This is a genomic window from Terriglobus roseus (assembly GCF_900105625.1).
Lineage (GTDB): Bacteria > Acidobacteriota > Terriglobia > Terriglobales > Acidobacteriaceae > Terriglobus > Terriglobus roseus_B.
On the sequence record NZ_FNSD01000001.1, the window covers coordinates 1035189 to 1150531 of the forward strand.

Here is a 115343-nt window from a genome sequence, read left to right on the forward strand (position 1 = left end):
CGGCTCTGCCTTTCTTTATGTCGGGAAAGAACTTCATCCCGGCCTCGGCTACGTCACCGGTTGGGGTCTGATCCTGGACTACGTCATCAACCCGCTCATCTGCACCATCTGGTGCAGCACTGCGGCCATGAATTTTCTGCCGCACATTCCGTACGTCGCGTGGGTTGTGGGATTCGTCGTCCTCTTCACCATGCTGAACTGCAACGGGATTGAAACCTCAGCGCGCATCAACGCCCTTGTCGCCGCATCCCTTGGGCTCATCATTGTCTGGATTCTGGCAGCAGCCATCCACTACATCGTGACCGTGTTGCATCCCGGAGCCGCCGGCTTCCTTGCCCCCTTTCAGGCAAACAGCCCTGGCGACCATGCGGCCATCATGCGCGGCACTGCAGCGGCCGTTCTCGCCTACATCGGCTTCGACGGCATTTCCACACTGGCCGACGAGGCGCACAATCCACACCGGGATATCTCGCGTGCGATCGTGATGACGTGCTTTGCCACCGGCATTCTCGGCGCCATCGAGGTCTACTTCGCAGAGGTAGCGTGGCCGCGCTCCACGCCGTTCCCTGAGATCAACACCGCCTACATCTTTGTTGCAGGACGTGTGGGCGGTCCCACCCTCTTCGCCGTCGCAAATTTTGCTCTCTTGATCGCCACGGTCGGCTCCGGCATGGCATCGCAACTCGGGGCTGCGCGCCTGCTCTACGCGATGGGCCGCGATGGCGCTCTACCGAGCCGCTTCTTCGGCGAAGTCGACACACGACACCACATTCCGCGCAACAACGTCATCCTGATTGGCCTGGTCTGCCTGGTCGGAGCACTCCTCTTCAGCTTCTCCCTGGGAGCCGACCTTCTCAACTTTGGCGCGTTGCTCGCCTTCATTGGAGTCAACCTGTCTTCTGCGGTGCGCGCCTGGAGGCAGACCTCTGGCAGCAGACTCAGCCGCCTTCTTCCGCTCGTTTCCTCCACTGCAGGCTTCCTCTCCTGCTGCTTCCTGTGGTGGAATCTGTCGCCGAAAGCCAAGGCCGCGGGCTGCGCGTGGACGGCGCTAGGGCTTGTTCTCTTTGCAGTGCGCCGTAATACGCGGCAAGCGAGCAGACCAAGTTAACTCGGGATGGGGCGCCTGCGATGGAGAGCAATAACTGCCTATAGGTGAAGCGGACTTGATAGCGGTAACTCTACAGCGCTGCGCGAGGGCTGAAAGGCAAAGGTCGCGCACCACACTTACCGAAGCGATGCGATGAATGGCCTGATCACCACGTTTTGCTTGCGATGACGGTAGGCGGGCCCGCTCGTCCTCCTACAGCCGTGGTTTGAATCACGACCTCGAAGTTCTCGCTGTTCGTGACCGTGCGCAGAGCAGACTCCAAGGACGAAGGGATGGTGACCACTTCGCCTGCGGCCTGCGTCCCCTGTGACGAGATACCGGCGATGACCATCGCGGGCTGTCCTGTCAGCGGACTCTTGTAGCGAGCTACGATACCGTAATCCTGCCCAATTCTTTGATGGGGAGTTGTAATGTCGACCGACCAAATGCGTGGCTTCACCTGGGCGTCGGGCTTGCTCTCGACGATGCTTCCAGTCCGGCCGTCGGCGCTCTCCTGAAAGACAAAAGGCAGGTCCTTGCTCAGCTGCAGCGTCCAGACATTGTCGAGCGCACCGATCAGTACGGCCGGACCGGTTCGAAGATCGGCAAAATTGACTTCGGGAGCGGGCGATATCAAGTATCGCTGTCCGCTCTTCTCAAGCTGGCCCGCAACGCGCGCTGCAATGTTCGTGTCTTCCAGGGAGAGATTCGGTGAAACCGAGACATCACTGGGGCGCTTCGCGCTAGACGCCCAGTCCGTGCCGATGACCGGCATCACGATGCGTACCTGCAAATTAGAACCGGCGAAGGATGTCCAGAAGCGAGCAATCGGTGTGGGGCGGAGCTTGGCGAAGAGCGGTAGATAACCGAGCAAAGCACCAATCAGCAGACCTGCCAAGACGCCTGCGGCCTGTCTCCACGGCGCAGCGGGCGGTGTCCGGTGCAAAGTGGCCGCTTGAAGCGGGTCCGCTCCTACCGATACCGCCGCCGGAGGCTTTTCCTGAACTTCCGGCGAAGAGGCCAACGGGACAGCGGCGGACGGCTCTGCTACGGCGGGTAAATCGGTGGAGCGGTGGAACTTCGGCAGATAGCTTCCGGGAGGCAGCTCGATACGAATGGCATCGTCGTGACCGTCCGCATAGTAATACTGCGCCAGTTTCTTGCGGAGTTCCGTCGCCGTCACACGCACGATCGGGTCTGCGTTTGTATCGTAGTCAGGCTTTCGGCCGAAGACTTCCACGCCGAGCGTTCGCTCCTTAGGCGGCTGTAACTCGGAGTGTGTCAGCGATTCATGGACGACGTAGTTCAGGAATGCCGGGAGGCGTTTGCTCATCCGGAAGAGCGGATGCGCAAGGAGCCTCTCTAACTCTCTATCAATCGTGCGGCGATCTTCTTCACTGATCTGCGCTGCTGGAATTGGCTGCTTCTGAACCATCAGGTATTAGTATCGCGCGTTTCCCGCCTGCATTCCGGGCGGAATTCTTCGATGGAGCGCCGTATGATACGTCCGCACAAGTAAATGATAATGAAAGACTTGTATCGCATGTTGCCGTTAGATCAGGGCTCGGACTGGTTTTCACGGATAGAGTGGGTTCGCGCCTGAAGCAGGTGCAGGAGAGCACGTGAACACGAAGACAGCGCCGGCCGAACATTCCCAGCCACAGGACAATGAATCCAGAAATACCACCATCGTGAGCCGTCGAGACGTCCTGCTTGGCATGGCAGCGCTTAGCGGCACGACACTTCTCGATGCGCCGATGATGCGCGCGATGTCTCTTGAAGCCGCTACGGTGACAGTCACGGTTGGCTCCGCAGCTGGCGCAACGATCCCCAGCGACTACACCGGCCTGAGTTATGAGACGTCTCAGTTAACTCATCCCGCGTTCTTTGCGAAAGAGGCGTTGGTGTTGGAGCGCTACTTCCGTTTGTTGGGCAAGGATGGCGTCCTTCGCATCGGCGGCAACATGAGCGAGTTCACGTTCTGGAACACGAAGTCGACCGGCGAGGGATCGCCCACGGATGTGGAGGGACCCGATCCCGGAAAGGGCTCGGACCGCACCTTCCAGATTCCGCCCGTGGCGATCGACCACCTGGCTGCTTTCCTGGAACGGACCGGCTGGAAGCTGATCTACGGCCTGAACCTCCGCGCGGGATCTGCAGAGATCGCGGCGGACGAGGCGGAGTATGTCTCCAGGAAGGTTGGCAGCAAACTGATCGCGCTGCAGTTCGGGAACGAGCCGGACCTTTTCAAGGAAGCCAGCGACGCGTCGAAGCACTGGACCTATAACGAGTTCATCGCGAAGTGGCAGACGTTCTACGACACCGTGCATTCACGCGTGCCGCATGTGCCCATCGCAGGCCCGGATACATCCTTCCAACCGGTCTGGATGAAGCGATTTGCGGAGGAAGAGAAGGGTAAATTCCAACTGCTGACCGGGCACTACTACGCCGGTGGACCGCCGACCGATCCGAAGATGACGACAGAGTTCCTTCTGGAGCCGAATACACGCCTGGTGGATCATGTTCTGCGTGCGATTGAGATTGCGAAAGCTAACGATGTTCCCTACCGCATGTCCGAAGGCAATACCTGCTACGGCGCGGGCAAAAAGGGCGTCAGCGATACCTTCGCGTCTGCGCTCTGGGTACTCGATTTCTGGCTGGCATTGGCGCAGCAGGGATCGGTGGGTGTCAACCTTCATGGCGGCGGCAATGGGTACTACACGCCCATTGCCGGATCGCCTCAGGCGGGCTTCGTCGCCCGGCCCATCTTCTACGGCATGATGCTGGCCGGACAGTTCGCCGGCGCGCAACTGCTTCCATGCACGTCGGAGAGCGGTGGCAAAAACGTGGTGGGTTACGCAGCGCGCAAGTCAAAGGAAGTGCTGGTGGCCGTCATCAACCGCGGCAGCATCGCTTCCACGGTTGAGATCACACCGCCCGTGGGAGCTGGGAAAGCTTCGGTATGGAGACTCGAGGCTCCGGCCGTCGACAGCACCAGCGGTGTCACGCTCGCGGGGGCATCTGTCGATGCCGATGGTAAATGGTCTCCGGCGAAGATCGAGACGCTCCGCATCTCCGCGGGCAAGGGATCCCTGGCGCTTCCGGCCTACAGTGCTGCGCTGGTTCGCTTCAGCATTTGAGACAACGGGACTCGATTGGCCGAAGCATGGTGAGATAGGAGACATATGAAGTCCGGTCTTCTCATGGCCGTCAGCGTCTGCCTGGCTTTGTCAGTCGGTGCGGCTGCCGCACAGCAACGAGGCGCCTCGGCTTTTCTTACGCGGCCCACCGACGACAACGCCCCGACCTTCAACGCGGTGCAGTGCGCGAATCATGCGGACTGCACCGCAGTTCTTCAGCGGGCGATTGACGATCTGCAGAGCGCACGGCATCAGGGGGTTCTGTGGATTCCCGAGGGCAGCTACCGTCTGAGCGGGACCGTCACGGTGTGGACCGGCATCCGGCTCATGGGCTTTGGACAACATAGACCCGTCTTCGAACTCGCCGACAATACATCAGGCTTTACTGGAGATAAGCCTCATCCGCTCTTTCACTTTGCGCACGAACGGCCCAAGCCAGGTCTGCCCGTGCAGGACGGTACCTCCGACACCTTCTACAGCGCCTTTGAGAATCTCGACATCACGGTCGGTAGCGGCAACCCGGCGGCATCGGGAATCCGCTTCCACGTGGCACAGCACGGCATTCTGGCACATCTGAGCATCACCTTGAAGTCCGGTCATTCGGCGCTGCAGGACGTGGGTAATGTTGCCTTTGACGTACACCTGAAGGGTGGCGATTTCGGCATCGATACCGGCAAGACAGCGCCAGGCTGGCCTTTCATGCTGATGGACTCCGAGATTGACGGCCAGCATGTTGCCGGCATCCGTACGCGCGAGGCCGGTATGACCCTGGAGCGAGTGACGATCGCGCAGACACCCGTCGCCATTGCCATCCCTGAGGGGCAGGTCGATCAACTCTTCCTCTCCAACAGCCTCTTTCGCAACATCTCGGATAGCGGCATACAGACCGGCAATGTGAAGAATGCCTGGTCGCAAATCTCCGCCCAGAATCTTGGCTGTGTAGGCGTCAAGCGTCTCTTCCCTGACCTGGGCGACGTCCCCGGCTATCGCCGCAGCGAGATGAAGTCCGGAACGTTTGTTGTGGACCGGCTGCGTCTCGGTGTCGCAGTCGGAGCGGACGGAGGAAACACCGGCGTGCATCTTGCAATCGCATCGCACATCGGCACCTTTGCGATGCTTGTGACAGACGTTGTTGGATTGCCAGCCGTAAACGATTGGGTAAGCGTGCGTGCGCTGGGTGCATCCGGTGATGGGCTGCATGACGATACCGAAGCGCTACAGACCGCCATTGACGGGCATCGCGTATTGTTTTTCCCCGCAGGCCGCTATCGGCTGACGGGCACCTTGCACCTGCGGTCCGACACGGTCCTGGTGGGGTCGCAGCCGTTCACCACGCAAATTGTTCTTGCGGACAACACCCCGGCTTTTTCGGGAACCGGTTCCATGATCCCAATGGTCGAAGCACCCCGTGGAGGCAGCAACGTCCTGAGCGGCATTGGCATCTCGGCGGGGGCATTCAACCCACGGGCGGCGGGTGTACTGTGGCAGGCCGGGCCGCGTTCGCTGCTGGAGGATGTCAAGTTCTTCGGCGGTCGGGGCACTCTGTCCGCTGACGGCAAGCCGCTACAGGTGTATCCGGCAACCGCAGGAGTCGATCCTTCCGATGTATCCAAGGGTTGGGGCACGCAGTTCCCAAGCCTGCTGGTGCGCGGTGGGGGCGGGGTCTTCCGTGGCATATGGAGCGCAAGCGGCTTCGCGAAGGCCGGTCTTACGATCGAGGACACGGCTGTTCCAGGCCGGATCTACGGCTTCTCCTGCGAACACCACATGCGCAACGAGGTGCAATTGCACAGCATTTCGGGCTGGCGTATTGAGGCACTGCAGACCGAGGAAGAGACGGAGCAGGGCCGTGACGCGATCTCGCTCGAGGCGCGTGACGCAAAGGATGTGATCTTTGCCAACCTGTTTCAGTACCGCGTTTCGCGAAGCGTGGGACCTGCGGACCACGCGACGGAGATCGGCCAGAACGCATCGTTGGAATTCGCCAATGTCCACGTCTTTGCGGGTGGCCGTTATGCCTTCGACAACAGCATGCTGGATCTACGCACAGGTGTTCGAACAAGGGTTCGGGACTTCGCCTCCATGGGAACGGTCACGCCCTTAGTGAAACCTGTTGCATTCAGCGCGTGGCGTGGAGCCAAGCTGCAGGTTCTGGCCTCGGGCTTTCAGGACGTTACAGGAGTGATTGCCGAAGCGGATGGTAACGTTCTCTTCACGGACGCGGTTGCTCACCGGTTGCTGCGTTGGGAACGCGCGACTCGTCTCGTGAAGGAACTGGATGTTCCGGCAGGCTTCCGCCCTGTAGTTGCGGTGTCGTCAGAGCGGGGCTTTGTGACCGTCCTGGGAGCGGATAATCGACTGCTGGAACTCGCCCCGGACGGCGCAGCGCGGGACGTTGCGACTGCCGCGATCCCCTCCGATGCTCGCCTCCGTCTGCCGGCCGGTGGCCATAGCAATCTTGCAGCAGTTGTCACCGTACAGAACGCCTCGCGGGGCTTCAACCTTGGAAGAGATGCTGGCTGGCTGCCATCGCCCAAGGACATGCGACCGTTGCTCTACGCCTCGCAGTTTGCAACGCTGTTGCCGGGGCAGACGCAGCTGCAGGCTCTGGAGGATGGCGCTCGCATCGTCCGGCTCTCCGCAGACGGTGCACACGTTCCCTTTGCCGAAATTGGCGGCACATCGCTCGCGGCAGGGGCGTTTGGCGAGAGTTACCTGGCTGGCGAGCAGTTGCTGGTCCTGGATCGTGAGGGGCGGCAAGTCGGCACTGTCGCAGTCCCGGAACGCCCAACGGCAGTCACTGCCGGGGGCGACGGAACGCTCTATGTAGGCGCCCGCTCAACCCTCTACTCTCTCCCGGTGGAAGCGCACTAGGAAGATGACTGGACCAGCGCGAAGGGCCCTTGCAGATGGTGCGGGCGGACGTATCATACGTCCCTTTCCCGACGTCCAGAAAATCCCCTAACGTACAGATTCGATGAGACGTAAGTGGGGCGGTTAATGCGGCTTCGTGTCTGTACCGTAAGGCACTAACCAACGGTCATTCCGTCTACGTAGATTTGCCCGCGTTGTTGGATCAGAAAGAAGCTGGCGGCGAACGAACGCCCAGCATGGAGAAGCTACAGAAGATGAAACACAACTTACGAGGCAAGTGGCAGAGCGCAGCACAGATTTCCGGTGATGGACGACGTGGACCGGGGTCACGAGCGGTTTGGTTGGCGGCGTCGTTGACCCTTGGCGCGGGGTTCATGGGCTCCACCATCTTCCCAAGAGCGATGTACGCGCAGAGTGCCAACGCTACCGTTCGCGGATCGGTTACAGATGCTGGCGGATCGCTGGTTCCAAACGCCACGGTCGCGCTGCGCAACCAGGAGACCCGCGTCCTGGTATTCCAGGGTAAGGCGCAGGAGAACGGGACCTTCGTCGTCCCGCAGGTCCCGGCCGGCAACTATTCGCTGACCGTCGAGGCCCCGGGCATGAAGACGTCCACGCTGAACGACATCGTCGCCAGCGTCTCGCAGGTCACCTCGCTGGAGGTGAAGCTTGAGGTTGGTTCGGCGAACGAGCAGGTGACCGTGACGGCCGCCACGGTGACGCAGGACCTAGACCGCGATACCTCGAATATCAGCACGCTGATCTCACCGGCTGAGGTGCAGAACCTTCCGCTGCAGTCCCGCGACGCCTACAACCTGCTGGCCATAGTGCCCGGCATCACGCACGGCGGCTCCGCGACCAACGTCAATCAGCAGCAGATCTCCATCAACGGCAGCCGCTCACTCAATACGGAACTGCTGCTGGACGGTGTCTCCCTGGTGGTCCCCTCCACCGGCTTCACCGCTGGCCTCCCCTCGCCCGATGGCATCACCGAGTTCCGCGTCCTGTCGCTGAACGCTCCAGCGGAGTTCGGCAGAACCTCAGGCGGTGTGATCACCGTCAGCACCAAATATGGCACGGACACCTTCCACGGCAACCTGTACACGCTGGCTCGCAACGAGATCCTGAATGCCAACAGCTACGCCAACGGACTCAAGAGTCCCGTCGTGGCGAAACAGCGCGATCGCTATTTCCAGTTTGGAGGCAGCATTGGTGGACCACTTTTTGTCCCGCGGCTGTACGGACGCAACCACCAGACGTTCTTCTTCGTGAACTACGATCGCACGCTGCAGTTGGTGCCGGACACACAGACACAGACAGTGCCGACGGCCGATTGGCGTGCCGGTAATTTCAGTTCGGCACTCACCACCATCGTGAATCCTGTAACGAGGACACCCTTCGTGGGCAACCGGCTGTCCTCGATCGACCCGGCTGCGGCGGCGATCATGGCGCGGCTGCCGTTGCCGAACACTACCGGCACTTTCGATGCGGTAAACAACCGTTATACGAGTAATTACGTGTACTCCACGACGCGCCGCTTGAACTCGCAGCGTGTGGTCGGACGTCTCGATCAGCAGATCCACACATCGGATCGCCTCTTCGCGTCGGTCTATCGATTCACGGGCAGCTCGCCACAGGTCGCCGACTATAACGATGCCCTGCTGAACACCACTTACGATTGCGCCTGCACCGAGGGATGGTCTGCATCGCTGGGCGAAACACACGTCTTCACGCCGACACTTGTGAGCGAATTGCACTTCGGGTTCTTCCGCTATGGATCGTTCCGCAATCCCACGGGAGACAATGCCAATGTCCCCAGCACCTTCAAGATTCCCAGCACGCCCATGGATCAACTTCCGTATCTGAATATCAGCGGTAACTCTGCCATCGGCGCGAACACGAACACGACGCAGTTCAACGTGACCAATACCTTCACGCCTTTTGGATCTATCACGAAGACCTGGGGCCCACACACGATCAAGGCCGGTTTCGCCTACCGTTGGAACCAGTTCAACTCCTTCAACCCTGCGTCGTATGTGAATGGATCCCTGAACTTCAACGGCGAGATCACCAGTCCCAACGCCACCACGGGCAACCCTGCGAATGCGTTGGCCGACTTCCTGCTGGGCCGAATCAAGACCGGGAATTATGAGATTCCTCAGCCCGCCACGGGTCGGCGGAATCACAACCTTGGATTGTTTGCACAGGATGACTTCCGAGTGAACTCCAAGTTGACTCTGAACCTGGGCGTTCGCTACGAGTATGAATCGCCACAGACCGTCAGCAACAACATCTACTCGCGTATTCAAGAATCGACGGGCACGCTGCTGGTCGCAGGCAAAAATGCATCGACCTCGCTGAACATCAATACGCCAAAGCTAAACTTTTCGCCGCGCCTGGGCTTCGCCTACAGCGCGAATCCTTCGACCGTAATTCGTGGGGGCTTTGGCACCTTCTATGGCCTCGTGCTGTCCAACCTCGGCGGTCAGATTGCCTATCCCGGTTACGACGTGACATCGAGTTACAACAACCTTGGCACGGCGGTGGCGCAGCCGTTCACGCTGTCGCAGGGCCTGCCCCTGAATGGGGTGCGCGACCTGAACAATCCAGGTGCGGTATTCAACGGCACTAGCGCTGCTAATCCGCTGACGATTAGCGGTGTCCAGTTCGGCGGCCTCTCTCCCATGTCGATGGTGCAGCAGTACAACCTGGGTGTGCAGCAGAAGCTCCCCTGGAACATGCTGGCGGAGATCAACTACGTGGGCAATCACGGTCTGCATCTACCGGTGAACGTACCTCAGAATCTGGTGCCGATCTCGCAGTGGGACTCCGTCGCGCTGGCAAACTCCACGCTGGCGCAGCAGAACGCCAAGCCCTTCCACAACATTGGATCGTTCACTTCGGTCTACAACGTTGGCAACGCTCGTTACAACGCGCTGCAGGCTTCGTTGCGAAGGCAGTTCAGCACCAGCCTTGCATTTATTGCAAATTACACGTGGTCCAAAAACCAGGATGATGACAGCAGTATCTTTGGCAATGGCGTGCCCACCAATGCTTCGGCCCACGCGCAATACTCGGGCGATAACAAGTTGCGGCGTGCAGACTATGCACTCAGTAGTTTCGACACACGCAATACGCTGAACGTTGCGCTGCAGTTCACGACGCATGGACCTGTATGGCTACGTGACTTTAAGATCGCTCCCATCTTCGTCATGCGGTCCGGCACGCCAGTCAACATCACGCAGAATAACCTGATACCAAACGTGACGGCGCAGCGCCCGAATGGCAGCAGCCAAAATCTGAAGATCAACAAATATCGCGACGGCAGTGTCATCCGTTACTTCCGCCCGATCACCGATGCCAACTTCCCGCTGACGCCGAGCGGTCCGCTCTTCGTCGGCACAGGGACGGCGCGTCGTGCAATTATCCCGGCAGCGCTGGGAACACTGGGCCGCAACAGCATCACAGGGCCGGGGGAAGTCAACCTGGACTTGTCCATCTCACGAACGCTGCCCATTTACAAAGAAGCGAAGTTCCAGATTCGCCTGGACGCCTTCAACGTACTGAACCACGTCAACCTGCAATTCCCGAATACTTCGCTGACCGCGACGGTATCCGGGACGACCCCTATTTTCAACTCATCCACCTTCGGCACGATTAGTTCCGCACAGCCGATGCGGGTGATGCAGTTGGTAGGCAGAATCACCTTCTAAGCAATCACTCGAGATCATCCTGTGGAACGCGGCGCTGCCTGTTAGCCGGCATGCGCCGTGTTCTGCAGGATGACCTCGAGAACATTCGTCCATCCCCGAACCACTGGAGACGTCGCGTCCGAAATGGACATTGCCCCGCAGGGTTAGCGACCCCGGTGAGGCGCCGCGTGACTTCGCGTCTGCTGTTTCTGCTCAATCGTGAAATGACGCGCCCGAGACGGGATTGCTCACTGCGTTACGAACGCGCTCTTGATGGGCGATAGGTCCATTCCGGCCGAATTGCCGTTGCGATGAGTGCCGCAACCAAGAAACCGCCGGTGGTTATAAACAGACCAAACGAAAGCCCATGCGTCTCTGCTAAACGACCGACAGTATAGGGCGCCGCCGCGCTGACGACGCGACCGAGGTTGTATGCAAAACCCATCGCGCGCCCTCGCAGGGCCGTTGGGAAGGCTTCACTGGCAATGACACTGAAGCCACTGAAATATCCGGACCCCCAGAAGCCTACCAAGGGCCCTAGAAACAGCAACATCGTTGGGGTCTTCGCAACGGCATACAGAGGCACGACCATCGCCGCAACCACCAGGAATGTGACGTAAACCCACTTCCGTCCGAAGCGGTCTGCGAGTGGACCAAAGCTGAGGTAGCCAAGAAAAGTCCCGACCTGCATCACGATCGTCCACGTGGAAGTATGGACAACGTCGAGGCCGTGTCCTCCTCTCGAGACTGGCGCAGCGAGGAATGACGGGGCCCACGAGAAGAGACCCCACCAGGCAAAAAGACTGGCTGCGTTCATGCTGGTGATCACCAGGGTACGCAGCGCAAGTTTGCCTCGAAACAAGGCGCTCACAGGCACATCCACGGCTGGTTTCCAGTGCTCAGGCTCCTTCACCTTGCGGCGGATCCAGACGGTGACGAGCGCCGGCAGCAAACCTACAAGGAAGACTGCGCGCCAGCCGAAGTGAGGCATGATGACAGCCACGACGGCGGCAGCCAGTGCGTAGCCGATCGCCCAAGCGCTTTGCACCAATGCAAGCGCCTTGGCGCGATGCTGCTCCGGCCAGGTCTCCGCGACCAGTGCCGCCCCCGCAGCCCACTCTCCGCCCATACCGATCCCGAGCAGCAGGCGGCAGGCCGCTAATTGCGGCACAGTGTGAACGAAGGCGCAGAGGCCCGTACACACCGTATAGATCAGGATGCTGAGCGAGAGGGCACGTGTGCGGCCGAGACGGTCCGCAACAAAACCAAACCCGATACCACCGGCCGCTGCAGCGATGAGCGTGAAGCTCATGATGAGACCCGCTGTTGAGGAGCTCATATGCAGATCTTTCTGCGCGGCCGGGATCACCATGGAATACAACATGACATCCATGCTGTCGAGCATCCAGCCGATGCCCGCAGCCAGCAGGGCGTTGCGCCTCTCCGGATGACGAGCCATTCTCCAGAAGGAAGTGCTTACCGTTGTCGCGTCCGTCATGCTGCTCCGTCTTCTAATGGTGCGTCGGTGATGGCTGCTGGGTCTGATTTGTGGGTGTTGCCGTAGTCAACGACTCGCCTGCAGTTCCGGTCGGGGCGGATGCTGGTGTGGCTGACCCTCCCGGAGGAACAGGCGCACTCGGAAGAGTACCAGCCGGCTTGCTGTCGGGCAGTACCGGGCGATCGCGGTTTACCTGCCACTGCACGCCGTCGAAGAACTCCTTCTGCGTCCGTTTGATCTTGAACTTCCCATCCGAAAGAAACTGCAGATGCGCGTGATCATAAGCCAGACCGGCGCCCGCGACCAGGTGCAGCCAAGGTCCACGTGCCGTTTCGTCCGGCGCTTCCGTATAACCATCGTCATACGTCACGTCGGGAAAGCGCGCGCTGAATGCAGAGGAGCGTGCTCCCGGCTGCTGGCCAACGACTGCCATATAGACCCGTACACCTTTGTAGATGGGCTGCTGGAACGCGCGTTGATCCCACTGCTGACCATAGCGGAAGTAACGTGCATTCATGCGCGAGTTCATATCGATCACGCCGGGAGCACGTCCCATGTTATCGACGATGTAATCCCGCAGAACGTAATTCACGGTCTTGCTCTGTGCATGTTCCGGATCATTAAAGTAATAAAGGCTGGTGAACCATCCGCGCGGTGCCCACCACGCACGGCCTAGCTCTGCCCCATTGCGAGAGATAACCCATGCGGAATACTCAGAGAATGGCTGTACCCATTCATGCGAGGGATACCCGTGGGGGTTCAGAAAGCCATCGGGCAACCACGCCTCCCACAACTGACGTCGCGTGCGAGACTCTGGATAAATCGGATCCTGATCCCACAAGCCCGTGATCATATCGGCAGTAAGCGATGCGTGGTAACCCGCATGCAGCATGTTGTCGGGCGTGATCTTCGCCAGATCCATGGCCAGTTCCGCGCCGTCAGGATTCGTCACCGGATGGATGACCACGTTCACCTTGTCCAGCGCTTTGCGCCTCGCCGGATCTAGCACAAGCTCTTCGGCGAGTTTCTGAATGTGACTGGTGCTGCTGACTTCATTCGCATGCTGACGGCCGGAGTAGACGATCGGCGCCTTCAGCGTTGTCTCCTTCGCAAGCGAACGGAGCGCAGAGGGGGTAGGCAGCATGATGTCCGCAGCCCAGATGTTGTTGCCAAGATAGCTGCGGCCCATCCAATACACATTGGCGCCGGGGAAGGTTGCGAGGCGCGCAAGCAGGTGTTGATTCTCTTCGAGGCCGATCGGCTGATCCCACTGGACATACGTTTTGTCCGCCTTCTGTTCCGCCGGCGTGAAGTCGGTAATCTGCGGGCGGGCGTGTAGCGGCGCGATCACAGCGACCTGTGCCGTGACCACTTCCGGGCGCACGTGCTCGGCAGGATGAAGCTCAAGGGGTAGCGCGAACTCGAAGTTCAGTTCTTTGATATGCGGATATGAGAGACGTGCGGTATACAAACCAGCTGCATGCATCTTCTGCAACCACGCCAGTTGGGCCTGCGCCTGTTCCGTACTCAGGACCGTATGCTCCAGCGAATCTTCGGTGACCTGGTTGCGCCACTCGTCGAATTTATCCTCGCGACTTGCCGCTTCCATGCCCCAGGTGAGTGAGTTCACCCCCTCAACGCCGCTTTGAACACTAGCAGCCAGCAGACGCGGATCTCCGGCGGCCAGCGGCGGCAGATCACGCTCCAGCACATTCTCCTTGCCGTCAGCGGTCCAGGCCAGTCTGACCTGCGGATGTGCGGCGTCCGTGCTGTAGAACTCCACACGAACATGCGGGTCTTTTCCTTCGTCCGAAAGATGCGCAACAGGCAGGATGCGGCCCATGTAGTCCATGATGCCGGTCGAGAAGGTGTTGCCGAAGATGTAGAAGGAGTTCTGTGTTGCAAACAGCAGGTCTTCCTGCAGGCCTTCCAGCGACGAGATTCGCTCCTGATCAAGACCGAGTGCGTAGTCCGGCTCACTCATGTGGAAGTCGACCTTAAGGGTGTCGAAGAGTGGCTGATCCTCGATCTTTGGTTTGCCGTTGCTCTGCTGCAACACGCTGTGGATGACGCGGGGCAGGGTGACGTCCTGGTAGTGATCCCAGAACATCTCAACGTCTGTGGGTACGCGTTCCGTGGCGAGTTGCTTGCCATCGTCCGTGCTGAGAGTGACCCATCCGGTTTCGATGCCGACCTTCTCGTAGTTATTGAACTCTGAGGAGTAGGGGCGCTGATGAATGTATGCGGTGAAGTCACGGGTCAGGAATTCTTTGCCGTCTTTATCGAAGACATGGACGCGGTATGTGGGGCCTTGATCGCTCGCCAGTTTGCTGAACGTCACGCTGGTAAGCGGTATCTTCAGGTCCCGCGCGAGTATCTCGTCGACCGGATATAACTCCTGGATCCAGCGCTCTTCCGTGCGCATGGTCGATTCTTTTTTCGGGTCGCGATAGGGCGCGAACTCGATCGTCATCTTTGCGACGTGCTTTCCAGCCAATGCGGGTTCGATCGAATCCACCAGCCAGCTATAGCCCTGCTTATAGGCAGAGAGAACCTCAACGCGCGCGTCCTTGACTCCGGCCGCGTGCAACGTCTCGCTCAACCGTGTTGCGAGAGCCCTACGTTGAGCCGGGCTTTCACTGACACCGGCCTGTACCAGAACAGATTGACCGGCGGGGACGCTGGCGGCAAGCTTCTGTGCCGTCTCCAGCATGCGTTTTCCTTCCCATACGAAGGACAGGTCTTCAGCTAACGTCGGACTCGCCTGCTGGAACGGCTTCACCTCGGACTGCAAATGCTGCGGCACCTCGCCCTCGCAGCACTTCACACCAGCATGCTTCGCCGCTGTGGCCACTTCGATCTTCGTTGTTCCCAAACGTTCAGCGAGCATCTTCTGAACGAAGTCATGCAGGCCGGGGTCGACTTCATCCACATCCACTTCGGCGCGGACAGTTGCCAGCCCTTTCGGATGATCTTTCGCGAGCTTCGCGCTCCATTGATCCAGGTGGTACAGCGCGGCCGCCGCCTGGCCGACGTCGGAACGCTGTCCAAAGAAATGCCGCAGATCATCGCGCACCTCCTCGACAGACGCGTAGCGCTTATCCGCCTCCCACACATACGGAAGATGTTCGGCAGCGTAAGTGAGCGCTGCGGTTGCGCCTGCAGCATCGCCCCGTACCAGTAAGGCGTCGGCCTTGTCTGCACCGTGCTCCACAACACGCAGTTCTCCTTCGCCGGCGCTCATCGGTGGTAATGCCTTACCAGCACCCGGCTGCATCTTGTCCAGGTCGGCGTTCGGCTTTGCCATCATGAGATCGCGGAGATGATCAGCGGCGGGGGAACCCTCTGCGATGACGGGCGTCCCCTGGATCTGCGATTGCGAAACACCCGATTCCGGCATGGCGAGCGGCAGCGTAATGCCCACTGTCTCAAGTCCGATGCGGGCTGCAAGATTCGCCATCGCGATGCCCTGCTCCCCTGCAGGAACATAGAGCTTTGCAGCGGTGCCGGATGGAACTGGCTTCTTTGCGCTGCCTGTGAGCAGACCTTTCACGGTATACAGTCGCGCCAGGTCAAGCGATCGTGAGTCACCGTTCCCTTCCGGCATCGCGGGCAGTGCGGCGGCTCGCTGAGCTGCAGAGCCATTCAACGACAGGCGAGACTCTCCCGTCAGTATCTGCACTTCGCGAACGGCGCCCAAGGATACTGGCGTTCCCTCTTCCGGCTTCAGCATGCCCGGCAGTGACGCGGCATCGACGGTGCCGTTCATGTGCAGAATGGCTCGCCGCACGCCGCCGTTGTTCGCGGTGAAGACCAGGGCTGTCAATTGCGCAGTCGCCTTGCTCTTTGCCTTTGTGAGTGCGGCATTGATGTTTTTCGCCGTGATGGAAATCTTCTCGCCCGGAATCGACCACAAAAACGGCGCGCGTTCCGCGTAGGCGTTGGCTGCATTCATCAGTCCAACAGGATCAGGTCCTATAACAGCGATGCCGCCGTCGATCGCGACGACTGCACCATCACCGAGCGCCAGAGTAGCGGACACGGCGCGAACGGCTGCTGCGGAGGCTGCAGGTACGGCCGCCTCACCCACCCAGATGCTGGGCGCATTCGTTGAACAACCTTTCACTGCCTGTGGACTTCCCTGCACCACGATCGGCAGCGAGAGTGCCGAGGTCTCGTAACCGATGCGTGCCGCGATGTTGGCTGCGGCTGTGTTCTCCGCTGCACTCGGCGTTGCGGGCACGACGACGTGGCCACACACGGCGTCGGCGATCTTGTCACCATTGGTGTCCTGCAGCAGCATTCCCAGTTGCCAGGGGTTCTCAAGGAAGCTTTCCTTCTCTAGGACCGTTTCGCTTGCAGGGGCCGCAGGAGCAACTGCAGCGGGAGGCTTCACTGGCTGCTGCGTCTTCTTCTGTGCTCGAGACGATGACGTGGAAGTGCCGGCGAGCAGCAGGGTGCATGCAAGAGAAATCGAAAGCGTCTTCATCGAGAGCTGTCCTCGTTGGAAGGTTTGATCTTGGGTACCGGTGGAAGAGGGGTGGCAGGGCCTACGGGTTGTGCTGGAACGTGACGCGCCGCACGCAGGTAGAGAACGGCGTACGTCCCAAGCCAATGCGAACCCAGGTAGCCTGCATCCGGCAGTCCCTTCATGCCCTGCGAGGCATTGATGGTGGCAAGCTGCCTTAAGACAGGAACCCGTGGGTCGTTCGCAGGTAGCGCATCTGCAATCTCGATCATTGCGTACGCGCGAGCGAAGGCAAGACCGATCAGATGAGACTTGCCCGCAAACTCCTCTTTGTCCGTGAGCTTTGATACATCGAAAGGCTTCGCCAGCGTCTGAAACTCTGCCGCGTCGAATGGCACAAGAAAATCAGCGAGCCACTGCGGATACTCCTCATGCGTCAGGACGCGGCTCATCAACTGGGCCTCTACCAGGCATGGCGACAGGAACTCGGTGCCGCCCGGCTCAAAGGCCGTCGGGCAATCGTGATCGGCAGCGAAGAGGCGCTTCGCATTCCGGTCGACGGACGTCTGCAGCTTGTCGTTCGGCACCGCGTGCAACGCATCCAGTACCAGCAGCATGGACATCGCGGTATTAGGATGAACGCCCGCACGAGATGCCACCGGCAGCGCGTCATAGTACGCGATGAGCTTGCCCGCGAAGAACTCCTGCAACGGCTGTAGATTCGTCGCAAGTTTTGCCGCCTCGGGGTCATTCCAGGTGCGCAGTTCCGCGTGCAACTTCAGCAACCATGCGTAGCCATAGGGCTTTTCGAACTGCTTCGCCTGCTTGAAGAACTGAAGCTCCCCGGCAATATTCTTTTCTCCCAGATGATCGACCAGCCTCTCCTGCATCAACCGCCGCAGTGGTAGATCCGGGTAGTCCTTCGAGAGCGCCACCATCATCCACGTGCTGTTTACCGCTGAGTGCCAGTCGTAACAGCCGAAGAAGGCATGCGTCTTGTCATATTCCGTTGCCAGCTCGGGCCGCTGGCTATAACTCCACAAATACTGCGAACCCTCGGGTGCGGGCTGGGGATGATCCAGGCACGCAAGCGGCCATGCGGAAAGTGCGGTCGCCTGCTCCAGCCCGAACACTGGCATAGTCACAGTGGGGAGCGTCTTGCTGTACTTCGCGAGTCTCTTCGCATCTGGCGTGCGGTGCTGTGCTTGTATCCATCGCGGGCCTGCACACAGCACCAGGGCTGCAGCAAGGAATATTCGGCGTGCTGTCATGTTTTTCCTACCCAGGCAGAGAGAGCCTTGTCCGCGCGGGACAAGGCTCTCGGGTTCGGCTTAGAAGATGAAGCGCGCCGCGAGCTCACCCTGTTGACGATTGTTCGAATCGGAGGCTCGCCCAAACTGAGCGGAAGTCACCGTTGTGGTGATACTGCTGCCCAGGTAGTTATTCGTGCCGAACAGGTTGAAGCCCTGCCCATACACTTCAAGGTTCATGCTTTCGTGCAGATGGAACGTCCGCAGCAACCGGAAGTCAAACGTCTTGTAGTTGCTGTTCTGCATGGTGGATGGGTCGATCGCAGCAAGTCCGCGCGTTGCGCGATAAGCGTTGATCGCACCGAAATCTACGTTGCGCGCCACCTGATTCCGCGTGGTTCCAGGAACGTATTGCGACACGGCATCCGCGTTGCTCAAACCGCTGTACGCGCTGAACGGCTGTGACGAACGCAACGTCAGGATGCCGCTTCCCACGAAGCCCCAGGGAAGTTGGACCGCACCGCTGGCAACCAGCGCATGACGGCGATCATTCGATCCCGGGCCCCAGTCCTGATTCAGGTTGAGCGGGTTTGTTACCGTCGCCTGCGGATTGTTGTCGCGGGTCGATTGCAGCGTGTAGGCGATCGTGTACATATAACGCTTCGCCAGGCGCTTATCCACACGCACAAACAATGCCTTGTACTTCGAGGCGGCGATGGGCGCTCGCAGATTGATGATGTTCCATCCCGCTACGGGCCGCGCCGTGCCTGTCGTTGGGAAGTTCAGATCAATGGTGCGGTAGTCATGCAGGCTGTAGCTGTAAAGGCCATCCACGTTGATGGAAAGGTTGTTGTTGATCTGTCGTGAGTAGCCCGCCGAGTACTGCTGTGCGTAAGGATTCTGGAAATTCGGCGCCATGAAGCTGACCGTCGGCTTGTTCGTGGTGCAGAACTGCGCCGCCGTTCGACCGCCGAAAGGGTCGGGGTAGTTCGGGTTGCTGATGGAGATGGAGCAGCTCAGGAGGTTCCGGGCTTCCGAGAAATTCTGCAACGTCTGAATGTTGTTGTAGTAGATTCCGTAGCCAGCACGGACCACGTCGCGGGACTTCCCTGTGATGTCCCACACAAAGCCGATGCGCGGAGCGAAGTTGTTGCTATCTCCGCGAGCTTTGTTGTTATTGATGAACGGGATTGCAGCCTGCGCAGCGGTGTAGTTCAGGTGCTCGTTGAATGATCCGAATTGACGCTCCCACCGAAGTCCCAGGTTGATCGTAAAGCGGCGGGAAAACTTCCACTCGTCCTCTGCGTATAAGCCGAGCGGCGTGGTTGGGATCTTGGTCGAAAGGAATGGGATGGTCTGCGTGTAAGACGTGGGGTTCCGCAGAGCCGCGATCGTCGCTGCATTTTTCGGATCGAAGGCCTGGTCCGTCGCGAAGGTCCACGTTCCGTTGTAGTTGCTCGCGGAACCATCCGTGAAGGGGATGTAACTGAGATCGAAGCCCGTCTTAAAGGTGTGTTGTCCACGAACATAGGACACGCTGTCCAGTAACTGGAAGCGACGTTCGACGCCTGTGTCTGCGTACCCGAATCCGTAGCTGAAGGTCGGGAAGACATACGAGGTCTGCAGACTGGTGAGCACCTGCTGCGAGTAGTTGCCAGGATCGGTGGGGATCGGCGCATTCGGCGGCCCGAGTTGGTACGAGGCATAGGCGTACTGGAAACGAAGATCATTCACCAGCCGCGGCGACAGGGTGTAGGTATGCCCCACCACGATGGACTGACGCGGAATCTGTCCGTTGTAGCAGTTGCGAACTGTTCGACCACCGCAACCCTGGTAGCTGAGCAAGTTCCACTCCTGCGCATAACGCACAAACATCGACTGACGATCGGTCAGGATGTGATCGACACGTCCCGTCAGCATCTGGTCGTGACTTGGCTTATCGAAGATGCCGTCATTCGCGGCATACAACGCAGAGCCAGTGGCGATGGTGTACGTCTCCCGCGTCTGTGTCCGTTCGAAAGCCGCGTAGAAGTGGGTACGGTCTTTCAGAATAGGCCCGCCAATGTCCGCACCAAATTGATTCCGATTGAAGTCGGGGTTGGTGGTCTGGTTGTACTTGGGCACATTGATGAACTTGTTGCGGAAGAGTTCGAAGCCTTCGCCATGAAAGCGGTTCGTTCCACTCTTTGTCGCAACCGAGATCAGGCCGCCCATCGACAAACCATACTCCGCCGGATACTGCGTGATATTCACCTTGAATTCCTGCACGCCGCCCTGCGGAAAGTTCTGACGAGGCTCGCCCATCTCCGCGAAGACATTCGAGACACCATCCACGACAAAGCCATTGGTGTAATAACCAGATCCGCCGCCAATCTGCACGTTGTTATAGAACGAGCGCGAACCATCCTGGCTGGTGCCTGGAACAAGCAGAGCAAGATTCAGATACTGACGGGTGTTGACCGGCAGCTTGTCGATCTCTTCCTGGGTGACAACGCCACCAACCGAATTGCTTTCCGTATTGATCTGCGGCGAATAACCGTCGACCTGCACCGTCTCCGAAGCGCTGCCCGCCACCAGCGTCACGTCCTGCGTGAGATGGCCATCGAGGTTGATGATCAGATTCGCGACGTTGGTCGACGTAAAACCCGGTGCAGAGACCTCGAGACGGTAGCGCCCTGGCTGTACCTGTTGGAAGCGGTAGTTACCCTCTCCAGAGCTGACCAGCTTGCTGCTGACACCCGTGTCGGTATTGACCAGCGTGATCGCTGCACTCGGAATATTTGCTCCGGAAGCATCGTGCACTGATCCGGTGATATCACCGAGCGTGCTTTGTGCAGACACAGTTGCAACGGCGGACAGCAGAAGAAGGGACGAGAAGACCTTCGAGCCAGAACATGGGCGCATAGCTTCCTCCGACGCAACCGCCGATCCTGCCGGTCGCGCCACGATTCACGTGTTTTTCACTGCGGGTTCTCTGCTTATATCTTTTGATTTATTTTCTGTCAACGCATTTGTTGCGCGGCCGCATGAGTAGACATATCCGTTGATTTAGGCTTCTTTTGCGGCCACAAGCGCTTTGCTGTTGACCGTGCCCCATCCCTGCACGCAGAATGTGCGAGATTGTATACAACTGCAAATCGGAGGAGGCCGCGTTGACTGAGGCTCTCAGAATCTACAGCCTGATGCGAAATGACATCATCAGTTGCGACCTGGTCCCCGGCGCTGCCGTGTCGGAGGCAGAACTATGCACGCGCTACAAGGTGAGCCGGACGCCGGTTCGCGAAGCCTGCCGGCGCCTTCAGGAAGAAGGCCTGCTGCAGATTGTTCCCTTCCGCGGTTATTTCATTTCCCCGCTCACCACGGAAGAATATCGAAGCCTCAACGAGATGCAGCTTGTACTGGATCCTGCCGCGGCCGCAATGGCTGCCGAGCGTGCATCCGACGAGCAAATCGCCAACATAGAACGATGGGCCAATTACATCTACTATGCCGGCGAGAAGAAGAGTTACGAGACCTTCCTGGAATGGAATCGCAACTTCCACATTGAGATCGCGCAGGCAAGCGGTAACGAGATCATGGTGGAGATGACCGTGAATCTGCAGACGCGGCTCATTCGCTACTTCTACCTGGTGATCTCCATGGCAAGTTACGGCAAGGAGCTGGTGGAAGAGCACCAGGCCATGATGCGGGCCATTCGTGCGCGCAAGCCGGCGGATGCAAGGGATCGCGCTACCGAACACGTCATTCGCACGATGGAGCGCACGTCCCTGATTCGAATTCCGCAGGGCGGCTTCCGGGGTGATCCTCGTCCCACGACGTCAATCCGCGTACGAGCAGAACGTCGTTCGATCGACTGAATGTATGGCATGGCCTATCTACGCTGATATTTTCGAAACGACAGGAGCAGCAAGCATTGCGAGTTGCAATTGATAGTGGTGGCACCTTCACCGACTGTGTCTATCTCTCGGCAGACGGCGAGGTTAAGGTTCTTAAGGTCTTTTCGACGCCCGCAGATCCCGGCAAGGCAGTACTGGACGCGGTGAAAGAGGTGGCCGTAAGTTCCATTAGCCCTGAGGTCCGGCACGGCACGACGGTGGGCACGAACGCCATCCTGGAACGGAAGGGTGCGAGAGTCGCGTTTGTCACAACGGCGGGCTTTGAAGACACCATCGCCATCGGACGTCAGGCTCGGACCAGCCTCTACGATTGGTTTCGCTCTCCGCTGCCACCTGTCGTTCCAAAGGGACTGCGCTTCGGAGTCGCGGAACGTGTCTCTGCAGAGGGAGAAATCCTTCGCTCGCCTTCCGCAGAGTCCCTTGCGAGCTTACGCGAGGCCATCGCAGATAGTGGTGCGGAATCCGTCGCGATCTCCCTGCTCTTCTCGTTTACCAATCCCCAAAACGAACAGGCCGTGGCAGAAGCTTTGAAGCCACTGGGTCTGCCGGTCTCCGTATCCCACCAGATCCTGCCGGAGTTTCGGGAGTTCGAGCGCGGCTCTACGGTGGTGACGAATGCTTACCTCGCACCGAAGGTGAGCACTTACCTTAATCGGCTCGAGACTGAGATTGGCAACGCGTTTCAGGCTGGGACGGTCGACGTGATGCAAAGCTCCGGCGGCATCATCGCCGCGTCCATCGCTGCCGAAGAGCCGGTGCGCACAGTTCTTTCGGGACCGGCAGGCGGCGTGATCGGCGCCTACCGGCTTGCACAGTTGGCGGGCTTCGCCAAGATCATCGCCTTCGATATGGGCGGCACATCCACGGATGTTTCTCTGATGGATGCCGCAGAAGGCGGTCCGCGGACCACAAGCGATTCGGTGGTCTCGGAAATGCCAATCAGCGTCCCGATGCTGGATATTCATACCGTCGGTGCTGGCGGCGGATCGATCGCGCGCTTCGACCAAGGGGGCGCTTTGCGTGTTGGTCCGGAATCTGCAGGATCTCTTCCTGGGCCGATCTGCTATGGGAAGGGTTCTCTCCCCACCGTGACCGACGCCAACCTGACGCTGGGTCGACTTGATCCGGATCTGTTTCTCGGCGGTAAGATCCGCCTGGACGACGCGCGCACGCTGCAGTTGATGGATGCATCGCGCGGGCCGCTGGAGAGTGCCGAACAATTTGCCGCGGGTGTAGTCCTGCTGGCAGAGACCGCAATGGAAAAGGCGATTCGAGTGATCTCCATCGAACGCGGTTACGACCCACGGGAGTTTACGCTGGTGAGTTTCGGCGGAGCAGGACCGCTGCACGCCTGTTCCATGGCGCGCTCACTTCGGATCCCGCGGGTCTTTGTCCCACGCATGCCAGGTGCGCTTTCGGCGCTGGGAATCCTGATGGCGGACACCGTCCGCGACTATAGCCGGACCGTGATGCTGAACGTCACAGACGACACCTCGCTCGCCGCGAGTTTTTCCGAGTTGGAGCAGCGTGCGCTGGATGAGCTGTTGGCAAGCGGATCGACAGGTGACTTGAAGCGCAGCATTGACCTTCGTTACGCAGGTCAGGGCTATGAGTTGAGTGTGCCTTTCGGCAAACGGCATCTGGACGACTTCCACGCGCTGCACCAGAAACGCTACGGTTACAGCAACGTTGAGACCGCAGTGGAAGTAGTGAATGTGCGCGTTCGCGTTACCGTGCCCAATGCGCCGGTGCATCTAGCAACACAGACATCGGTTCCCGGCGACGGTGCGCAGGCGATTCTGAAGATGCGCCGTATGTACTTTGACGGTGCGTGGCATGACAGCACCGTGTACCAGCGCGAACTACTCCGTGCGGGGGATACATTCTCGGGCCCGGCACTGATCGCGGAGTACAGTTCGACCACCGTGCTGCCGCCGCGCTGCACGGCTTTGGTGGATATATATGGCAACTTGGTCATCGAGGTAGATGCAGCATGAGTACCAGTGAGTTAGTCCCCCCCGTCGCTGCCATTCCGTCGGCCATCGATCCGATCGAATTAGCGATCTTCAAAAGCGCTACGCACTCCATTGCGGAAGAGATGGGCGCCGCACTGCGCCGTACTTCGTTCTCGCCCAACATCAAGGAGCGGCGCGACTATTCATGCGCAGTGTTTGATGGCGAGGGTAGCGTGATTGCCATGGGCGACCACATGCCCGTTCATCTTGGCTCGATGCCGATGTCCGTAAGAGCTGTCATGAATGCGATGACACTGCGACCGGGGGATGTCGCAATCCTGAATGACCCGTACGCTGGCGGAACCCACCTGCCAGACATCACACTTGTGCTGGGAGTGTTTCCAGATGCCCTGAGTGACGGCCCCCTGATGTACGTTGCAGTCCGTGCGCATCACGCGGACGTGGGAGGACTTTATCCAGGCTCAATGGGCCTCTGCCGCGAGATCTACCAGGAAGGTCTGCGCATTCCCCCAGTCCTAATCGTTCGAAACGGCGAGATGGAACGGTCTATCTTGCAATTGATCTTGCACAACGTGCGAACGCCCGAGGAGCGCGAGGGCGATCTTCTTTCGCAGATAGGCGCCTGCCGAGTGGGCGAATTACGCGTGCTGGAACTTGTGGAGAAGTTCGGCGCAACGCGAGTCCGTCAGCTTTCCGCCGAGCTGCTTGATTACTCCGAGCGGCTGATGCGTGCGCAGTTTGCCATGTGCGAATCCGGAACGTATACCGCTGAAGACTTTCTCGACAACGACGGCTTCCATGACGAGCCGATCCCCATTCGCGTCTCCATCACGTTGGATCGTGAGACTCGAAGTGCAAGCGTGAGCTTCGCCGGAAGCCATCCGCAGGTGCAGAGCAGCATTAACGCGGTGTACGCGATCACATACTCCGCTGTGTACTACGTCATGCGTTGCTTGCTGCCCGATGATGCCCCGGCCACCGCGGGTCTGATGCGCCCCATCACCGTCACGACGGAACGTGCCAGCATTGTCGACGCCGTTCTCCCTGCACCGGTTGCTGGCGGCAACGTGGAAACATCGCAACGGATCGTTGACGTGCTGTTGCGTGCACTGGCGAAGGCCATGCCCGAACGAGTCCCCGCAGCGAGTTCCGGAACAATGAACAACCTGACCATCGGTGGAGTTGATCTTCGCACCGGAAAGCCATTTGCTTACTACGAGACGATCGCCGGTGGCATGGGCGCACGTCCGACTGCTGATGGTGTCTCCGGCATTCACACGCACATGACCAACTCACTGAATACTCCCGTTGAAGCGCTCGAATATGCCTATCCTTTCCGTGTCCACCGCTATGGATACCGCGAAGGCTCTGGAGGTAAAGGGCAATTCAAAGGCGGCGACGGCATCGTTCGCGAGATCGAACTCCTTTCGCCTTCCACCATCACCTTACTAACTGACCGGCGAAAGTTCGCTCCTTACGGGCTTCAAGGTGGCGACGACGGAGCCACCGGGCTCTCCTTCCATATCACCCCATCGGGCGAAGAGATACTGGCGGCGAAGTGCAGTCTGGCGGCAGCAACCGGAGATCGCATTCGCATCGAAAGCCCTGGCGGTGGCGGGTGGGGAAAAGTCTGACTCGAGACTGCCCAACCCACTCTCTCCAACAGCAACGACTTCAGACTATCGGCGGGATCGCAGTCGATCTCCACCGACCGGGTGTTTTTCCAGTGCTTTGCTTGAAAGACCGCATGAAGTGGTACTTGCTGGAGAATGCCATTCTTGTGGCCATTTCCCGGATACTGAGCGGAGTTTCGAGGAGCCACTTTTTAGTGACCGCAATGCGCTCCTGCTGGATGTACTCTGCGGGAGGCATCCCGACTTCCCGTGAAAACGCACGCTTCGCCCTCAGCCTGGGGCTCTCGACAGGCACAGTCGGAAAAGCAACCCGCCCGAACGAGGTGGAGACACCGCACTTGTTGGGCTCGAGTTGCGACTTGCTGCACGGGTCTTTCACGTCATGAAGTCTCCCCCTAAAATTGCGATCTGCGCAATTCGCCCCAGGCGGACGACGGATGGGTCATTTGGAAAACTGTTCTAACTCCACGAACAACGCCTGGGTGAAGCCATTGTGCTCGCACGCAGCGGCTGCGCCCTTTTCGTCGAGGCGGCTCGATCAGCAGTCATCATCGGTGTCTGAAATGTAAACTGGACCACTCTTCGCCTCACGGAGGCGGCTGAACAGCGACTATGAGGCGCACTGAATATGATGGGCCGCTTCCGCTCTCTCTTTTCTTCCGGCGTTCTCCCCGAAGAAGTTCTCGGCGAACTGGTCGACCTCACGTTTACCTCTGTTCTCCCCATCGTCGTCATGGGATCGATTACGACAGGTGCCGCGATCCTGATCGGAGCTTCCAGGCCCGGAATCGTCTTCCCTGCTCTGGCGGCGCTCGCTCTCTTCATCTCCGCACTCCGCATCCTGCTGCTCCTCGCATACCGTCGCCGTCGTCGAGGGCTCCCGCTGGCTTACGCAGAGGTCAAGCAGTGGCAACGACGCTACGCGATTGGCAGTTACAGCTACGCCGCGCTACTGGGTACGCTGAACTTCATCGCGCTCCGACACGACGACTCGCAAACCGCAATGCTCAGCACCGGTCTGCTCTTTGGCTACTGCGCCGGGCTGGTGGCACGAAACTCGATTCGTCCGGCGATCTGCCTTGGCAGCATGGCCCTGGCAGTCATCCCGACGGTGGTTGGATTGGCCGCGCATTTCGACCATCACGGCTTCCATCGTGCGGCGTATGTAGGGCAGGCAGTCCTGATCCTTGTCTTCGCACTCACCTCCGTCGAGACGGTTGCGCATCAGTACTCCACCACCATCAAGCAGCTTGTTACGAAACGCGTGCTGGCCAGCATGGTTCGTCAGGATGATCTCACCGGCATGCCCAATCGCCTCTCACTCCGCGACCGCTTCGAAGCGGACATCGTGGAAGCGGGTAGCACCGGAAATCTAATCGCCGTTCACGCACTTGATCTCGACCGGTTCAAGCAGGTGAATGATGGCTTTGGTCACCCAACCGGCGACGCGCTATTGCAGGCAGTCGCCAAGCGTCTCCGCAACACGCTGAAGCCACGCGATACCGCGGTCCGCATGGGCGGCGATGAGTTTGTATTGGTGCAAACAGGCATCAACCGGGCCGATGAGGCGCGTGCTCTCGCGCATCGCGTCCTGCTCACGCTGAGCCAGCCCTACACTCTGAGCGCTCACGAGGTACACATCGGAGTCAGCATCGGTATCGCCCTGCTGCCGAACGATGGCATGGTTCTGGACGTTCTGCTCGATCGCGCGGATGCTGCCCTGTACAAAGCAAAGCGCGAAGGCCGTAACCGTATCGCATTCTGGAGTGACGATCCGTCGCGAAAGATGGCGTGAACCGATGCTGCCTATGCCCAAAGGAACAATGATGGGACTGTCATATTCAGCAGTCGGGCCACTTCTCGGCGCACCTTTCGCAGACGCAGCGGTCCCGCGTCTTACAACCGCGGGACCTGCATTCCTATCAACGGCAGGGGTCAATTCCCTACCGTAACGACGGCCACTTCGAACGGCTCAAGTGAAAGGCTGGAGCCATGGGTATTGGCCGTGGCAGGCGGCTTGTCTCCGGTGGAGGGCGCAATGTAGGCGACGGATTGCACGGATGATCCCGCAGGCAGATTCACTGTCGCGGCAATTTGGCGCTTGTTGATGACGAGGATCTTCCGTCCCTTCGTCGTGTCGAACGCCTGTATCGCAACCGCGTGATTGCCGCCCGACGTTGAGACCAGTCTGTCGCCGGGACCAAGGTTGTCCTTTAGCAGTTTCATGGTCCAAAAGCGCGCGTTCGGTTCTGAGGTGTTGTAATTCATCATCGATACGCTGGGGTACTGCGTGGGATAGCCCACCAGTTGCGATTCACCGATTACGTCCACGCCGAACTTGGCTGCCTCTTCATAGAGATAGGCGTACATTGCGCTGGCAAGATTCCAATAGAGCGGCGGCTCAGGCGGCGTCTTTTCCCCATGATTGCTCTTGTCATCGTTTGGGAGTATCACCCCCAGTTCATCCAGATCGGTCTTCGTTGCGGGTGACAATTCATGCTTCAACTGCTCGATGTAGCGTGCGGTATGCAGGAAACCATCAGCCTGGTCGAAGAAGGTGAACTGCATCGCGTCGAAAGGTTCGTCTGCTGGTGGCGATGCGTAAAAGTGATAGGTCACGAAGTCAATCGACGCTCCCGGTGCGTGGTTCTTTGGATCCAGGAAGTAGCGGTACATCTCGCCGTGGGTAGCTGGCGCGGCAGAAGCACAAGCCATGAACTTGAGGTCGGGATCGACCTTACGCATCTCGGCTGAGACGACGTCGTAGAACTTTGTGTACTCCTGCGGTGTCCAGTGGTGCTCGAAATCGATTTCGTTCAGCAGCTCCCAGTAAGCGAACTTGTAGTGGTACTTGCTCGCGTGAAACTTGCCGTTTTCATCGGTGAAGCCGCCCTTCTCATACCAGGAGAGAAGGCGTGCGTAGTATGCGGCTGCTTCCTTATACGTGGGATCTTTGATCTCCGTACCCTGGGTATAGTCCCAGTAAACCTGGTTCGGATCCTTCGGATACGTCACCGGCTTGTCGGTCTTCCACAACCATGCGGGCATCGTGCTGAAGTTCATGATGACGCTGTGGCCGTTCTGCGCTTTCATCAGGTCTTCCACCATGGGGTCGAGCAATGTGAAGTCCCATGATGTCTTGTCGGCGGTCGGTGGCTCCAGCTCAGCAACACCCAGCCTTGGATACGGCAACCACGGGACGTAGCGAACGTAATCAGCGCCCGCTGTCGAAATCGCTTTGAACGTTCCGTCGTGCATCTTCGCGCCGCGTTCCAGCATTGGATTCACAACGACCTGGTAGCTCGCGGTAGAACGCGATGTGGTGACGACCCTTCCCCAATCGACTTTCACATTGACAGCGCTCTGCTGTGCAGATGCCAGCGCGGGCGAGAGGGCCAGACCCAGTGCGAGAGTAAGGATTTGCTTCATGTAGTTCCTCCGTTCGCGCACTGATGCACGCGACTGATGAATGATGTGGAGCGTTCAGCAGACCTGGTGAAAGTTCAATCCCATCAGGTCTGCAATCTTTTGAAGTTGGCTTGCTCGCCGGCCGATCCCGACCGCGCAATGATGTGCCGGACCACGCGCGTTCCACTCTTCCGAGAAGCGCCGTGCGCCAATCGGAAAGCGGTAGCGTGAGTTTGTATTGCCAATCTCGAGGATGGGGCCGGGAACGCTCTCTCCTTCCGCGACCAGCAGGGAGAAGCCGCGCTGCTTATCCTCCACCACCGAAAGCAGGGTGACCGGGCCATGTTTGACTGCCATCTCCACGGAGAGACCGCGCCCCACCTTGCCGTGATACACGCGCAGAGGACGCACACGGATTCGGTCCTGCGCAATATGCATGTGACCGGGGCCATCGTGCCCCATCAGCACCAGGTCTTCCAGAAAGTCCATGGCGTAGTACTCCGTGAAGGATCCACCCGCACCAAGCTCGTCAAGGATCTTCATCGCAAGAACGTTCTTCACTTCATACTCGCCCGCGACGGGTGTCCCTGTGCCAGTAAGCATCGACGTGCCGAGGATGATGGAACTCATCGTGTTCTCGTTTTCCGCGATGCCCGAACCCATGTAGTAGTAGGCCAGCATGTCGAGCGACTTCTCACTCACCATTCGCTCCAGCGCGACAGCAGTGGCAGCGGCACGCGTGAGTTCGTCCAGGGCGCAATCTTCATCGACCGCAAAGAAACGATGGATCTGCAGCACCTTCCGTTCTGTCTCTTCCGGCGTCACCTCACGCCGCAGGGCGCTGAGGTAATCGACCTCCAGCATCTCAATGACTGTGCCGAAGCGCCCGCTCACCTGTGCGAGGTCCGTCGCGATATCGAGCATGCCGCCGTAATAATGGCCCATCAACCCGAGACGGCTGTGTGCCATTGTCTTCACGACTTCTGCAGCCTTCAGCCACTCCTCCAGGGTGTTCCAGCACTCGGGATCGCGCTCTAACATCCCGGTGACTTGATAGAACGGTATATCCAGGCGCCGTAGGACGTTTGCAATCTCTGGCACGGGGCAGGCTGCGCAGTAGGCAAGCCATTCGCCCGTCATTGCGGTGCGGTCGCCCATGCCGTTGAACTTCACATAATCAATCGCAGCCTCGGGAACAAGGTTCAACAGAATCACTGGCACCTTGGCTCGTTGAATCACTGGCAGCACGGTTGCTGAAAGCGTGTAGGTCGTAACGTAGATCAGGAGGATGTCGATGTCCTCTGTGCGGCAGGCGTGGCCGGCCTGGATCGCCTTCTCCGTCGAGTCCACAAGTCCCAGCGAGACGACCGAGCGCGCAGTACCGGCGACCTTCTGCTGCACAACTTGCAGATAGCCTTCAAGGCGTTCCTTCAGCCCCTCAAACTGTGGCCAATAGGCGTCCAGGCCCAGGCCGATAAGGCCGATACGAAGCTGCGAATCAAAGGTCTGCAAAGTCATCTCCTCCATGACCATCGTGCATGAACCGCCATGCGATGAGCTTTCCGCTGTGCGGTCAATCGATGGATCGCAAGTGCCACAATTCATATCAGGTCCAGTCCACGAGGGTAAAAGGGCGGTGGGATGAACAACTACATCCCACCTTGAGGCGAGCGATTTAGAACTCGAAGCGTCCGCCGAGTTGCACGATGCGGGCTGCACGTGTTGACGTGATCGCGCCAAAGCCCGGTCCGAGTGAAGTACTCGCAGAGCCGAATTGCGTGTGGTTAAAGATGTTGAACGCTTCGAAGCGCAGCTGGAACTTCGCCCTCTCCGCGAGGCTCAACGACTTGAACAGGCTGGCATCCCAGTTCTGGAAGCCAGGCTGCTGCAGCGAATTTCGCCCTGCATTGCCCGGTGTTCCGAACGTTGGCTGCGCGAAGGCCGCGGCGTTGAACCACTGTAACGGCGTGCTTCGACCGGCGCGTGGATTACCGACGAGATTCGGACGAGACTGGCTGAAGTCACCAATGTTCAGGTTGTCGCCAGAGAGTGTTGGTGTGCTGTACTGACCGCTGCTGAAGCTGGTGATGCCATTGAGTTGCCAGCCTCCGACGACATAGTCCAGGGCAAGCGGAGCACGCGACAGAAAGCGCTGACCGCGTCCGAAGGGCAACTGAAGCGCGTAGCTGATGACGAGGCGATTGGGAACGTTGTAGTCCGACACGCCACGGTCATAACGGAAGAAGTCACGCGACAAGGCAGAGAAATCATCCGTGATGCCGATATCGATTGCCTTTGAAAACGTATAGGCAACAAGGAATGAATTGCCGTGGCTCATCCGCTTCTCAAGCTTCGCCGTCAGCGCGTTGTAGTTCGATCGGCCGTAGTTGCTGCTGACGAGGATGAAGCCGTATTGCGGGAAGGCTATGCGCGATGACAGTGGAACGGTACCGGTGGTATCGATCGCTCCGATATTGGCGTTCTTACGTTGTGCCAGCTTTTGACCGCTGGAACCCGCGTACTCCAGCTCCAGTAGAAAGTCCTTCGCGAACGACTGCTGAATGTCGAGACCCCACTGATTGATGTACGAGGTGCGATTGTTCTGGTCGAGCGTGAAGATATTTGCGTGGGGCGGTGGGAAGCTGTTAGAGACACCCGCGAACGGATTGAAGATGGAGACTGGCGTGGTGGAGCTGGGTGTGTTGCTCTGCGAGGTATAGAAGGGACTGCCCTGATTCTTGAACTGCTCTTCGTTGAAGTTGTCGGTGGCATAGTACGTACCCGCGCCTCCGCGCACGACAGTGTTCTGCAGAAATCCTGGTCTCCAGGCGAAGCCTACGCGGGGCGCAAAGTTGTTGTAATCGGGCTTGACGATCGACCGGCGAATGGACGTGCCTGCGTACTGAAATTGGCCCGTCGTGGTATCAAAAAACTGACTTCGATTCCGCGATTCGATCGGCGGTCCGGCGTACTCATAACGCAGGCCAAGGTTGAGAGTGAGCGACGGGAGAACCTTCCAGTTGTTTTGGGAGTAGAGGCCGTAGTAAGCCGTATGCAGGTACTGTGTCGAGTCGCCCTGGGCAGCGGTGATCTCGTACGGCTGGCCCAGCAGAAAGTCACTGAGTCCAAGACTGCTGACGCGCTTGCCCGAAGCATCGCGAACGGAGTAGCCATTGCTATAGGACAGCGTGGGATTCGATGCGAAGTCCGTGATCTGCGTGAAATTCTCGTGGATGTACTGCACGCCGTTCATGGAGGTCAGCTTGCCGTGCGTCCACGTAACATTGTCCGAGACCTGGTAATACTTGTCGTCGGCCCCGATCACCTCAGCAATCGAACCGACGGGACCAAAGCCCGCGATGCCAAAGATCGGCACACCGTACGTCGCGGCGTCTGCGGAGTTGGCATAGGGCAAGCCGAACAACACACCAGCGTAGTTCGGCCCATAGGCGCTCTCCGCATTGCGGAAGGTCGCGGAGTCGTTCACACCAAAGCGGAACTCATTCACCAGAGTGGGGGTGAACGTGTGCAGGTACGTCGCGGTCCATAAGTGATCGTTCAATGGAACGCTGGTCCCTCCGAGCGGATTGATCGCGGGATTGAAAAGATTGTCATTGCTGTTGGACCAGGTCGCGTAGATGCTGTCGCGCTCCGAAAAGCGATGATCCAGGCGAACGTTGTACTGGTTGATGATCTGATTCGATCGCGGCGTCGCAATGGTATTGAAGCCTGGAAACGCAGCACCGCCTGCCGCGAGCACATTAGGTCCGGGAATGAACTGTAAAGCCTTTTGCGCCGTGGGATCAAGCTGGGCTTTGGGAATCACATTGCCCGCGAAGGGCTGACCCGTGAGCGGATTCAGGATGTCAACGCACTTGATGGAGGCTCTGTTTGCCGCGCAGAACGGCGAGGAAGTCGGGATGAGTCCGGTGCCTGCGCTGTCATCTGCGAGATTGCCCTGAAGCTGCGCGACCGACGGATAGAGAGACGTCAGCGTCTGCCCCTGGATGAGCCGGAAGCCCTCGTAGTTGAACATGAAAAACGTGCGGTTGCGGCCGTTGTAAACCTTTGGAAACCACACCGGTCCGCTAAAGGTGCCGCCAAAATTGTTCTGGTTCAGCGCCGGCTGTGAGATGGCCGCCTGCTTCGCAAAGTAGGTGCTCGCCGCATAGGCGCGATTGCGATTCAGTTCAAAGAGCACAAGGTGAAATGGGTTCGCACCGGAGAGGATCTCAGTATTGATGATGGAGGCAGCATGGCCGAACTCCGCACCGAACGTGGTGCGCTGCACGCGGAACTCCTGAATGGCATCAACCGATGGCCGTATACCGGTGTTGCCGAAGCGCGAGTTGCGTGTCTCGATGCCATTTACCAGGAAGCTGGTGTCGCTCTCACGCAGCCCCGCAAGTGAGACCGTGGTATCGCTGCGGCCCGTCCACGTAGTCGCCGGGGAATTGCCCGCGCCGATGGGTGCAGCGCCTGTCGTGAGCTGCGTCAACTGCATGAAGTTGCGACCGTTGAGGGGCAACGTCTGGATGCTGTTTTGATTGATGACCTGCCCGACTGCCGCGCTTTCGGAATTGAGCAGCGCAGCCTCGCTCGCGGAGACAGTCACCGATTCACTGCTTGCACCGATCTGCATATGAACGTCGAGGTTCACGCGCTGCCCGATGACGACCGTGATGTTATCAAGCTGCGTCGCTCGGAAGCCCTCATGCGCCACGACCAGCTTGTAGTTACCGGGCTTTAGGGAGCTGAAGACAGCAAGACCGTTTCCATCGGTTGCCAGGTGCATTTGCTGGCCCGTATCCACACGCGTCAAAGTCAGGTCTGCATTCGGAATGGTGCCGCCGGTAGGATCGGTGACCGCGGAGATGATGTCACCCGTGATGGACTGTGCGAGACATGTCTGCGTAGCAAACAGAGCGAGGAGACCCGCAAGTAGCGCAGGCCTCTGAAGCCCCTCCAAGCCGCTGAATAGCCTCCTCCGGGCGGGCTCTTTTTTTGCGCTGCATGGTTGAAGTTGAAACATGATGCCTCCTGAAGCTCAGGGGCCGCCGAAGGCGTTACCTCTGAGAATGGCGGCCATCCTAGCCATGCTGCAGCAGAGCATTCAAAGAGAAACCTGGGCCTGGGCTGATTTCACCCAGCGAAATCACGCCAAGGCAAGAAGCCCTGATAAACGCGTTTTGATTGAGGTTGGCCTTCGGTATTGACTAGCGACCGTCACTGCGTGGTATTTTGCGGTGCGAAAGAGATGCAAGCCATGCCCGTCCCATCCACTCCACGCACTCCCCAAATCCACTCCGTGGTGCGGGCCTGCGAGATTCTGAAATATCTACAACAATGCACGGACGATGTAAGTCTCGACATCGTGTGCCGCAACACACAAATGCCGCGACCCAGTGCGTACCGACTGCTGACCACGCTCGTGAGCTGCGGCATGGTGGAACGCGTCTCCAAGAACTGCTATCGGCCTCTGCGTGCCGCACGCAGCAAGCGTCTGCGCATCGGCTACGCATCGCAAACGGAAGAGTTTTCGTTCTCTCGACTGGTCTCTGACAGCATTCGCAGCGCGGCTTATCGAGCCGGCGTCGACCTCTTGGTGCTGGATAATCACTGCTCGCCGAAGGCAGCCATTCGTAACGCGGGCATCTTCGTGCGAGAGCGTATGGATCTCGTCATTGAATTCCAAACCAATCATCAGAGCGCGTCGCTCGTTGCTGCGCGCATTCTGGAAGCTGGCATACCGCTGATCGCGATCGAGGTTCCGCATCCGGGCGCAACCTACTACGGTGCGGATAACTACCGGGCAGGTGTCCTGGGCGGCCGCGCACTGGGCAAGGCCTGCCTGCAGGAGTGGAAGGGACGCGTCGACGAGATAGTGCTGATGGAGCTTCCCACGGCAGGACCGCTACCCCGCTCTCGCATGACCGCAACGCTTGCCGGCCTGCGCGAAGTGCTGCCGCGTTTTCCGGATGAGAATGCGATCTTCCTGGATGGCAAGGGGCGCTTTGAGGACAGCCTCGCGGCGATGCGCAAGCACCTTGGCAAGACACGCGCAAAGAAGATCCTGCTGGCAGCGCTGAACGATCCAAGCTGCCTGGGAGCACTGCAGGCGTTTGAGGAATGTGGACGTCCGCAGGACTGCTTGGCTGTTGGACAGAACGCGAGCATCGAAGCGCGTCGCGAGATGCGGAGGCCGAACTCCCGACTGATCGGATCGGTCGGGTATTTCCCTGAGAAGTACGGCGACTCCGTGATGCAACTCGCGATGGACGTGGTCGAACATCGAGAAGTGCCATCCGCGACCTTCGTCAAGCATCGGTTGATTCACGCGGGCAACGTCAATAGTGCATATCCCAACGATTTGGAGATCGGATCCGCAGATACCGATTCTTTGCTCTACAGCAAGCGCTGATTCCGCAAAATCAGCGGGCGCAGCATCGCCCGCGCTTTGTGGTCAAACAGCCCCCTGCCTACCAGAGCAGATCGACGATCGACAGATTGCGCTGGAAGTCCATGGATGGCCGTGCATAGATTGTCTCAGTCCGCAGCTGCACCTTCACACCGTCACTGCCAGACACGTGCGCGACAAAGTTGTCACGCACCGGTAGCCCCGTCGGCTCTTCCGGGACAGGCTTGCCATTCATTAAGACAGGGTCCCTCTCCTTTGAGAAGTAGCCATCTGGACGGGCAATCGTCAGGTGTGACGTTCCCTTCGCTGCGTCCTCAGTGGCGGGCACAAGACGCAAATTTAGCAGGTTCGTCGAGCGGAGCAGAGGAGCCTTGAAATACGAAATGGTGCGACCGGCCGAAGTTAACGCGAACTCATATTCCACGTTTGAATCCAGCGTCACTGGCCCCCACGCGCCGTCGGCACCGGTCGTCGTCTCATAGGCGGTCCCCGCGCGGTTTGCACTGCCGGGAGCAAGTGCATAGACCGTTAGACGTACATCTGCCACGCCAATGTTCGTTGCAGCATGTGCCCCAAAGCCTGTCACCAATCCGCTGACGGTCACCTTTGCCTGGGGTGTCACCTTCAAAGTCGCCGGTGGGTGACCGTTCAGGAAACGATACATCTCCGCAAACGCGGCTGGAGAGAACGCGAGCTCGCGATGGTCCGCGTTGGGAACGACAATGTTCGTCGCACCTTTCAGCGCTGGCCCCTCGTACGTGACTCCCGTCTGTTGCGCCAGACCGCTGGCGCGACCATCGGGTTGCGCATACTTGTCCAACGTGTCGCTGCGTAACGTCAGCATACGGACGCCGTCCACCACCTCTGAACCGCCGTTCAATGCAGTCAGGAATCGGCCGCCACCGTTGAATTCCCCATCGAGGCCCGTGGTGGTGACCATGACTCCATGGTTCGGCGTGCCGCACAGAATCGCCGCAGACACCACTGCGCTGCCACCGGCATTCCGCAGGTAATTGCGGATGGTGAGGCCACCGCGGCTGCTGCCAATGAGCACAACCTTGTGGGCGTGTGTCTTCAGCAGAACACGCGTCACAAAAGCGCTCAGTTCACTCGCGGCATCCACGGTCGAAGAACGGTCCGGCTCAGAGACGGTGTCTGCTGTGCGTGCGGACGGGTTGGTAAAGCGAACCGAGAACAAACGGTCCGCGGCATAACCATTGGATTCGAAAAGCCATGTGATGCCAATCCACTTGGCTGCATCGTCACCGTTGCCGTGGACGAACACAATTGGTTCAGCTGGCACCGAAGCAGCCCCGGCCTGTGCGCGTGAAGACACGAAACAGGCCAGGACAGCAGCCATAGCAAACAGAAGTGCGCGGGTGCGCGTGATCAAAGATCCGTTCATCTTAGAAAGACACCTTCAGCGCAAACTGCAGCTGACGTTGCGGGTAAGTGGAAGAGATGCGGCCAAACGTTGTGTTGGAGATATTACCGTCCGGCGCGGTGAAGTTGGAATGGTTGAACAGATTAAACGCTTCCGCGCGGAACTGTCCCTGAATGCCCTCATGAATCGGAATTCGCTTAGAAACACCCAGATCCGTCTGGTAATACGCATAGCCACGGAAGCTGTTCCGGCGGGCGTTGCCGAAGGGTGCATAGTACTGCGGTACGGATACGTTCGCGGCATTCAGGTACGTGAGCGGCGTGCGTGCTGCACCTGTATTGACCGGGTTACCCAGAACGTTGGGCCGCGACGCATTGCGTCCCAGCACGCTGATGACAGGTACCACCTGCTGCTGCGCGTTCGGCGTGTAGGTCAGTGTTACCGGCTCCCCGGAGCGTGCGTTGATGATGGTATTGGCTTCCCATCCGCCCACAAGGCCACCAACCATACCGCGAGTGTTTCCCAGAAAGCGACGGCCAGGACCAAAGGGTAGTTGATAGACAATGCTGGTCACGTTGTTAACAGGCCGATCAACGTTGGAGATACCGTAGTCGGCTGCGACATTATTCACATCCTGCACCGCGGTGTTGTTGCCGTTGTTGTTATCAAAGGCTTGTGACGCCACATCCATTGCCTTGGACCACGTGAAGCTGTTCAGGAAGAAGAGGCCGTTGGCCGAACTCTTCTGCACACGCGCCTGCAGGCTGTTGTAGTTGCCGTAGCCATACGGCAGCGTGGCAGCGATAGAGCTGTACGCCTGGTTGGGACGACGCAGTTCCACATTGGTGTTCTCACCCACGGCATTAGGGCGGGCCTGATTGATGTCGTTGATGATGATCAGATTGCCCGAGTTATTGCCGACATAGGCCAGATCCAGCATCCACTGCGATGGCAACTGTTGCTGGACGGAAGCGTAATAGCTGCCGACATGCACCGAAGGTGAGTCTGCCGGGATGTACTGCACCGTGCTGCTGCGCGGATCGAAATTGGCGGAGGAAGCGAAGCCATCGGGATAACCCGCCTGCGTGTTGCGGAAGGTGGGCGACGTTGGGCTCGACTGCGTCACGGTCGCCAGCACAAAGCGCGGGCCGTTATACGCCAGATAGCTGGTGCCGGTGCGGTTGAAGTTGCTGTAGGTGTCGCCATAGCCAGCATGCACTACCGTGCCAGTGCGTGGCTGCCACGCGATACCAACTCGCGGGGCCAGGTTGTTGGTGTCCATGTGTACCAGGCCGCGGTCATAGATGGAACCGCTTTTCGCCAGGATGATGGAGTTGGTCGGTGGGTTGTAGTTCGAGAGCAGGTTGTCACGCTCATAGAAGGGCGTCACCAGTTCATAGCGCAGACCAAGGTTCAGCGTTACGGCAGGGGTCACCTTCCAGTCGTCCTGCACGTAGGCAAAGCCCGACTGCTGGCGATGATGCACGAGACCCGGATTGACAAGCTGGTACTGGCTGCGAGCGCCGAACAGGAAGTCTGCGAGGCTGTAGAGCGCCTGGTTGGTCGTGGTGAGTGAGGCGCCCGCCGGTGCGGAGAACAGACCGGAGTAGACGTCACGTCCGAGGATCGGATTCACGTCCAGCGTCTCTACACCGAGCCACTGGTATTCCAGGCCAGCCTTCAATGTCTGGCGGCCGAGCACGCGGGTGTAGTTCACCTTGGGGTCATACAGCGTGGGGTGCTGAAACTGTGGACTGGTCGCCTGGCGGCCAAGCGCGCTGAAGCCAAGCAGTGTCTCCGACGAGATGCCGCCGGTATATAGCGGATCCGTGGGCAGGCCGCCGATGCCGAACAAGGTCTGCATGCTGGGGCCACCGGCCAGTGGGGGTGCCTTACCTGCGTCAGAGTGCGAATAGCCCATGCGGACTTCGAGCAGGTTGTTTGCGTTGATGGTCCACGTCAGACCACCTGCGATGGAGCGGATGGGCACGATCTGCGAACCGTTTCCGTTACCTCCCGCAACGCCGGGGATGATGCCGGGATCGAAGACATTGAATGCGCTCTGACTGTACCGGCCAAAGACACGCACGTTGCTGGAGAAGTAATGGTCGATCTTGACGTCGCCCTTGTTGCGGAAATCCTGAATGCGATAAAGCGTGGTGAAGTTGTTTGAGATGCCGGCGCTCGTGGGTGTGGGCAACGTGGCAAGTGCACCGCTGGCGAAGCGGATAATATCAGCGGCAGGGATAACGCCGTTGGCATAGACCACGCCGGTGAACGGATTCTTCACCGGGATGCCAAGCTGACCGAGACGCTGCGCTACCGTGGGCAGCGAAGCAAACGCGACGGACGAACTGACCTCGCGATAGCCTTCGTAGTCTGCAAAGAAGAAGCTCTCGTCGCGCCAGATAGGTCCACCGAAGGTGCCGCCGAACTGGTTGCGGTTGAGGCGCGGCTTACCAGCCGCAGACTTGAAGTAGCCCGCGGCATTTAACGATGTGTTGCGGAAGTACTCCCACACGCTGCCGTGGAAGGCATTGGTGCCGCTGCGCAGGCTGGCGTTGACAGTGGCGCCACCGGCGCGGCCAAACTCGGCACTGGCATTGTTCGTCACGGCGCGGAACTCTGCGATGGCGTCTGGCGGAGGCTGTACGACCTGGTTAGAGAGGCCCTGGTTCGATGTGCCGAAGTAGTTGTTATCGATGCCGTCGAGAAGGAAGTTATTGGCGGTGCTGCGCAGGCCGTTTACGTTGAACGATCCTTCCCTCAGCGAACTGCTGCTGCCATACGAGCTGGGGGAGCGAACGACGCCGGTGCTGAGGAACACAAGTTCGGAGTACGCACGGCCGTTCAACGGCAGTTCGCGAATCTCTTCGGTGTTGATGGTTTGTCCGCGGTCCGAGGTGTCGGTCTGCAACTGCGCGGCTTCTGCGGTCACCGTCACGGCAGTCTGCACCTCGCCGGGCGCGAGGCGAACATCCACACGCTGGCGTGCGCCAATGGTCAGCTCAAACGCGCTGGCTGAGAACTTGCCGAAGCCGGACTTGTCAGCGCTCAGCTCATACCGGCCGAGGGGCACGGAGGGGAATGTAAACTCGCCGCTGGATGTCGTCGTCGTAGTGAAGACGATACCCTTGTTTACTTCGCGGATTGTGACATGAGCATCCGGGATATAGGCGCCACTGGGGTCAATTGCCGTCCCCAGAACCGATCCAGTATCGAACTGGGCGCTACAAAGAGCGGGATGCACGAAGAGGCAGACCAAGGGAATCAGAAGTTTGCGCATGAAGCGGAATCTAGCCGCGGAGAATCAATGGAGCGTTACCGGACCGTGACAGAACGAAAAAGAGTGAGTAATCACTTACCGCACGAATGGAACGCCTTGCTATGGCTTGCTTCCTATCCAACGCTTATGTTTTGCTGGAATTCCGTGGCCTATGAAGAACGCTGAACGTCGCACGAGCCTCATTGAAGCTGCCAGGACGCTGTTCGCGGAACGTGGCTTCCATGGCACCACAACGAAGCAGGTCGCAGCCGCGGCAGGCGTCACGGAATCGCTTATCTTCAGGCACTTCGAGAACAAGGAGTCGCTCTATCACGCGGTGATTGACGATTACGTGGAGCGCTCCCGCCGCCCGGATTGGCATGACGAGATCCGTGCCTGCATGGCGGCAAACTCCGACGCCGACTTGATCCGCGCCCTCGTCGCATATGTCATCGGGGCCTACCGAGGCCATCCTGTGATGCAGCGACTCGTTCTCTTCGCAATCCTTGAGGGGTATCACAAGGAGGCGGACCGAGCATGCCACCTCCCCAAGGCACTGCAAAAAGAGGTCATCGCCTACTTCAAGCGACGACAGGAAGAGGGAGCGCTGCAGCCAATGAACCCCGCCGCGGTGTTCCACATCATCTTCGGCATGGCCAGGAGCTACGCCATAGGCAAGTACTGCTACAAGCTGAAAGAGGTCGCCATCTCCGACGACGAAGCTACCGAGGCCTTCTCGCAGTTCGCGATTCGCGCTGTCATGAAGTAAGACCTGCGTCAGGTGGCTGACAGTTGCGACACCGGCAGCTAGTTCTCGCTGATAAAGTTCTCTTTTAGAGCCTTACCGGCAGGCTGACTCTTAGCGAATCGACAAAGTGTATGGTTGCAAATCCTTCTGCGAACTCGTGGGTAGGCAGCTATATCCTGTGGTGTCTTGTGGTGCTCCTGCCGAGCAGCACTCAAGCTCAATATCGGTTCACACAGTGGACCGCTGAGTCCGGTTTACCGCAAAGCAGCGTGCGCGGTATGGTGCAGACACCCGATGGTTATCTCTGGGTCGCTACGCTCAACGGTCTGGCTCGCTTTGACGGAGTACGCTTTCAGGTCTACGACAAGAGCAATACGCCCGGGATAACTTCCAGCCGCTTCATGGCCATGGTTCCCGGTCCCGGTGATGAACTCTGGTTGGTAAGTGAAGACCACAATATCATCCGCGTCCATAGCGGACAGTTTTCTCCTGTGGGCGAAAGTCACGGCGTTTTACCCCATTCCGTAAATGCTGTCACCGCGGATCATGGTCGCGTATGGGTTCTTTCCGACACCCACGTAGCGGAATGGAATAGGTCGACAGAACAGTTCGAACGCGCAGACTTCAGTACGAACGACCTCCAGTTCCATTCCCTTCGCTGGTATGGGACAGGGTTCTGGGCGCAGCGTGACCGTCGTCTCATTTGTTTCAACCGAGGCCGCCTCCTGAATTTCATGATGCCGCGAGGCGCGGATGCCACCCGGATCACCGGCGTCGTGGTGAATGCGCAGGACGCTGGATGGGTCGGAACAAGCGACGGTCGACTGGCTCGGCTTAGCGATAAGCCGGGCCGCTTGACGCGTGAAGCTCAAAGCTTTGCCCTGCACGGTCTGTCCAAAACTGAGGACTGGCGAGTTGAGATCATTCCTCCTCGTTTTGAACGGCGGATACACTTGCCAATCGACGGCGTCGATCATCTCCTTCAGCTCACAGCCATCCAGGCAGACGATGAAGACAACATTTGGGTCGGCACTGAGGGCCAGGGCCTCTATCGGATCCAGCGCCAACAGAGCAAAGTGCTTTCCAAGGCCCAGGGACTCGCCAGCGACAATACCTATCCTGTGCTGCATGCGCGCTCTGGAGAGATATGGGCAGGCAGTTGGCCAGACGGCGTCTCCGAAATTCGCGACGGTGTAGTCGTGCATACCTTCAGCACCGCTCAGGGCATCCCGGGCCTGGTCACTTCATTGTTTGAAGATCAAGCTGGCGTCCTGTGGATTGGTACCCACGGTGGGATTCGTACGTTGGTGAACGGACGTGTCACCAATCCCGCTATTGATCTGCAGGGCCAGTCAGCAGCACAGGTGATCCATCAGGCCCCTGACGGAGCCATGCTCTTCGGAACTGGCGATGGACTGACCGTAACAAGGGATCATGTCAACCACCAACTAACTGTAAAGGATGGTCTCACCACCAACGACGTTCGTGTCATCCTGACAGACCGCAAAGGCGATCTCTGGATTGGTGGATACGGTGGACTCACGCGCCTCCACGGAACGCAGATCACTCGCTGGACAGAGAAGGATGGACTTCCCAGCGACAACATCCGCAGCATTCTGGAAGACTTTTTGGGATTCATCTGGGTTGGGACATACGATGGCGGCATAGGCTGGTTCCGCAACGGCAAGTGGATCATCTTCAACAAGCGTAAAGGTCTGTTCGATAACGGGGCCTTCCAGATATTGGAAGATGCCAGAAGTCGGTTCTGGATCAGTTCGAATCGCGGAATCTACCGCGTTGACCGCGCGCAGCTTGCCGGAGTGGCCGATGGCAAGGAGACCATGATCACCTACGTTGCCTACGGCCGTGCCGACGGCATGGTGAGCGTCGAGTGCAACGGCGGATTATGGCCTGCGGGTGCAAAAGATGAGGAAGGAAGGCTCTGGTTCCCAACGCAGGTTGGGATCGCCATAATCGATCCTCAAAAGGTCTCGGTGATCAGCTCCCCACCTCGGGTGGTGGTGGAAGACACACGCATCGATGGCCAGCTGCAACACCCGGCAAAGACCATCACGCTCAAACCAGCACAGACAAGCGTCGAAATTGCATACACGGCGCTAAGCCTCACCAAGCCCGAACAAATCACCTTCCGTTACAAATTGAACGGTGTGGATAAGGACTGGCAGGAAGTCGGCTTTCGGCGCATAGCGTATTACACACACCTTCCCCCGGGCCGCTATACATTTCAAGTCCTCGCTCGCAACAGTGATGGCGTATCCAGCTTGAACACCGCCGAATTAAAGCTTGTAGTCGTGCCTATCTTCTACCGTCGCCCATGGTTTCTCTCTACCGCTCTCTTTCTCGTTTTGTCGCTCCTCACCTCTGCCTGGCGCCGACGCGTTAAACAGCTAAAGCAGGCACAGATGCGACTCCAGAATTTCTCAGGACAACTGATCGCTTCGCAGGAAAGTGAACGCAGGAGAATTGCAGCGGAACTTCACGACAGTCTCGGTCAGAGATTGATCATCATCCATAACCTCGCACTCTTTCTCCTGCGTTCCAAGGGAAAGGTCCGTACGGAGGAGGAAAAACGCGCAACGATGGAAGAGATCAGCGGAGAAGCTTCCGCAGCCATCGAAGAAACGCGCTCCATCTCGTACGCATTGCGTCCCTTTCAACTGGATCGTCTTGGTCTGACCCGCGCCATACGGGCGCTCTGCACAACCGCTGCGAAAGCCTCCGACATACAGCTCTCGAACGATCTGGCAAATATCGATGATGCATTCGCGGAAGATCTCCACATCCATCTCTATCGAATCGTGCAGGAAGGCCTGAACAATGTCCTCAAGCATTCCATGGCAACCACAGCCGAAGTGAAGATTCTCCGCAGCGATCATCAGGTAACAATCAGCATCCAGGACGATGGCCGTGGGATGCCCGAAAAGCCGCGTACGCCCGAGCCGGGAGAGGGAGGGTTCGGAATCAGCGGCATGCGCGAACGCGTGACCCTCCTCAGCGGATCCATGCAGGTGGAAAGTGATGCAGGCATTGGTACTCTGGTGACGATCCTGCTACCCATTGCGAGAGCCACTCATCATGAGTGAGATCATCCAGATTCTTCTAGCCGACGATCACCCTGTTGTTCGTCGTGGCCTGAGGGCTGCGCTCGAAGACGATGAAAGACTACAGGTCATCGCCGAAGCCGCTGACGGAAATGAAGCGCTGCGTCAAATGGAAGCACTCAACCCGTCCGTGGCAGTCCTCGATATCGACATGCCAGGAATGAATGGATTAGCAGTCGCTCGTGAGGCCTTGCAGAAGAAGCTGCCCACGCGCATCATCTTTATGACGTTTCATGCGGATGAAGACCTGATGCGCGCCGCCATGGAAAGTGGCGGTCAGGGTTATCTTCTCAAAGGAAGTGAGACTGACGAAGTGTGCGCTGCCATCCACGCGGTCCACGCAGGTAGAACGTATATCGGTTCCACAATGGCAGCCGTGCTTCTCACTCAGGCCTCTCAAAGGAGAGACGTCCCTTCAAGCCTCAAACTCCTCACGCCAACCGAAAGAAAGATTTTGCGCTTGATTGCAGACGGCCTGTCGAGCAAAGAGATCGGCGACGCACTCAGTATCCATTACCGCACGGTTGAAAATCATCGCACCAATATGTGCCGCAAGCTCGAAGTAGAAGGCGCAAACGCGCTAGCGCGATTTGCGTTGCATCACAGAGCCGTCTTGCAGGAGCGCCTGCTCTGAATTGCTCAGCCCTGTCTGGCAGATATCATCCGTGGACTACAGTCGCACCCATAGTTCCGAAGGAACGCACATCCGTGTGGAACCACACGGGACATTCGGCACTTCCACATACATCGCGCATGTAGCGAATTGGATTCTGATACGGCATGGGTTCACTTGCATCGACAATGTGCGGAAGGCAGGCACACACAGCACCATGAAGGTTCTGATAGTGGAAGACAACCCCGCCGTCCGCAGGCTGATTCGTCTCGCGATCTCAGACGTGGCGGACGAAATAGCTGAGCGGGCAGATGGATCCGATGCCTTGCAGGCGTACGAAGAACATCACCCGGATGTTGTGTTGATGGATGTGAAGATGTCGCGCATGGATGGTCTCGTGGCGACACGCCAGGTGCTTCAGTTTCATCCGACGGCACGCATTGTCATCGTGACCGACTATGATGACGATGGGTTACGCACTGCAGCCAGCGAGGCCGGTGCGTGCGGCTATGTGCTGAAGAACGACCTCATGTTGCTGGAAGCATTCCTCAGTCATCTCACTTGCTGAAGACAGCGCTCCTCTGCAATCCTTCCGTTCCGCGAACGACTGTCCTGTACATCAATCAACATGATCCCTCGAAGTGTTCCGCGCTACGACGCGGCGTGATGCGTCGCGCATTTCAGAGTCCTGCTGACCATGCGGAACCACATAGTTAGTGTATGTAGTGCCACACTGCTTCCTGTGTAGCCACACGGATGTTCTTCATCGCCCGCAATACCTAATATCGCGGGCAAGGAGCTCACGCATCCCAATGAACTTTCGTATAGCAGCCACCATTGATTTAGTCCCCTGCTTGGCGATAGCACTGATCACGTCATGCGTGCCCATGCTTCGCGCGCAATCGTCGAGCAGAACTACCACCCTCGACTCCCCTCGAGTGACCAATCAATGGAACCAGGACGGCTCCGCAACGATCCACGTGGGCCTGCCAAAATCCACACAATCCGACGCGATCCGGTTCGTACTGAATGGCAAGAACGTAGCGGAGCGTTTTGTGCGCTCAGGTTGCAACCAGAACATCTGCGAAGACGCCACCCTGACCGCCAACGATGGCCTGCGCACAACGAAGAATTTACTTGCAGTCATTGCGGAAGGAGGTGTTAGTGCACGCCTGCGCTTCGACGGTGCTATGAACACCCGCAGCACAGTCGTGCTCACAGGGCATAGTGCCGGCATCTCCGCAACGGGTCTGCAAGCTCCGCAAGCGGCAACAGCTACTGCAACTGCACTCTTACCGACGGTCACCATGCGCACCGCGTACACAGGCGGCTGGAATGGAGCCATCGATGCGGCGCATCCATGGCTCATTGTTGGCAGCCAATACTTCCCCAACGTGCAGCCCTCCGGCTGTGGCGGATCAGGTGTACCCTCCAGTCGCTATCTTGTCATCGTTCTTGACCGGCAGACGCTCACCGAAAAGACAAACGCCCCGCAGTCTTCTCCGCAGTGTTTCAACGATGCAGTATCCCTCAAGACCTACCTTGGCACACTGGACAGCAGCGATTTGGCGATAGCTGGAACCACCTTTCAACACGATGCCGATGCCAACGTGGACTTCACACCAATCGGCGGTTCTGCTTGGACAGGACAACCTGGCACTACAGGCTATCCTGCAGGCATGTTAGCGATTGGTGCGGGCGGAGCGGCCAGGGGCTCCGCTTATGAAGGCTATTACACGCATGATCCAGGCAACCAGGCAGTGTTGCCTTTCGCATACGGAACCGTGCAGGAAGATGCTTACGGAAATTACAACTTTCAATCCTCTGAGGTAGTGGAATACACGGTTTCGCCGAACGATCCGGGGTTTCTCACCCCCAGTAAGACAAGTGCGATCAATGTCTCCGTTCCTACACAGTTTCCAAGCGGCAACCCGAACATCACCAGCTACACCTACACCCCGCCCGCAGGTACAAACGGATACTGGTTGCTGTCGCTCTCCCGCTACTCCCTAAATACATATCCTTACGCCTGCGCACAAACTGGTACTTCAACCGACGGCCATGTTCAGTACGTGGTTCAATGTGGAACGTTTTATCCTACGGGCAGTTCCGATCCCGCAACCTCCGATGCAGCCTATACTCAACTCGCAACGGACTTAGGCAGCATCAATGCATGGCAACTTGCCTTCCTCACGACGGTTGGCCAGGCCGCTTACGGTGGATCGAACAACAGTTGGTGGAACGTTGCCGGATGGCAGGGCTACAACCAGGCGATGAATGGTTTCGCGAAGTTCTCCGCAGCGCTCGATGCGTTGAATGGAACATCCCGGCTCACACAGTCTCTGCTCTCCCCTGCATCCGCTTATACATTCGTCACTTCTAAAGGAGCCGGCGGTCCTTTGAACGGCAGCGCCATTGAATCTACCACCGTGCTCTCGGCCCAGGGACAGACTGGCTTGATTCACGGCATTCTGCAACGAAATCTCAATGGGCTATTTCTCCCACAGCAAACGAATCAGGAGACAGCGGACACTTTCACACTGAAGGGCGGCATCAACAGTCCTGAATTCAAGCTGACGGAAGTCGCCATGGCACAGCCAGTCGACTGGCCTTCCACCAATCTCACCACACAACTTCCCGGCACAGACTCCATCAGCGGTCAGCTTGGCGCCTATAAGTACTTCAGTTACGTCCTGCTGAAAAACGTCTATCTACCAAGCCTGACGGGAAGCCATCTGGACGATCTGCATTATTTTTTCCCAAGCTCACTCAACACCTCCATCAATTACCACTATTACGATCCAAACGTGATTCTCTGGCCCGGCGGCAACCCCATTGGACCGTATGTGTTGCCATGCTCGTCGGTCAACGGAAACACCTGCACAGTCAATCTGCTGGCCAACGAAACCGTTTCTTTCACTGAGAACGATTTCCTTGCGATGCGTCAGCAACTCTCGACAGAAATCCATGATTTGACCGACACGCTGCAGTACATGATCACCGGCTCCACCAACATGAAAGACATCATCTCCGGTGGCAATTCCAATGTGGGCCTGGCGCTGACCGGCGCGGCCTCGACTATCCTCGGCTCCAAACTGGTGCCAGTTCCGCCGACCACGAAGGTCACCACAAGCTGGCAAAGTATCGTCTCCATGATTGGTGGAGTGGCCTCACTCGCCTCTGCAATCCCTGGACTTGGAGAAGTCGCCGGAATCGCACAGCTTGGCACTGATGCGGCCAAAATATTTGGTGGATCATCCAGTGCGATTGGCGGTGTGCTTGGCATGGCATCCGGAGCCGGGGGAATTACCTCATCCACCACCAGTTCCGTGCTTCCAAGTTCGTTCTCAAAATTTGCGACGACGGTGGGCCAGCTTGCGAATGGCAGCATGCAGAGTCAGCTGAGCGTCGGCTTCGATACCATGACCGACAGCATCGTCTCCGATTGGGGCCGTATCTCCACCATTGGCCCTATGGTGATGGATACCAACAACACCACCTTCTTTGCGCCGAACCAGGTACAACAGAGCGTCGCGGTAGCAGCTCTGACACAGGCGGCATCGCGCAACTTCTACCTAGCGCTCATGCCCAGCTTCTACTACGTTCATGCTTGGAGAGGTGTATGGGGAGACTCCACAACACCAGCCAACAACATCCCCGATATGGGTTATCTGTATAACAGCGATATCCCGGTCGAATACTACTGCAATGCGTATTATCTGGATCCGCAGCAGAATAGTGGCACCAGTATGGCAGGGCTGGGAACAATCACCCCGTACGCCAGCGTGTACTATCCGGCGCTGCTGGGAATTGGACAATACTTCGGTAATGACCGCTCGTCCACTCCAATCGACTACTACGTCCTTGCGGGTGCAACGACTGGCGGAGGATCAGACGATCCAAGAATTCAGGTGATCGATCCCACGTTAGCGGCGAACCTTTTCTCCACATCGGGATTGAATCTACCCCTTGACGAATTTGTTCACGTGAACGGCCCAATGGCCGGAAGCACCACCTGGATCGATGCCTCGACAAATAATCCCGCATCCCACCAGGCCAGAACAACCTGCGCTTCGCACCTTTATGAAGCGGATGTTTCCAACCCGGAAGAAAACAGCTCCGTCAGCGCGACGCCACCCCTTGGCATCATCACGACCACCACGCTCTCGGTTCCATCCTCCATCGTTGCAGGAACGGGCGCGGTATTGACCGCCACGATCACCGCAAACAACGCACGCCTGAACGTTGGCAGTGTGTACTTCCTCGACAAAGGAGTGATACTCAGTACGGTTCCGGTCGACAACACGGGGACCGCTACCGTCACCTGGCCCAGCCTCGCGCTTGGCTCACACGCCCTTCAAGCGAAGTACATCGCCAACGGCAACTACAACACCTCCTCGTCCTCCATCGCTACAGTCGGTGTCTATTCCGCCGCTCCGGATCTTTCCCTCTCGATCGGAGCAGGTTCGCTGTCGGTCCCCGTGGGACATTCATCTTCTGTAGGGATACAGATGACTTCCCTGTATGGCCTCTCAGGAATGGTCAGCCTAAGCTGCACCGGGCTGCCCGCTAATGTGACATGTGTCTTCAATCCGAAGACTGTGCAGATCCTTTCGAATGGCATTGCAACTTCGGCTCTGACGTTAACGCGCGCAGCCGCAATACCCGCCGGCCTACCGTTGGGCGTCAATCGCTGGACGCTGCTCCTTATGCCCATTTCGCTTGGGCTGCTATGGTCGATACGCAGACGCCGCTCGGCTCTACGCGGGGTGGTTCTCGTGCTCCTGATTATGCTCGGAATCGGAAGCACAACCGGATGCAGTGGCAGCAGCAGCAACACAACGACCCAGCCGACCGAACCTCAAACCATCCTGGTAAGTGCCACCGTAGGTTCGATGTCAAAGACCATCCCACTCGTTTTGAGTCTGCAATAAGACGATCGCTTTTCGGTCGTCAGACAATCACCTGACATGCGATTGCGGCTGCGTCGAGGAAGCATCGACTCGCGTAGATATCCAGGTGTCCGACGTGAAACCGCTTGAGGCGCAGCGGGGAACATTGCGTTACATAAAGGCTGATCCCGATGCCGGTGACCTTACCAAGGTAAAAGTCGACACACTTGAATCTGTTCGAACGCACACCAATCAGAGGACGCAATGGACCTGGTCTTCGCAGAGGGTCAAGCCTCAACTAGCCGATGCGTATAGCAATTGCAGAGAAGCTTGCTCGTGGCGCGAGTCTGCACAGCTGTCGCCTGGGGCACAGCAGGGCTAATGGCCGCTAGCCGCCGATCAGCCCGTAGTTGCAGGACTCCAGTAGCACAGCCACTTCATTTGCAGTGCGGCGCCAATAGCAAACAAAGATGCTTTCACCGCTTCTTCATACCAGCTCGACGAGATGAGGCTACTTTTTGGGCACCAATGTCTCATCACTTCATAAAACGTATGACGATCCAGAGCACTCCTGCCAGGATGACGGCTACGACACCGACATATAGAAGTCGCATATCGCTGCCCGACGGCGCATAGCCTGACACCAAGCATCCCTGCAGTTGAGATGCGGTAAGTAGTGCTAAAACGGAGATTGCTAGACGAACGGTAGTGCGCTCACTACGAATCAACGACTTCACCTGTCTGAGTAGGAGCCTCTTTCGGGGTCAGCAGATGTACGATCAGGCCGCAAAGAGTTGGCTCCGCAAGTGTCGGACACACAAAGCGGTCATCTAAAATGACGAAATGAATACCAATGAAATCCTCTCCGCGATTGATGCTGAAATTAGCAAGCTCCAGCAGGCCCGTTCTATCCTGAGTGGCTATTCCGTTCCGATGGCCTTAAGGCGTGGTCCTGGACGCCCCAAGAAGACAGCGACCGCACCGCAGAAAGCTGCAACGGCTCCGCAGGTCAAGGTTGTGAAGCGTGGCATGAGCGCTGAGGGTAAGGCGCGCATTGCTGCTGCGCAGAAGAAGCGTTGGGCTGCAGCAAAGAAATTAGCAAAAACAGCCGCGTAAACAGGAAAGCCCCGGTCCAATGACACGTGTGCGTCAAAGAACCGGGGTCACTCGTCTAGGGATTTCAATAAGACTGCCCGGCACGCTAGCACAATCGCGAGTTACGGTGCCGGGCCACATCAATTACCATCCCGCCTTATTGGGCGCTCCCCACCACAAGCTTCCAGCTTTCGATCGTCAGCGCTGTGGTCAGTTGGCCGGTGCCGGCCGTGAAGCCATAGAAGGCGGTGTTGCCGCCAAGCATTGCTGGCAGATTGACCACCTTCGACCAGGTCGACGTCGCACCACTCTGCGGGTCCGTGAGGACTAAAGTGAGCGTTGTGCCGTCATAAACGATATCTGCCTTCACATGAAGCGCGTTGAGGATATTCACATTTGTGGGGACTGAGTACGTCGGATCTGTCAGCGAGACTCCAGCGGGGTAGAGTCCGGTCGAGTTTGCGCCTTCACCGTTGTTGTCAAAGAAATCAAACTTCAATGCAACGCTGTTCGGAATGAGGTAGAACCCAAGCTCGCCTCCGAAGTACCCTATCGCGCTGGAGCTGGAACGCTGCAGCGCGAACGTGAAGCCATCCGCTGGCTCATTCCCCAGAGAATCATTGGTGAATGTGAACGTCGAATGGAAGCTATTGATGTCGAAAGGGCTGGGCGTCCAAACCGATGCTGCCTTGTTCTGAGCCGTAGGCACCGTCTGCACGTTCTGGGTCAGACTCAGCGCGGTACCGCCCTGGATGTACGCTGTTCCGTTAAGCAATAGACCCACGTTCTCAAAGCGCGCTGCCGTGTCAATCGAGACCGTGCCCGGCTTGTAAGACCAGTTGAGTATCTCGATCGTCGACGTAAGGCCGCCCGTAGCTCCGGTGAAGCCGACATAGGCTCGGTTCGCACCGATCGATCCGGGGATATCCATGACATTCCGATAGCTCGCGCTTGCGCCGGTTGCCATGTCAGTGAGCAGCAGATTCAACGTGTAACCGTCGTACGCCACGTCGGCGCGCATAATGTGTCCTGTCAGCAGGGACACACTCGAAGGCAACACCATCCCGGGACCGGTGAGCGTATTGCCCGCGGTGTAGACACCGATCGAGTTTGCACCTTCGCCCCTGTTATCGAAAAGGTCGAACTTCAGGGCCACGCTGCTCGGAATGAAGTTGTAGCCGAGTTCCCCGCCTGCGGATCCCAACGCCGTGGGTGCGGCGTTCTGAAAGGTCAGCGTGAAGCCGTCCGCTTCTGGATCGGTGATCTGGAAATCGAAGCTGGTAGTAAAGCTTCCCATGTAGAGCGGTTCCGGGCTCCATGCAGACCCTGCTTCGTACTGCTTGCCATCTGTCAGGCGAAGCTTGTTTCCGTTGAACGCCGCAGAGCCATTCAGGTGAAGACCCAGGGCGGGTGTGAAGCCGTCAGAGGAGGTGGATAGGATGTCTGACCGGAGGGTGACTGTGTTGCTTGTCAGGTTTGTGAGACCGTCCGGGCTATAGAGCGCGGAGAACACGTGCTGGCCGGCCCCCGGCAGCATCACGTTGGAGAGCGTTGCGGTGGCTGTGCTGGTCGCACTCGCGAGAAGGGTACTGGAGCCTGTGACAACGTCAAGCAGACCGTCGCTCTTCAGATCAGCAGAGGCTACCTCGCCGCCGCTCGAAGTGAGGGTGAACGGTCCAATGCTCGGATCCGCCGCGAATTTGCCACTTCCATCGCCGAAGAGGAAGAAGACCGTGCCAGGCCCGCTATATACAGAGAAGTCCAGCTTGCCGTCCCCATTGAAATCACCGATCGCAAAGGCGGAGGGAGCATAACTTCCGGCAGTTACGTCCAAAGCTGGCTGGAAAGTACCATCACCAACCCCCAGGTTGACAAAAAGCGCGGTGGTAGCCCCGGTTGGGCGGGCAGAGATCGTTGGAATATAGGCCAGATCTGTAACCCCGTCCCCGTTGAAGTCTGCCGGGATTATGTTGTCTGGATTCAGCCCGTCGTGGGGTACCGGCTTGAAGGGCTGGAAAGTGCGATCACCGTTGCTCAACAAAACCAGCAAATTTGGCACGTTGTTGAAGGTCGATGCAACGATATCGTCGATTCCGTCGCCATTGAAATCCGCAGTCGCGAAGTTGCCGAAAGGAAATTGCGTATTGAGCGAACCGGCTGAGAGAAAGGGCTGCCGGAACGTACCGTCGCCGTTGCCAAAAGCCAGGGACACACTTCCCCCAGAGAAGAAAGCGTAATCAGCATTTCCGTCGTGGTCATAGTCTCCCGTAATAGCAGCGGAGCTACCGTTCGGGAGCTGGGTCTGGGTGAAGGTCCCGTCCCCCTTGCCCAGGAGCAGAATATTCGACTCGATCACATCGAAATTACCGTCCGCGTTGAAGTCAGCGACCATAGGACTTCCCGAATCGGACGTGAGTACAGCGACAGGAGCTTTGAATGTGCCGTCTCCGTTGCCGAGAGCCAGCGAGAGCACCTTGCTTGAACTGTTGCTGGAACTCTTAATCGAGAGCAGATCGGGTGCGCCGTCGTTATTGAAGTCGAAAAGGGAAAGAGATGTATTGGGAATTGGCGTGGTTCCCTGTACGTAGTTCAGATTCTGCGAAGGACCTGCGACCAGCGGCACGGTCCCAATGGCAGAGGGCGTAGGCCCGTTGGGCCCGTACAGGTCCTGGAAGGTGACGGATCCCGCAGGGATGGACAAGGTGTTTGCAGTGATCTTCGCAGTCAACGTGTACGGTGGCGTCTGATTCGCCGGATAGTCTTGTCGGGTCAAGCTGAACGCGTAGGTCGGAGGAACGCTGGGGTTCGAGGACGGCGTCACGGCCAGCATCTGGACGACAGACTGGCTCATACTGCCCAGCCCTGTGAACCCTGCGAACTTCGCTGTCAGAGCGTGCGAACCTGCGCCGAAACGGGTACGGATCACCGCGCGTCCGACGGGGCCGGAGCCATTGGTAATGATCTGGCCCGTACCGATAAGGCGTGCGCCGTCGTAGAAGCGCACCAGTCCACGTGGAATCGTGTTATTCGACGAATCGGTAACCTGCGCCGTCAGCGTCTCGGTTGTGCCCGCCGCAATGGTACCCGGCGAAGAGAGTGTGAAGATGGTCGTTGTTTGCGCCTTGCCCTGCACCGTGCAAGCGAAAGGCAGAACGAAAGCGGGGAGGAGACAGCAAAGGAAAGCGGAAGACGTGCGTCGCATGAAGAGTCTTGATTCCAGGGGCAGTCGAAGAACAAAGTGGGATCGCCGAATGGCGAGGTAACTTGACGTTAAGTAGGTAGATCGCATGGTCCTGAATCGTGCCGATCAGGATATATCCCAACGGCGCCAATTACATGAAGCAGGCAATTCCCTATTGCAGGGCAGCATAGTAATGAGATTAAAGTGTGTAAGCAAGAGTCGCCCCACTTGTTAATCGCAACCGGTTCGGAAGACGGTTACCCCTGATGACTCGGGATGACTGCCTGAGCATATACACCCTTATGCCGAACGACAAATGGCGCGAAAATAAGTACCCACCTAAAGCACAGAGCTAACGGGTTACAGCAAGCGCCTCGCGGCTTCTGCAAAATCGGTTTTCGGAATACGTAATTAGCCATGGCGTAATGACCCTGCAACGCACGCTGGTTCAGCGCCGATCGTCGAACCAGCGATTGAGAAACGTAAAGTGGCGGTACAGGATTTGAGAAACGAAATGGGCTCTTGGGGAAAGCTATTACTGCTCTGTTTATTTGTCTCAAACACCGGGAGCGTATGGGCGGCAGTCGTTTGCAACGCGGGCTTTGCGGGTGAAAATAGCGCGCAGATCCTGATGCGACTGCCGCAGGCGCTCGCCGACTGCGGCGCACCCACTGAAGTTGTGATCTTCGTCGGCATGAATGATGCCGTGAATGAAAAGCGCTTCCTTACGCCTTTGCAGACAGCGGAAGCCGTGCAGCAAATGCTGCAGGTGATCGGCGCAGCGCACGCAAAGGCGCTGGTCGTAACCGTACATGCGCCCGACGAGGTCCGGTTGATGCAGCGGCATTCCCCTGGCGCGTTCGGGGGGTTAACCCCGGCAGAGCGTATCGACGCGACAAATCGTGCCCTACGGAAGGCAGCGCAGCGTGGCGGTGCAGACATCGTGGATTTCCATGCTGCACTCGCGCTTGCAGGCGGGGCCTCGACCAGTCAAAGTACGGATGGCGTTCACCTCACGCAGACGGGATATCGTCTGCTGGCCAAGACCGTCGCAGCAGCTTTACCTCGGGAGGTATCCGGCAGAGTTCTGTGCCTGGGAGACAGCCTCACCTTCGGTACGGGTGTTCGAGCGGCAGGTGAACCGGACGCGGGGTCCGAAAGCTATCCACAGCAGCTGAAGGCGATACTGAACGGCGCCTTGTGAGTGGTTTTCTCGCTCCGTTAGAATGCCGCGCATGGCTGTAATGCTGGTGCCCGCCGAGACTGAGCGAGAAACAGAACCAGGTGTGAAGGAGTCGCTTGCGCGGATGCTGGCGAGTCCTCAGTTCGCTCGCGCCGAGACTCAGCGTCGCCTGCTCCACTACCTATGGGAACGCCGGCACGACGCAATCAGTGAATATGCGATTGCCACGGAGGCGCTGGGGCGCAACAGCAACTTCGATTCGAACAGTGATGCCTCGGTCCGCGTACAGATCTCTCGCCTGCGACGGAAACTGAAGGACTACTACCTCGAGACAGGCGAAGCGGAACTGCTGGCGATACCCACGGGAACGCATCAGCTCACGGTGCTTGAACGTCAACCCCTCGAAGTGCCGGTCGAAGCGAGAGTGCTTCCTCCCCTTTCCGCTTCAGACTGGGTGCGTGCGCGTGTACTACCGTTGCTGGTCTGCCTGTGTCTCGTGCTGGCGGTCGCCCTCGGAACGACTTCGATCTTCCTTGTCCGGCAGATTCGAAAGTCACATGCGCTGGCGGCGCAGGCGCCGGCGACCCCAAATGCGTTCTGGCTGAGCTTCCTTGCTGGCGATGCGCCGATTCGGATCGTGCTGCCCACACCGGTGTTCTTCAACTTCAAGAACTATCCGTCGCTAAGACTGCGCTCCACCGAGGTCAACGATTTCGGTGCGGCGGCGCAGAATCCGGAACTGAAGGCAGTCATCGCGAAGATGGGTCCGGTCGGACTCGAACAGTCTTATACCGTAACCTGGGACACACTCGCGGCGATCCAAATCGCACGATACCTGGACCGCATCGGCGAAGGCAAGCGAGTGTCGTTTCAAGTGACACGGGACTCCTCGCTGCTGTCGCTGGAACAGGCCAACGTGATCGTGCTGGGCACCGACCACACACTGCAGCCCATGCACGAATACATGGAGAGCATGAATTTCACGCTGATTCCAGGCGAAGAGCGTGTCCTGAACGCACGGCCTGAGGGAAACGAACCCAAGGCCTACGTACGCCAATTACAAGGTGAGGAGAGGCATATCGAACCCTCAATCATTGCGGTCATGCCGGGGCGAGCGCCGGGCCTGAAGGTACTGATGCTGGAGTCTCGCGATACCTCCGGCATGGTCTCCCTGCTGGCTTCGAACGCCGGTTCGCACGCCGTTGAAGAAATGTGGCGGGCACATGGCTCCCCGCAGTTCTTCGAAATGGTTGTGATGACCGAAATGGAAGTCCATACGCCGCTGCGTAGCTGGCCCGTCACCATGCACGCATATACCAAGGTGGCTCCCTCAAAGACCCTGTAACGGGCCGTAACATACGGCTGGAAACTGTTCTGCCGGGGTGAGTCCATGGCAGCATCGGGCTCATGATGCGATCTCTGCGCTTCCTCCTGGTCCCAGCCCTCTTCGCCGCAGCTACACCAGCCTTAACAGCCGCTCCACGACCAACCTCAGCAGACCTCGTGGTCTACGGCGGCACTGCCTCCGGTGTCATGACGGCGTACTCCGCCGCGAAGCAAGGTCTCCGCGTCGTCCTGCTTGAGCCGACAGGCCACCTGGGTGGCATGGTCACCGGGGGCCTCTCCGCAACGGACTACGCATACTTCGGCATCATCGGCGGGTACACCCGCGAGTTCTATCGCCAGGCAGCCGAGCACTATGGCACGCATGATCTGCTTCACCCGACAGACTGGCTCTCGGAGCCGAAGGTCGGCGAAGCCATCTTCAACGCATGGCTCAAGACCGCCAATGTCGAGGTCCATCTCAACGAGCGCCTCAAGGAGAAAGGTGGCGTAGAAATGAGCGGAAAGCAGTTGACCGCCCTGGTCACCGAGGACGGCAAGCACTGGACTGGCAAGGTCTTTGCAGATTGCAGCTATGAGGGTGATGTGATGTCCTCCGCCCACGTGAGTTACACGGTAGGGCGCGAAGGCATGGATGCTTTCGGCGAAAGTCTTGCCGGCGTTCGTCCTGAAACGCCAAAGCACCAGTTTCTCTTCCCCACCAATGTCTACGACGATCAGCACAAGCTGCTACCAGAGGTCGACCCCGGCCCGCTGAAAGCCGGTGGCAGCGCGGACAAGAAGGTGCAGGCCTATAACTTCCGCCTGATCCTTACGGATGACAGCGCGAACAGGATGCCGTGGACCAAGCCCACAGGCTATGACGCCGCGCGCTTCGCGCTTCTGGCTCGCTACCTGAAAGACTATAAGGCGCACACCGGCCACGATCCGGTACTTCGCACGGTGACGAACCCCGTCTGCTTTGCCAACCACAAGTGCGATTTCAATAACAACGGAGCCTTCTCCACCGACTACCTGGGCAAGAGCTGGTCGTACCCCGATGCCAGCTACGCCGAACGCAGACGCATCTGGAACGACCACGTGCTCTATACGCAGTCGTTTTTCTACTTCCTGGCGACGGACCCGTCCGTGCCACAGTCCCTGCGGGACGACGCCAATAAGTGGGGCCGCGCGAAGGATGAGTTCACTGACACGGACGGATGGCCGCGTCAGCTCTACATCCGCGAGGGTCGTCGTATGACGGGTGCCTACATCATGCGCCAGGCCGATCTACAGACGGAGCGCACGAAGCCCGACTCGATTGCCATGGGGTCATACAACAGCGACTCGCACAACGTACAGCGTGTCGCCATGCCCGACGGCACCGCCTTCAACGAAGGGGATGTCCAGGTGGCGGTGCAGCCCTATGAGATCAGCTTCCGGGCCATTCTGCCAAGACCCGGCGAGGCGACAAACCTGCTTGTCCCAGTGTGTCTTTCGGCCTCACACGTTGCTTACTCCTCGGTCCGCATGGAGCCGCAGTACATGATGATTGGCCAGGCCGCGGGCGTCGCCGCTTCTTTGGCGATCAAGGGCAAGGAACCAGTGCAGCAGGTTCCTATCGATCAATTACAGGCAATTCTGAGGCGCGATAAGTCCATCCTCCATCTGGACCAGCAGGAGCCGCACGCCGTCTCGCGCATCCATCCCGAGCCGTAAGTCATTCATTTCTTTGACCGGTAACGTAACGTAACAGCTTGGAACTGGACTACCGTAGACTCACCCCGCACACTCGCCTGTCGAAAGCCGGAAGTGTTCCCATCCGTTACGAACGCTTCCGGCTCTTTGAGGCCACCATGAACCATTTTGCAGTCCGCAGATCTTTCCGACACCTATTTCTCTGCTTGACCATGCTCCTGGCCGCTCTTCCGCGCGGCAGTGCACAGGTCGCCAACGGATCCATCACGGGCCGGCTGACCGACAGCACCACAGCCGTGGTACCAGACGCAGACGTGACCCTCACGAGGACGGAGACTGGCCTCGTTCTCCATGGCAAGGCCAACGGCGATGGCATCTACACCTTCCCCGGTCTGCAGACCGGAACCTACCGCGTCACGGTCGCGCAGGCAGGCTTTAAGAAGGCCGAATCCACTGTGACGCTCGCCGTCGGCCAGGCCGCCCAGATCGACCTGACACTCGCAATTGGCAGCAGTACCGAAACGGTGACCGTGCAGGCCGCGGCAGGCGAGCAGCTCAACACTGACAACTCGACGCTGAGCTACACGGTAGGCGCCCGCCAGGTCAGCGAGCTTCCCCTCAACGGCCGCAACCCCTACGCGCTGGCGCAACTGAGCCCGGGCATCAATCCCGGCGGCAGCTTCGGTACCGGTGTCAGCACAACACGCGGAGCACTGGTCGCCGCAGCTACGAACAACTTCTCATCGAACGGCGGTGTGTCCGGCAACAACGAGATTCTGATCGACGGCATCTCGGTCACACTCTGCTGCCAGGGCCAGCCAGCCCTGACGCCCAGCGCGGAAGTCGTCGATCAATTCAAGGTCATCACTTCAAACCCCGGTGCGCAGTTTGGCCGGTCCAGCGGCGGCTTCCTGAACATCGTGACGAAGAGCGGCGCAAATCGGATTCACGGAACCCTGTATGACTTCCTTCGCAACGACAAGCTGGACGCTGCGAATTTCTTCCAGAAGCGCTCCGGCATCTATCCGCTTGCCAATCATGCGGACTTCCGATTCCCGCATCGTTATAACCAGTTCGGAGGCTTCGTCAGCGGCCCCGTCTTCATCCCGAAAATCTACAACGGCAAGGACAAGACCTTCTTCACCTTCGGGTATGAAGGCCAGCGGAATCTTACGTACGCTGCGCAGATCCTTACTGTGCCGACCGCGCTGATGCGCAAAGGTATCTTCACGGAGAACGGCGCCAACCTGGTCTATGACCCGTACAGCACCACGCAGGTGGGCAACAACTACAACCGCACACCGCTGCCCGCAGGCTGTAACGCCAACGGCTGCTTTGGCACGGGCCAGGGCGTGACCACGCTGAACCCTCTCGCGGTAAAGCTGCTATCGCTCTATCCTCTGCCGAACGGTCCGGGACTGACGAACAATTACACTTTTGCGCAGCCAACCTCGGATGTGGACGACCAGTACAACTTCCGCATCGACCATAACTTCTCCGCGGCAAATCGCATGTTTCTCCGCGGCACTCGCGGCACGAACTCGCACAATGAAAACGACCTGCTCAACGGCGCGTTCAGCGGAACGAACAGCATTCACCAGGTTATCTCCGGCTACCTGTTCGCTGCCAGTGATAGCTGGACCATTTCGCCTTCCATGCTGCTGCAGGTTACCTACGGCTTTGCTGCGCAACGGAACATCCAGCTGCCTGGCAACTACACTGTCCCCGCAGGCACGTTTGGCTTCTCCTCCAACTTCCAATCGGAACAACAGACCACAGGCACGCCGGTCGTCAGCGTCAGCGGCTTTCAGCAGATCGGCAATGCCACAAACTCGAATCAGTGGAGCCATTACACGCACAGCCTTGTGCCGTTCCTGGTGTGGCAACTTGGAAAACACAGCATGACGATCGGCTATGAAGGCCGCCTGATCAACGAGATGGAACAGGGCTACGGAAATCCCCTGGGCAACCTGACGTTTGACTCCACGCTGACGCGCGGTGCGAATGCTGCAAACGGTGTCTCGGGCAACCCGGCACAGTTCGATACGATTGCCGCGCTGCTCCTGGGCGTGCCGACAAACACTACGCTGCAGCGGCAGGCGACGCTTGCGTTGCAGCAGTGGTATCACGCGATCTACGCGCAGGATGACTGGCGCATTCGCAACAACCTCACGCTGAACCTTGGTCTACGCTACGACCGCGATCAGGCGTTCACAGACCGTCACAATGCGTGGGCGGCGCTGAACCTGCAAGCTGCCAATCCGTTGTCTACAACGGCGCTACCCTTCACCGGCGGTGCGCAGTACGTCGGAGCCAACGGCAATCCCCGCAACTTCTGGAATAACTACAACAAGTTCGGGCCGCGCATCGGCTTTGCCTATACTCCGAATCCCACGACCGTTGTGCGCGGAGGTTTCGACGTGCTGTATCTGCCGTCGACGCAGCGCATCTACGGTGGCACCGCAATTGGCTACTCGCAGACCACGCAGCAGACCTACACCTACACACAGCGTCCCACCACGCTGATCGACAATCCTCTGCCCTCGGGCGTCCTTCTGCCCGCAGGTTCTGCGGCAGGCGTGCAGGTCGGCACCGGCAGCAGCGTCTCCGGCCTGCTCTACAAGAACCCGCAGCCGTACTACTCTCAGTGGAACATCGGTGTCGAGCAGCAGATCAACAGCGGTATCGTGCTGCACCTGAACTATGCCGGCAGCAAGGGAACACACCTGCCCATCGGCTATCGACCGAACGATCTGCAGCCGCGCTATTGGGGTGCTGTTGGCGATCCCGGTAATGCGCAGTCGGCCTACCTTACCGCGCTTGTTCCGAACCCGCTCTTCGGTCAACCGGGCGTGAGTGGGACATTGGCAACGCCGACCGTGCAGCGGCAGCAGTTGCTCGCGGCCTACCCGCAGTACGGCCCAAACACCGGGCTGTCCAACGGTTCGCTCAACGTCCTACAGGACGACATCGCATCGTCCACCTATCATGCCTTCCAGGCCTTCGTGACGATGCGTACGTCGAACCTGTCCGCCATCGTCAGCTACACCTGGTCTAAGCTGCTTGGTAACACGACGGATATCACCACCGGTGGCTTCAATGCCAATGGCCAACCAGGCGTGCAGAACTTCTACCGCTATGACCTTGAGCGCTCCGTGCAGCCCACGGACATCCCGCAACGCATCGTCGGCAACCTGAACTACACACTCCCCTTCGGCCATGGTCAGAAGTTTGGCGCCAACCTTCCCGGATGGGCCAACCAGGCTGTTGGTGGATGGAAGTTAAACTTCATAGGTTTCATTCAAAGCGGATACGCGCTGGGCATTACGCAAACAGGTGGTGCGGCGTACTCAGGCGGTCGGCCAAGCTTCGTCCCTGGTATCAATCCGCTGACATCGGGTGGCATTCACCAGAGACTCGGCGGCGGAGCAGCCTTGGGACAGACGCAGGGCTTCTTCAATCCGGCCGCATTCCGACTGTCGCAGGCATTTGAACTCGGCAACGTGCCGCGCTCCTCCGGCCTGATGCGCGGACCACGCGGCTTCCAGGACGACATCTCGGCGATCAAGGATTTCCCAATCCACGATACGGTTGCACTGCAGTTCCGGCTGGAAGCCTTCAATCTACTGAACCGCGTGCAGTTTGGTCTGCCAAACCAGCAATTCAACTCCGCGACATTCGGACAGATTACTTCCCAGTACAACTTGCCTCGTAACGTGCAGGTTGCACTGAAACTGAACTTTTAGAGAGGTCGCTAAAGACCGTGCAAAACCGAGCGGGCTAGACCTGCTCGCGTTTTCACATGTGAGAGAGTAGCCCGTTGATTCAGGGAGTCCGCGTGCATCCGCGTTAGAGAACATTTTCTTACGAACGAAAAAACACCCTGCGCACCGCATCAAGATAAGCTGCGCCGTTTTGCGTGTCCGGCTCAAGATAGCTGCCTTCGGTCCATTCGTTCCACGAATTGAGCGTGATCAACCGCTTCCCTTCAGGCAGCTTCGACATTGCAAACTCCTTTGCAGAACGCAACGACTCCTCAAAGTCCCGCGGCGTATTGTTAACGACCACCGACGTGAATGGATACCCGCTCACGCGAAAGTTGTCCGTCTGGCATGTGCGTGGCGATGCATCCCAGCCCACCGTGACGTTCGGGAAGTATGGGCAGCCCAACTCCGCCGCGGCGTGATCTCGGTACCTTTCGTACTGCTGCCGCACGTCCGCATACTCTGTCGTCAACTTACTCGCAAGCTGTGCATGATGAATCCACACGTAGGACGTTGTGCTGTCCACATGCAACTGTTTCAGCAATTCGGGCAGGTTCTTCACGTCCGCTTCGCCGGGCAATAGCTTCACGCCCCACGTCACTGCATTTATGTGGACACCCTGGAAGCCTGCCGCTATCGCCTTCTGCCGTAGCACATCCAGCGAGGCTGCCGCCTGCGACACGCCTCCCATCCCCTGGACGAAACGAAACATCTCATAGAGTGAGAAGTAAGGTTTGCCGCCGATCTTCAAATATGAAGGGTGCCGGAACAACTCCACCACTCGATCACACATTGCATCGAATGCTTTCCGCGACACGCCACCGTGATACTGCACATCTCCAGAGCTATCCAGCTTCGCAGGATGCAGATCGATCCAATCATGGTTCGCCCACATCAGTGCAAACTTCACATCCTGAGCGTTCTCTGCTTTCAGGTACCCTTCGTCCAGCGCTCGGTTGAGAAACGGCCCGTCCTCATACCAATACCAATCGAAGATCAGCGCATCCACACCGTGATCCTTCGCCGCAGCAATCTTCTTCTTGAAGACCTCCGGCGCCGCCTCGTCGCCGTAACCCCACACTGGCACCTTCGGTTGATGGTGCCCCGGAAACTTCGGCTGTGCCGCCTTCACCAGGTTCCATTCCGTCCATCCCGCGCCGTGTGCCTTCTCATTTCGTGGATCGACATGAAAGTTGCCAAAGTAATACGCTGCAACGACGATGTCATCGTCTGGCCTCGGCGCCAGTCCTGAAGCGCTCCCTGCGTTCAGCAATACCGCACCGGCTCCGACGATAAAATCACGGCGATCCATAGTTCTCCTGACTTCGTTCTCAACTTTCTCCGGAGCACCCTTGGCCCGTGAATCCGTTGCTGCGATTCCTACAAAACCAATGACCTCCGACCGGGCGGCAACCAGAGGCTGCGAGACGGACGTCGGCGTGACAGAGCGAATGCCATTCCATCCTCGTCTCGCCGCCGCACGTGCTGTCAATGTCCAGCAGGAACGGTGCAGGTGCGGTGCGGTATCATTGCTCCTCTAAGAAGGCTTCCGCGTCTTGTGGTCGCGCGAATGCGTCGTTCCAGGGACGGGAACTTGAGGTGTGCAATGCTTGCCGTAAATGAACTGGACACCACCGGCGAGCAGTCACTCGAAACGCAGGAGCGCATCGCCCAGGCTCTCGATCACATCTTGCGCAGTCCCAGATTCAAAGACAGCCAGCAGCTCCAGAGCCTCCTCCGCTACGTTGTCGACGAATCCGTTAAGGGCAATGAAGACGGGTTGAAAGAGCGCATAATCGGCATCTACGTCTTCGGCCGGCGCCCCGACTATGACACCACCGGCGATCCGATCGTTCGCTCCCGCATGGGCCTTCTTCGCAAACGACTCGCGCAGTATTATGAAAGCGACGAAGGCGACGAAGCGCCCATTCAGATTGTTATCCCAAACGGGACCTACCGGCCCGCTTTTATCCTCCGTCCACTTGCCAAGGAGTCGCGGAGAGAGACAGCCCCCGCAGAAACAGTGTTCGTGCCCGCAGCGATCCCGCTGGAGGCGATGAGCGCCGCACCAACATTTAGCGCTCCCGCCCCCGTCGTGGCCGTCGCCGACTCCACCAGTGTCGTCTTGTCCTACCCGAAGAGAAACCCGCTCTTGAAGGCCGCGATCGCTGCGGTCGTCTTCGCGCTCGTCGCATCCGGAATCTGGTGGTCCTTGGTGCGGCCGCAAAGAAATTTACTGGAAGCGCTGTGGTCGCCGATCATCAGTGGAAAGCAGCCCATCTACATCTACACCGGAACCATGCCGGTCTACGAACCGGGCTCGCCGCCCGACGAGGCCTCCTCCCCCACTGACCTCTACTGGCCCATCCGCGTCCCGGACGCGCCTCCCGTGGATCTGCCGGAGACCGGCCCCGAGCGCGTGTATTCCTACGGCGAAGGCATGCTCACGGGTTCCGTCTACGCAGATGTCCGCGTCGCTGCATTCCTCTATAAGTACAACCGCACGCCAGTCCTGCGCACCGGCCCCAACCTGCCCTACATGGACCTCAAAGGATCGCCCCTTATCCTCATAGGCTCATTCGACAACTACTGGACCCGCGTCATGAACGAAAGCCTTCCCTTTTACTTCGACCGCGGCTTCGGGATTCGCGAACGCGACGGCACGCATCGCCGCTGGTACAACCCCCTGAAGGCCGAGATGACCCCGCGAATGATGGATGACTACGCCCTCATCTTCCGCGTAATGGACTCCAAGGCTGGCGCCCCCGTCCTCGCCATCGCTGGACTTTCCACTTGCGGCACACATGCCGCCGCCGACTTCGTCACCGACCCGACGCAGAAGAACACCCTCGCGAACATCTCTCGCGCCGATCTCAAGAGCAAAAATATCGAACTCGTCCTTCACACTTCCCTGGTGAAATGCGCTCCCACCTCCGTCGAGATCATCGCCAGCAAGGTCTGGTAGCCAGCACGCACGACATCGGGCCCCAAAGACAGTCGGCTACTCAAAGTGCCCGGAACGCGACGGGCAAATGAGCCAGGCCACTAGTCGATGGAATTTTCCGCTGGAAAGTTGACTGTACGCACCGCACCGTACCTACACCATACCTACCCGTCGTTGACAGCCGTTTCCGCCAAACCATAGTTGTGAGTCCTCGTACGTGCGGGTTTCACAAATGGAATTTTGGGGAGAAGTCAGAGACATGGGTACTAAATCACTTCAAGAGAACATGCCGACACCGGCAGATCGGCATCGGGAGGCACTCCGGGTACGGAACGCAGGCCAGAAGCAAGCGGCGCTTGCCGGCTTTGTGCTTCCAGCGCTGCTTTCGACTATCGCCGTAATGACAGTTCCGGCGCGGCAGGCACATGCCCAGACAAACCTTGCCACGATCACCGGAACCGTTACCGACGCCGGCGGGGGCGGCCTTCCCAACGCCAGCGTCAGCATCCAAAACACCGACACCACCGCCGTCCGTGTCGTTATGACCGATGCGAATGGTTTCTACACCGCGCCCTCACTCACGGTCGGCAATTACAAGATCACCGTATCTGCCCCGGGCTTCGCCACGGCCGTGCAGCAGGCAGCCCTTAGTCTTGGCGGACTCAGCCAGAACATCCAGATGAAGGTTGGCAACGTTTCCGAGCAAGTCACAGTATCGGCGACCTCGGGCGCCGTAGCCCTGCAGACTGAGAGCCATGACCTCGCCACCTCGGTCGACAGCGTGCAGCTGACTACCCTGCCCAACGGTAGCCGCAGCATCCTCAGCATCGCCACACTCGGCCCAGCCGCCCAGGCCGGCACCGATGCCAGCACTTCCGCGGGCGACCAGAGTTTCTACCAGCAGACCAGCAATGCCGTCATCCTCTCTGGCCTCGGGCCCAACCAGACGCAGTTCCTGCAGGACGGTATTGACAACACCAACCTCCTCACCCAGACCGCAAACATCCTGGCCTCAGTCGAAGCAGCGAAAGAAGTCAACACAACCTACAGCAACGCCCCCGCTATCTTCCGGCAGCCGGCTATCGTCAACGCCATCACCAAGAGCGGCTCCAATTCCTTCCATGGCACCGTCTACGACTTCCTCCAGAACGACGCAGCAAATGCGAAGAACTACTTCGCCACCACGAAGCCGCCGGTCCGCTACAACCTCTTCGGTGGCAACCTTGGTGGTCCTATCTTCAAGAACAGGATTTTCGGCTTCTTCGACTACTCAGGCCTGCGCAGCCATTCGTCCAGCCTCTCCCAGAACCGCGTGCCAACCGCCGCCGAGCGGTCGGGTGACTTCTCTGCTGACCCAGTGATCTACAACCCCGCCACCTACAACTCGGCAACGGGCACGTCCCAGCCGTTTGCTAATAACAAAATCCCCACACTCAGCGCGTTTGCCCAGTTATGGCTCCAGAACTATCCGCTTCCCAACGCTCCGCTCGTCAACAACATCAACTACCGAACGAACTTAGCGTCCGTCAGCAACTACGACGAATACCTCGCCCGCGGTGACTGGAACGTCTCCTCAAAAAATCAGCTTTTCGGCACCGTCGCACGCTTCTCCAGTTCGGGTGGGGCCAACACGATTACGCCCGGACTCTTCGGTATCAGCGTGCCCCTGACCGGTACCAACGCCTCCATCACCGATACGCAGATCATCAATGACCATCTCGTCAACGCGCTCAAGATCGGCTACAACCGCAGTAACCTGTTCCGCACACAGCAGGGACTCGGCGCTAAGAACTACGCGAACTTCTACGGCCTCAATAACCTCAATCCTTCCCTGAGCATCTCCACCCCGCCCGCTATCGGCGTGAACAACTACACCTCGCTCGGCGATCCCTATTCGCCGCAGGGTGCCATCCAAAACCGCTACCAGTTCGCCGACCAGGTCACTTGGACCCGAGGCAATCACACCATCACCTTCGGTGGGGAGTTCATCCGCGTCCAGTTCAACGGCACGTGGGTCGTCACCAACAACGGCAACTACAACTTCGACGGATCAGCGACCTCGCAATACGTCGCTGGCAAGCGCAGTTCCACCAATCAGGGCAACGCTCTCGCCGACTTAGAACTCGGTTTCCCCAACACTGGCAGCGGTCTCGTCGGTACCTCGGCCGGTGCTTTTCGAGAGTTCGACGTCTCCGGCTTCCTGCAGGATGACTGGCGCGCAACGCCGCGACTCACGCTCAACATTGGACTGCGGTATGACTACGTCAATCCGCCTACGGACAAGAACAATCGCGGCGCACTCTACTCGCTCGCCACTAACTCCAACCGCCCCGGGTCATGGAACGCCAACTATGGTGACTTCGGCCCGCGTGTCGGCTTCTCCTACAAGGCCAGCAACAGCACCGCTATCCGAGGCGGCTACGGCATCTACTACGCTCCCATCCTTTACAACAATCTGCAGTTCATGCTGCTTTATTCACCAAACGTCGTAGCACAGAGCTACAGCCTGAACATCGCAACGCCCAGGAATATCCAGGACTTGTTCATCGCCAACCCGCCATCGGTTCCGGGGCAGGGCGGCTACTCTATCAATCCGACGCTCAAGGACACCTCGACACAGGAGTGGAATCTCGACGTCGAGCGCACGCTCGGCAGCAGCACCATGCTCACCGTGCAATACCTCGGCAATGTCACACGTCACCAGTCCGCACGCGCCGATCTCAACCAACCCATCGCATTTTCGCCGGGCAACACTACTGGCAAGCTCGACGTGCGGCCTTTCCCAAACGCAGGCCCCATTGACGGCCAGCTCAACGCTTACAGTGCGAACTACAACGCCCTCGGTGTAAAGCTTGACCGCAAGCTTTCGCATGATTTCCAGGTACTCGTGGCCTACACCTATCAGAAGGCGCTGAACGTGATTGACGGCGACAACAGCAACCAGCAAAACCTGTACCGGCCCAGTCTTACCTATGGTCCCGCCAGCTTCAATCGGAAGCACGACATCAACATAAGCCCCATCTATTACCTGCCATTCGGCCCCGGCAAGCGCTTCCTCAACTCCAACAACATCTTCAACCGTGAGATCGTCGGTGGGTGGGAACTTGCGGGCCTGCAGTACTTTGCGTCGGGCCAGCCAATCAGTGTGACCGCGAACAAAAACGCTGATACAAGCCCCTATGGGAACGTCTATGCCAATCTCACCTGCAGCAGTCCGACCGCCAACTTCCACCGCACGCGCTTCAACATCTTCAATCCTGGTTGCTTCGCACAGCCTGCCAACGGGCAGTATGGCACCACGCGCTCAGTCGGCTCGCAACCCATGATCTTCCAGACAAACTTGTCCGCAATTAAGAACTTCCAGATCTACGGCGAACACCAACTACAATTCCGCGCTGAAGCTTTCAACCTCTTCAACCACCCACTCTTCAGCACGGGCGGCGGTGGCGTCACTTCCCCAACACTGGGCGTGGCCACGTCGCAATCCAATAGCCCACGCAGCATGCAGTTCGCACTCCGCTACTCCTTCTGACTCACGCTGCAAAGAGCCAGCCAACACTGCGAGCTCCTTGCAGTGTGTCGTAGCGAAGCCTTGGTGCGGCTTGAAACGAGCCATGACCGATTGCCAATCGATGTACCGATGATTGGCAATCGCTGGCTGCATCGACGATGGTTTACGTGGCTTCACGACGCACAGCAATCCACGCTCTTCCGCATGCTCGCAACGAACAACGACCAATCCACGCACTGCAGCTTCGATCATGCCAAAGGACTCAGCGCTCGAATTCGCTGTTTCGGGGCTTCATAAGCACCGTATCCAGAATCAATTCCAGAGCCTTCTGCGCGTGCAGCAACGGTTCCTTGCGCCGCTCAAGCCGGCTCAGCATCACGGCGCCCTCTAGTGAAGTCATCACCGTGTTCGCCAGCCAGGCTACATCCGCGTCAGCGGCCAACTCACCCGCAGCAATCGCCAGCTCCAGGATCGAAACGATACGGTCACGCCAGGCTTTGAACGCTTCGCGCACCAGCCCGCGTAGCCTCTCATTGCCATCGTCCGCATCAATTGCCGTGTTCATCAGCGGACAACCACCCGCCACCGCTGAAGGTGTATGAACGAAACGTGCAATCAGAGCGCGCAGCGTTTCCATCGGGCTCTCACCTTGCGGCACACCTGACGTGCGCAGCTTAACGGAAGCTTCCACCGAGTAACGGAACGAGGCCTCCGCAATCTCTTCCTTGCTCGAAAAGTGTCGGTAGATGCCGCCCTTTTCGAGCCCCGTTGCCTCCATGATGTCGCTCATGCTGCACCCATGGAAGCCACGTCGATTGAAGAGGGGCGCTGCCCGTTCAATGATCGTCTGCCGCGTTTCTTCACCTTTGGTCATCAGTCCTCAAGCATACCGCGCATTATTTTTGAACCCTGCGTGCCGCGACAAGAATCAGATGCATAAAAGCGACCGTTCGGTTTCTTTTAAAGGAGCTATCGAGACGTGAGTGGAGCAACGCGACAAGCTATCAATCCTTGGGTCATCGCCCTCACCGTCACCATTGCCACCTTCATGGAGTTGCTTGACACCTCGATTGCAAACGTTTCCTTGCCATACATTGCTGGTGGCCTCGGACGCTCCTTTGATGAAGTCACCTGGATACTCACCACGTACCTGGTTGCAAACGCCGTCGTCCTGCCAATGTCCGCATGGCTTTCGCGCGTCTTCGGGCGAAAAAACTACTATATGGCCTGTGTCGCGCTCTTTACGATCACTAGCTTCTTCTGCGGCATCGCGCCAACACTCGGAGTCATGCTCATGGCCCGTGTGCTGCAAGGTATCGGCGGAGGAGGCCTGGCGCCAGTCGAACAAGCTATCCTCGTCGATACGTTCCCACCCGCGCAGCGAGCCAGTGCATTTGCGCTCTACACGATAGCCATCGTCACCGCACCCGCCATCGGCCCGGTCCTCGGCGGCTGGATCACCGATAACTACAACTGGCGCTGGGTCTTCTTCATTAACATTCCGGTTGGTATTCTTTCGCTGCTCCTTACCAACCGCTTCGTGCACGACCCCGACTCCTTTCAGAAGGAACGGAACTCTGTTCGCATAAACGGCAGGCTCAATATCGACGGCATCGGAATCGCACTCGTCGGTGTCGGTTCCGCCGCACTCGAGATTCTCCTCGATCGCGGCCAGATCGAAGACTGGTTCGGCTCTACCTTTATCTGCTGGTGCGCTTTCATCGGCATCTCCTGTCTTACTGCTGCCGTCTGGTGGGAACTGCGCACACCGGACCCGATCATCGATTTCCGTCTGTTGAAGGTACGTAACTTTGCTATCGCGAATGTCTTCTACTTTGTCTTCGGGATCGGCCTCTTTGCATCAACGACAATGATCCCGCAGATCCTGCAGTCTCTGTATGGCTACCGCGCTATCGACGCCGGATTGGTGCTCGGCCCCGGTGCCTTCGTCATTACGTGTCTCGCTCCGGTCGGCGCGCAGCTCGTGCAACGCGGCATCATCAAGCCAAAGAACCTGCTCTTCGGCGCAGTTCTCACCGTGGGCTACGCCTTCCTCCACTACAGCCACTTCAACCTGCAGACCGACTATAAGCACTACGCCCTGGCCCGTGCCTTACAAGGCCTTGGCTACGCCTTCTTCTTCGTACCACTCTCCGTCATTGCCTACTCGCAGCTCTCGCCGGCGCAGAATAACAAAGCGTCGTCGCTGACGAACTTCTTTCGAAACTGGGGTGGCAGCTTCGGCATTGCCTTTGTCACCACCATGTCCGAGCGTCGGCAGGACTTCCACCAGGACCGTATGGCTGCCAACCTGACCGACTCGTCACTCAGCCTTCACCAATCCATTCAAAGCACTGCCACCTATCTCCAGGCCCACGGCTACGCTGCAGCCGACAGCATCGCAGCCGCGACCTCGCGCTACTATGACCAGCTCTACGCCCAAACCAGGCTACTGGCCTTTATGGACTGCTTCCACCTCATGGGCGTCCTCACATTGGTAGCCGCTCCACTCGTCCTATTCACCGCAGGTCTCAAATCTGGCGCCAAAGCTCCAGAGGGCGGCCACTGATCCGATCTCTTCGCTCGGGAGAAAAACACCGCAACACTTCGCGTCCGCGAGTCCCCGGCCAGGCCTACCTGATGATTCCGCAGGACGAGGAAGGTCGCCAGATGGATCGGCGAGTTCTTACTGAGTGACCCAGGACCTCTGCGTCTGTATCGGAACTAGCGACGCTCGGCCCAAGCTGCGGGATTCGATAGTTCCCGTGCCTCGGTCTTGTGAAGCTGTCGCACTAGACGTTGTGAAGCGGAGTAGCACGAGCATGCCCGGCCAATCAGACCCTCCCGATCCTGAATCCATAACCGGCCTCGGCGGTAGTCAATGAGGCCGCCCGTCTTCAGCGCTGCTGCAGCGAGATTGAGTGAGGACCTCTGGACACCGAGGATCGAAGACAGAGCCATCTGAGTCATTGCGAAGGTCTGAGACCCTAGTTGATCAGCAAGGCTCAGAAGCCACATCGCGAGCCGCTGATCGATTCCATGCAGCCTGTTGCAGGCGGAGATCTGGTCGTGGATTGCCAGTTGGTACTGGAGGTGGTCGAGAATGAGTGCTCGGACCGCCGAATCGCGCTCGAAGAGTTGCCGCATCCTCTCGAGGGGAATGCAATAGCTCGCACCAGCCGTCACTGCCACACACCTGGCTGAAGAGGTCCGATGTCCCAACAGGGCAAAGCAATTGGCAACATCCTCAACCCCTAATAATCCGACCGCTACTGCTTCAGCTTCTTCTGTGGTCACCATCTGGGCGGCAACCACGCCGACTGGAAAGAAGACATTTCGTGGCACCGCATGGGCCCTGGAAAGAGCATGACCTAAAGGAATGTGAACGCATCGTGCCTCTGCAAGGAGTGCTGCGCGAACCTCTTCAGGAGCGCAGTCAAGGAGCCGGTTACCGGTAACAGTCATCCCGCCTTAGAGCTTCAAAAACGGAGAAGAGTTTCATGGCGAACGCGCTTGGTAGAAAAAGCTCTGACTTTGGAAGTGAGCAGGGGCGGGCTACGGCAACACCGTTCTCGAGGCTGCGTCGGACAGTGTCGAGCATCTATTGCGAAAGTGGAAGCTCCCCCCTAAGTCAACTCACGCATCGGCTTGCTTCCGTCAGTCGCCTAACGCCTACAGTTGCATATTGTCGTTGAAGAGTGCTACCGCTGCGAGTAGCATGACGACGCTTTCCTGTCTCCAATCGCAGCTGTCTCCTGAAGCGCTACAACCTGGAGCTTTGACTCATAGGTTGTATCTGTTTCCCCGGCTTTCAGTGGAACTACAACGAATCCTCTGAGGATGACAATGAAGTTTCTGAGCTATGCTCTTGCAGGCACCATCGCCCTTTCGTGCGGTCTTACCGCAGCTGCTACGACCCTCTGCGTAACAGTCAGTGGGGGCGGTTGCTATCACCACATCGGCGCTGCTATCGCTGCGGCAAACCCCGGCGACACTGTCGTGATTGTGCAAGGTACTTTCCACGAAGAAGTGATTATTAATAAGCCGCTATCGCTTACTTCAATTGACAATGGTGTCATCGATGCGAGTGGTTTTACCAACGGCGTGTTCATCGATGGGATGAGCAATCCCGGGCTCGCCTCAGTCCATATCTCCAAACTGACGATCAAGAACGCCAAGCACGAGGGCGTCCTGGTGCTGAACGCGTCCTATGTGAGCGTGTCCGACAACACGGTGAAAAACAACAACACGTCACTCGCAGGTGGCAATTGCCCCGATCTGCCAACCTATGAACCAGGCGAAGCGCAAGACTGTGGTGAAGGCATCCACTTACAAGCGGTCGATCACAGTATCGTCACCAACAATACCGTCACAGGGAACGCCGGTGGCATTCTCATCTCCGACGACAGCGGCCCCACACACGACAACCTGATCAGCTTTAATGACGTGCACGACAATCCGAATGCCTGCGGCATCACCATGGCGTCGCACGTGCCCGCACCGAGCACGGGAGCAGCACTACCCTTCGGGGTTTATCACAACACGGTGTTCGGCAATCGCTCTCTGCGCAATGGTGCAGGCATCGGCGGTGGCGCGGGCTTTGGTATCTTCGCCTCGATCCCGGGGGCAAAGACGTATGGCAACGTGGTGGTAAGTAACTTCGCCAAGGACAATGGCCACCCCGGCATCGCCATGCACGCCCACGCACCGGAGCAGCAACTGAGTGACAACATGCTCGTGGGCAACACGCTGATCGGCAACGGCGCCGACACGGGCGACGCAGCGACGGCGGCTCCCACAGGCATCAATGTGTTCTCCGGCGTTCCCACCACCAATGCCAGCGGCAACATTCTTTCGGCAAACACCATGCTGGACGAAGGGATCGATGTCGCCGTGAAGAATACCCAGGCTGTCACGGTGCAATTTAACAATCTGCTGGGCAAAGGCATTGGCGTCGCCAACCTTGGTACGGGCGCCGTCGACGCAACCAACAACTGGTGGGGTTGCATCTTCGGACCAACACTTGCTCCAGCCATTTGTTCGAAGACCTCGGGCGCGGTCTCCTCCTTGCCGTGGCTGCTACAACCAGCCAAGATCGAGCCTGGCTTCTGGAAATGAGCAGATGCGGACTGGGTCGTTGCCAGCACCAATGCCGACTGCCGTCAGCCGTATTGGCCAGACTCCATGCTCTTCGGCGACTCGACTGGCGGAACGCGAGTGGCCGGCCGGAGCGCCTGGTCGCTCTCGCGCTTCAGCGAGCGCCATAGACAGTCCAGGCAAAGCGATTGCGGTATGCATGTTGCCTCAAAACGTGCGCCGAATCCGGCAAGGAGAGCAGGACCTAGTTCAGCTTCTTTACTGAGACGGCCCGCACCCACAAATCGCCAGTGGCTTCGGATTCAATGCCGATCTTGCCTGAGCTTCGGAAGAACCGACTGTCGTTGTCGATCATTTGTGTGACCATGTGTCCGTTAAGGAAGATCGACGTTGAGTGGCCGAGAGCGACAACGACAAACTGGTTCCAGTCATCCTTGTGAAACCAGGAGTCAAGTACGTCTTTAGTGGCAATTTGCGCGAGTGACTTCACACCGTCAGAATCTGCATAGAGCGCGTACCCGGGACGGGCGATGATGCCGCGGCCGCCCTGCTCGTAGTTCATACCGCTGAAGTTATTGTTACGGTCAAAGTCCACCTGTGGTCCGGCCATATCCCACTTAGCCTGGGACGCACGAGTTGGGGCGATACCAGGATTTGCGCAGGCGGGCGGACGTCCTGGAGCCATGCTGGTCCCTGCTTGCCCCGTAAAGCCGCTGGGTGGCACACCACCGGCAGGGCGTTGCCGAGCAGGAAAGCGGGTTCCCGCAGCAGCAGGGTCCGCAGCAATGTAGCTGCGGAATTGCATGCCACCGTTGATGTTGCCCGTACCCTTCATCTCATATTTCAATATGAAGTCGCCATACTCACCCGTGTCCGTAATTGCGTACACCGTTCCGGTGGGCTTCTCACAAGTAGCGGCGATGTGGATGGCCCCATCCTGGATATCCCAAAGCCCCTTATCGAAGTCCCATCCCTTCAGGCTTCCGTCGAATAGGGACGTAAATCCGTTATTGTCCGCGAAGTCAAAGGCCGCCGGGCCGCGTCGTGCAGGGCTTTGAGGTCCCGTACCCTGGGCCGTGGCTGGTGTAGCTGCAGTCTGGCCATTCGAGGCAGGTGTCTGCGCAATGGCGGACATCAGGCTCATGAGCAGCAGGCTTGTGCCAAGCATGACGCGGCGTTTTCCAAGCAAGTCCATTGATCGTTTCTCCTGTTCGTGCCGGCGTGTTTCCAAAGTTCTACCCACTCCATGAGATCAAAGGGGAAGCTTGAAGACACGATGGCCGTTAAGCCAGACAAGTTGGTGAAAGAGTTCCGGTGTGGTGTTCGCTTTCAGTGTTGTGAGCGTCTCGCGCGCAACGCACTTACCCGCGAGGCGGGCGGCGCCGGGATTACCCTGCTGCGAGATCCCCGCTCCATGTCCATCGCTGCAAGCGCAATCGCTGCCGAAGATCAGCTTGGTGCGATGCCGCCTCAGAAAGTCAGCGGTGAAAGACGGATCGCGAGTGAGAGCGTTGTTGCCAGAGTTAGCCGAGAGATCACCGAACAGGTTCGGATAATCCGAAAGCCACCGATCCGTGAGTCCGCCTCGGATGATTGGTGTACGAGGATAGTCGATGTCGTTCGCATAATCCGCACTGACGTTGGCCCAGAAGGCATCGCAGTGCCCGATGAACTTTGTCTTCGGGTATGCCTTCAGGATCTTGTCGAACCGTTTGAAGCCCGTGTTGAACACGCCTTCTGTGGGCGTATGCGGAACTTCCTGGAAGTGCAGCGTGATGGGAACGTTCAGTTCGGCAGCGGCGGCATAGATGCGACGCATCTCAGGGCCATCGGCTTCGACGTGATACTTGATCTCTCCTATGCCGTGCGCTCCCGCTTTCACCGCGGTGGTGAATAACTGTACCGCCTCCGCAGCAGTAACATCGGTGCCCACTGCGTATCCTGCAAAGCGCGTTGGTTCCTGAGCGATGAAGCGCTTTGCGTCATCGGCGCTTTGCAATCGCGTAAGCAGATACGCAGCCTGACAGCCCGCGCCGTTGAGGTGAGCGAGATTTGCTTCGATGGTCGGTCGCTGATGGAAGTGACAATCAAGAACGGGAGAGCCCCACTCCGACGCCGAACCGGTTGCCTGCGCATGCACTACGCGGGCAGTGGCTACTGTAATCATCGTGCCAACAAAAGATCTACGATCCATCTTCATGGGATCTTCTTTCCAATGACTTTTCTACGTTTTCGTTACTGCGTCGATTCGATCCCACACCTTGCGTTCCAAGGGATCCGGGTCGTTGATGACCTTACACTCCGCGTCGATCATCATGGTCGGACGCGCCTTATCGTTGTAAGCCGGCCATGCGGGTTGTCCCTTTGCAGACGGGTGGCCCGTGCGGGCAAACGTACTCCAGAACTCGCTCATGTTGTGCGCTGCCTGCACACTGCTCGGGCTGGTGTCGCCCATCGGACTGCCGGCCTGCGGAGTTGCCGCGTTGGCCGGGCGTGGCTGCACGTTGTTGAACTTGTAGGCAATCTCTGCCGCGTGTGCAGCGCCCATCTTGTGCTGCGTGCCGGGGATCAACCGATCGGACTCATGCCGGAAGACGTACATGTATACGGGAGCTCCGTGCTGCGCGAACTTGCGTTCTGCAATCGTCCGCTCGCCGATACCTGCGAAGCGAGCCGTGGTAATCGCAACGTACAAGTCCGCCGGTGAAGCTTCCGGCCGGCTCATCTTATACGCCTCTAAAACCGGACCTGCATTTTCGCCCAGGTCTTTCTCCAACCGCGCGCGAAGCGCAGCATCATCCATCTCGTAGATGTCTGTAGAGCGGCTTTGCGCAAAGAAGAAGTTCATCTCATCGTGGTTGTAACCCACGATGAGCGGCTTGCTCCTGGAGATGTCCGGAGCCTTGGGGTCGAACGGATGATTGGGCAGAATGACACCGTCCAGGACCGGACCGAACCCACCGGGGACCGGGTTGCCCGTCATGCCTTTGCTACCGCCGCCCTGGGTCAGTGGTCCCGAGCGCTGCTTCCCCAGTTCCACCTGCACTTCGACCAGCTTCTCTGCGGGCACGTCCAACAGCTTCCGCCAGTCGGCCTTTTCGATTCCCAGTTGCTTCAACACCATGAGCGTTGTTTCCGCAGCCGAATCGCGTGGGTAGATGCGGATGCCCGGACCACTCTCAATAGAAGCTTTGTTGAAGTATGGCGCCGCAGAAGGCATCGCGTAGAGCGCCGAGGTCTTGCCACCACCGCCGCTTTCGCCAAAAATCATGACGTTGTTTGGATCTCCGCCAAACGCAGCGATGTTGTCATGCACCCACTTCAGTCCGTCGCGAATGTCCGTGACACCCTGGTTGCCGGTATATTCCACCCCGCCGAGATCGCCAAGATAGAGATAGCCCATCAGGCCAAGGCGATGATTCGTAGCGACGACCACCACATCCCAGGTCCGTGCGAGATTGCCTCCATCCTGGTAGCTCGCGCCACCAGACCCTGTGGTGAAGCCACCGCCGTGGCTGTAAAACATGACCGGGCGCTTGCGGCCATCTGCCGCCGGCGTCCATACATTCAGGAAGAGACACTCCTCAGATGGTGCAGGTTCGTTACCGCGCGACGTGCGTCCCGGTTGGAGCGATGGCGCTCCGAGCTGTACTGCGTCGCGCACTCCCTCCCAGGGCGACAGAGGTGGGGCTGCTTTGAACCGGTTGGCACCCGAGACCGAACCTGCATACGGGATGCCTCGAAACGTCGTAAGTTTGTTCCCTTGCATTCCGCGCAGTCGACCGTAGACGGTCTTTACTTCAACGGTCGAGGGAGCAGTGTCTACTGCTTGAGCCGCAGCTTTGGCAAGGGCTGACGTTGCCAGCAACGCCGCGGAAGCTTGCGTCAGGAACTGGCGACGATTGATGCTGTCTGGATGAAAACCTCTAGTGAATGTCACGGTCCTGTCTTCCTCATCGGCTTGACTATTGCAATTGGAGGGTTGTGAATGCCTTATTCCCCGGACTTCTTCATCAACGAAATCGCCGCATCGACGATCTTGTCTTCAGCGCAGCCCGGCTTTAGCCTCGACCCGATCACCTGGAAAGAAAGATGGCTGTATGCATCGTCGGAGTAGATATAACCGGAGTTAGCCCCTCCATTCGTCAGGGTAGAGATGATGACCTTGCTGGCCGGTGCGTACTGCTTCAGCTTGAGCCCGATGTTTGTGTAGACCTCTCCGTTGACACCCGTAACGTAGATGTCGCCGATGCGAAGCAAGCTGACTTTCAGGTTTACGTCCGCACCGTCTTTGTAAGGCGGCATGGCATTCTCGCGGACCGGATTCTCCCGATCCTGCCGATCACGACCGGGACAAGTGAAGTCTGACTGGCCACCCCAGATGCGCGCATTCGCCGTGGGATGGATATCATGCCGCATCAAGTAAAGGGTCTTCTCTGCCAGAAGCGTGCCCATCATGGTCACATCCGCGCTCACGCGATCGATCGCCCGGTGGTAGCCCGCAAGATTCTCCGCTGCTACCTCCTTCATACCGGAGTTCGCCGTGGCGGCATTGAAGCCGGGAGCAGCGGACGGCGGTGGCGGCGGTGGAGCGCCAATCTTCTCCGTGAAGTTTTCCGCACCGTTGCGTGTCGAAGAGAGGAAGTTTTCCTTGAGCGCGGGGTTCTGGTCGCCGGATGTCCCCTGCGTAAAGAGGGCGACCGTCTTGCCATCAAAGTGGGACTCAAGAGCGCGTGATGCCTCCCCCGGGAAGTCGGCGCTGATCACGCCGGAGAGGTAGAAGTTGATCGGGTGCATGGCGTAATTGATGTACACCGCAATGGGCACGAAGTCCGCGCCAATGAACTCGACCACCGAGAGTGTCTTGTCTGAGACGCCCTGGGGGTTGGGTTCTTGTCTCCACTCCAGCTTGCTGTTGAACAGGTCGCGATTCACATTCAAGTCGACGGTCGTCCGCCCGTAGCCCACCGTCGCGGGGGCCAGCTTCGCCTTGGCGTCGGTCGCGGACTTCACGATGGCATCCACAATGGTCTGCGTGCCGGGATTCCCGGAAAGACCGTTGGTCGATCCGCTGTGCGTGTGCGTTGCGGAGATGAGGATGTTGCTCGCCGGGCATCCGGTCGCCGCCGCAACTTTCGGCACAGCAGCGGTATAGGCATCCAGCCGGACGGCACCCTGGTCCATCGCAACAATGGCTGCGCAGGTTTCGCCCGACGCAACGACAATGGCTCGCACAAAGAGGTGATCGCGAATGCTATCGGTCTTGACCGTGAGGTCCGTAGGCTTCGGTGTAATGTCGACCATCGCCGCACCTGCGCGTAGTGTGGGCGTCTGAGCGAAGGAGAGACTGGCGGCGAGCGGTAGGGTGGCTGCGAGTAACTTCAGCGAGCGGGTATGCATGCGATGAGGGCCTCTCAAAGAGAACGCTCGCAGGGAATCCAAAACTCGGCGAAAGTTATGGATACGCCCTTGCAAGTTTCGCAAGCCTAATCGCGATGCATTCTGTCGGAAAGGTTCTGTTCCGGTAACGTACCTGTAATTTCTCAATGGATTGTTAGAGATAGCTCCCTAACAATCACTTACCAGAATGCAGCACGGACAATACTCGTGTGACCGGGCACCCCACCGACGACGTCGGTTCCGAGCACCAGTTCGAAGTTGCCGCCCTTCCAGCCCCTGGGAGCAAGATGCACAATCTCGGCCGTTCGCTCCTGCGCACTCACATAGTCAGCGGCGGCCTGGGTGCTCATCGGTCCCACACCCGCGACGACAAGCACAGGGCCATCCGTCACCTGCGATTGGAACCGTGCGACCACGCTGTAATCGACAAAGATCTTGTCCCGGGGTAATGAGAAGTCAACGGTCCCCACACGGCTCCCCGTCGCTCGTTCCACGATGCACTTACAGTCGAGCGGACCAAAGCGGAATGGCAATTCCTGCGTCATCCGAAGAGCCCAATTGTTGTTGTATGCCCCAAACAGAATGACCGGGCGGTTCTGCAGGTCCGCGAGCGTGATCCGAGTGGCCTCCCGCAGACTGCAGCTGCCGCCGACCCTCGTAAGAGCCGAGCAAACGGCAACGGCAGAGGTAGCCCCCTCGATCGTCACGGCATCATCGGATCGGAAGATGTCCTGACCGAGCGGCAATGTCACGGATTGCGTTGCGTCCGCCTGGGGTAACTGGCCAAGCACCACGATCGTCGGGCTGGGAGCGCTAATCCCGCGGAAAAAGGGTGAGACCGTCCTTGCGCGCCAATAAGCACCTCCGATCAGGCCGACTACCAGGAAGCCGAGGACTCCGACGATCAGAGAAAAACGCGAGCGGCTCATCATCCGAGGACTTCCGGCGACAGGAGGATCCGCGGGTTGCGACAAGACTGGCGGTGCCGCCGAAATCAGCGGAGGGACTTCTGCGGCGCGTGACTGAGACGATTCAATCTCTGCGAATCGGAACTCCACGCAGTAGCTGCCAAGCGGCAGAGAAATCCGGACAGCGCTGTTTTGCGCAAGCGATGCGTAGTGTTGCGCGAGCCGTTTCCGAACCTCGCCAGCCGCCATCCGCACCACCGGATCGGCGCTGGTTTCGTAGCCAGGCTCGCGTCCGAACACATCCACTCCAAGCTGGCGCTCGCGTAACTGTTCCACCTGTCCCGAAAGTGTCATCCGGACACAGTGCTCCAACATGAGCGAAAATCGTCGGCTACTGCGAAACGGACTGTTGGCAAGAATGGATCCAAGCTCCACCAGGATCGCTTGCTCTTGCTCTTTAGAAAACTTCTCGCACGGTGTTGAAAGCTGACTGGGCATGGTCTTTAGTCCGTGCCGATTCTACCGCTTGTGCAACGTAATTCTTGGACGATCGAGGCGCGTTGCAATCAGACCCCGGGGTTGACAGGACCGAGTTCAAGTCGCGCCACACGGGCGAGCGAGACTGCCAGTGGTCACGATTCGCAGATGGCTTTCAACGGCAGTATGAGTCCGTATTCCGCGACATCCTGGGCGCAGCTTATGTATGTGACTCGCCAACCGGGGACGACGTCCGTGAAATTTGAACTTCTTTTCAGCTCCGTATCAGTTTCTGTATGCCGTCGCGATACTGCCGTCCCGTGCCAAAGCGAGTTCCGTCACTGAGCTCAAGTTCGTAGACGCCACCTGCCACCGGAAACAATGCTGCAACGCGTGAGAGATTCACGATGCGTTGGCGGTGGATACGTAAGAACCGCTGCGGATCCAGGCGGTGTTCCAGGCCTGACAGCGTTTCGCCCAGTACAAAGGTCTTTGCCCCGCAGTGGAGCACCGCATAGTTGTTTGCCGATTCGATCCAGTCGATGGAGTCGACCGGGACAAGATCGATGCGCTCCTCGTTCCGAACGACGAGTCGTTGTAGCCAAGGTGCTGCGTGATTGCTGAGGAGGCTCTCCAGCCGATGGAGCATGGAAGCAGGTTGTGTAAGTTGCGACTGCACCTTCTCGATGCTGGCGCGAAGCCGAAGATCGTCAAACGGCTTGAGCAGGTAATCGACGGCGCTGCATTCGAAGGCCTGAACTGCGTATTGGTCGTACGCCGTAATGAAGATAACCGCCGGCATGGCCGCCGGGCCGATGGTTCGCACAACATCGAATCCGGTCCCATCCGGCAATTGAATGTCGAGCAGCACCAGGTCGATCTTCATACGCTGAAGGGCATCGACAGCTTCCGCAACGGAGCCGCACTCGCCCGCCACCTCCACTTGCGGGATCGCCCGGACATCGTCGCGGATGCCGGACCGGATGAGGTGCTCGTCTTCAACGATCAGCAGTCGCACGTTGCTCCTCCCGTGAGTTCACGGTCTCGCGATCCTCTCGGAACGGGATCTCAATCAGGACTTCGGTGCCCCGTGGCTCAGCACCCCGGATGGTGATCGAGTGATCACCGGGATACATGCGTTCGAGTCGCTCGCGCGTGGAACTGAGTCCGATGCCAATCCGGTGGATCTTTGTCTGCTTCTCGAATCCCGTTCCGTTGTCGCTCACCAGCAGACGCAGTTGTTTGCCCCCTGCGCTTACCTGCACACGAATGACGCCGTCATGCCGCACATCGCGCATGCCGTGAATGACAGCGTTCTCGACGAGGGGCTGCAGAAGGAAGGTTGGCAACAAGCCTGCCTCTGCGTTGCGGTCCACGTCGATCTCGAAGTCCAGCCGGTCGCCGAAGCGCATCTTCTCCAGTGCGATGTAATGCCGAAGCAGCGCAATTTCGTCCGCCACAGTCGTCTCAGCACCGGAGTCTGTTCGTAGCACCGCACGTAAGAGGTCGCCGAGCTTTGCCAGCATCCGGCTTGCAACGACAGGGTCCTGGCGCGTGAGCACCGAGATGTTCTGCAGGCTGTTAAAGAGGAAGTGCGGGTTCAGCTTCGCCCGCAGCACCTCAAGTTGAGCCTGGTTCAGACTCGCCTCCAACAGGCTTTTCTCCAGGCCCAGTTGTACTGCCTTATGTTTCTGCTGCTGCAACTGGTAGAAAGCCCGTATGGAGTAGGAAGCACCAACGCTGAGCCAGAAGAAGAACTCCCCAATCGCCAGCTCGTAGAACGAGAAGCTTTTAAAGCGCGCCCATGGAAACGGGCGGCCAGAGAGCCAGAGTGCGCCGGCGAAGGAGAAACGCATCAAGGGTGCTGCGACAACACAGACGGGTATGCTCGCGAGCGCCAGCTTTGCCGTGTGGCTGAGCCACTGTTCGCGGCCGAGCGGAAGATGGCGCTCCAAGCGGAAGGCGATCGCTGAGAACACTCCCCATGGCATGAAGCATGCGATGTAAGCGATCCAGAAGATGAAGTCGCTACGATTGGCAGCAGGCGACGTCAGGAAGCCACGAAGGGATCCGACCGCTCCGATGAGCGCCCAGATGAGCGTGAGGGTACCGACACCGGGATAGCGGACGTGATCCGCATCCGTCGACGTTCTCGTTAAGGGTTCGCGCTCTGCCAAGTGATCCGCTCCCGCATCAGCTCAATCGCCCACGCTCGTTGGAGCGCTCGTCTTTACCATGATGCAGCTTTTCACCGAAACGAAACGAATCACTTTGGTGAACACACCCTCGTCACGGGCGAACAGCACCTCGTGGCTGACGAACTGCCCGGACGACGCGCAACGGTTCCCCCGGCTCGCTGAGGCGTTGACCCGTCAAAACAGTCAGTTCGCCAAGTTCTGGCAGACTCAATCGACTCCTGAGCGCACACTTGCATTCGTCGGGAGTATTCGCAGAAATCTCTCACTCGCCGATGAAGCAACGGAGCGGAGAAATATGGCTAAGTCACGCTTGGTGAATCGAGTCGTTTGGGGATTGGGGCTGACTGTCGCGGTCGCTACCACGGCAGCAGCTCAGACTGCGCCGAAAGCACTTACAGCTCGGCTCTCTGACTTTGTGGAGATGCCGCTTACAGGTCACGACGCTCGGTCTCAGCCGGCGCGGATCAACTTCCTGGTTGAAGAACCTGGACAGAATCGACTCTTCGTCAGCGACTCAAGCGGTCCTCTCTACATTCTGGATAAGAAGACACACCAACCGGTCGTCTACCTGGACTTCGACGGTTCAGGCAACGGTAAGGGTCTGTTCCCACGGTTCATCGCGGACTTCAGTTTTGCAAGCGGACTGCTGGGATTCACCTTTGATCCCGACTACGCTCGGAACGGCATCTTCTACACTCTCCACCTGGAGGATGTAGCATCCACGGCACCTGCCGGCCTCAAGGGTGGCGTGATGGCTGGACTTGATACGTCAAAATACACGCCGACCAAGGGGGTATTTACCCCCTCTGGGCCGGCCGCCATTACGCGTGAAGCCGTGCTGGTGGAGTGGACAGACAAGAACATCAAGGACACCAAGTTTGAAGGCACGGCCCGCGAGATCTTGCGCGTTCAGTTGCTGAACGGCATCCATCCGACGGACGACGTCACGTTCAATCCGACGGCGCGCCGCGGCGATGCGGACTGGCGTGTGCTCTACGTTTCCACCGGCGATGGCGGTACTGGAGAATTGACTGATGTGCGCCGCCTAAATCCGCAACGTCTCGATCACTTCGGCGGAAAGATCATTCGCATCGTGCCTGACCTGAAGGAGCATGTTGCGAACAGCGAAGTGAGCGAGAACGGGCAATACCGCATCCCCCGGGACAATCCGTTCTTTGCAACGCCCGGTGCTCGCAAAGAGATTTGGGCCTATGGCATGCGCAATCCGCATCGCATGACCTGGGACGTGGAGTCACCACGTCAAGCCAACCTGCTGGCCTTCGTCATCGGAGCGAACGGCGGCAACCCCGTACGTTACGAGACCATCGACATCATTAAGCGCGGTGCCAACTATGGCTATCCGCTCCGTGAAGGACCGGAGTTCCGGGCAGAGAGTCCGATCTATGGGCCACTAGCAGCGGATAAGACATTGCCACTGCGAATCTCCGATACCGTGGTGATGAATGACCGCGTGCCGATGCAGGATTCCGCGCTTGCCTATAAAACTTCGGTGGAAGGCAACGCCATCGCAGGCGGCTTCGTCTATCGCGGAAAGAAGTGGCCTGCACTGCAGAGCTGCGTGGTCTTTGGCGATATCACCAGTGGCAGGATCTTCTATGCCAAGGTGGCCGACCTTGTTTCCGCAACCGATGGAGATCCGACGACTCTCGCTCCATACACGGAGATCAAGACCGACCTGCCGCAGATCGCGGCAGAGCGGGCAAAGATTCGCGTAGCTGCATTACCACCTGCTGCTGCGCCTCCAACCGCTACGCCGCCCGCGGCCGGTACACCGGCTGCTCCTCCATCGGCTGCGGCAGCTGCGTTCCGCGCAGCACGCAGCTTTCCGCCTCGAACGGATATGCGGCTCGCAACCGACAGTGATGGCGAGATTTATGTCATGACCAAGAGCGACGGTGTGATACGCCGCATCGAAAGCATTCAGTAGCAATCAGCACCGGAGCTAACGGGACCGCGTCTGATTGCAAGACTTCCCTGACACGGGGTAGAACCAAACCCTCTTGACACTAACTAAGAAACGATTGGATACACGATGCAGAAGCGCACTCTCGGTAAAGATCTGGAAGTCTCGGCCATTGGCTTGGGCTGTATGAGCATGACCTTCGCCTACGGTCCCGCAGGCGAAAAAAGCGAAATGATTCAAATGATTCGAACGGCGTATGAGAAGGGAGTCACCTTCTTCGATACGGCGGAGGCGTACGGCCCGCTGGCAAACGAAGAACTGGTCGGCGAAGCGCTCGAGCCCATCCGCGACAAGGTCATCATCGCGACCAAGTTCGGCTTCGATATTGACCCGGAAACCGGCAAGCGCGGCATAGGAACCAACAGTCGTCCCGAACACATCAAGGCCGCAGCAAATGCCTGCCTGAAGCGTCTTCGCACGGACCACATCGATCTGCTCTATCAACACCGCGTGGACCCGAATGTGCCGATCGAGGATGTCGCTGGTGCGGTGAAGGAACTAATCACCGAGGGCAAGGTGAAGCACTTCGGCCTGTCTGAAGCAGGCGTGGGAAGCATCCGGAAAGCACACGCCGTGCAACCGGTGACGGCTCTTCAGAGCGAGTATTCCTTATTCTGGCGAGGGCCGGAAACCGATGTTTTGCCGGTACTCGAGGAGCTTGGCATCGGTTTCGTTCCGTTCAGCCCGCTCGGCGCTGGATTCCTGACAGGTCAGATCGACGAGAACACCAAGTTCGATGACAGCGACTTCCGCAACCACGTGCCGCGCTTCTCGCCGGAGGCTCGCAAAGCCAACATGCTCCTGGTTCATGCGGTGAGGGCAGCGGCGGAACGCAAGGGCGTTACACCGGCGCAGTTCGCACTGGCCTGGCTATTGGCGCAGAAGCCATGGATCGTTCCGATCCCTGGCACGAAGAAGACTGCCCGCATGGAAGAGAATGTTGGAGCGGCAGGCGTTGTCCTGACGGCAGACGAACTCAAGCAGATCGAGGAGGCCACCTCCAAGCTCTCGCTTGAGGGTGCTCGCCTGCCCGAAGCCATGCTCAAGATGACCGGAATCTAACAGCGGCATGTCGCAGCGTACGGGAACCATCGTACGCTGCGACTGCGCAGAGGATGGATAAACCCCATGAAGAAACTGGTGCTGACAGGCGTTCTTCTTGTGGGAACATTGCCTGGTCTCCACGGTCAGGGCACGAAAGACGAAGGCGCAATCAAGATCTGGCGAAGTGGTACGCAAACTTCGCGCCAGGGACCAGCTGAGCACTTCACCGGTGCAGTACGAGTGGATCCGCTCTTTGAGGCGATATCTCCCGCACGAGCAGCGAGTTCACTGGTCTCCTTTGAGGCTGGTGCACGCACTGCCTGGCATACGCATCCTCTTGGGCAGATGTTGATCGTCACCACAGGGACCGGCCGAGTGCAACGCTGGGGCGATCCAGTAGAGGAGATTCGCACGGGCGATGTCGTGTGGATCCCGCCGGGGCAGAAGCACTGGCATGGGGCTGCTCCAGGGAGCGGCATGGCGCATATCGCAGTGGTGGAACAGTTGAACGGGCAATCCGTGACGTGGGCGGATAAAGTTACGGACGAGCAGTACGCCGGGCCCATCGCCAAAGAAAAAGAAGGGCGAGAACCGGCTGCACCGGCTCAGCCGAAGCCGCGGCCATCGCAGCAGGCCATGGGCGATTTCGCCCCAAAGCTCGCGAGCATAACGGACGATGTGCTCTACGGCGACATATGGGAGAGGCCGGAGATCTCCAAGCGTGACCGCAGCATTATCACCGTTGCCGCACTCATCGCGATGAATCGTCCGGACCAACTTCGTTCGCATCTTGGACGGGCACGCGACAACGGCGTGACGCAGGCAGAAGTGGTGGAGATCATTACGCACCTGGCCTTCTATGCGGGATGGCCGAATGCAGTCTCCGCCATTGCTGTCGCAAGAGATGTCTACGCAAAGCCCGCTTCGGAGCGCAGCAGGTGAACTTGGAAACGCTTTCTTCCAAGCCGGCGGCTCGCTCATTCTTGTATTGAGCTTCCCAAGTTCGACGAAGTCGCCTACTTGCCCGTGTACGCAACTCGCCACACGATATTGGATCCGTCGTCCACGATGATCAAGGCTCCGTCTTTTGCCGTGGTGATGCCCACTGGACGGCCCCACACGCCGCCTTCTGAATTCACAAAGCCGGTCACGAAGTCCTCATACTCCCCGGTTGTTGGCTTTCCATTTTTCATCGGGATATGCGCTACTTCGTACCCGGTGCGTGGCTCCCTGTTCCAGGAGCCGTGCTCGGCAGCAAAGATGTCTCCCGTTGCCACGCCGGGCATGGCTTTGCCGTCGTAAAAGGTCATCTGGAGCGAGCCGTTGTGAGGTTGCATCAGAACGTCCGGAGTGATCACCTTGCTCTGCAGCTCGGGATGTTTGCCCGCATGTCGTGGGTCTTGGATACCGCCGCTGGGACCGCCCATGTAGAACCATGGCCAGCCGTAAAAGCCGCCTTCCTTCACGCTCGTGATGTAGTCGGGGACAAGATGATTGCCCAACTGGTCGCGCTCGTTGACGGAGCACCACAGATCTCCCGTGATGGGATTAATGGCTTCGCCAACGCAGTTCCGGATACCGCTGGCGAACACCTTCACAAATGTGCCGTCCGGCTTGTATTCGAGCACGTCGGCCCGGTGAAATTCGCCAGGATGTGTGTCGGGATCATCGACGTTCGATCCCGATCCGACCGAGACGAACATGCGGGAATCATCTTTCGAGAAGACCACATCGCGCGTGAAGTGCCCGCCGGCACCTGGGAGATCCTTCACGATTACCTCAGCGGGTCCGGATGCCTTCATCTGGCCGGGGGTATACGGGAAGCGAACAACCGAGCTGATGTTTCCGACATAGACATACTTCGGATTCTTCGCAGGCCAGAAGCTGAGGCCGAAGGCGCGATCCATGCCTGTGTCTGCAAAGACCGCGCGCTGCGCGGCTTTCCCGTCGGGGCCGACCCCGCGCAACACAACGATCGTCTTTGCAGCCACGTCGACAACGAACAGGTCACCGTTGGGAGCAGTTCGCACAAGGCGTGGCTGTTTGAAGTCACCTTCGGCGTAAAGCGTCACCTTGTAGCCTGGCTTCGCGATCGGCACGGCGCCATTTCTGGCGACGATCGCAGGGAATCTCGCCACAGACTCCTCCGGGTGTGGCGCCGGGATGTCCGCGTAGGTGAGTAGCACTCGGTTGCCGGGCTTTTCGTCGGACCACGTCTCAAAAGCCGCCTCGTGCGTCTTCACGGTCTGGCCGACAGCGCGTGAAGCCGAGGTCAGGACGAGGACGCTGAGACAGCCGGCAATCACCAGCGTCGGCACCATTGCGCACCGCTTGCCGAATGAATTGCCTGTAACTGCCATCGAGTCCCTCCGTGCATAAGAAGGTAGCGGTTGGTCGTCCCTGAAGTCCTTTGGTGCTCTCATGATTCTCTCCCAGGCTGCACACGCGTCTTCTAGAGGACGCAATACACACCGCCCCCAGGACGTCACCATTGAAACCTAACCTGCTCAATTTTTCACCACAATTGGCGAACGGCTCCCGAGATGTGGTGAACGGGTCGTCCCGCATGGTGGACGCAAGGCACGAAGCAGGAACCCTTGTTCCTGGCTTAAAAAAAGACATCGGAACTCTTGTGTCTCCAGTGATGGCTTGCAGCAGGTTCCCGCCTTGCGCACAGGTCCGCGCAGCGTCTTCGTTCCCCATTCCTACAGGTGCGTTCGCCCTCGAAAAGTGCCCGTTGGCCGATTCGGTGAGACGCGGCCTTCCGCCATGGAGCAGACTATCGACGGCGACGCGTCTGAAGCGTCGCAACCAACGGGCACGCTGTAACTCCAATCCAAGGGCCCTCAGCAAGTTGCAGACCCTGGCATCGGTTATCAGCACGGAAAGGGACATCACGTGAAGCCGAAAGCATTTGTTGTCCGACTTACTTTGTTACTCGCACTTCGGCAGGGAGCATTTGCGCAGGAAACTCCGAACGCCCCAGCCACCGCCGCTTCGATCACTTCGCCCGTCCGAACGGCTTCCGGAATGGTGCGCGGCGTGACAGATGGCGACGTGAACGCCTTCAAGGGAATCCCTTTTGCCGCGCCGCCCGTTGGAGCAAACCGTTGGCGTGCTCCACAACCTTTGCCCGCCTGGCAAGGCGTGCGTGATGCAGACAAGTTCAGTGCTGATTGCGCGCAGGGTGGCTTCCGTCCTGGCGCTGCCATGTCGCCAACATCATCGGAAGATTGCCTGTACCTGAATCTGTGGCGGCCTGCGGATACGAAGCCGGGCGCGAAGCTGCCCGTGATGGTCTGGATCTATGGCGGCGGCTTCACCGGTGGTTCCAGTTCCTCACCCAATACGTCAGGCACACAGTTTGCGAAGCAGGGCATCATCCTTGTTACTGCGAATTACCGCGTCGGAAGGTTCGGTTTCTTCGCCCACCCTGCCCTCAGCGCAGAGCACACGGACGAACTCAAGGGCAACTACGCTTACATGGATGAGATCGCGGCACTCAAGTGGGTGCAGCAGAATATTGCCGCGTTTGGGGGCGACCCTAGAAACGTCACCATCTTTGGCTTCTCCGCAGGCGGTGTCTCGGTACATAGCCTGATCACTATACCGATGGCGCGCGGGCTGTTTCAGAAGGCCATCGTTGAGTCTGGCGGTTCGCGTGACAGCGTTCTTACGGCTCGCCCAATGCGCAAGGATGGCGCCGACCCGAACTACCCCGTGTCGGCTGAGACGATCGGGATCCAGTTTGCCAAGTCCATGGGAATCGAAGGAAGCGATCAAGCCGCTCTCGCGAAGCTCCGTGCCCTCACGGCAGAAGAAGTTCTACGGGGCGCGCCGGGCGCAACCGCACCGTCGTATGAGACGACTCCCATTCTCGATGGCAAGTTGATCACGGAGACCGCGGAGTCTGCCTACAAGGCCCACCACCAGCCGCGTATTCCGATCATGATGGGAAGCAACAGCGCGGATACGGCAGGCAACCGTGTGAAGGCCACATCGAAGGAACAACTCTTCGCCCGCTTTGGTCAGTGGAGCGCCCAGGCGAAGGCGGCGTATGACCCGGACGGTACGAAGGATCTGGCGACTCTCGTCGCCGAGGCAAACAACGACTTCGGTCAGGCTGAACCCGCTCGCTTCGCAGCAAACTCCTTTGCAAGCATCGGCGCACCGGCTTATCGCTATCGCTTCTCTTACGTTCCGGCCGCGATGCGGGAGAGACTGCGCGCTGGAACACCGCACGGCGGCGAGATCGCCTTTGTTTTCGGAACGCTGACAGCCAGCGGCTTCGGGCCACCGCCCCCTCCACCAACGCCGCAGGATGAGGCAGTTTCGCACATGGCGCAAGGCTACTGGGTGAACTTCGCGAAGACCGGCGATCCAAACAGCAAAGGCATGCCAGTTTGGCCACGCAACGATCCAAATAAGGATCTAATCTTTGAGTTCCATCCCGACGGTTCGGCGTCTGCGGTTCCCGATACCTGGAAGCCTCGTCTCGACGTCATGCAGTTGGCCACCGAATCAGGCAAGCGCGCCGACCTGTAGAACCGGCATCCATGACCCAGCAAGCAGAGAAGGAGAATCCCTCAATGAAAATGAAGCTTCTGACCAGTGCATTCGCCCTGAGCATCGCGATCCTCCCGCAAGCCCAGGCACAGACAGCGGACCCTATCTTCCCCAAGGGCGAGCTCTCTACGGTCAAGAATCACACGGGTGACATCTGGCTGAATGAACTCAGCGTGGGGGACAGCACCTTCGATCCGACCATCGCAGCAGCGACCTACGGTCCCGGAGCGAAGCTTGATTGGCATATCCATCCCGGAGGCCAGGTGCTGCTCATCACGGAAGGCACCGGTTACTACCAGGAACGCGGTAAGCCGGTCCAGATCGTACACAAAGGCGATGTGATCAAGAGCCTGCCGGGAGTGGAGCACTGGCACGCCGCCGCTCCCAAGAGCACCTTCGCCTACATCGCGGTGTCCCCCACGGCGAAGGGCAAGACCATCTGGCGCGAACCCGTCAGCGACAAGGATTACAACAGCGTGCAGTGAGTACTCGACGTCCCGCAGCGGTGCTGGCCATCAAGGTCCAGACGACGAGTACGCCGCGCAGCACCAGAGCCTGATCAACTGCCAGAGACCCTTTGGCGACGGACACTCCGCCACCCTTGTGCTCCCTCTGCACGCTTCAAGGAGGATGCATGCCTACGCACGAAGACGATGCGACAACGATGACAACTTTAGGCAAGCTAAGCCGGCGATCCTTTCTGGGCCGTGCTGGTGCCGTAGGTGTTGCAACCGCCACGGCAGCAGTGGCGGCCCCGCTCGCCTCCGCAATGGATGCTCCGACGACTCAGGATGCAACTCCTGTAGATGTTCCTGTCGGCACCATAGCCACAACACTGAAGGTCAACGGCCGCGTCCACAAGGTCCAGATCGACCCTCGGGCTACGGTCCTCGACACGCTGAGAGAGTCCCTGCACCTGACCGGCACGAAGAAAGGCTGCGATCACGGCCAATGCGGAGCGTGCACCATTCACCTCAATGGTCAGCGGGTAAACAGCTGCCTTTTGCTGGCAACGATGCAGACGAACGCAGAGATCACCACGATTGAAGGCCTGGGCACGCCCGACAAGATGCACCCGATGCAGGCTGCTTTCGTCGCCCATGATGGCTACCAGTGCGGCTACTGCACCAGCGGACAGATCATGAGCGCCACGGCCTTGCTTAAGGAATCCTGGGGACCTGACGATGAAGACGTCCGCGAAGCGATGAGCGGGAACATCTGCCGTTGCGGAGCCTACCCCAACATCGTCGCCGCCGTGCAATCCTGCCGTCGCAACGGAACCCTTTAGAGAGGACATGACCTATGCAGCCCTTTGAACTTGTCACAGTCAAAGATGTACCGGAAGCAATCCGTGCGCAGGCCGCCTCAGAAACGGCGCAGCAGGGAGCGACGGTCCGCTTTATCGCGGGCGGCACCAATCTTGTCGACTACATGAAGCTCAACGTAGAGACCCCACGCCAGCTGGTGGACATCAACGGACTCCCGTTGAACCTGATCGAGCCGCTTCCAAATGGCGGACTCCGTATCGGAGCGCTCGCACGTAACAGTGAAGTCGCAAACAACAAACTGGTGCAGGAGCGGTACCCGGTGCTGTCACAGGCTTTGCTTGCGGGCGCTTCGACGCAACTCCGAAACATGGCGACAACTGCAGGCAATCTTCTCCAGAAAACTCGTTGCATGTACTACCGCGACATCGCCTATGGGTGCAACAAGCGCCAGCCCGGAACGGGCTGCTCTGCCATTGATGGTCAGAACCGTATGCTCGCCATTCTGGGAACGAGCGAGAAGTGCATCGCCAGCAATCCTTCCGATCAGAACGTAGCTCTTGTCGCTCTGGAAGCGGAGATCCACATCACCGGTCCCAAGGGGGAACGCACGGTGCCGATCTCCCGGTTCTACCTGCTACCAGGCAACGCTCCGGAGCGTGAAACGCTCCTTGATCCCGGCGATTTGGTCACCGCGATTACGCTGCCGCCTGTACCAACGGGCGCGAAGAGCCTCTACCTCAAGCTGCGCGACCGTGCTTCCTACGAGTTCGCTTTGGCGTCGGCTGCAATCGTTGTGAAGCGGCAGGGTACTCGGATAGACCACGTGCGCATCGCGCTCGGCGGGGTTGGTGCAGTTCCCTGGCGCAGCCTGGAAGCCGAAGCTGCATTACACGGCAAGGAAGCGACTGCAGCCAACTTTCGGGCGGCTGCCGAAGCAGCGCTTCGGAAGGCACACCCGCAGACACAGAACGGTTTCAAGATCGAACTGGCGAAGCGTTGCCTTACGCACGCCCTCACACAGGCGGTGGCCTGATGGAGACGAACATGGTCGAGCAGCAGCAGACGCAGACTAAGCAGAACAACATGCAGGACAAGCAGCCCCAAGGGCAAGGCCAGGGGCAGGCACAACCGGCTCCGCAGCGTCCGGCACAGGGCAATCAACCGCCGTCACCTCCTTTGGTGCGTGACAGCAATGTGATCGGCGTTGCGACACCTCGCATCGAGGGACCACTCAAGACGACGGGCTCAGCGAAGTATTCGTCTGACTTCCACTTTCCGGACCTGCTGCAGGCATGGCCTGTCTGCGCAACGGTCGCAAGCGGCACCATCGAGAACATCGACACGTCTACAGTTTCGAAGATGCCCGGTGTCGTGGCCGTCTATACGCACGAGAACATCGGTCCGCTGTACCGAATTGCGCCCGGAGCTGGCACGCTAAATGAGAAGCGGCCTCCCCTTGAAGACAACACCGTTTACTACTACGGCCAGTATGTAGCCGTGGTGGTTGCGCAAACGTTGGAGCAGGCGCGCGCTGCCGCTGAAGCCACGAAGGTGACGTACAAAAAAACGCCACATGACATCAGCGAAACCCTCATCGGCACCAAGCTGAGTACACCTGAAAAGCGTACGGTGTCCAAACGTGGTGATACGGCCGCGGCCTTTGCCGCAGCCCCTGTGAAGCACGACGCTGTGTACAGGCTCGCGGGTGAGACGCACAATCCCATCGAGCTGCACGCTTCGCTCGCGGTCTACAAAGATGGTAAGTTCACGCTCTACGAGACCACGCAGGGTGTGATGAACCATCGCAGCGTGATGGCGTCGATGCTGGGCGTACCGAAAGAAAATGTCCAGGTCATCACGCGCTTCCTCGGTTCTGGATTCGGGGGCAAAGGCTGGCCCTGGCCGCAGGCGTTCCTGGCCGCAGCTTGTGCTCGCAACCTCGGTCGACCGGTGAAGCTCGTTGTTAGCCGCTCCATGATGTTTCAGAGCGTCGGGCATCGTCCAGTTGTCGAGCAGCACATTCAGCTCGCTGCCAGTACAGATGGCAAGCTGACCGTCGTTGGCCAGGACTGGGTGAACCATACCTCCATGACCGACGAATACAACGAGAACTGCGGCGAAGCCACGTCCTTCATGTACTCGTGCCCGAACGTACTCGTCACCGGTGCCCAGGCGCGCCGCAACGTCGGTACACCCGGACCGATGCGCGGTCCCGGCGCGGTTCCCGGTATCTACGGCATCGAATCGGCCATGGACGAGCTGGCGATCAAGCTGAAGATGGATCCGGTTGCATTGCGGTTGTTGAACGAGCCATCCATCGATGAAGAGAGCAAAAGGCCCTTCTCCTCGCGGCACCTGAAGGAATGTCTTACGGTCGGCGCAGAGAAGTTCGGCTGGGCGAAGCGAAATCCTGCGATCGGCTCCATGAAGAACGCGGACGGCACGATCATCGGATGGGGCATGGCTGCCGCAAGCTGGATCGCGGTCCGCTTCGAGACCGAGGCGAGTGTGCAGCTTCGTCGTGACGGAACTGCTCGCGTTGTCTGCGGAACGCAAGACATCGGCACTGGTACTTACACCGTCATCGCGCAGCTCGTTTCTCACGAGACCAGCCTCCCACTCGACAAGATCGAGGTAGTGATCGGTGATTCTTCCCTTCCACCCGGTCCTCTCAGCGGCGGTTCGGCCGTTACCGCGTCCGTTGTGCCGGCCGTCTTACAAGCAGCGCAAAATGCAGTGCGCGCGCTGCTTTCTGTCGCTCCGTCGCTCCCCAACTCGCCCTTCAAAGGAAAGCAAGCCGCGGAACTGGAAATGCATGACGGTACCGTTCGCATCAAGGGCCAGGCGGGTACCTCTCTCTCTACGGGACAGATCGTGCAAAACGCACGGTTGGAATCTGTCAATGGAGACGGCAAGTCAGGGCCGAGCTTCGGCCCCGGCTTTCAGGATGCCTCTTTCCATAGCTTCGGTGCACAGTTTGTTGAGGTCACCTGGCGTCCCGAGATCGCTCAGTTGCGCGTAAGCCGGGTCGTCTCTGTCATGGACGTCGGCAAGATCATGAATCCCACTACGGCGCGGAATCAAGTCGAAGGTGCCATCGTCATGGGCGTCGGCATGGCGCTGCTGGAAGGCAACGAGTACGATCAGCGGTCCGGCGCTCCCATTAATTCAAACCTTGCCGATTACATCGTTCCGGTGAATGCAGACTGCCCCAAGATTGACGTCACCTTCGTGGAGTACCCCGACTACAAGCTCAACCCTGCGGGAGCGCGCGGCGTGGGAGAGATTGGTCTCGCAGGGGTCGCACCGGCTATCGCAAGCGCCATCCACCACGCCACCGGCACTCGCGTGCGTCATCTTCCCATTCGCATTGAGGATCTACTGACTACGGCCTAATTCATGGAAACTGCGCGCCAGAGCTTTTGCTACGGAGGCAGTGATCGTGCCAACTCATTATCAGAGCGCGCATTGATCACGACGCTGCTGCTGCCCCTCCTGCGTTTTAAACACTGGTGTGGCGACGTCCATCACCACGCCTCCACAGGCCCCAATGTCCTAATTCTCCCTGCCAACCGCTGGATTAGTAGACGTGTGTTGCCAATACTTCCGGCTTTCCTGGGATGCCACCGACAATGGGTGTTTTAAGCACAACCTGAATGTTTGTCCGTGGGTTTTTCAGACTTTCGGGAAGGCGCGTCAGAAACGCTGATTGCGTCACAAATTCGGAGGCTACTTGCGTTCCGACGGTTCCAGCGCCCGCCACGTAGAGAATCAGTCCCCCGGTGACCGGATCAAGCAGACGTCCAGCGATGGCGTAGTCCGAATCGGTGGTGGCGTTCAAGCCGCTTCGCACGATCCAGGACGTCTGGCCGGGGTGCTCTGAGTCGACGATAGAAACGGCGCGCTGAGGATTCTTCGGATCTGCGTGGCTGAAATCAAAGTGATAACGCAGGTTGCTGGTGAGCCGAAGAGCCCATTGATTATTTCCAATGCCAATCAAGACCGTCGGGCGATCCCGCAAGTCCAGAAGCGTGGTTTGATTGTCTGTCCGCATCTGAAAGTTTTGCCGGTTCATCTGTAGAAATCCGGAGATGTTGGTGTAGGCCTTCAGGTCCGTGATCGTGATGCGCTGCATTGCGACCGATGTGGGGTTCGTTGGAGCTTCTTGAGGGTCCGTGTTTCCCGCATGCCCCAGGCAAACGAAGATCTCTTTCCCTGAGTTGAGCATCGGGCTCCATAGAGGATTATCGGAAAGCGCCGTCACACCGCTTCGCAGCTCCTGACGTTCCCAAAAGAAGGCCAGTCCAAAGAGGATGCACGCAGCCGTCGCAACGGCCGCGATCCACCATGGCAGCTTGGAACCTCCCGGACGAGCCAAGCCAGTTGCTCGCGGAGGTCTTGCAGCTGGTAAGGCTTCCGGCAGGACGGAGGCAACCTCAGCGACCTTCTCAGCAGGATGCTCGACCGCCTGCTCGAAACGGAATTCCAGCGCATATCCGCCTGGTCCCAGCAGGATATGTACGGGCAGCCCGGAACCTGCCTCCGCGTCATACTGGCGCAGACGCTTCCGGGTGTCGGAAGCTGCGTTTCGAACGATGGGGTCGTCGGAAGTGTCGTAGCTGATCTCCCGGCCAAAGACCTCATGACCGATGCGCCGCTCTTTCAGCACCTCGTCATCGCTCAGAAGCGCTCGCTCCAGCAGATACCGGAATAACCTGGTGCTTCGTTCACTGGCACGGAACGCGGGATGAGCGAGGATCTGCGAAGCCGCATGTCGGATCGTTTCCTGCTCTGCTTCCGTAAAAACAGATCGATCACGAACCACGACGCTGCCCTCCTGCGCTTCTTCGGAACCGACAGTATCACAAGCAGACAAGTCTTCGCGATGCCGCGAACGCCTCGCTCCCGCTCGCCCGGCACTCCGCAACGTCCTTCGTAAACTCTGCAAATGCCCCCGGGATTCAAGCACTTGGACCTCGCAGTGCATGCACGGCACCGCACGATGCTTGTTCCTGGCAATGCGAACGCCTAGAGATAGTCGTGTCGATTCGAAAGGAACGTCTTTCATGTGCAGAATTTTTCTAAGGGTGTTCCTCGCACTCCTTTTACTCTCCGGGACTCGCGCCCTCCCCGGTTCTGACGCTTGGGGTCAACTACCTGCGGGACCGCTTCCGATCGGTAGTCCACTTCCGGATTTCCAGCTAACCGGAACGGACGGCGCGGTCCACAAGCCCAGTGAGTGGAAGTCGAGCCGGATACTGGTCGTCGCCTTCTTATGCAACCACTGCACGGAATCGCAGGTGTACGAGGCCCGACTGAACCGGCTGGCTCAGAGCTACGGCAGCAAGGGCGTCTCGGTGGTCGCGATTCAATCCTCGAATCCGAAGGCCGTCACCGAGAAGGACCTGGCCTGGTCCGATGTCAGCGAGAGCCTCGACGACATGAAGGAGAGAGCCACCTTCCGAAAGTTTCAGTTCCCTTACCTGTACGACGGCGACACGAGCAGCACCGCCCACGCGTTCGGCGCTACGGTCGCCCCTTCGGTCTTCATCTTTGATGGGGAACGGAAGCTGCGGTACGCGGGTCAGATCGACAGCGATCCGGCCGAGGGAAAGGCGACGGTGCACAGTGCAATGGACGCAGTGGAGGCGCTGGTGGCGAACAAGCCAGTCGCTTTCGCGACGACCACCGCTGCGGGCTGCAAATTGCTGTTTCGACCGGCAGCCGGGCAGCCGTCGACTGACGCCCAGCCGGTGAGTGTCACGCTGGCGACGACGGAGACATTGTCTGCACTCCGCAAGAATCCCACCGGCAAGCTGCTGTTGGTGAACTTCTACGCCACCTGGTGTGGTCCTTGCGTCACGGAGTTTCCTGACCTTATGGCGACCAATCGCATGTACCGGGATCGGCCGTTCGCCTTCACGACAGTCTCTTCCAACGTTCCGGATGAAAAGAACGAGGTGCTCGCTTTCCTGCAGAAGATGCACGCCAGTACCAGCAACCTGCTTTACGGCTCAGACGATACCTACGCCATGCAGGAAGCCTTTGATCCGAACGTGGGTTCGGCCGTTCCCGTGACGGTGCTGCTGTCTCCCCGAGGCGACGTTCTCTTTCACGAACAGGGTGAGATCGATTTGATGGAGATTCGCAGGGCGATTCTTGCCCATCTTCCGGATGACGCCGAACACGCCGGATCGCAAAAGTACTGGGCAAGCAAATAGCTCTTGCCATTTGTCACGCACCTTCCACCACACCCTACCAGGAGCTCATCATGCGTAGTTCGTCCGTTTTCCTGCTGGCCACACTCGCCGTTACGTTCCTATCCGCACCCGCACAAGACACACCTCCTGCACAAAAAGTCATCGGCGTCTCCGAACTCATTCCGATGGGAGGCAATGCCGAACATCCTCTGCTTCCCATCGGTTCCACTGCGCCAGACTTCGCTTTGAAGGGGACGGACGACAAGGTCCATACGCTTGCAGAGTTCAAAGATGCAAAAGTGCTCGTGGTCATGTTCGAGTCGATTCACTGCCCGGTGTCCGAGAACTACGAAGGGCGCATGCGTGGGCTGTACGACAGCTATCGCAACAAGGGTGTTGCATTTGTGGCGATCAATCCCAACAACCCGAAGGCCGTTCGGCTGGATGAACTGGGCTACACAGACCTGACCGACTCACCGGCCGACATGAAGATCCGCGTGCACGACCGCCAAATCCCTTGGCCCTACCTGTACGACGGAGAGACACAGGCCATTGCGCAAAAGTTCGGTGCCGTCGCAACACCGCATGTCTTCATCTTCGATGCGGACCGCAAGCTGCGCTACGAAGGCCGCATCGACGACAACCAGAACGAAAAGCTGGTGAAAGTGCATGATGCACACGACGCCATTGAAGCGCTCTTAGCAGGTGGGACCGTCGCGACGCCGCATCGTCCCGCGTTCGGGTGCTCCACCAAATGGCTGTCGAAGTCTGGCGATGTCGAGAAGGAGATGGAACGCATCAAGGCGGAGCCAGTCGCCTTGAACGCTGCCTCTGCTGCGGATCTGGCCGCCCTTCGCGCAAACGCCGGCAACAAGGTGACGGTCATCCACTTCTGGAGTACCGGCACACCGAACGGCGCCAAAGACTTCGCGGAGCTGGAGACGACCTTCCGCATGTACCGCGGCCGTTCCTATGACTTTGTAACGGTGGATACCGATGCTGCGGCAAACACGCCCAAGGCAACGGAGTTCCTCAACAGTCAGCACGCCTCCAGTCGCAACCTGCAGCTTTCATCTGCAGACATGAAGACGGTACAGGCGGCCTTTGGCGACACCTGGCGACCGAATGAGGAGTTCACTGCAGTACTGGCGCCAGGTGGCAAGCTGGTCTACGCACACAAGGGTCCCATCGACATACTCGATGTTCGCCACGCCGTACTGACGAATTTCACAGACAATCCGCACTTCCCTGGACAGTCCGAATACTGGGCAACAAAGGCGCGCTAATCACGGGCCGAGAGGGGATGGAGTTCGCGGTGCAACCACTCCATCCCTCGCAATACAGCTTGACGCAACGAAGGGATTTCCATGTCGAAAATAGTTTCAGCAATTACAGCATCGCTCCTGTTCTGCAGCGCGGCGGCCATGTCCGGCCAGCGGCCCTCAGAGATCGTGAAGTGGGACGCATCCGTCGCCCACTCCTCCGCATACTCCGCTTCGGTTGCACTACATGCGACCATCCAGGACGGCTGGCATGTTTACGCACTCTCGCAGCCGCCCGGCGGCCCCACGCCGTTAAAGATCAGCATTCCTGCTGGCGCGCCCTACGCACTACAGTCGCCCGTTGCTGAAGGCAAGGTGACAAAACACGAGGATGCCAACTTCAAAATGGAGACGCTGTATTACCTGAACGCCGTAAGCTTCACGCTCGCCGTGAAGAAGGACGGTGCAGCGACACCCGAGACCATACCGGTTGACGTTCGCTTCCAGGCCTGCAGTGACCGCCTTTGCCTGCCGCCTTATACCGCTCATCTGACCGCTGAATCCAAAAGGAAATAACGATGCCTACCGGATCGATCCTGCATTACTTCTGGCTCTCACTGGGCATGGGTGCGCTGTCCCTTCTGACGCCGTGCGTGTTTCCCATGGTCCCAATCACGGTCTCCTTCTTTGCGAATCACTCCTCCAAGACGCGCGCGGGCGCGCTCAGAATGGCCGCCCTGTATGGCCTCGGGATCATGTTCACGTTTGTCGCGCTGGGCATGTCGCTGGCGATTCTCTTCGGCGCGTCCGGCATCAACAAACTAGCGTCCAACCCATGGGTGAACCTGCTGATCACTGCGATCTTCCTGGGCTTCGCGCTCAGTCTGTTGGGCGTCTTCTTCATGCAATTGCCCACGGGCCTGATGAACAAGCTGAACTCCGCTTCCTCATCGAAGCAGCAAGGCAGCATCGTGGGCACCATGCTGATGGGGCTCACATTCTCGCTCACGTCCTTCACCTGCACAGCGCCGTTTGTGGGTACGTTACTCGTGCTTGCAGCGCAGGGTAACTGGCGCTGGCCACTCGTCGGCATGCTTGGTTTTTCGTTCGTCTTCGCATTACCTTTCTTCCTGCTCGCGCTGCTGCCACAACTTATGACGCAGATGCCGCGTGCTGGTGGATGGATGAATTCCGTGAAGGTCGTCATGGGGTTCTTGGAGATCGCGGCCGCGATGAAGTTCCTGTCAAACGCGGACCTTGTATGGCACTGGAACATCTTCACGCGCACCACGGTTCTCTGCATCTGGACAGGATGCCTGCTGCTGGTGGTCGCCTACCTTCTCGGCTGGTTTCGACTCGATCATGATTCGCCGGTCGACGCCGTATCCGGTCCTCGTGTTGTCTTTGCTCTGCTGTTTCTCGCAGGTGCGATCTGGCTGAGCAATGGACTAGCCGGTCATAAGCTGGGCGACATCGATGCGTTCCTGCCGCCGGCGGACTCGGACAACTCGGCACAGCTCCAGACAGCAACCGTAAGCGCGGAAGCACCATGGATCATGAACGATCTCAAGGGCGGCCTCGCGCAGGCAAAGCAGGAGGGCAAGCCAGTATTCGTCGACTTTACAGGCTATACCTGCACCAACTGCAGGTGGATGGAATCGAATATCTTCTCCAAGCCGGCAATCGAGAAGGACATGAATCGCTTCGTCAAGGTGCGCTTGTACACCGACGGTGACGGCGACATATACAGCAAGCAACAAGACTACGAAGACAAGCAATTCGGCACCGTCGCGCTGCCGCTCTACGCCCTGCTTGATGCGGATGGAAAAACGATTGACACGTCGGCAGGTGTGACGCGGGATCCAAACGCTTTTGCCGCCTTCCTCGCAAAGGCGAAGTAAAGCTCACCACACTCATCGATTCGCCGACACAATGAGTTGTTTCGCAAAGGGACCGCTTCATGCACGATTCACCTGAAGTACGTGACGTCCTGATCCTGGGATCAGGCTGCTCCGGCCTCACTGCAGCAATCTACGCCGCCCGCGCCAACTTGAAGCCACTTGTACTTGAAGGACATGAGCCGGGCGGGCAGCTTTCCATCACCACGCTGGTCGAGAACTTCCCGGGCTGGCCCGAGGGCGTGCAAGGGCCTGAGCTCGTCGACAACATGAAGAAGCAGGCCGTTCGGTTTGGCGCGGAGTTACGTATGGCCCACCTCACCTCGGTGGACCTGTTGCGATTCCCCTTTGAGGTACAGGTCGGAAAAGACATCATCCATACACGCTCGATCATCATCGCCTCGGGAGCGTCAGCGCGATGGCTAGGCCTGCCCTCTGAACAAGCGCTCATTGGCTTCGGTGTCAGCTCCTGTGCGACATGCGACGGCTTCTTCACAGCGGGAAAAGAGATCGCCGTCATTGGTGGTGGCGACTCCGCGATGGAAGAGGCTCTCTTTCTAACCCGCTTCGCCAGCAAGGTGACGCTGATCAATCGGAGCGAAGCCTTTCGGGCTTCGCGCATCATGCTGGAGCGGGCGATCGAACATCCTCAAATTCACTTCCTGCACAACACGGTCGTGGAAGAAGTACTTGGTGTTGAAGAACGGGACGTTCGGGGTCTGATGCTTCACAACCGGAAGACCGGCGAACGCTCTCATCTACCGGTTCAGTTCATGTTCCTGGGCATCGGACACGAGCCGAACGCAAGCATGTTCAAGGGCCAGATCGATCTGGACGATGACGGGTACGTCAAGACGGAGCACAACGTCTTCACCACCCGCCAGGGTGTGCAGCTTCATGGTGTATATGCGTGCGGCGATGTGCAGGACCGTCGCTACCGACAGGCCATCACCGCCGCTGGCACCGGTTGCATGGCGGCATTGGAAGTGGAGAAATACCTCGAAGAGTTAGGCAAGTAAGCTGCAGTTCAACGCACTGCCCAGTAGGAGAAACTTCAATGGCTTTCACGAGACGTACCTTCTCAAGGGCTCTGATTTCGAGCCTTCCACTTGCATCCGCAGGCGTCTTCCGTCCCGGCCTGCTTTCTGCTTTCGCTCCGGCGGCCAGCTCAAACTACAAAGGCATCCGCATCGGGACGATCTCCTACAGCTTCAAAGAACTCAAGCGGGTCGTGGGACAGGCGCAGTGGCAGGAGGTGCTGCAGGATTGCCAGGCGTGCGGCTTGTCCAACCTTGAAATCGAGATCGCTAAAGTGGAGCCCGTCCGTACACTCCTCAGCGGCCCGCGACCGGCAGCTGGACCAGAACCACCACCTGCGATCGGCACGGCGTATGGGTCGGCATGCGTCGCTCCTCCGAGGACACCGCAGGTGCCTGCTGCGCCTCTCAGCGCCGAGCAGCAGGCTGCACTTGCGAGCGCGCGCGAGGAGGTCCGTCAGTTTCGTCTGCATCCCCCGGCAAACTACTATGTCGACATCCGCAAACAGGCAGCTGCCATGGGCATTGCAATCAACGCGTACACCTGCGGCTGGGGAACGGACTACACGGAGGAAGAGATCGATGCGGTCTTCCGGGCAGCGAAGGAGCTGGGCGCAAGTGCAATCAATTCCTCCACCACCCTGGAGATGGCGCAGCGTCTTGTACCGTTTTCAAACAAGCACAAGTTCCCCGTCGCCTTCCATGAGCATCTCTTTGGTCTGTTCAGCAATGCGGACGATTACGAGAGTACACTCGCGCTCTCGCCATACTTCCGCGTGAACTTTGACATCGGGCACTTCACCGCATCATGCGGCGATGCAGTCGCCTTCATTCGTCGCTACCATGCGAAGCTGCCAAGCATTCACATCAAGGACTACAAGTCATCCAATGGCGGTAGCCAACCCTGGGGCCAGGGCAATTCCCCCATCAACGCTGTCCTGAAGACACTCAAGGAACACAAATACGGGGGTGTCGTCACGATCGAATATGACTACCCCGTTCCGTCGGGCTCCACATCGTTAGTCGAAGTGCAGAGGTGCGTTCAATATCTGAAGACGGCTATCGATGATGCCAATGCATAGGCCGCTACTGTCAGGAACACACGAGGTCCGAAGACTATGCAGCTAACACGGCGGCAGTTCACGAAATACCTGACGGCATCCGCCATGGCTGCCAATGTGTCACGACGCGCTTTCGCCGTTGGCGGGAGCAATTTCCATCTTGGACTCAACACGTACAGCCTGCGCGCGCTGCCAGAGGCTGTTGCGATTCCCACCATCATTCGCGTGATGAGGGAACAAAAGCTGCAACGCTGCCAATTGCTCTTTACCCACGTCGAGCCAGCCTTCGGAATGGTGTTCCCACCGACCAGCGCAAATCGTACAGCAGCACCTGCACCGCCGACACCACAACAACTGGAACAGCGAAAGGCCGCAGCGGCGGAACGTACCGAATGGCGACTTTCTGCCCCGATGTCGTACTTCGAGACGATTCGCTCGACCTTCCAGAGGAACGGTCTCCAGATCAATGCCTTCGCCACATCCTTCGGCAGTTCAGAAGAGGAACTTGACCGCCAGTTTCTGATGGCGACGGCGCTGGGCGCAGAAGCGATTAACGGTCGCGTTCCCGAGCCCATGACGGATCTCGTTGCGGCTGCTTCGAGGAAGCATCGACTCCACGTTGGGATTCAGGTCTCCGACGTGAAGCTGCTTGAGGCGCAACTGAAGACATCACGCTACATGAAGGCTGATCCCGATGCCGGTGACCTGACAAGGGCCAGCATCAACGCACTCGGATTTGTTCGAACATACGCCCCTCAGATGGACTCAATCGACTTGAAGGATACGATCGCCGGCACTGGCAGCGTTCCCTTTGGAGAAGGACACGCAGATCTGGCAGGCATCCTGGCGTTCTTAGCGAAGCGGCAACTACCTATCACCGCTTACATCGATTGCGACTATCCAGGCACGGGAACATCAACGGACGAAGTAGCAAGCTGCGCCGCGTACTTGCGGCGCTCGCTTTCTTCTGCCTTGCGTTGATCGCAAACCGGTTGCCCGGGGCTCCGGAACGACAGAGACTGACCGCGAAGGACGCTTCCTACGCGTATCGCTTGCACTTCAACTGGATGTCTCGCTCGCGCCTGTTCATGAGACCGTCCAGCTTCAGGTCTCCGATCGCCACCCCTAGCGTTTTCTAGGCGGTGGCTGCACGTAAGACGAGTCCGCTGGCTGTGTCTCGGCAAACTGGTCGTCGTCCTTCAGTTCCTTCTTCAGGCGATACAGCTCTTGCTTCAGCTTCGCGACTAAAGGTTGCGAATTGGGATCGTTGTAGATGTTATGCATCTCGAGAGGATCGTGAACGACGTCGTAGCACTCCCACTGATCCTTTTTCCAGAAGTAGATCAGCTTGTGTGTCTCTGTGCGTACGCCGTAGTGAGCGCGTGTGTTGTGGTCGCCCGGATCGTGGTAGTAACGGTAATACATTGCATGACGCCAATTCTTTGGAGTGTGGCCTGCCCAGACCGGGAGGAAACTGCGGCCCTGCATATCGGCGGGCGTTGGGCGGCCAGCCGCATCGAGAAACGTCGGCGCGAAGTCACAATTGATACCGATCGCTTCTGAGACAGAGCCCGGTTTGATCACTCTCGGCCAGCGGACCACGAACGGCATCCTAAGCGACTCCTCGTACATGAAGCGCTTGTCGAACAGCCCATGCTCGCCCAGAAAGAAACCCTGATCGCTGGTGTAGATCACGATGGTATTTTCGCGCAGTCCATTGGCGTCAAGCCAGTCCAGAACGCGGCCAACGTTATCGTCGACGCTTTGTACGCAGGCGAGATAATCGCGCATGTATCGCTGGTACTTCCAATCTTCGAGCTCTTTGCCGACCAGGGTCTTCTTCACGCCGTCGACTTCGATCTCGACTTCCATCGGCTTCGTCGCATTCCACTGGCGTCGTTCTTCCGCTGAAAGGCCAGCAGGCGGAGCGATCTTGAGATCGGCACGCGTCAGGTCCCGGAAGACAGACTGCTTCTGCTCACGCAGAGCGTCGGTACGGCCCACGTAGTCATCACGCAGCGTTTCTGGCTCGGGGATGTGAAGGTTTTCGAACTGCTTCCTGTGCTTCTCATCAGGCGCCCATTCGCGATGAGGGGCCTTGTGGTGCGACATCATGAAGAATGGCTTGTCTTGTGGACGACTCTTCAATGCTTCAATCGTCAAGTCCGCGATGATGTCCGTGCAGTATCCCTTAATCTGCGTGGAGCCGTCTTTGTCGTAGAAGATTGGATCGTTGTAAACACCTTGTCCCGGCAGGATGTTCCAGGTGTCAAATCCAGTAGGGTCGCTGCCCAGGTGCCACTTACCAATCATCGCGGTATAGTAGCCGGCGCTTTGCAGGTACTTCGCAACGGTGGGCTGCGAGCCGTCAAAGCGATTAAAAACCGGCACGCCGTTCAGATGACTGTATTTGCCTGTGAGAATCGAGGCGCGGCTCGGAGTGCAGATCGCGTTGGTGGCAAAGACATGATCCATGCGCATGCCTTCCTTCGCGATCCGGTCCAGATTGGGTGTTTGATTCACCTTGCTGCCGTAACAGCTCATCGCCTGCGCCGCGTGATCATCCGTCATGATGAACAGAATGTTCGGGCGCGATTTTTTCTCGGCGGCATTGGCCGCGATGCCAGTGAGAAGTCCTCCGGCTGCCAGAGCTGAATTGCTGAGGAAGCTTCGCCTGGAAAGCTCATGGAATGAATGATCGGACATATTCGAGATTCCTCGGATCAGATTTGGGCTGCTACTGTGCCCGGTTATTTAGAACGATGCTTTCAACCGGAACTGGATGTTGCGCGGATCCAGCGCGCTGTTAAGCGTACCGAATGCTGCGGATCCATAGGTCACTCCAACACCATTGAAATTTGCGTGATTGAAAATGTTATAGAACTGCGCTTCGAACTTGAGAGAAACGCGCTCAATAGGGATGTTCTTCGCGACGTTCATCTGCCACAAATGTGTTCCCGGTCCGCGAATGTCACCCAGCCTCTCGGTGCCAAAGGTCCCAGGAGCTGCTGCCGTGAAGGACGATGCGCTGAAGTAGTTGGAGACGGACCGCGGACGATACGCGATAGCGCCAATCCTGTTAGGCCGTTGCCCCGTGTTGCCAACACGAGCGACGTCAGTGGATGTGGATGCGGTGAAGGGGAGCCCGCTCTGAAAGTTCGTGATGCCACTAAGCTCCCAGTTCGCCAGCAGCATTCTTTCTGCAAAGTTGCCATTACGGAAGTAGTTGGGTTGCCAGACGTAGTTCAGTGCAAGGATGTTCGTTCGGTCGTAGGAGCCCAGACCGCGTTCGTTGAAGAACTGACTCTGACCAACCTGCTGTACCTGCGCCCTCGACCATGTATAAGCGACCCCGAAGGACAAGCCATGCTGGAAGCGGCGGCGCAGATTCACCTGCAGCGCGTTGTAGTTAGCTGAGGCGGAGCGAACATCGTAGTTGATCGCAGCATAGCCTTTGTATGGCCGCAGGTAGTTGACGTTCGTGCCCGATGCCGGCAGTTGTCCCGGTTGCAGCTGGTTGATGTTTGGCGTCTGATCGAGATGCCGGCCCTGGTTGCCGACATAGCTGATGCTGAGTGTGGTGGCGACGGGAAGCTGCTGCTCCACGGTCAGGCTGTACTGCGAGATCGTCGCGTAGAGTTTCCGAGGATCCCAGACATTCAGTGTCGCAGGGAATGTGGTCGCGGAAGTATTGCCGAAGGAACTAAGCGCCACACCGAAGGCCGTTCCCGATTGTGAGAAAGGCGGATTCTGACCGCCATTCTCGTGGTTGTCATTGTCCCAGTGGTAGAAAATTCCAAAGCCTCCACGAATCGCCGTGCGCCCTGCTTTCCCGGGCGTGTAAGCAAAGCCGACGCGCGGTCCGATGTTGTTACGAAGTCCACTCAGCGCGCGCGAGTAGTGAAGGCCCTTCTGGTTTGTGGGTGTGATTAGACCGTTGGTCGGTTCCCCCGTACCGCTGACCAAGGCACCATTTGACTGCAAAACCGTTGGAGCATTGGCGGCAACGTAAAGTGAGGGAATGAAGGTGCTGATCCGGTCGTACTTCTCATAGCCGTTCGGCGCGCCGGTGTAAACGGTATCGCGCACGCCGTAGTCCACGGTCAGGTTTTGCCGCACCTTCCAGGTGTCCTGGAGATAGCCCTCGTACATGTTGGAAAAAAGATATGCGTTTGGAATCGTGCCTTGCTCTGAATAAGAAAAGGCGCGGCCGGTGAGGAAATCTGCAATTGCATTCCCTGTCACGCTGCCGTCGAAGGTGAAGGTGCCGGCTTGGCCCGCGTAAGGAAAACGATCGAACTTCTGAATGCGTAGCGTGTTCAAACCGGCCTTCAGCGTGTGGACACCGAGCTGATAAGTGAGATCATCGCGATAGGTAAACACATTGTTCGTGTTGTTCGTGAGGCCCTGGGCACCGATGCCGCTATAGCCTCCCCCAAATGAGAGGGAGGGAATGACATTCGCTACGTTTGCATTGAAGAGTGACGGGATATTTAACCCAGCGGGCCGTTGCGCTGCGGCGTTCGGCGACTGCGTGATCTGATTGCGGCTGTACCCAGCGATAGCCTGATTCACAAGATGCGGTCCAAAGATATGCGTCCACTGTACGACCGTATTTGAGCCGGGCTTGGAGAAGTTACCCCCAATAGTAGTAAAAGCATGGTTGGACGGCTTCAGGATTGCCTGCGATTGAGACCAGCTGTCGTGCGCATATCGCAGAAGCAGGCTGTCGCGTTCGCCAAAGTTGACATCGACGCGTGCCAACTCTTCGCGCCATTCCGTTCTGCTCTTCGGACTCGCCACCCAGTTGGTGCTGCCCGCTGCCGCTGCCGTGTTCGTCGGAAGCGGAATGTATGTGTTCAGAAGGATCAGTGCATTGGGGTCAATGTTCGTGATGCGGTTCCCGGCAAAGGGCAAGCCTGTCGACGGATTCCTGAGCGGTGTTGCGATCGCCGAAAAGTCTCCGGAACGCATCGCGACGGTTGGTACAACACCTGTGAAAGTACTTTGTGGTGGCGAGGTAAAAGAAGTAAGTTCTGGTCCGGAGCGCTTGTCCCACGCCTGCGAGAAGAAGAAGAACAAACCCCGCCCGAAGCCACTCTTAGCGCCCGGTACGATGGGGCCTCCGATGTCGTATCCAAAATTGTTGTCTTTCAGCGGCGGCTTCTGGGTATTGAAGAAGTTCTTCGCATTCAGTGCGTCGTTCGCGAAAACGTCATAAACATCGCCGTGATAGCTCGCGCCACCCGTACGTGTAACGACGTTCACCTGACCATATCCATACGATCCGATGTCCGCCGTGTAGTTACTGGTGTGAACCTGGATCTCGCCAATCGCTTCCGGCGGAGGAAAAAGGTTGATTCCGCGGTTGCCGCCGGTGTCCATCGCCAGCACGCCATCGAAGGTAAAGGCATTCGCGTTCTGCCGCCCGCCGTTGATCGAGAGAAGCGGATTACCCTCCTGGCCGCTCCCCATACGCAGGCCTGTCTGCGAAGAGGAGACTCCGGTTCCCAGTGTCAGCAGCTGGCTGAAGTTTCTTCCATTGAGCGGCAATTCGGTGATCTGGATGCCTGAGATCAATCCGCCCAGTGCGCCGGATGCATTCTCAATGCTTGGGGGAGCGGCGGTGACAGTCACTGCATCGGAGGCATTGCCGACCGATACGATCAGGTCGACGCTGCGAGTGGAGTCGGCATCCAGTACAACGTCATTCCGGCGTGTAAGGGCCATTCCCTCGCTCTCAGCCGTGATGGAGTAGGTTCCAAGGCGCAAAGCCGGCAGCACGTAGAGGCCCTCGGCATTCGTAACAGTCGAGCGCTGGAGGTGGGTGGAGGCTTCCGTTACCGTCACCCGTGCTTTGGGGATACGTGCTCCGCTTGTATCCGTGACGGTCCCGGTGATGCTGCCGTTGCCGGTGGTCTGCGCGAGTGCGGAACCAGCTGTGGTTAAGGCCGCGAAGGCGAAAGTCGTGAGAGCGTGGCGCTCCCATGGACGGGAAAAAATAGATAGGGACACGGGATGGACTCCGAGCTGCATAAGCAGCGAATGAAGCACCACGCGCGGAGCGTGGGCTCACTCTTTCAATACAGCGATGGGATGGAACGCGAGAATGTGAACGCGCCGAACTGGTGCCTGCTTAGTTGAAGCGACAGCGGCAACAACAGTTCTGAGCGGAGACGATCACACGATTAAGGTAATGTCCGCAAGCCGTCGCGTCAACCGAATCGATGCCGGAAATTGAGGCTGCTGACTAGAACCGGACTCGGAGTTCTTTCTTGAAGGCGGCGGCATTTCTAGCTCCAGCGGGTTGCGCCGTTTTACAAGCTGCGCCCGCAGCGTGAACTGGCTGACTTCACCAGTTCCGATGACAACCGGCGAGAACAGGCCCAAGCACTCATCGAGCCTGGGTGGCTGCAGTAATTTTTCCAAGCGCTTCGTCGGGCCGGTCGCGCGGAGCGGTGCAGGCACTGACGGCGCGATCTCGGTCATCTTCACGATGTTCCCGGCTCTCGCGGACTACGTTCGCTGGTAAGGGAGAGGTTCAGCGGTCCGATCCGACCTGATACGTTTTCCACCGATGAATCCGACGCGTCAAGTCACCACGTTGTAGACGGCCCGAGCAAGGCTCGGAAGAAGGCAGGAATGACCGTTCGTCTTCCCAGCCCCTCAGGTCCTCCCTCCCCCGCGCCACGTGTTTCCGGCAGCACGGAGGTGCTCTCATCGCGACGCTGTGAAGCTTTGTGCCGACTAACGTATTCCATCGATTAATTGACAGACTGACCGGCTCTCAGCGTTTAATGGCCACGCCCGAAAATCGACGGCCTATGAGTCGTCAAAACTGCGGCACTTAGGAGAGCCCTAATGAACGATCCACATAAGTTGTGGCGCGCTGTTGCCCTTGCAAGTCCTTTGGCATTGGTCAGTATTTGTGCGCATGCGCAAAGCAGCTTTGGACAGATCTCCGGCGTCATCACAGATCAAACCGGAGCGGCAGTGCCAAACGCAACCGTCTCGATCACTTCAGTAACAACCCAGACGACTCGCATGGCGACATCCGACTCGGACGGAAACTACATCGTCACAAATCTGCCCATCGGCGAATACGTGATCTCGGTGAAACAGTCCGGCTTTCGTACTGCACAGCAATCAAACGTCACCATCACCGCAGACGCTAAGGTGACATCGAACTTTGCGATGCAGCTGGGTCAGGTCTCCGAAGTGGTGGAGGTCCAGGGCGGCGCGATCGAGACGCTTAATACGACCTCGGGTGAACTCTCCCGCGTCATTGATGCCAAGCAGGTGGAGAACCTTGCGCTGAATGGACGCAACTACACGCAGTTGCTCACACTGGTTCCCGGCGCAGTCGTGACCAATCCAGATATCTTCGCGGTCACGACATCGCTGGCCTCGAATAACCAGACCATCAATGGCAACCGTTCTGATTCCAATAATCTGACAGTTGACGGAGCTTATAACCAGGTGGCCGGCTCGAACGGCTCACTCATGAACAACGTGGGTCCCGACTTCATCAGCGAAGTCAAGATCAACACGTCGAACTCGTCTGCGGAATACGGTCGCACGCAAGGCCCTACGTTCAACATAGTGACCAAGAGCGGCTCCAACGCTTTCCACGGAGGCGCTTTCGAATTCCATCGCAATAGCTATCTTGACGCCACGAACTACATCGCTCGTAAAAAGACGCAGCTGATCTATAACGACTTCGGCTTCTTCATCGGCGGCCCAATCATTCGCGACAAGCTTTTCTTCTTTGTAGGGGAAGAATGGAAACGGCTGCGTCAACAGGCGACTGCCAGCACCTTCACGGTGCCAACAACGGCGATGCTAAACGGAGACTTCAGCGCCCTGTGTTCTGCATCGAAGGATGCATCCGGTAATCCTGGCACCTTCAACGGCGCAGGCGTATGCTCGGCGACCAGCGGTAGCTTCGGCCAGCTATATTTTCCGGGCACGAGCACTCCCATCCCAAACAACAACATCTCTGCACTGATGTCGGTGGATGGTAAGGCGATCGCGAACGTATACAAAACCATCATCGGTGGAGGGCTGAGTTATCGTGACGGTGGCATCCCGTCGAATAACCTGACCCTCGCTCCATCCAACCCTCTCGACTTTCACCAGGATCTGGTTCGATTCGACTACGTCATCAGCCCCCGGCACTCTCTCTTTGCACGCTGGATTCATGACCAGAACACCTTGATTGATCCATTTGGCACCTTCGCAAACTCGGGCATCCTGAACACCACGCCCACCACACGAAATCGCCCCGGGCAGAGCTACCTGGTCAGCGAAACCTGGACCATACGACAGAACCTGATCAACCAGGTGCAGGCGAACGCCAGCTGGGCTGCACAGCGCATCCCGCCGTATGGCAATAACTGGAAACGGGAGACCTACGGTTTTGGGTTCAACAAGCTCTACCCCGGTGTGGGTCCGTATCCGAACGGAATCCCGATTACAAACATCAGCAACTTTGCCGGTTTTCAGGGACCCAACTTCTCTTTGATCTCGCCGTCCACGGATATCCAGATCGCGGACAACGTCACCTATGTAAAGGGCGATCACAACATGAAGTTCGGCATCGCCTACATCCGCGACCGCGTGGATCAAAACGGTCGATCAAACTACACGGGGACGGTAGGTTTCAGCCAGAATGGGACGGCCACGGCCCGGTCCAGTAATTGCGGACAGGCGGCCTTTAATACGACTTGTTATTCGCTGTCCGATGCCTTCCTGGGTAACTTCCAATCGTACTCGGAAAACAGCGCGGACCCCGTGGGTCATTTCCGCTTTAATCAGATTGAAGGTTACGTACAAGATCAGTGGCGTGCGACAAGAAGCCTCAGCTTCGATCTGGGACTGCGCTATCAGTGGCTGCAGCCGTTCTACGCACAAGGCAATAACCTGACGAACTTCGACCCCGCGGCGTACAACGCAGCGAATGCCGTATCGGTTAGCGCCGGAGGCTCCCTGGCGAATCCGGGTGTCGGCAATCCTTATAACGGCCTGGTTCGTGTGGGAGACGGCGTTCCGCAGGACCAACAGAAGCGTGTCCCTAACGTGAACACCTCGCTGTTCGGATTGATCCCTGCAGGCGCACCTCGCGGCTTCTACAAGATGAATGGCGCCGTTGGACCGCGCTTCGGTTTCGCCTACGCCGCGAATGACAAGACATCCATCCGTGGTGGCGCGGGATTGTTCTACTACCGTCCCCAGGGAAACCTTGTGTTCAGCCAGCTGAACCTGCCGCCTTTCCTACAGAACACACAGTTCGGTGTCGGGAATCTGGCGACACTCACATCGCTCTCGGCCAATAGCACCGGGCTGCAGGCAGCGATCAGTGCGGTCGACCCGAAAAATAAGACGCCGTACACCTGGCAGTACAGCGTGGGAGTGCAACGTCAGCTACCAGGCAAGGTGCTGCTGGAAGCCAATTATGTTGGCAGCGTCGCTCATCACCAGTTGCGTCAGCCAAATATCAACATCCCGGATCTGGCGCCAGTCTTCGCAAACCAGAACTCCGCCACACCGAACTCCTCGATCGCTGCATTCAATCCCTACCGGGGTTTCAACGCGATCAATTCCAACCGCTTTGACTCCAACTACAACTACAACGCACTCCAGGTCTTCGCTTCCAAACGAAGCGGAGCCATCACAGCCACACTCTCCTACACCTATTCCAAGGCATTAGGCGACTCTGCCGGCAACAACATTACGCTTGAAAACTGGCGCGATCTTGCTTACAACTATGGGCCCCTCTCCAACGACCGTCGTCACGCGTTCGTCGCGAGCTTCACGATCCAGGCTCCGGAGCTCAAGGGCCGCAATTTCCTGCTGCGTGAAGTAGCAGGCGGGTGGCAACTGAGCGGCGTGGCGCGCCTGCAGAGCGGCGCGTATTACACCATCCAGCAGACTTCGACGATCCAGCTTGGCACAACACGAGCTGATTACGTTTCAGGTCAAGGCCGCGTCTACAACGCACATGCGGGTATCTGCGGTTATCTGAACAACGGTGCGGGAGGCACGTGTAACGACAGTGCAAAGCCATACGTGACGACTGCAAAGGCGCAGGCAAATCACTACGGTAACGCTCCTGTCGGTGGAGTGGTCGGGCCCGGTCTGGCACAGACGGACGCGACGCTCTCCAAGACCTTCCCGTTTGGAGAAGTTGCCCGCCTTAAACTGCAGGCCGATATGTTCAACGTGCTCAATCGCACCAACTTCAACGGTCTCAACCTGAACACCAGCAGCAGCAACTTCGGCACCATCTCGTCCGCGTTTCCACCGCGGCAGATGCAACTTGGTGCACGCATTCTGTTCTAAAAGAACGCAATGCATATAAGAAAGAGGAGCGGCTTCTGAGCCGCTCCTCTTTCTTGCGTGTGATCGTTCCTACTCCGCCTTGCCGATGGCGTGTTCCTTATACGCTTTGCGAACGACCTCGAACGCCTTCTTCTTTTCCATCTTCTCGGAGAAGAGTCCCTTCCGGTTATAACCATCCTGCAACTTGGGAATATTGCGGGTTGTGGAGCGGAAATCCATTAGAACCCACGGCGTCACACCTCGGACCTGTGGGATCTTCCGCATCATTGCGAACTGATGTTCATACACATTCGCTTCCTGCTCTTCGGTCCAGCGATCGTGATTGCCACCGTGATTACCAAACTTCGCTTCGGCTCCAAATTCTGAGAAGATCAGAGGCTTATTCATGGAGAACGTCCACACCTTGCGATCGGCTTCTTCCGGCTGCCCTTCATACCAGCCGATGTATTCGTTCTGACCGACGACATCAAGAGCCTGCATCAACGGGTCGTCCTGACTGATCTTGTCTTCAGCCACACGTGGACCAATCAGGGCGGAAGTGATTAGCCGCGTCGGGTCGGTGTGGCGAGCTTCATTCGCAAGATCCGTAAGGAACTTCGTGCGCGTCGGATTGTTCGGGGTCTCATTGGAAACGGACCAGAAGATGACCGAGGCCTTATTGCGGTCGCGGCGAATCATCTCATGGAGCATCTCGACGGCCTTGTCATACACATCACTCTTATCAAAGGAGATGCGCTGCCAAAGCGGAATCTCCGACCACAGCATGATTCCATCACGATCCGCATACCGCTCCATCCGCTCGTCATGGGGATAGTGGCATAGACGAGCGAAGTTGGCGTTTAAGTCGTGAAGCATGCCGAAGATGTTCTTTACGTCCTCATCGGTATTCACGCGTCCGCCGCGGACTGGTGCCTCCGCATGCACGTTTGCTCCTTGGAGGAAGACGGGGTTGCCGTTCAGTAGGATCTTCGTGCCGTCGACGCGGATGTCGCGAAACCCAATGTCATCTGTGATCGCATCCGCGCCGGACGCAACACTCACACGATAGAGCCTCGGAGATGTCGGCGACCAAAGCTTTAAAGTCGAAGCCTCAGCGGTGAATCCAGCCCGGCCATTGGCATCAGTAGACACCGTCTTGGTCACACCAGCCTCTGGGACACGCAGGGTCACAGAAGTTCCGGCGGGCGCGTCCTGCACATGGACGTAGCCCGACAAAGTCCGTGCATCCTTAGCGGCGAAGGCGCTGCCGTGTTGCAAGTGGATATCGTAATCATCAATGAAATGCTCCGGCACGCTGACCAGCGAGACGTCCCGAGTGATGCCACCATAATTGAACCAGTCATACGAGACGGTTGGTATGTCATCTTTGTGACGGGTTGAATCCACGGCGATCACAACCGCATTCACGCCGCTGTGCGCGGCTGCGGTGACCTCACAATCAAAAGGTGTGAAGCCGCCCTCGTGCTGGCAGATGCGCTTGCCATTTACCCAGACGAACGACCGATAGTTCGCCGCGCCCACATGAAGAAACGTGCGGCTTTCAGGCTTTGGCTCAAACTGAAAATCACGCTGGTACCAAACAACTCCCTCGAAACGAAATAGGGTCGGGTCCTGTGAGTTCCAGTCTCCGGGCACCTTCAGTGTCGGGGCATCGGCGAAGTCATACTCGGTATTGTGGGGTCCGGAAGTAATATTGGGTCGAGTGTTTTGAGCGTACCCACCATCCCGAACCTTACCTTGATCGTCATAGAGCTCGCGGGCCGGAGGCTGCTCCACCAGGTAGTGCCACTGCCCGTTCAACGAGACCGTTTGACGATGATCGACGCCGACGATCAACGTCCGCAGCGGCATCTGCGACATCGCATTGATGAACGGGGCGAAGCATAAGACCGCAGGGCAAATCTGTAGAAATAGCTTCTGAAAAGTCTTGGCCGCTTGGGATGCTGGCATAGTACTCCTGAGTTTCGGTTGGTAGCCGCGCACCGATGCTACACTCTCCAATTTTGCGGCGCAAAAGCTACGTACCCCGAAGCTGGCGAAGAACCAACATAAGAGCTAACACGCGTGAAGTTCGCGGGGCCTTCGTAAGAAAATATCTCCGCACCAGCCAAGTGCACGAAACGTTTGAGAACTGGCTCGAACTTATCGTTTCAAGATTGGCATTTGGCGAGTGAGTGGTGGGTGATGTGGATGCTGGTTGGCTACCAAACACTGTGAAGACGCCACTAGAAGGTGCGGTGATGCAGAGCCGGCTTGAGCGGAGCGATGATCCGTTGTCGCATACTCATAGGACGCTGCATTAATTCCAGACCCAGTGATAGCGGTTAGGTTGACTTCTAGTTGACGCCAGGAGACAAGACACTCAATGGGGGTGCAGCATTACGATTCTTGAGCCACTCGAGAGTGACGCCTTGCGGAGACTTTCCTGGCGGCAGCTTATCGAGGTTTGGCATGTAGATCTCGAGCCCGGCTTTTTCCGTCATGCGCGTCGTCCCATAGACGAGTTGCGCCTGGTAATTGACGAGGTCCAGATCGAAC

General features: G+C 58.3%; 70 protein-coding genes (2 of these 70 cut by a window edge). 41 read left to right on the top strand and 29 right to left on the bottom strand.

Annotated elements, in window-relative coordinates; all coding sequences use genetic code 11:
* On the top strand, positions 1 to 1108 hold the 3' portion of the coding sequence (locus BLW03_RS04165; RefSeq protein WP_074652482.1) for an APC family permease. It extends 215 nt beyond the left edge of the window; only the last 1108 of its 1323 coding nucleotides appear in the window; its start codon lies beyond the left edge, outside the window; it ends in the stop codon at positions 1106 to 1108.
* A gap of 145 nt (positions 1109 to 1253) precedes the next feature.
* Here the strand turns inward: BLW03_RS04165 and BLW03_RS04170 are convergent, their stop codons facing one another.
* Positions 1254 to 2420 carry a hypothetical protein gene (locus tag BLW03_RS04170; protein WP_244501954.1) on the bottom strand — a complete coding sequence of 389 codons (1167 nt, stop codon included), beginning with the start codon at positions 2418 to 2420 and terminating at the stop codon, positions 1254 to 1256.
* 289 nt (positions 2421 to 2709) lie between these two features.
* Between BLW03_RS04170 and BLW03_RS04175 the strand changes: the two genes are divergently transcribed.
* From BLW03_RS04175 to BLW03_RS04185, 3 genes are all read left to right on the top strand, one after another.
* Entirely contained in the window at positions 2710 to 4227 is a 1518-nt protein-coding gene (locus BLW03_RS04175) for a glycosyl hydrolase family 79 C-terminal domain-containing protein (protein WP_083350309.1), read from the top strand.
* A 45-nt stretch (positions 4228 to 4272) separates the two neighbouring features.
* Positions 4273 to 7101, top strand: a complete 2829-nt coding sequence (locus BLW03_RS04180; protein WP_074652484.1) for a glycosyl hydrolase family 28-related protein — start codon at positions 4273 to 4275, stop codon at positions 7099 to 7101.
* 254 nt (positions 7102 to 7355) lie between these two features.
* Positions 7356 to 10814 (top strand): TonB-dependent receptor, encoded by a 3459-nt coding sequence (locus BLW03_RS04185; RefSeq protein WP_083350689.1) that lies wholly within the window; start codon positions 7356 to 7358, stop codon positions 10812 to 10814.
* Between the two features lie 235 nt (positions 10815 to 11049).
* Here the strand turns inward: BLW03_RS04185 and BLW03_RS04190 are convergent, their stop codons facing one another.
* Genes BLW03_RS04190 through BLW03_RS04205 form a run of 4 tightly spaced genes read right to left on the bottom strand, consistent with a single transcriptional unit; the run spans position 11050 to position 20913 of the window.
* The gene (locus BLW03_RS04190) at positions 11050 to 12291 is read right to left on the bottom strand and encodes an MFS transporter (RefSeq protein WP_083350310.1); all 1242 of its coding nucleotides are present in this window, start codon (positions 12289 to 12291) and stop codon (positions 11050 to 11052) included.
* 13 nt (positions 12292 to 12304) lie between these two features.
* Positions 12305 to 16780, bottom strand: coding sequence for a M14 family metallopeptidase (locus BLW03_RS04195; RefSeq protein ID WP_074652486.1), 4476 nt, complete (start codon positions 16778 to 16780; stop codon positions 12305 to 12307).
* Entirely contained in the window at positions 16777 to 18030 is a 1254-nt protein-coding gene (locus BLW03_RS04200) for a DUF2891 family protein (protein WP_083350311.1), read from the bottom strand. Before BLW03_RS04200 ends, BLW03_RS04195 begins: the two co-directional genes overlap by 4 nt.
* 60 nt (positions 18031 to 18090) lie before the next feature.
* Positions 18091 to 20913: a TonB-dependent receptor gene (locus BLW03_RS04205; RefSeq protein WP_074652488.1), complete on the bottom strand. Its 2823-nt coding sequence runs from the start codon at positions 20911 to 20913 to the stop codon at positions 18091 to 18093.
* 248 nt (positions 20914 to 21161) lie between these two features.
* Here BLW03_RS04205 and BLW03_RS04210 point away from each other — a divergent pair, with 248 nt between their 5' ends.
* Genes BLW03_RS04210 through BLW03_RS04220 form a run of 3 tightly spaced genes read left to right on the top strand, consistent with a single transcriptional unit; the run spans position 21162 to position 25515 of the window.
* Complete coding sequence (locus BLW03_RS04210; RefSeq protein WP_170834956.1) at positions 21162 to 21866, top strand: GntR family transcriptional regulator; 705 nt, start codon at positions 21162 to 21164, stop codon at positions 21864 to 21866.
* A 56-nt stretch (positions 21867 to 21922) separates the two neighbouring features.
* A complete protein-coding gene (locus BLW03_RS04215; protein ID WP_074652490.1) occupies positions 21923 to 23902 on the top strand; it encodes a hydantoinase/oxoprolinase family protein in 1980 nt (659 codons plus the stop codon).
* On the top strand, positions 23899 to 25515 hold the full coding sequence (locus BLW03_RS04220; protein ID WP_074652491.1) for a hydantoinase B/oxoprolinase family protein: 1617 nt from the start codon (positions 23899 to 23901) through the stop codon (positions 25513 to 25515). Before BLW03_RS04215 ends, BLW03_RS04220 begins: the two co-directional genes overlap by 4 nt.
* A 40-nt stretch (positions 25516 to 25555) precedes the next feature.
* Here BLW03_RS04220 and BLW03_RS21270 read toward each other — a convergent pair whose 3' ends face one another.
* Complete coding sequence (locus BLW03_RS21270) at positions 25556 to 25894, bottom strand: helix-turn-helix domain-containing protein (protein WP_074652492.1); 339 nt, start codon at positions 25892 to 25894, stop codon at positions 25556 to 25558.
* 249 nt (positions 25895 to 26143) lie between these two features.
* Between BLW03_RS21270 and BLW03_RS04230 the strand changes: the two genes are divergently transcribed.
* Positions 26144 to 27310: a GGDEF domain-containing protein gene (locus BLW03_RS04230; RefSeq protein WP_074652493.1), complete on the top strand. Its 1167-nt coding sequence runs from the start codon at positions 26144 to 26146 to the stop codon at positions 27308 to 27310.
* Positions 27311 to 27450: 140 nt separating this feature from the next.
* Here the strand turns inward: BLW03_RS04230 and BLW03_RS04235 are convergent, their stop codons facing one another.
* The 3 genes from BLW03_RS04235 to BLW03_RS04245 all read right to left on the bottom strand — a co-directional run bounded on the left by BLW03_RS04235 (position 27451) and on the right by BLW03_RS04245 (position 33892).
* Positions 27451 to 28944: a GH39 family glycosyl hydrolase gene (locus BLW03_RS04235; RefSeq protein ID WP_074652494.1), complete on the bottom strand. Its 1494-nt coding sequence runs from the start codon at positions 28942 to 28944 to the stop codon at positions 27451 to 27453.
* Positions 28945 to 28998: 54 nt separating this feature from the next.
* Positions 28999 to 30441, bottom strand: a complete 1443-nt coding sequence (locus BLW03_RS04240) for an arabinose isomerase (RefSeq protein WP_074655765.1) — start codon at positions 30439 to 30441, stop codon at positions 28999 to 29001.
* Between the two features lie 157 nt (positions 30442 to 30598).
* Positions 30599 to 33892 carry a TonB-dependent receptor gene (locus BLW03_RS04245; RefSeq protein ID WP_244501955.1) on the bottom strand — a complete coding sequence of 1098 codons (3294 nt, stop codon included), beginning with the start codon at positions 33890 to 33892 and terminating at the stop codon, positions 30599 to 30601.
* Between the two features lie 297 nt (positions 33893 to 34189).
* Here BLW03_RS04245 and BLW03_RS04255 point away from each other — a divergent pair, with 297 nt between their 5' ends.
* The gene (locus tag BLW03_RS04255) at positions 34190 to 35344 is read left to right on the top strand and encodes a substrate-binding domain-containing protein (protein ID WP_074655766.1); all 1155 of its coding nucleotides are present in this window, start codon (positions 34190 to 34192) and stop codon (positions 35342 to 35344) included.
* A 58-nt stretch (positions 35345 to 35402) separates the two neighbouring features.
* On the opposite strand, the gene BLW03_RS04260 is transcribed toward BLW03_RS04255, so the two are convergent.
* Both BLW03_RS04260 and BLW03_RS04265 read right to left on the bottom strand, forming a co-directional pair.
* On the bottom strand, positions 35403 to 36746 hold the full coding sequence (locus BLW03_RS04260; protein WP_074652497.1) for an alpha/beta fold hydrolase: 1344 nt from the start codon (positions 36744 to 36746) through the stop codon (positions 35403 to 35405).
* Position 36747: 1 nt separating this feature from the next.
* Positions 36748 to 40011: a TonB-dependent receptor gene (locus tag BLW03_RS04265; RefSeq protein WP_074652498.1), complete on the bottom strand. Its 3264-nt coding sequence runs from the start codon at positions 40009 to 40011 to the stop codon at positions 36748 to 36750.
* A 151-nt stretch (positions 40012 to 40162) separates the two neighbouring features.
* On the opposite strand from BLW03_RS04265, the gene BLW03_RS04270 reads away from it, so the two are divergent.
* From BLW03_RS04270 to BLW03_RS04300, 6 genes are all read left to right on the top strand, one after another.
* The gene (locus tag BLW03_RS04270) at positions 40163 to 40759 is read left to right on the top strand and encodes a TetR/AcrR family transcriptional regulator (RefSeq protein ID WP_074652499.1); all 597 of its coding nucleotides are present in this window, start codon (positions 40163 to 40165) and stop codon (positions 40757 to 40759) included.
* 110 nt (positions 40760 to 40869) lie between these two features.
* Entirely contained in the window at positions 40870 to 43842 is a 2973-nt protein-coding gene (locus BLW03_RS04275; RefSeq protein ID WP_083350314.1) for a ligand-binding sensor domain-containing protein, read from the top strand.
* Entirely contained in the window at positions 43835 to 44494 is a 660-nt protein-coding gene (locus BLW03_RS04280; protein ID WP_074652501.1) for a response regulator, read from the top strand. The genes BLW03_RS04275 and BLW03_RS04280 overlap by 8 nt, the downstream gene beginning before the upstream one ends.
* A gap of 196 nt (positions 44495 to 44690) precedes the next feature.
* Positions 44691 to 45041 (top strand): response regulator, encoded by a 351-nt coding sequence (locus BLW03_RS20305; protein ID WP_139285088.1) that lies wholly within the window; start codon positions 44691 to 44693, stop codon positions 45039 to 45041.
* A 370-nt stretch (positions 45042 to 45411) separates the two neighbouring features.
* The gene (locus BLW03_RS04290; protein WP_074652503.1) at positions 45412 to 49407 is read left to right on the top strand and encodes an Ig-like domain-containing protein; all 3996 of its coding nucleotides are present in this window, start codon (positions 45412 to 45414) and stop codon (positions 49405 to 49407) included.
* 801 nt (positions 49408 to 50208) lie between these two features.
* Complete coding sequence (locus BLW03_RS04300; RefSeq protein ID WP_074652505.1) at positions 50209 to 50481, top strand: hypothetical protein; 273 nt, start codon at positions 50209 to 50211, stop codon at positions 50479 to 50481.
* A 136-nt stretch (positions 50482 to 50617) separates the two neighbouring features.
* On the opposite strand, the gene BLW03_RS04305 is transcribed toward BLW03_RS04300, so the two are convergent.
* Positions 50618 to 53593 (bottom strand): FG-GAP-like repeat-containing protein, encoded by a 2976-nt coding sequence (locus BLW03_RS04305; RefSeq protein ID WP_212733127.1) that lies wholly within the window; start codon positions 53591 to 53593, stop codon positions 50618 to 50620.
* A 562-nt stretch (positions 53594 to 54155) separates the two neighbouring features.
* On the opposite strand from BLW03_RS04305, the gene BLW03_RS04310 reads away from it, so the two are divergent.
* The 4 genes from BLW03_RS04310 to BLW03_RS04325 all read left to right on the top strand — a co-directional run bounded on the left by BLW03_RS04310 (position 54156) and on the right by BLW03_RS04325 (position 61591).
* Positions 54156 to 54845, top strand: a complete 690-nt coding sequence (locus BLW03_RS04310) for an SGNH/GDSL hydrolase family protein (RefSeq protein ID WP_074652507.1) — start codon at positions 54156 to 54158, stop codon at positions 54843 to 54845.
* Positions 54846 to 54876: 31 nt separating this feature from the next.
* Complete coding sequence (locus BLW03_RS04315) at positions 54877 to 56169, top strand: helix-turn-helix domain-containing protein (RefSeq protein ID WP_074652508.1); 1293 nt, start codon at positions 54877 to 54879, stop codon at positions 56167 to 56169.
* Positions 56170 to 56231: 62 nt separating this feature from the next.
* Positions 56232 to 57866 (top strand): FAD-dependent oxidoreductase, encoded by a 1635-nt coding sequence (locus BLW03_RS04320; protein WP_083350318.1) that lies wholly within the window; start codon positions 56232 to 56234, stop codon positions 57864 to 57866.
* A gap of 191 nt (positions 57867 to 58057) precedes the next feature.
* On the top strand, positions 58058 to 61591 hold the full coding sequence (locus BLW03_RS04325; protein WP_074652509.1) for a TonB-dependent receptor: 3534 nt from the start codon (positions 58058 to 58060) through the stop codon (positions 61589 to 61591).
* 118 nt (positions 61592 to 61709) lie between these two features.
* On the opposite strand, the gene BLW03_RS04330 is transcribed toward BLW03_RS04325, so the two are convergent.
* Entirely contained in the window at positions 61710 to 62921 is a 1212-nt protein-coding gene (locus BLW03_RS04330; RefSeq protein ID WP_074652510.1) for a glycosyltransferase WbsX family protein, read from the bottom strand.
* A 294-nt stretch (positions 62922 to 63215) separates the two neighbouring features.
* Between BLW03_RS04330 and BLW03_RS04335 the strand changes: the two genes are divergently transcribed.
* Together BLW03_RS04335 and BLW03_RS04340 are read left to right on the top strand one after the other, a co-directional pair.
* The gene (locus tag BLW03_RS04335; RefSeq protein ID WP_074652511.1) at positions 63216 to 64574 is read left to right on the top strand and encodes a hypothetical protein; all 1359 of its coding nucleotides are present in this window, start codon (positions 63216 to 63218) and stop codon (positions 64572 to 64574) included.
* A gap of 238 nt (positions 64575 to 64812) precedes the next feature.
* Positions 64813 to 68085 (top strand): outer membrane beta-barrel protein, encoded by a 3273-nt coding sequence (locus tag BLW03_RS04340; protein WP_074652512.1) that lies wholly within the window; start codon positions 64813 to 64815, stop codon positions 68083 to 68085.
* 241 nt (positions 68086 to 68326) lie between these two features.
* Here BLW03_RS04340 and BLW03_RS04345 read toward each other — a convergent pair whose 3' ends face one another.
* Complete coding sequence (locus tag BLW03_RS04345) at positions 68327 to 68854, bottom strand: TetR/AcrR family transcriptional regulator (protein ID WP_244501957.1); 528 nt, start codon at positions 68852 to 68854, stop codon at positions 68327 to 68329.
* Positions 68855 to 68863: 9 nt separating this feature from the next.
* Between BLW03_RS04345 and BLW03_RS20970 the strand changes: the two genes are divergently transcribed.
* Together BLW03_RS20970 and BLW03_RS04350 are read left to right on the top strand one after the other, a co-directional pair.
* On the top strand, positions 68864 to 69004 hold the full coding sequence (locus BLW03_RS20970) for a hypothetical protein (RefSeq protein ID WP_244501958.1): 141 nt from the start codon (positions 68864 to 68866) through the stop codon (positions 69002 to 69004).
* A 39-nt stretch (positions 69005 to 69043) separates the two neighbouring features.
* Positions 69044 to 70633, top strand: a complete 1590-nt coding sequence (locus BLW03_RS04350; RefSeq protein ID WP_074652514.1) for a DHA2 family efflux MFS transporter permease subunit — start codon at positions 69044 to 69046, stop codon at positions 70631 to 70633.
* A 155-nt stretch (positions 70634 to 70788) separates the two neighbouring features.
* Here the strand turns inward: BLW03_RS04350 and BLW03_RS21275 are convergent, their stop codons facing one another.
* Positions 70789 to 71082, bottom strand: a complete 294-nt coding sequence (locus BLW03_RS21275) for a helix-turn-helix domain-containing protein (RefSeq protein ID WP_432279820.1) — start codon at positions 71080 to 71082, stop codon at positions 70789 to 70791.
* On the opposite strand from BLW03_RS21275, the gene BLW03_RS20975 reads away from it, so the two are divergent.
* Positions 71056 to 71268 (top strand): hypothetical protein, encoded by a 213-nt coding sequence (locus BLW03_RS20975; protein ID WP_244501959.1) that lies wholly within the window; start codon positions 71056 to 71058, stop codon positions 71266 to 71268. The genes BLW03_RS21275 and BLW03_RS20975 overlap by 27 nt on opposite strands.
* 642 nt (positions 71269 to 71910) lie before the next feature.
* Complete coding sequence (locus BLW03_RS04360) at positions 71911 to 73182, top strand: right-handed parallel beta-helix repeat-containing protein (RefSeq protein WP_074652516.1); 1272 nt, start codon at positions 71911 to 71913, stop codon at positions 73180 to 73182.
* Between the two features lie 223 nt (positions 73183 to 73405).
* Here BLW03_RS04360 and BLW03_RS04365 read toward each other — a convergent pair whose 3' ends face one another.
* The 7 genes from BLW03_RS04365 to BLW03_RS04395 form a co-directional block, all read right to left on the bottom strand.
* A complete protein-coding gene (locus BLW03_RS04365) occupies positions 73406 to 74356 on the bottom strand; it encodes a 3-keto-disaccharide hydrolase (protein ID WP_074652517.1) in 951 nt (316 codons plus the stop codon).
* A 57-nt stretch (positions 74357 to 74413) separates the two neighbouring features.
* The gene (locus BLW03_RS04370) at positions 74414 to 75355 is read right to left on the bottom strand and encodes an amidohydrolase family protein (RefSeq protein WP_074655768.1); all 942 of its coding nucleotides are present in this window, start codon (positions 75353 to 75355) and stop codon (positions 74414 to 74416) included.
* A 30-nt stretch (positions 75356 to 75385) separates the two neighbouring features.
* A complete protein-coding gene (locus tag BLW03_RS04375) occupies positions 75386 to 77101 on the bottom strand; it encodes a carboxylesterase/lipase family protein (protein ID WP_074652518.1) in 1716 nt (571 codons plus the stop codon).
* A gap of 53 nt (positions 77102 to 77154) precedes the next feature.
* The gene (locus BLW03_RS04380; protein ID WP_083350323.1) at positions 77155 to 78561 is read right to left on the bottom strand and encodes a neutral/alkaline non-lysosomal ceramidase N-terminal domain-containing protein; all 1407 of its coding nucleotides are present in this window, start codon (positions 78559 to 78561) and stop codon (positions 77155 to 77157) included.
* 179 nt (positions 78562 to 78740) lie between these two features.
* Complete coding sequence (locus BLW03_RS04385; RefSeq protein WP_074652520.1) at positions 78741 to 79823, bottom strand: hypothetical protein; 1083 nt, start codon at positions 79821 to 79823, stop codon at positions 78741 to 78743.
* A 397-nt stretch (positions 79824 to 80220) separates the two neighbouring features.
* Positions 80221 to 80964, bottom strand: coding sequence for a LytR/AlgR family response regulator transcription factor (locus BLW03_RS04390; protein WP_074652521.1), 744 nt, complete (start codon positions 80962 to 80964; stop codon positions 80221 to 80223).
* Positions 80945 to 82123 carry a sensor histidine kinase gene (locus BLW03_RS04395; RefSeq protein WP_074652522.1) on the bottom strand — a complete coding sequence of 393 codons (1179 nt, stop codon included), beginning with the start codon at positions 82121 to 82123 and terminating at the stop codon, positions 80945 to 80947. Before BLW03_RS04395 ends, BLW03_RS04390 begins: the two co-directional genes overlap by 20 nt.
* A 316-nt stretch (positions 82124 to 82439) precedes the next feature.
* Here BLW03_RS04395 and BLW03_RS04400 point away from each other — a divergent pair, with 316 nt between their 5' ends.
* The 3 genes from BLW03_RS04400 to BLW03_RS21180 all read left to right on the top strand — a co-directional run bounded on the left by BLW03_RS04400 (position 82440) and on the right by BLW03_RS21180 (position 86114).
* Complete coding sequence (locus BLW03_RS04400; protein WP_074652523.1) at positions 82440 to 84092, top strand: PQQ-dependent sugar dehydrogenase; 1653 nt, start codon at positions 82440 to 82442, stop codon at positions 84090 to 84092.
* A 105-nt stretch (positions 84093 to 84197) separates the two neighbouring features.
* Positions 84198 to 85190, top strand: coding sequence for an aldo/keto reductase (locus BLW03_RS04405; RefSeq protein WP_074652524.1), 993 nt, complete (start codon positions 84198 to 84200; stop codon positions 85188 to 85190).
* Between the two features lie 66 nt (positions 85191 to 85256).
* Positions 85257 to 86114: a (R)-mandelonitrile lyase gene (locus BLW03_RS21180; protein ID WP_074652525.1), complete on the top strand. Its 858-nt coding sequence runs from the start codon at positions 85257 to 85259 to the stop codon at positions 86112 to 86114.
* A gap of 74 nt (positions 86115 to 86188) precedes the next feature.
* On the opposite strand, the gene BLW03_RS04415 is transcribed toward BLW03_RS21180, so the two are convergent.
* Positions 86189 to 87532: a PQQ-dependent sugar dehydrogenase gene (locus BLW03_RS04415; RefSeq protein WP_244501960.1), complete on the bottom strand. Its 1344-nt coding sequence runs from the start codon at positions 87530 to 87532 to the stop codon at positions 86189 to 86191.
* 538 nt (positions 87533 to 88070) lie between these two features.
* Between BLW03_RS04415 and BLW03_RS04420 the strand changes: the two genes are divergently transcribed.
* The 5 genes from BLW03_RS04420 (at position 88071) to BLW03_RS04440 (ending at position 94402) form a co-directional block, all read left to right on the top strand.
* Positions 88071 to 89717, top strand: a complete 1647-nt coding sequence (locus BLW03_RS04420; RefSeq protein WP_074652526.1) for a carboxylesterase/lipase family protein — start codon at positions 88071 to 88073, stop codon at positions 89715 to 89717.
* A gap of 44 nt (positions 89718 to 89761) precedes the next feature.
* Entirely contained in the window at positions 89762 to 90223 is a 462-nt protein-coding gene (locus tag BLW03_RS04425) for a cupin domain-containing protein (protein WP_212733129.1), read from the top strand.
* 149 nt (positions 90224 to 90372) lie between these two features.
* A complete protein-coding gene (locus tag BLW03_RS04430; RefSeq protein WP_074652527.1) occupies positions 90373 to 91026 on the top strand; it encodes a (2Fe-2S)-binding protein in 654 nt (217 codons plus the stop codon).
* Between the two features lie 14 nt (positions 91027 to 91040).
* On the top strand, positions 91041 to 92039 hold the full coding sequence (locus BLW03_RS04435; RefSeq protein WP_074652528.1) for an FAD binding domain-containing protein: 999 nt from the start codon (positions 91041 to 91043) through the stop codon (positions 92037 to 92039).
* Positions 92003 to 94402, top strand: coding sequence for a xanthine dehydrogenase family protein molybdopterin-binding subunit (locus tag BLW03_RS04440; protein ID WP_244501961.1), 2400 nt, complete (start codon positions 92003 to 92005; stop codon positions 94400 to 94402). The genes BLW03_RS04435 and BLW03_RS04440 overlap by 37 nt, the downstream gene beginning before the upstream one ends.
* A gap of 184 nt (positions 94403 to 94586) precedes the next feature.
* On the opposite strand, the gene BLW03_RS04445 is transcribed toward BLW03_RS04440, so the two are convergent.
* Positions 94587 to 95831 (bottom strand): hypothetical protein, encoded by a 1245-nt coding sequence (locus BLW03_RS04445; RefSeq protein ID WP_139285091.1) that lies wholly within the window; start codon positions 95829 to 95831, stop codon positions 94587 to 94589.
* Between the two features lie 241 nt (positions 95832 to 96072).
* On the opposite strand from BLW03_RS04445, the gene BLW03_RS04450 reads away from it, so the two are divergent.
* The 7 genes from BLW03_RS04450 to BLW03_RS04480 all read left to right on the top strand — a co-directional run bounded on the left by BLW03_RS04450 (position 96073) and on the right by BLW03_RS04480 (position 103445).
* Positions 96073 to 97227: a redoxin family protein gene (locus BLW03_RS04450; protein WP_074652530.1), complete on the top strand. Its 1155-nt coding sequence runs from the start codon at positions 96073 to 96075 to the stop codon at positions 97225 to 97227.
* Between the two features lie 50 nt (positions 97228 to 97277).
* Positions 97278 to 98492 carry a redoxin domain-containing protein gene (locus BLW03_RS04455; RefSeq protein WP_212733130.1) on the top strand — a complete coding sequence of 405 codons (1215 nt, stop codon included), beginning with the start codon at positions 97278 to 97280 and terminating at the stop codon, positions 98490 to 98492.
* Positions 98493 to 98573: 81 nt separating this feature from the next.
* Positions 98574 to 99044, top strand: a complete 471-nt coding sequence (locus BLW03_RS04460; protein WP_083350326.1) for a protein-disulfide reductase DsbD N-terminal domain-containing protein — start codon at positions 98574 to 98576, stop codon at positions 99042 to 99044.
* Positions 99045 to 99046: 2 nt separating this feature from the next.
* On the top strand, positions 99047 to 100369 hold the full coding sequence (locus BLW03_RS04465; protein ID WP_074652532.1) for a protein-disulfide reductase DsbD family protein: 1323 nt from the start codon (positions 99047 to 99049) through the stop codon (positions 100367 to 100369).
* Positions 100370 to 100428: 59 nt separating this feature from the next.
* Positions 100429 to 101385 (top strand): thioredoxin-disulfide reductase, encoded by a 957-nt coding sequence (trxB, locus tag BLW03_RS04470; RefSeq protein ID WP_074652533.1) that lies wholly within the window; start codon positions 100429 to 100431, stop codon positions 101383 to 101385.
* A gap of 38 nt (positions 101386 to 101423) precedes the next feature.
* Positions 101424 to 102485 carry a sugar phosphate isomerase/epimerase family protein gene (locus BLW03_RS04475; protein WP_074652534.1) on the top strand — a complete coding sequence of 354 codons (1062 nt, stop codon included), beginning with the start codon at positions 101424 to 101426 and terminating at the stop codon, positions 102483 to 102485.
* Between the two features lie 36 nt (positions 102486 to 102521).
* On the top strand, positions 102522 to 103445 hold the full coding sequence (locus tag BLW03_RS04480) for a hypothetical protein (RefSeq protein ID WP_074652535.1): 924 nt from the start codon (positions 102522 to 102524) through the stop codon (positions 103443 to 103445).
* Between the two features lie 144 nt (positions 103446 to 103589).
* On the opposite strand, the gene BLW03_RS04485 is transcribed toward BLW03_RS04480, so the two are convergent.
* The 3 genes from BLW03_RS04485 to BLW03_RS20310 form a co-directional block, all read right to left on the bottom strand.
* On the bottom strand, positions 103590 to 105170 hold the full coding sequence (locus BLW03_RS04485) for a sulfatase family protein (protein ID WP_074652536.1): 1581 nt from the start codon (positions 105168 to 105170) through the stop codon (positions 103590 to 103592).
* A gap of 48 nt (positions 105171 to 105218) precedes the next feature.
* Positions 105219 to 108479, bottom strand: a complete 3261-nt coding sequence (locus BLW03_RS04490; RefSeq protein ID WP_170834958.1) for a TonB-dependent receptor — start codon at positions 108477 to 108479, stop codon at positions 105219 to 105221.
* Positions 108480 to 108644: 165 nt separating this feature from the next.
* Positions 108645 to 108959 carry a hypothetical protein gene (locus tag BLW03_RS20310; protein ID WP_139285093.1) on the bottom strand — a complete coding sequence of 105 codons (315 nt, stop codon included), beginning with the start codon at positions 108957 to 108959 and terminating at the stop codon, positions 108645 to 108647.
* Positions 108960 to 109325: 366 nt separating this feature from the next.
* Between BLW03_RS20310 and BLW03_RS04495 the strand changes: the two genes are divergently transcribed.
* A complete protein-coding gene (locus BLW03_RS04495) occupies positions 109326 to 112805 on the top strand; it encodes an outer membrane beta-barrel protein (protein ID WP_074652538.1) in 3480 nt (1159 codons plus the stop codon).
* Positions 112806 to 112874: 69 nt separating this feature from the next.
* Here the strand turns inward: BLW03_RS04495 and BLW03_RS04500 are convergent, their stop codons facing one another.
* On the bottom strand, positions 112875 to 114755 hold the full coding sequence (locus BLW03_RS04500; protein ID WP_074652539.1) for a glycoside hydrolase family 2 protein: 1881 nt from the start codon (positions 114753 to 114755) through the stop codon (positions 112875 to 112877).
* A 386-nt stretch (positions 114756 to 115141) separates the two neighbouring features.
* A protein-coding gene (locus BLW03_RS04505; RefSeq protein ID WP_212733131.1) for a hypothetical protein crosses the window boundary here: on the bottom strand, positions 115142 to 115343 show its end. Its footprint extends 878 nt past the window's final position; only the last 202 of its 1080 coding nucleotides appear in the window; its start codon lies off the right edge, out of view — the gene reads right to left on this strand; its stop codon occupies positions 115142 to 115144.

What these genes read in the sequence shown, in the direction of transcription:
- BLW03_RS04485 (WP_074652536.1), bottom strand. Translation starts at nt 105,170, where the DNA reads ATGTCCGATCATTCATTCCATGAGCTTTCCAGGCGAAGCTTCCTCAGC.
- BLW03_RS04430 (WP_074652527.1), top strand. Translation starts at nt 90,373, where the DNA reads ATGCCTACGCACGAAGACGATGCGACAACGATGACAACTTTAGGCAAG.
- BLW03_RS04475 (WP_074652534.1), top strand. Translation starts at nt 101,424, where the DNA reads ATGGCTTTCACGAGACGTACCTTCTCAAGGGCTCTGATTTCGAGCCTT.
- BLW03_RS04190 (WP_083350310.1), bottom strand. Translation starts at nt 12,291, where the DNA reads ATGACGGACGCGACAACGGTAAGCACTTCCTTCTGGAGAATGGCTCGT.
- BLW03_RS04455 (WP_212733130.1), top strand. Translation starts at nt 97,278, where the DNA reads ATGCGTAGTTCGTCCGTTTTCCTGCTGGCCACACTCGCCGTTACGTTC.
- BLW03_RS04340 (WP_074652512.1), top strand. Translation starts at nt 64,813, where the DNA reads ATGGGTACTAAATCACTTCAAGAGAACATGCCGACACCGGCAGATCGG.
- BLW03_RS20970 (WP_244501958.1), top strand. Translation starts at nt 68,864, where the DNA reads ATGGAAGCCACGTCGATTGAAGAGGGGCGCTGCCCGTTCAATGATCGT.
- BLW03_RS04435 (WP_074652528.1), top strand. Translation starts at nt 91,041, where the DNA reads ATGCAGCCCTTTGAACTTGTCACAGTCAAAGATGTACCGGAAGCAATC.
- BLW03_RS04260 (WP_074652497.1), bottom strand. Translation starts at nt 36,746, where the DNA reads ATGAACGGATCTTTGATCACGCGCACCCGCGCACTTCTGTTTGCTATG.
- BLW03_RS04205 (WP_074652488.1), bottom strand. Translation starts at nt 20,913, where the DNA reads ATGCGCCCATGTTCTGGCTCGAAGGTCTTCTCGTCCCTTCTTCTGCTG.
- BLW03_RS04280 (WP_074652501.1), top strand. Translation starts at nt 43,835, where the DNA reads ATGAGTGAGATCATCCAGATTCTTCTAGCCGACGATCACCCTGTTGTT.
- BLW03_RS04465 (WP_074652532.1), top strand. Translation starts at nt 99,047, where the DNA reads ATGCCTACCGGATCGATCCTGCATTACTTCTGGCTCTCACTGGGCATG.
- BLW03_RS04240 (WP_074655765.1), bottom strand. Translation starts at nt 30,441, where the DNA reads ATGACTTTGCAGACCTTTGATTCGCAGCTTCGTATCGGCCTTATCGGC.
- BLW03_RS04320 (WP_083350318.1), top strand. Translation starts at nt 56,232, where the DNA reads ATGATGCGATCTCTGCGCTTCCTCCTGGTCCCAGCCCTCTTCGCCGCA.
- BLW03_RS04325 (WP_074652509.1), top strand. Translation starts at nt 58,058, where the DNA reads ATGCTCCTGGCCGCTCTTCCGCGCGGCAGTGCACAGGTCGCCAACGGA.
- BLW03_RS04405 (WP_074652524.1), top strand. Translation starts at nt 84,198, where the DNA reads ATGCAGAAGCGCACTCTCGGTAAAGATCTGGAAGTCTCGGCCATTGGC.
- BLW03_RS04370 (WP_074655768.1), bottom strand. Translation starts at nt 75,355, where the DNA reads ATGGATCGTAGATCTTTTGTTGGCACGATGATTACAGTAGCCACTGCC.
- BLW03_RS04495 (WP_074652538.1), top strand. Translation starts at nt 109,326, where the DNA reads ATGAACGATCCACATAAGTTGTGGCGCGCTGTTGCCCTTGCAAGTCCT.
- BLW03_RS04235 (WP_074652494.1), bottom strand. Translation starts at nt 28,944, where the DNA reads ATGAAGCAAATCCTTACTCTCGCACTGGGTCTGGCCCTCTCGCCCGCG.
- BLW03_RS20305 (WP_139285088.1), top strand. Translation starts at nt 44,691, where the DNA reads ATGAAGGTTCTGATAGTGGAAGACAACCCCGCCGTCCGCAGGCTGATT.
- BLW03_RS04415 (WP_244501960.1), bottom strand. Translation starts at nt 87,532, where the DNA reads ATGGCAGTTACAGGCAATTCATTCGGCAAGCGGTGCGCAATGGTGCCG.
- BLW03_RS04450 (WP_074652530.1), top strand. Translation starts at nt 96,073, where the DNA reads ATGTGCAGAATTTTTCTAAGGGTGTTCCTCGCACTCCTTTTACTCTCC.
- BLW03_RS04300 (WP_074652505.1), top strand. Translation starts at nt 50,209, where the DNA reads ATGAATACCAATGAAATCCTCTCCGCGATTGATGCTGAAATTAGCAAG.
- BLW03_RS04480 (WP_074652535.1), top strand. Translation starts at nt 102,522, where the DNA reads ATGCAGCTAACACGGCGGCAGTTCACGAAATACCTGACGGCATCCGCC.
- BLW03_RS04500 (WP_074652539.1), bottom strand. Translation starts at nt 114,755, where the DNA reads ATGCCAGCATCCCAAGCGGCCAAGACTTTTCAGAAGCTATTTCTACAG.
- BLW03_RS04335 (WP_074652511.1), top strand. Translation starts at nt 63,216, where the DNA reads ATGCTTGCCGTAAATGAACTGGACACCACCGGCGAGCAGTCACTCGAA.
- BLW03_RS04255 (WP_074655766.1), top strand. Translation starts at nt 34,190, where the DNA reads ATGCCCGTCCCATCCACTCCACGCACTCCCCAAATCCACTCCGTGGTG.
- BLW03_RS04330 (WP_074652510.1), bottom strand. Translation starts at nt 62,921, where the DNA reads ATGGATCGCCGTGATTTTATCGTCGGAGCCGGTGCGGTATTGCTGAAC.
- BLW03_RS04180 (WP_074652484.1), top strand. Translation starts at nt 4,273, where the DNA reads ATGAAGTCCGGTCTTCTCATGGCCGTCAGCGTCTGCCTGGCTTTGTCA.
- BLW03_RS04265 (WP_074652498.1), bottom strand. Translation starts at nt 40,011, where the DNA reads ATGCGCAAACTTCTGATTCCCTTGGTCTGCCTCTTCGTGCATCCCGCT.
- BLW03_RS21275 (WP_432279820.1), bottom strand. Translation starts at nt 71,082, where the DNA reads ATGTGGCTTCTGAGCCTTGCTGATCAACTAGGGTCTCAGACCTTCGCA.
- BLW03_RS04170 (WP_244501954.1), bottom strand. Translation starts at nt 2,420, where the DNA reads ATGAGCAAACGCCTCCCGGCATTCCTGAACTACGTCGTCCATGAATCG.
- BLW03_RS04230 (WP_074652493.1), top strand. Translation starts at nt 26,144, where the DNA reads ATGATGGGCCGCTTCCGCTCTCTCTTTTCTTCCGGCGTTCTCCCCGAA.
- BLW03_RS04220 (WP_074652491.1), top strand. Translation starts at nt 23,899, where the DNA reads ATGAGTACCAGTGAGTTAGTCCCCCCCGTCGCTGCCATTCCGTCGGCC.
- BLW03_RS04195 (WP_074652486.1), bottom strand. Translation starts at nt 16,780, where the DNA reads ATGAAGACGCTTTCGATTTCTCTTGCATGCACCCTGCTGCTCGCCGGC.
- trxB (WP_074652533.1), top strand. Translation starts at nt 100,429, where the DNA reads ATGCACGATTCACCTGAAGTACGTGACGTCCTGATCCTGGGATCAGGC.
- BLW03_RS04185 (WP_083350689.1), top strand. Translation starts at nt 7,356, where the DNA reads ATGAAACACAACTTACGAGGCAAGTGGCAGAGCGCAGCACAGATTTCC.
- BLW03_RS04460 (WP_083350326.1), top strand. Translation starts at nt 98,574, where the DNA reads ATGTCGAAAATAGTTTCAGCAATTACAGCATCGCTCCTGTTCTGCAGC.
- BLW03_RS04425 (WP_212733129.1), top strand. Translation starts at nt 89,762, where the DNA reads ATGAAAATGAAGCTTCTGACCAGTGCATTCGCCCTGAGCATCGCGATC.
- BLW03_RS04360 (WP_074652516.1), top strand. Translation starts at nt 71,911, where the DNA reads ATGAAGTTTCTGAGCTATGCTCTTGCAGGCACCATCGCCCTTTCGTGC.
- BLW03_RS04365 (WP_074652517.1), bottom strand. Translation starts at nt 74,356, where the DNA reads ATGGACTTGCTTGGAAAACGCCGCGTCATGCTTGGCACAAGCCTGCTG.
- BLW03_RS04345 (WP_244501957.1), bottom strand. Translation starts at nt 68,854, where the DNA reads ATGAGCGACATCATGGAGGCAACGGGGCTCGAAAAGGGCGGCATCTAC.
- BLW03_RS04270 (WP_074652499.1), top strand. Translation starts at nt 40,163, where the DNA reads ATGAAGAACGCTGAACGTCGCACGAGCCTCATTGAAGCTGCCAGGACG.
- BLW03_RS04310 (WP_074652507.1), top strand. Translation starts at nt 54,156, where the DNA reads ATGGGCTCTTGGGGAAAGCTATTACTGCTCTGTTTATTTGTCTCAAAC.
- BLW03_RS21180 (WP_074652525.1), top strand. Translation starts at nt 85,257, where the DNA reads ATGAAGAAACTGGTGCTGACAGGCGTTCTTCTTGTGGGAACATTGCCT.
- BLW03_RS04400 (WP_074652523.1), top strand. Translation starts at nt 82,440, where the DNA reads ATGGCTAAGTCACGCTTGGTGAATCGAGTCGTTTGGGGATTGGGGCTG.
- BLW03_RS04275 (WP_083350314.1), top strand. Translation starts at nt 40,870, where the DNA reads ATGGTTGCAAATCCTTCTGCGAACTCGTGGGTAGGCAGCTATATCCTG.
- BLW03_RS04200 (WP_083350311.1), bottom strand. Translation starts at nt 18,030, where the DNA reads ATGACAGCACGCCGAATATTCCTTGCTGCAGCCCTGGTGCTGTGTGCA.
- BLW03_RS04380 (WP_083350323.1), bottom strand. Translation starts at nt 78,561, where the DNA reads ATGCATACCCGCTCGCTGAAGTTACTCGCAGCCACCCTACCGCTCGCC.
- BLW03_RS04385 (WP_074652520.1), bottom strand. Translation starts at nt 79,823, where the DNA reads ATGACACTTTCGGGACAGGTGGAACAGTTACGCGAGCGCCAGCTTGGA.
- BLW03_RS04315 (WP_074652508.1), top strand. Translation starts at nt 54,877, where the DNA reads ATGGCTGTAATGCTGGTGCCCGCCGAGACTGAGCGAGAAACAGAACCA.